This is a genomic window from Paraburkholderia sp. CHISQ3, from assembly GCF_030464945.1.
Lineage (GTDB): Bacteria > Pseudomonadota > Gammaproteobacteria > Burkholderiales > Burkholderiaceae > Paraburkholderia > Paraburkholderia megapolitana.
Genome location: NZ_JALPRG010000016.1, coordinates 1 through 110999 on the forward strand (window position 1 = coordinate 1; position 110999 = coordinate 110999).

Annotated in this window: 122 protein-coding genes, 1 tRNA gene and 1 riboswitch; of the genes, 96 read left to right on the top strand and 27 right to left on the bottom strand. The window is 62.4% G+C overall.

The genetic code is table 11. The features are described 5' to 3' along the window. Positions 1 to 189: 189 nt before the first annotated feature. From rpsJ to dsbD, 30 genes are all read left to right on the top strand, one after another. Entirely contained in the window at positions 190 to 501 is a 312-nt protein-coding gene (rpsJ, locus tag M0D65_RS29860; RefSeq protein WP_091019600.1) for a 30S ribosomal protein S10, read from the top strand. 198 nt (positions 502 to 699) lie between these two features. Next, a complete protein-coding gene (gene rplC / locus M0D65_RS29865; protein WP_091019908.1) occupies positions 700 to 1359 on the top strand; it encodes a 50S ribosomal protein L3 in 660 nt (219 codons plus the stop codon). After that, positions 1359 to 1979: a 50S ribosomal protein L4 gene (gene rplD, locus M0D65_RS29870; RefSeq protein WP_091019602.1), complete on the top strand. Its 621-nt coding sequence runs from the start codon at positions 1359 to 1361 to the stop codon at positions 1977 to 1979. The genes rplC and rplD overlap by 1 nt, the downstream gene beginning before the upstream one ends. Continuing rightward, positions 1976 to 2290 carry a 50S ribosomal protein L23 gene (rplW, locus tag M0D65_RS29875; protein WP_091019604.1) on the top strand — a complete coding sequence of 105 codons (315 nt, stop codon included), beginning with the start codon at positions 1976 to 1978 and terminating at the stop codon, positions 2288 to 2290. The genes rplD and rplW overlap by 4 nt, the downstream gene beginning before the upstream one ends. Before the next feature lie 2 nt (positions 2291 to 2292). Beyond that, complete coding sequence (rplB, locus tag M0D65_RS29880) at positions 2293 to 3120, top strand: 50S ribosomal protein L2 (RefSeq protein WP_091019606.1); 828 nt, start codon at positions 2293 to 2295, stop codon at positions 3118 to 3120. Positions 3121 to 3130: 10 nt separating this feature from the next. Beyond that, the gene (gene rpsS, locus M0D65_RS29885) at positions 3131 to 3406 is read left to right on the top strand and encodes a 30S ribosomal protein S19 (protein WP_091019609.1); all 276 of its coding nucleotides are present in this window, start codon (positions 3131 to 3133) and stop codon (positions 3404 to 3406) included. A 7-nt stretch (positions 3407 to 3413) separates the two neighbouring features. After that, on the top strand, positions 3414 to 3746 hold the full coding sequence (gene rplV / locus M0D65_RS29890) for a 50S ribosomal protein L22 (protein WP_007180133.1): 333 nt from the start codon (positions 3414 to 3416) through the stop codon (positions 3744 to 3746). Between the two features lie 11 nt (positions 3747 to 3757). Then, the gene (rpsC, locus tag M0D65_RS29895; protein ID WP_091019612.1) at positions 3758 to 4573 is read left to right on the top strand and encodes a 30S ribosomal protein S3; all 816 of its coding nucleotides are present in this window, start codon (positions 3758 to 3760) and stop codon (positions 4571 to 4573) included. 2 nt (positions 4574 to 4575) lie between these two features. Continuing rightward, a complete protein-coding gene (rplP, locus tag M0D65_RS29900) occupies positions 4576 to 4992 on the top strand; it encodes a 50S ribosomal protein L16 (protein ID WP_091019613.1) in 417 nt (138 codons plus the stop codon). Between the two features lie 10 nt (positions 4993 to 5002). After that, positions 5003 to 5197 (top strand): 50S ribosomal protein L29, encoded by a 195-nt coding sequence (gene rpmC, locus M0D65_RS29905; protein WP_091019615.1) that lies wholly within the window; start codon positions 5003 to 5005, stop codon positions 5195 to 5197. Beyond that, a complete protein-coding gene (gene rpsQ / locus M0D65_RS29910; RefSeq protein ID WP_091019616.1) occupies positions 5194 to 5466 on the top strand; it encodes a 30S ribosomal protein S17 in 273 nt (90 codons plus the stop codon). The genes rpmC and rpsQ overlap by 4 nt, the downstream gene beginning before the upstream one ends. A gap of 290 nt (positions 5467 to 5756) precedes the next feature. Continuing rightward, complete coding sequence (gene rplN, locus M0D65_RS29915) at positions 5757 to 6125, top strand: 50S ribosomal protein L14 (RefSeq protein ID WP_091019618.1); 369 nt, start codon at positions 5757 to 5759, stop codon at positions 6123 to 6125. A gap of 9 nt (positions 6126 to 6134) precedes the next feature. Beyond that, on the top strand, positions 6135 to 6443 hold the full coding sequence (rplX, locus tag M0D65_RS29920) for a 50S ribosomal protein L24 (RefSeq protein ID WP_091019620.1): 309 nt from the start codon (positions 6135 to 6137) through the stop codon (positions 6441 to 6443). Positions 6444 to 6459: 16 nt separating this feature from the next. Next, complete coding sequence (gene rplE, locus M0D65_RS29925; protein WP_091019622.1) at positions 6460 to 6999, top strand: 50S ribosomal protein L5; 540 nt, start codon at positions 6460 to 6462, stop codon at positions 6997 to 6999. Positions 7000 to 7006: 7 nt separating this feature from the next. After that, positions 7007 to 7312 carry a 30S ribosomal protein S14 gene (gene rpsN / locus M0D65_RS29930; RefSeq protein WP_091019624.1) on the top strand — a complete coding sequence of 102 codons (306 nt, stop codon included), beginning with the start codon at positions 7007 to 7009 and terminating at the stop codon, positions 7310 to 7312. 14 nt (positions 7313 to 7326) lie between these two features. Next, positions 7327 to 7722: a 30S ribosomal protein S8 gene (rpsH, locus tag M0D65_RS29935; protein ID WP_091019626.1), complete on the top strand. Its 396-nt coding sequence runs from the start codon at positions 7327 to 7329 to the stop codon at positions 7720 to 7722. Between the two features lie 19 nt (positions 7723 to 7741). Then, positions 7742 to 8272 carry a 50S ribosomal protein L6 gene (gene rplF / locus M0D65_RS29940; RefSeq protein WP_091019630.1) on the top strand — a complete coding sequence of 177 codons (531 nt, stop codon included), beginning with the start codon at positions 7742 to 7744 and terminating at the stop codon, positions 8270 to 8272. Between the two features lie 12 nt (positions 8273 to 8284). After that, a complete protein-coding gene (rplR, locus tag M0D65_RS29945) occupies positions 8285 to 8650 on the top strand; it encodes a 50S ribosomal protein L18 (RefSeq protein ID WP_091019632.1) in 366 nt (121 codons plus the stop codon). Positions 8651 to 8664: 14 nt separating this feature from the next. Continuing rightward, complete coding sequence (gene rpsE / locus M0D65_RS29950) at positions 8665 to 9183, top strand: 30S ribosomal protein S5 (protein ID WP_091019634.1); 519 nt, start codon at positions 8665 to 8667, stop codon at positions 9181 to 9183. 11 nt (positions 9184 to 9194) lie between these two features. Next, the gene (rpmD, locus tag M0D65_RS29955) at positions 9195 to 9377 is read left to right on the top strand and encodes a 50S ribosomal protein L30 (protein ID WP_091019636.1); all 183 of its coding nucleotides are present in this window, start codon (positions 9195 to 9197) and stop codon (positions 9375 to 9377) included. A 29-nt stretch (positions 9378 to 9406) separates the two neighbouring features. Next, positions 9407 to 9841, top strand: a complete 435-nt coding sequence (gene rplO / locus M0D65_RS29960; RefSeq protein WP_091019638.1) for a 50S ribosomal protein L15 — start codon at positions 9407 to 9409, stop codon at positions 9839 to 9841. A gap of 46 nt (positions 9842 to 9887) precedes the next feature. Further along, positions 9888 to 11234 (top strand): preprotein translocase subunit SecY, encoded by a 1347-nt coding sequence (gene secY, locus M0D65_RS29965; protein WP_091019640.1) that lies wholly within the window; start codon positions 9888 to 9890, stop codon positions 11232 to 11234. Positions 11235 to 11242: 8 nt separating this feature from the next. Further along, on the top strand, positions 11243 to 11461 hold the full coding sequence (gene infA / locus M0D65_RS29970; protein ID WP_004521905.1) for a translation initiation factor IF-1: 219 nt from the start codon (positions 11243 to 11245) through the stop codon (positions 11459 to 11461). 20 nt (positions 11462 to 11481) lie between these two features. After that, complete coding sequence (rpmJ, locus tag M0D65_RS29975; RefSeq protein ID WP_004199844.1) at positions 11482 to 11598, top strand: 50S ribosomal protein L36; 117 nt, start codon at positions 11482 to 11484, stop codon at positions 11596 to 11598. Between the two features lie 41 nt (positions 11599 to 11639). Continuing rightward, entirely contained in the window at positions 11640 to 12005 is a 366-nt protein-coding gene (rpsM, locus tag M0D65_RS29980; RefSeq protein WP_091019643.1) for a 30S ribosomal protein S13, read from the top strand. A gap of 28 nt (positions 12006 to 12033) precedes the next feature. Further along, positions 12034 to 12438, top strand: coding sequence for a 30S ribosomal protein S11 (gene rpsK, locus M0D65_RS29985; RefSeq protein ID WP_091019645.1), 405 nt, complete (start codon positions 12034 to 12036; stop codon positions 12436 to 12438). 146 nt (positions 12439 to 12584) lie between these two features. After that, entirely contained in the window at positions 12585 to 13208 is a 624-nt protein-coding gene (gene rpsD / locus M0D65_RS29990; RefSeq protein WP_091019647.1) for a 30S ribosomal protein S4, read from the top strand. Between the two features lie 124 nt (positions 13209 to 13332). Further along, positions 13333 to 14310, top strand: a complete 978-nt coding sequence (gene rpoA / locus M0D65_RS29995; RefSeq protein ID WP_091019650.1) for a DNA-directed RNA polymerase subunit alpha — start codon at positions 13333 to 13335, stop codon at positions 14308 to 14310. 142 nt (positions 14311 to 14452) lie between these two features. Next, positions 14453 to 14848 (top strand): 50S ribosomal protein L17, encoded by a 396-nt coding sequence (gene rplQ, locus M0D65_RS30000; protein WP_091019652.1) that lies wholly within the window; start codon positions 14453 to 14455, stop codon positions 14846 to 14848. Positions 14849 to 15129: 281 nt separating this feature from the next. Next, the gene (dsbD, locus tag M0D65_RS30005) at positions 15130 to 17010 is read left to right on the top strand and encodes a protein-disulfide reductase DsbD (protein WP_266255746.1); all 1881 of its coding nucleotides are present in this window, start codon (positions 15130 to 15132) and stop codon (positions 17008 to 17010) included. 95 nt (positions 17011 to 17105) lie between these two features. On the opposite strand, the gene hemB is transcribed toward dsbD, so the two are convergent. Next, a complete protein-coding gene (hemB, locus tag M0D65_RS30010) occupies positions 17106 to 18104 on the bottom strand; it encodes a porphobilinogen synthase (RefSeq protein WP_266255748.1) in 999 nt (332 codons plus the stop codon). Between the two features lie 259 nt (positions 18105 to 18363). Then, positions 18364 to 19014 carry a ribosome biogenesis GTP-binding protein YihA/YsxC gene (gene yihA, locus M0D65_RS30015; RefSeq protein WP_091019659.1) on the bottom strand — a complete coding sequence of 217 codons (651 nt, stop codon included), beginning with the start codon at positions 19012 to 19014 and terminating at the stop codon, positions 18364 to 18366. A gap of 206 nt (positions 19015 to 19220) precedes the next feature. Between yihA and M0D65_RS30020 the strand changes: the two genes are divergently transcribed. The 5 genes from M0D65_RS30020 (at position 19221) to msrQ (ending at position 25295) form a co-directional block, all read left to right on the top strand. Continuing rightward, entirely contained in the window at positions 19221 to 19874 is a 654-nt protein-coding gene (locus M0D65_RS30020; RefSeq protein WP_266255749.1) for a cytochrome c, read from the top strand. Between the two features lie 122 nt (positions 19875 to 19996). Next, positions 19997 to 22207, top strand: a complete 2211-nt coding sequence (locus M0D65_RS30025) for a cytochrome c biogenesis protein ResB (protein ID WP_266255750.1) — start codon at positions 19997 to 19999, stop codon at positions 22205 to 22207. Between the two features lie 4 nt (positions 22208 to 22211). Then, positions 22212 to 23429, top strand: coding sequence for a c-type cytochrome biogenesis protein CcsB (ccsB, locus tag M0D65_RS30030; protein ID WP_266255751.1), 1218 nt, complete (start codon positions 22212 to 22214; stop codon positions 23427 to 23429). 171 nt (positions 23430 to 23600) lie between these two features. Continuing rightward, on the top strand, positions 23601 to 24596 hold the full coding sequence (gene msrP / locus M0D65_RS30035) for a protein-methionine-sulfoxide reductase catalytic subunit MsrP (protein WP_266255847.1): 996 nt from the start codon (positions 23601 to 23603) through the stop codon (positions 24594 to 24596). A gap of 12 nt (positions 24597 to 24608) precedes the next feature. Then, on the top strand, positions 24609 to 25295 hold the full coding sequence (msrQ, locus tag M0D65_RS30040) for a protein-methionine-sulfoxide reductase heme-binding subunit MsrQ (protein ID WP_266255752.1): 687 nt from the start codon (positions 24609 to 24611) through the stop codon (positions 25293 to 25295). A 135-nt stretch (positions 25296 to 25430) separates the two neighbouring features. Here the strand turns inward: msrQ and lysA are convergent, their stop codons facing one another. Both lysA and M0D65_RS30050 read right to left on the bottom strand, forming a co-directional pair. Then, positions 25431 to 26693, bottom strand: a complete 1263-nt coding sequence (gene lysA / locus M0D65_RS30045) for a diaminopimelate decarboxylase (RefSeq protein ID WP_266255753.1) — start codon at positions 26691 to 26693, stop codon at positions 25431 to 25433. A 9-nt stretch (positions 26694 to 26702) separates the two neighbouring features. Continuing rightward, positions 26703 to 27041 (bottom strand): lipoprotein, encoded by a 339-nt coding sequence (locus M0D65_RS30050; RefSeq protein ID WP_091019672.1) that lies wholly within the window; start codon positions 27039 to 27041, stop codon positions 26703 to 26705. A gap of 37 nt (positions 27042 to 27078) precedes the next feature. On the opposite strand from M0D65_RS30050, the gene cyaY reads away from it, so the two are divergent. After that, complete coding sequence (gene cyaY, locus M0D65_RS30055) at positions 27079 to 27396, top strand: iron donor protein CyaY (RefSeq protein ID WP_266255756.1); 318 nt, start codon at positions 27079 to 27081, stop codon at positions 27394 to 27396. A 44-nt stretch (positions 27397 to 27440) separates the two neighbouring features. Here cyaY and M0D65_RS30060 read toward each other — a convergent pair whose 3' ends face one another. Then, complete coding sequence (locus M0D65_RS30060) at positions 27441 to 29843, bottom strand: penicillin-binding protein 1A (protein ID WP_091019677.1); 2403 nt, start codon at positions 29841 to 29843, stop codon at positions 27441 to 27443. A 264-nt stretch (positions 29844 to 30107) separates the two neighbouring features. On the opposite strand from M0D65_RS30060, the gene pilM reads away from it, so the two are divergent. From pilM to M0D65_RS30095, 7 genes are all read left to right on the top strand, one after another. Next, positions 30108 to 31085, top strand: coding sequence for a pilus assembly protein PilM (pilM, locus tag M0D65_RS30065; RefSeq protein ID WP_266255757.1), 978 nt, complete (start codon positions 30108 to 30110; stop codon positions 31083 to 31085). 5 nt (positions 31086 to 31090) lie between these two features. Further along, positions 31091 to 31765 (top strand): fimbrial assembly protein, encoded by a 675-nt coding sequence (locus M0D65_RS30070; RefSeq protein WP_266255758.1) that lies wholly within the window; start codon positions 31091 to 31093, stop codon positions 31763 to 31765. Positions 31766 to 31809: 44 nt separating this feature from the next. Then, positions 31810 to 32688, top strand: a complete 879-nt coding sequence (locus M0D65_RS30075; protein WP_266255759.1) for a hypothetical protein — start codon at positions 31810 to 31812, stop codon at positions 32686 to 32688. Positions 32689 to 32744: 56 nt separating this feature from the next. After that, positions 32745 to 34346 (top strand): type IV pilus secretin PilQ, encoded by a 1602-nt coding sequence (locus tag M0D65_RS30080; RefSeq protein ID WP_266255848.1) that lies wholly within the window; start codon positions 32745 to 32747, stop codon positions 34344 to 34346. A 92-nt stretch (positions 34347 to 34438) separates the two neighbouring features. Continuing rightward, positions 34439 to 34990 carry a shikimate kinase gene (locus M0D65_RS30085; protein ID WP_091019686.1) on the top strand — a complete coding sequence of 184 codons (552 nt, stop codon included), beginning with the start codon at positions 34439 to 34441 and terminating at the stop codon, positions 34988 to 34990. Between the two features lie 11 nt (positions 34991 to 35001). Further along, positions 35002 to 36087 (top strand): 3-dehydroquinate synthase, encoded by a 1086-nt coding sequence (gene aroB / locus M0D65_RS30090; RefSeq protein ID WP_177228345.1) that lies wholly within the window; start codon positions 35002 to 35004, stop codon positions 36085 to 36087. A 138-nt stretch (positions 36088 to 36225) separates the two neighbouring features. Next, on the top strand, positions 36226 to 37374 hold the full coding sequence (locus M0D65_RS30095) for a deoxyguanosinetriphosphate triphosphohydrolase (RefSeq protein WP_266255849.1): 1149 nt from the start codon (positions 36226 to 36228) through the stop codon (positions 37372 to 37374). An 80-nt stretch (positions 37375 to 37454) separates the two neighbouring features. Here M0D65_RS30095 and M0D65_RS30100 read toward each other — a convergent pair whose 3' ends face one another. Then, on the bottom strand, positions 37455 to 37832 hold the full coding sequence (locus M0D65_RS30100; protein ID WP_266255760.1) for a YqjD family protein: 378 nt from the start codon (positions 37830 to 37832) through the stop codon (positions 37455 to 37457). A gap of 349 nt (positions 37833 to 38181) precedes the next feature. Continuing rightward, complete coding sequence (locus M0D65_RS30105; RefSeq protein ID WP_091019692.1) at positions 38182 to 38901, bottom strand: OmpW family protein; 720 nt, start codon at positions 38899 to 38901, stop codon at positions 38182 to 38184. 187 nt (positions 38902 to 39088) lie between these two features. Here M0D65_RS30105 and M0D65_RS30110 point away from each other — a divergent pair, with 187 nt between their 5' ends. The 3 genes from M0D65_RS30110 to M0D65_RS30120 all read left to right on the top strand — a co-directional run bounded on the left by M0D65_RS30110 (position 39089) and on the right by M0D65_RS30120 (position 46365). Further along, positions 39089 to 39796, top strand: coding sequence for a transposase (locus tag M0D65_RS30110; RefSeq protein WP_091019694.1), 708 nt, complete (start codon positions 39089 to 39091; stop codon positions 39794 to 39796). 300 nt (positions 39797 to 40096) lie between these two features. Then, positions 40097 to 44800, top strand: coding sequence for a glutamate synthase-related protein (locus M0D65_RS30115; protein WP_266255761.1), 4704 nt, complete (start codon positions 40097 to 40099; stop codon positions 44798 to 44800). 98 nt (positions 44801 to 44898) lie between these two features. Continuing rightward, positions 44899 to 46365, top strand: a complete 1467-nt coding sequence (locus M0D65_RS30120) for a glutamate synthase subunit beta (protein WP_266255762.1) — start codon at positions 44899 to 44901, stop codon at positions 46363 to 46365. A 148-nt stretch (positions 46366 to 46513) separates the two neighbouring features. On the opposite strand, the gene M0D65_RS30125 is transcribed toward M0D65_RS30120, so the two are convergent. Both M0D65_RS30125 and M0D65_RS30130 read right to left on the bottom strand, forming a co-directional pair. Further along, a complete protein-coding gene (locus M0D65_RS30125; protein WP_266255763.1) occupies positions 46514 to 47782 on the bottom strand; it encodes a D-amino acid dehydrogenase in 1269 nt (422 codons plus the stop codon). A 16-nt stretch (positions 47783 to 47798) separates the two neighbouring features. Beyond that, positions 47799 to 49058 (bottom strand): MFS transporter, encoded by a 1260-nt coding sequence (locus M0D65_RS30130; protein ID WP_266255765.1) that lies wholly within the window; start codon positions 49056 to 49058, stop codon positions 47799 to 47801. 303 nt (positions 49059 to 49361) lie between these two features. On the opposite strand from M0D65_RS30130, the gene M0D65_RS30135 reads away from it, so the two are divergent. Beyond that, the gene (locus M0D65_RS30135) at positions 49362 to 50303 is read left to right on the top strand and encodes a tyrosine-protein phosphatase (RefSeq protein WP_266255766.1); all 942 of its coding nucleotides are present in this window, start codon (positions 49362 to 49364) and stop codon (positions 50301 to 50303) included. A gap of 227 nt (positions 50304 to 50530) precedes the next feature. Here M0D65_RS30135 and M0D65_RS30140 read toward each other — a convergent pair whose 3' ends face one another. Together M0D65_RS30140 and M0D65_RS30145 are read right to left on the bottom strand one after the other, a co-directional pair. Then, on the bottom strand, positions 50531 to 51880 hold the full coding sequence (locus M0D65_RS30140; protein WP_266255767.1) for an ATP-binding protein: 1350 nt from the start codon (positions 51878 to 51880) through the stop codon (positions 50531 to 50533). Continuing rightward, positions 51877 to 52662 (bottom strand): response regulator, encoded by a 786-nt coding sequence (locus M0D65_RS30145; protein ID WP_091019711.1) that lies wholly within the window; start codon positions 52660 to 52662, stop codon positions 51877 to 51879. The genes M0D65_RS30140 and M0D65_RS30145 overlap by 4 nt, the downstream gene beginning before the upstream one ends. Positions 52663 to 52975: 313 nt before the next feature. Here M0D65_RS30145 and M0D65_RS30150 point away from each other — a divergent pair, with 313 nt between their 5' ends. From M0D65_RS30150 to M0D65_RS30165, 4 genes are all read left to right on the top strand, one after another. Then, on the top strand, positions 52976 to 53176 hold the full coding sequence (locus tag M0D65_RS30150; RefSeq protein ID WP_266255768.1) for a hypothetical protein: 201 nt from the start codon (positions 52976 to 52978) through the stop codon (positions 53174 to 53176). 76 nt (positions 53177 to 53252) lie between these two features. Continuing rightward, positions 53253 to 53396: a DUF6726 family protein gene (locus tag M0D65_RS30155; protein WP_308076824.1), complete on the top strand. Its 144-nt coding sequence runs from the start codon at positions 53253 to 53255 to the stop codon at positions 53394 to 53396. Positions 53397 to 53401: 5 nt separating this feature from the next. After that, positions 53402 to 54097 (top strand): hypothetical protein, encoded by a 696-nt coding sequence (locus M0D65_RS30160; RefSeq protein WP_266255769.1) that lies wholly within the window; start codon positions 53402 to 53404, stop codon positions 54095 to 54097. Positions 54098 to 54149: 52 nt separating this feature from the next. Further along, complete coding sequence (locus M0D65_RS30165) at positions 54150 to 54818, top strand: flagellar basal body L-ring protein FlgH (RefSeq protein ID WP_266255770.1); 669 nt, start codon at positions 54150 to 54152, stop codon at positions 54816 to 54818. Between the two features lie 113 nt (positions 54819 to 54931). On the opposite strand, the gene M0D65_RS30170 is transcribed toward M0D65_RS30165, so the two are convergent. The 4 genes from M0D65_RS30170 to M0D65_RS30185 all read right to left on the bottom strand — a co-directional run bounded on the left by M0D65_RS30170 (position 54932) and on the right by M0D65_RS30185 (position 59350). Beyond that, positions 54932 to 55702 (bottom strand): response regulator, encoded by a 771-nt coding sequence (locus M0D65_RS30170; RefSeq protein WP_091019717.1) that lies wholly within the window; start codon positions 55700 to 55702, stop codon positions 54932 to 54934. A gap of 151 nt (positions 55703 to 55853) precedes the next feature. After that, positions 55854 to 56492: a hypothetical protein gene (locus M0D65_RS30175; RefSeq protein ID WP_266255771.1), complete on the bottom strand. Its 639-nt coding sequence runs from the start codon at positions 56490 to 56492 to the stop codon at positions 55854 to 55856. A gap of 306 nt (positions 56493 to 56798) precedes the next feature. Further along, positions 56799 to 57602: an SDR family NAD(P)-dependent oxidoreductase gene (locus tag M0D65_RS30180; RefSeq protein ID WP_266255773.1), complete on the bottom strand. Its 804-nt coding sequence runs from the start codon at positions 57600 to 57602 to the stop codon at positions 56799 to 56801. Further along, positions 57599 to 59350 (bottom strand): ABC transporter ATP-binding protein/permease, encoded by a 1752-nt coding sequence (locus tag M0D65_RS30185; protein ID WP_266255774.1) that lies wholly within the window; start codon positions 59348 to 59350, stop codon positions 57599 to 57601. Before M0D65_RS30185 ends, M0D65_RS30180 begins: the two co-directional genes overlap by 4 nt. Positions 59351 to 59683: 333 nt before the next feature. Next, positions 59684 to 59795: riboswitch (TPP riboswitch) on the top strand. Positions 59796 to 59987: 192 nt separating this feature from the next. On the opposite strand from M0D65_RS30185, the gene M0D65_RS30190 reads away from it, so the two are divergent. From M0D65_RS30190 to tatC, 29 genes are all read left to right on the top strand, one after another. After that, complete coding sequence (locus M0D65_RS30190; RefSeq protein WP_266255775.1) at positions 59988 to 61142, top strand: FAD-dependent oxidoreductase; 1155 nt, start codon at positions 59988 to 59990, stop codon at positions 61140 to 61142. Between the two features lie 58 nt (positions 61143 to 61200). Further along, entirely contained in the window at positions 61201 to 61398 is a 198-nt protein-coding gene (gene thiS / locus M0D65_RS30195) for a sulfur carrier protein ThiS (RefSeq protein ID WP_096722996.1), read from the top strand. A gap of 33 nt (positions 61399 to 61431) precedes the next feature. Further along, complete coding sequence (locus M0D65_RS30200) at positions 61432 to 62247, top strand: thiazole synthase (RefSeq protein ID WP_266255776.1); 816 nt, start codon at positions 61432 to 61434, stop codon at positions 62245 to 62247. After that, positions 62244 to 63362, top strand: coding sequence for a thiamine phosphate synthase (thiE, locus tag M0D65_RS30205; protein WP_266255778.1), 1119 nt, complete (start codon positions 62244 to 62246; stop codon positions 63360 to 63362). Before M0D65_RS30200 ends, thiE begins: the two co-directional genes overlap by 4 nt. Positions 63363 to 63457: 95 nt before the next feature. Next, entirely contained in the window at positions 63458 to 64279 is an 822-nt protein-coding gene (locus tag M0D65_RS30210; protein ID WP_091019725.1) for an ABC transporter ATP-binding protein, read from the top strand. Further along, positions 64276 to 65043: a lipid asymmetry maintenance ABC transporter permease subunit MlaE gene (mlaE, locus tag M0D65_RS30215; RefSeq protein ID WP_091019727.1), complete on the top strand. Its 768-nt coding sequence runs from the start codon at positions 64276 to 64278 to the stop codon at positions 65041 to 65043. Before M0D65_RS30210 ends, mlaE begins: the two co-directional genes overlap by 4 nt. Before the next feature lie 84 nt (positions 65044 to 65127). Continuing rightward, the gene (gene mlaD / locus M0D65_RS30220) at positions 65128 to 65670 is read left to right on the top strand and encodes an outer membrane lipid asymmetry maintenance protein MlaD (RefSeq protein WP_177228342.1); all 543 of its coding nucleotides are present in this window, start codon (positions 65128 to 65130) and stop codon (positions 65668 to 65670) included. Positions 65671 to 65681: 11 nt separating this feature from the next. Further along, positions 65682 to 66608 carry a VacJ family lipoprotein gene (locus M0D65_RS30225; RefSeq protein ID WP_266255781.1) on the top strand — a complete coding sequence of 309 codons (927 nt, stop codon included), beginning with the start codon at positions 65682 to 65684 and terminating at the stop codon, positions 66606 to 66608. A gap of 112 nt (positions 66609 to 66720) precedes the next feature. Then, positions 66721 to 67350: a phospholipid-binding protein MlaC gene (locus M0D65_RS30230; protein ID WP_091019732.1), complete on the top strand. Its 630-nt coding sequence runs from the start codon at positions 66721 to 66723 to the stop codon at positions 67348 to 67350. 20 nt (positions 67351 to 67370) lie between these two features. Further along, complete coding sequence (locus M0D65_RS30235; protein ID WP_091019923.1) at positions 67371 to 67616, top strand: lipid asymmetry maintenance protein MlaB; 246 nt, start codon at positions 67371 to 67373, stop codon at positions 67614 to 67616. Positions 67617 to 67803: 187 nt separating this feature from the next. Further along, the gene (locus tag M0D65_RS30240; protein ID WP_266255784.1) at positions 67804 to 68730 is read left to right on the top strand and encodes an ABC transporter ATP-binding protein; all 927 of its coding nucleotides are present in this window, start codon (positions 67804 to 67806) and stop codon (positions 68728 to 68730) included. Continuing rightward, complete coding sequence (locus M0D65_RS30245; protein ID WP_091019736.1) at positions 68727 to 69491, top strand: ABC transporter permease; 765 nt, start codon at positions 68727 to 68729, stop codon at positions 69489 to 69491. Before M0D65_RS30240 ends, M0D65_RS30245 begins: the two co-directional genes overlap by 4 nt. Before the next feature lie 13 nt (positions 69492 to 69504). Next, a complete protein-coding gene (locus M0D65_RS30250) occupies positions 69505 to 69744 on the top strand; it encodes a BolA family protein (RefSeq protein WP_096722849.1) in 240 nt (79 codons plus the stop codon). 139 nt (positions 69745 to 69883) lie between these two features. After that, positions 69884 to 71146: a UDP-N-acetylglucosamine 1-carboxyvinyltransferase gene (murA, locus tag M0D65_RS30255; RefSeq protein WP_266255785.1), complete on the top strand. Its 1263-nt coding sequence runs from the start codon at positions 69884 to 69886 to the stop codon at positions 71144 to 71146. Then, positions 71143 to 71841 (top strand): ATP phosphoribosyltransferase, encoded by a 699-nt coding sequence (hisG, locus tag M0D65_RS30260; RefSeq protein ID WP_266255786.1) that lies wholly within the window; start codon positions 71143 to 71145, stop codon positions 71839 to 71841. The genes murA and hisG overlap by 4 nt, the downstream gene beginning before the upstream one ends. 31 nt (positions 71842 to 71872) lie before the next feature. Further along, a complete protein-coding gene (gene hisD / locus M0D65_RS30265; RefSeq protein WP_266255788.1) occupies positions 71873 to 73195 on the top strand; it encodes a histidinol dehydrogenase in 1323 nt (440 codons plus the stop codon). A 112-nt stretch (positions 73196 to 73307) separates the two neighbouring features. Then, complete coding sequence (gene hisC, locus M0D65_RS30270) at positions 73308 to 74378, top strand: histidinol-phosphate transaminase (RefSeq protein WP_266255790.1); 1071 nt, start codon at positions 73308 to 73310, stop codon at positions 74376 to 74378. Between the two features lie 57 nt (positions 74379 to 74435). Next, a complete protein-coding gene (gene hisB / locus M0D65_RS30275; RefSeq protein ID WP_266255792.1) occupies positions 74436 to 75023 on the top strand; it encodes an imidazoleglycerol-phosphate dehydratase HisB in 588 nt (195 codons plus the stop codon). Between the two features lie 54 nt (positions 75024 to 75077). Beyond that, positions 75078 to 75698, top strand: coding sequence for a YchE family NAAT transporter (locus M0D65_RS30280; RefSeq protein WP_096722855.1), 621 nt, complete (start codon positions 75078 to 75080; stop codon positions 75696 to 75698). After that, entirely contained in the window at positions 75695 to 76336 is a 642-nt protein-coding gene (hisH, locus tag M0D65_RS30285) for an imidazole glycerol phosphate synthase subunit HisH (protein ID WP_091019751.1), read from the top strand. Before M0D65_RS30280 ends, hisH begins: the two co-directional genes overlap by 4 nt. Before the next feature lie 189 nt (positions 76337 to 76525). Then, positions 76526 to 77278: a 1-(5-phosphoribosyl)-5-[(5-phosphoribosylamino)methylideneamino]imidazole-4-carboxamide isomerase gene (gene hisA / locus M0D65_RS30290; RefSeq protein ID WP_096722859.1), complete on the top strand. Its 753-nt coding sequence runs from the start codon at positions 76526 to 76528 to the stop codon at positions 77276 to 77278. Positions 77279 to 77484: 206 nt separating this feature from the next. Next, the gene (hisF, locus tag M0D65_RS30295) at positions 77485 to 78258 is read left to right on the top strand and encodes an imidazole glycerol phosphate synthase subunit HisF (protein ID WP_266255793.1); all 774 of its coding nucleotides are present in this window, start codon (positions 77485 to 77487) and stop codon (positions 78256 to 78258) included. A 1-nt stretch (position 78259) separates the two neighbouring features. Then, the gene (gene hisI, locus M0D65_RS30300; RefSeq protein ID WP_091019757.1) at positions 78260 to 78667 is read left to right on the top strand and encodes a phosphoribosyl-AMP cyclohydrolase; all 408 of its coding nucleotides are present in this window, start codon (positions 78260 to 78262) and stop codon (positions 78665 to 78667) included. Between the two features lie 5 nt (positions 78668 to 78672). Beyond that, positions 78673 to 79038, top strand: coding sequence for a phosphoribosyl-ATP diphosphatase (locus M0D65_RS30305; RefSeq protein WP_091019927.1), 366 nt, complete (start codon positions 78673 to 78675; stop codon positions 79036 to 79038). Positions 79039 to 79095: 57 nt separating this feature from the next. Beyond that, positions 79096 to 79491: a DUF4870 domain-containing protein gene (locus M0D65_RS30310; RefSeq protein ID WP_266255794.1), complete on the top strand. Its 396-nt coding sequence runs from the start codon at positions 79096 to 79098 to the stop codon at positions 79489 to 79491. 42 nt (positions 79492 to 79533) lie between these two features. Then, entirely contained in the window at positions 79534 to 79899 is a 366-nt protein-coding gene (locus M0D65_RS30315; RefSeq protein ID WP_266255795.1) for a histidine triad nucleotide-binding protein, read from the top strand. A 240-nt stretch (positions 79900 to 80139) separates the two neighbouring features. Further along, positions 80140 to 80373 (top strand): Sec-independent protein translocase subunit TatA, encoded by a 234-nt coding sequence (tatA, locus tag M0D65_RS30320; RefSeq protein WP_091019761.1) that lies wholly within the window; start codon positions 80140 to 80142, stop codon positions 80371 to 80373. Between the two features lie 37 nt (positions 80374 to 80410). Then, on the top strand, positions 80411 to 80935 hold the full coding sequence (gene tatB / locus M0D65_RS30325) for a Sec-independent protein translocase protein TatB (RefSeq protein ID WP_266255797.1): 525 nt from the start codon (positions 80411 to 80413) through the stop codon (positions 80933 to 80935). A 37-nt stretch (positions 80936 to 80972) separates the two neighbouring features. Then, a complete protein-coding gene (gene tatC, locus M0D65_RS30330) occupies positions 80973 to 81758 on the top strand; it encodes a twin-arginine translocase subunit TatC (protein ID WP_091019763.1) in 786 nt (261 codons plus the stop codon). 99 nt (positions 81759 to 81857) lie between these two features. Here tatC and M0D65_RS30335 read toward each other — a convergent pair whose 3' ends face one another. Continuing rightward, a complete protein-coding gene (locus tag M0D65_RS30335; protein ID WP_091019764.1) occupies positions 81858 to 83078 on the bottom strand; it encodes a Do family serine endopeptidase in 1221 nt (406 codons plus the stop codon). A gap of 18 nt (positions 83079 to 83096) precedes the next feature. On the opposite strand from M0D65_RS30335, the gene M0D65_RS30340 reads away from it, so the two are divergent. The 11 genes from M0D65_RS30340 (at position 83097) to M0D65_RS30390 (ending at position 93725) form a co-directional block, all read left to right on the top strand. Next, positions 83097 to 83846 carry a Nif3-like dinuclear metal center hexameric protein gene (locus M0D65_RS30340; RefSeq protein WP_091019765.1) on the top strand — a complete coding sequence of 250 codons (750 nt, stop codon included), beginning with the start codon at positions 83097 to 83099 and terminating at the stop codon, positions 83844 to 83846. Positions 83847 to 84052: 206 nt separating this feature from the next. Next, entirely contained in the window at positions 84053 to 84673 is a 621-nt protein-coding gene (gene petA, locus M0D65_RS30345) for a ubiquinol-cytochrome c reductase iron-sulfur subunit (RefSeq protein ID WP_091019770.1), read from the top strand. After that, a complete protein-coding gene (locus M0D65_RS30350; protein ID WP_266255799.1) occupies positions 84673 to 86052 on the top strand; it encodes a cytochrome bc complex cytochrome b subunit in 1380 nt (459 codons plus the stop codon). The genes petA and M0D65_RS30350 overlap by 1 nt, the downstream gene beginning before the upstream one ends. Positions 86053 to 86074: 22 nt before the next feature. Further along, entirely contained in the window at positions 86075 to 86842 is a 768-nt protein-coding gene (locus M0D65_RS30355) for a cytochrome c1 (protein WP_096722881.1), read from the top strand. A gap of 94 nt (positions 86843 to 86936) precedes the next feature. After that, the gene (locus M0D65_RS30360; protein WP_090537322.1) at positions 86937 to 87548 is read left to right on the top strand and encodes a glutathione S-transferase N-terminal domain-containing protein; all 612 of its coding nucleotides are present in this window, start codon (positions 86937 to 86939) and stop codon (positions 87546 to 87548) included. A gap of 85 nt (positions 87549 to 87633) precedes the next feature. Beyond that, positions 87634 to 88149, top strand: a complete 516-nt coding sequence (locus M0D65_RS30365) for a ClpXP protease specificity-enhancing factor (RefSeq protein ID WP_266255801.1) — start codon at positions 87634 to 87636, stop codon at positions 88147 to 88149. Positions 88150 to 88168: 19 nt separating this feature from the next. After that, positions 88169 to 88244, top strand: a tRNA-Thr gene (locus M0D65_RS30370). 160 nt (positions 88245 to 88404) lie between these two features. Next, on the top strand, positions 88405 to 89208 hold the full coding sequence (locus M0D65_RS30375; protein ID WP_266255802.1) for an alpha/beta fold hydrolase: 804 nt from the start codon (positions 88405 to 88407) through the stop codon (positions 89206 to 89208). Between the two features lie 149 nt (positions 89209 to 89357). Beyond that, positions 89358 to 89504, top strand: a complete 147-nt coding sequence (locus M0D65_RS30380; RefSeq protein ID WP_266255803.1) for a hypothetical protein — start codon at positions 89358 to 89360, stop codon at positions 89502 to 89504. Positions 89505 to 90168: 664 nt separating this feature from the next. Next, a complete protein-coding gene (locus tag M0D65_RS30385; RefSeq protein WP_266255804.1) occupies positions 90169 to 92145 on the top strand; it encodes a protease pro-enzyme activation domain-containing protein in 1977 nt (658 codons plus the stop codon). 452 nt (positions 92146 to 92597) lie between these two features. Next, complete coding sequence (locus M0D65_RS30390) at positions 92598 to 93725, top strand: class I SAM-dependent methyltransferase (protein ID WP_266255805.1); 1128 nt, start codon at positions 92598 to 92600, stop codon at positions 93723 to 93725. Here the strand turns inward: M0D65_RS30390 and M0D65_RS30395 are convergent. The 4 genes from M0D65_RS30395 to M0D65_RS30410 form a co-directional block, all read right to left on the bottom strand. Beyond that, on the bottom strand, positions 93722 to 94993 hold the full coding sequence (locus M0D65_RS30395) for a TIGR03862 family flavoprotein (RefSeq protein ID WP_266255806.1): 1272 nt from the start codon (positions 94991 to 94993) through the stop codon (positions 93722 to 93724). The genes M0D65_RS30390 and M0D65_RS30395 overlap by 4 nt on opposite strands. Positions 94994 to 95149: 156 nt before the next feature. Continuing rightward, complete coding sequence (locus M0D65_RS30400) at positions 95150 to 96709, bottom strand: UxaA family hydrolase (protein WP_266255807.1); 1560 nt, start codon at positions 96707 to 96709, stop codon at positions 95150 to 95152. Between the two features lie 41 nt (positions 96710 to 96750). After that, positions 96751 to 98034, bottom strand: a complete 1284-nt coding sequence (locus M0D65_RS30405; protein WP_266255808.1) for an MFS transporter — start codon at positions 98032 to 98034, stop codon at positions 96751 to 96753. A gap of 577 nt (positions 98035 to 98611) precedes the next feature. Beyond that, complete coding sequence (locus tag M0D65_RS30410) at positions 98612 to 98932, bottom strand: DNA-binding protein (RefSeq protein ID WP_091019804.1); 321 nt, start codon at positions 98930 to 98932, stop codon at positions 98612 to 98614. 392 nt (positions 98933 to 99324) lie between these two features. Between M0D65_RS30410 and M0D65_RS30415 the strand changes: the two genes are divergently transcribed. After that, complete coding sequence (locus tag M0D65_RS30415) at positions 99325 to 100155, top strand: SAM-dependent methyltransferase (protein ID WP_266255809.1); 831 nt, start codon at positions 99325 to 99327, stop codon at positions 100153 to 100155. A 26-nt stretch (positions 100156 to 100181) separates the two neighbouring features. Here the strand turns inward: M0D65_RS30415 and M0D65_RS30420 are convergent, their stop codons facing one another. Both M0D65_RS30420 and M0D65_RS30425 read right to left on the bottom strand, forming a co-directional pair. After that, a complete protein-coding gene (locus M0D65_RS30420; RefSeq protein ID WP_266255810.1) occupies positions 100182 to 100745 on the bottom strand; it encodes a DUF1415 domain-containing protein in 564 nt (187 codons plus the stop codon). A 2-nt stretch (positions 100746 to 100747) separates the two neighbouring features. Then, on the bottom strand, positions 100748 to 101422 hold the full coding sequence (locus M0D65_RS30425; protein WP_266255811.1) for a TetR/AcrR family transcriptional regulator: 675 nt from the start codon (positions 101420 to 101422) through the stop codon (positions 100748 to 100750). A 170-nt stretch (positions 101423 to 101592) separates the two neighbouring features. Here M0D65_RS30425 and M0D65_RS30430 point away from each other — a divergent pair, with 170 nt between their 5' ends. Together M0D65_RS30430 and M0D65_RS30435 are read left to right on the top strand one after the other, a co-directional pair. Further along, positions 101593 to 102876: an MFS transporter gene (locus tag M0D65_RS30430; protein WP_266255812.1), complete on the top strand. Its 1284-nt coding sequence runs from the start codon at positions 101593 to 101595 to the stop codon at positions 102874 to 102876. Positions 102877 to 103042: 166 nt separating this feature from the next. Further along, positions 103043 to 103645, top strand: a complete 603-nt coding sequence (locus M0D65_RS30435; protein ID WP_266255813.1) for a nitroreductase family protein — start codon at positions 103043 to 103045, stop codon at positions 103643 to 103645. A 75-nt stretch (positions 103646 to 103720) separates the two neighbouring features. On the opposite strand, the gene M0D65_RS30440 is transcribed toward M0D65_RS30435, so the two are convergent. Further along, positions 103721 to 105199: an MFS transporter gene (locus M0D65_RS30440; RefSeq protein WP_266255814.1), complete on the bottom strand. Its 1479-nt coding sequence runs from the start codon at positions 105197 to 105199 to the stop codon at positions 103721 to 103723. 155 nt (positions 105200 to 105354) lie between these two features. On the opposite strand from M0D65_RS30440, the gene M0D65_RS30445 reads away from it, so the two are divergent. Next, positions 105355 to 106608 carry an Hsp70 family protein gene (locus tag M0D65_RS30445; protein WP_266255815.1) on the top strand — a complete coding sequence of 418 codons (1254 nt, stop codon included), beginning with the start codon at positions 105355 to 105357 and terminating at the stop codon, positions 106606 to 106608. A gap of 75 nt (positions 106609 to 106683) precedes the next feature. Here M0D65_RS30445 and M0D65_RS30450 read toward each other — a convergent pair whose 3' ends face one another. After that, positions 106684 to 106887: a cold-shock protein gene (locus tag M0D65_RS30450; RefSeq protein WP_091019821.1), complete on the bottom strand. Its 204-nt coding sequence runs from the start codon at positions 106885 to 106887 to the stop codon at positions 106684 to 106686. Between the two features lie 461 nt (positions 106888 to 107348). Between M0D65_RS30450 and M0D65_RS30455 the strand changes: the two genes are divergently transcribed. Further along, entirely contained in the window at positions 107349 to 108941 is a 1593-nt protein-coding gene (locus tag M0D65_RS30455; protein WP_091019823.1) for an APC family permease, read from the top strand. Positions 108942 to 109074: 133 nt separating this feature from the next. Here the strand turns inward: M0D65_RS30455 and M0D65_RS30460 are convergent, their stop codons facing one another. The 3 genes from M0D65_RS30460 to grxD form a co-directional block, all read right to left on the bottom strand. Then, a complete protein-coding gene (locus M0D65_RS30460; RefSeq protein ID WP_266255816.1) occupies positions 109075 to 109860 on the bottom strand; it encodes a class III extradiol ring-cleavage dioxygenase in 786 nt (261 codons plus the stop codon). A gap of 178 nt (positions 109861 to 110038) precedes the next feature. Further along, complete coding sequence (locus tag M0D65_RS30465) at positions 110039 to 110653, bottom strand: UbiX family flavin prenyltransferase (protein ID WP_266255817.1); 615 nt, start codon at positions 110651 to 110653, stop codon at positions 110039 to 110041. A gap of 34 nt (positions 110654 to 110687) precedes the next feature. Continuing rightward, on the bottom strand, positions 110688 to 110999 hold the full coding sequence (grxD, locus tag M0D65_RS30470; protein WP_091019829.1) for a Grx4 family monothiol glutaredoxin: 312 nt from the start codon (positions 110997 to 110999) through the stop codon (positions 110688 to 110690).

The following is a 110999-nucleotide window of genomic DNA, read 5'->3' on the forward strand; positions in this document are numbered from 1 at the left end:
CCGCGAAGGTGGCCGTACCGTCGGCGCTGGTGTCGTTGCCAAGATCCTCGAGTAAAATCGCGGGCTTGCTGTTGTAGTTGCAGTAAAGGTGCCCGGGACCGGGTGCCCGCCTCCGCGGAGGGTGCCCGGTCCTACGTTCTTTTTTAATCCGGCGGTGCAAGACCGCCTCGCTCTTTTCAAGGAATTGTCATGCCGAACCAGAAAATCCGTATTCGCCTGAAGGCTTTCGACTATCGCCTGATCGATCAATCGGCTGCTGAAATCGTCGATACGGCCAAGCGCACTGGCGCGATCGTCCGTGGTCCGGTGCCGCTGCCGACGCGTATTCAACGCTTCGACATTCTGCGCTCGCCGCACGTCAACAAGACGTCGCGTGACCAGCTCGAAATTCGTACCCACCAGCGCCTGATGGACATCGTCGATCCGACGGACAAGACCGTCGACGCATTGATGAAGCTCGATCTGCCGGCTGGCGTGGACGTCGAAATCAAGCTGCAATAAGGGTTGTACAGACTGTCCGGGGTATCGGGCAGTGCTAAGTCATTGATTGCTTGCGGAAAACGAAAAGCCTGCTATAATGCAAGGCTTTTCGCGCATTTGCGCAAAAAAGTCGGTGTGATTTCCCGGTTAAACACGGGTCCGAGCACCGGCATTTTGTAAATTAGCCCCGACCAATCGCAGTCGGGAATGGAGAAAACGATGAGCCTTGGACTCGTAGGTCGCAAGGTTGGCATGACCCGTATCTTCACGGCTGAAGGGGATTCGATTCCCGTTACCGTGCTGGACGTGTCCGACAACCGCGTGACGCAGATCAAGACTGTTGAAACCGACGGCTACACAGCTGTTCAGGTTGCGTTCGGTACGCGCCGTGCTTCACGCGTGACGAAGCCGCTCGCAGGTCATCTCGCCAAAGCCGGTGTTCAGGCAGGCGAAATCCTCAAGGAATTCCAGATCGATGCCGCTAAGGCAGCCGAGTTGTCGGCTGGCACAGTGGTGGACGTCGATGTCTTCGAAGTGGGCCAGAAAGTCGACGTGCAAGGCGTGTCGATCGGTAAGGGCTACGCCGGTACCATCAAGCGTCACAACTTCGCATCTGGCCGTGCCTCGCACGGTAACTCGCGCTCGCACAACGTGCCGGGTTCGATCGGTATGGCGCAGGATCCGGGCCGTGTGTTCCCGGGTAAGCGCATGACCGGTCACATGGGTGACGACACCGTTACGGTACAAAACCTCGAAATCGCTCGTATCGACACCGACCGCAAGCTGTTGCTGGTCCGCGGTGCCGTTCCGGGTGCGAAGGGCGGCAAGGTCTTCGTGACGCCGGCCGTGAAGACGCGTGCCGTGAAAGGAGCGAAATAATGGAACTTAAGCTCCTGAACGCCAATGGTCAGGAAGGCGCAGCAGTCAGCGCGTCGGACGTCGTGTTCGGCCGTGACTACAACGAAGCCCTGATTCACCAGGTCGTGGTGGCCTACCAGGCCAATGCCCGTAGCGGCAACCGCGCGCAGAAGGATCGTGAGCAGGTCAAGCACACGACCAAGAAGCCGTGGCGCCAGAAGGGTACGGGCCGCGCCCGTGCCGGTATGTCGTCGAGCCCGTTGTGGCGCGGCGGTGGCCGTATCTTCCCGAATTCGCCGGAAGAAAACTTCTCGCACAAGGTCAACAAGAAGATGCATCGCGCAGGTCTCTGCTCGATCTTCTCGCAGCTGGCCCGTGAAGGCCGTATCTCGGTGGTTGACGAGCTGACGCTCGAAGCGCCGAAGACCAAGCTGCTGGCCGAAAAATTCAAGGCAATGGGTCTCGATTCCGTGCTGGTCATTACCGACACGGTTGACGAAAACCTGTACCTCGCGTCGCGCAACCTCGCCCACGTGGCGGTTGTCGAGCCGCGTTATGCCGACCCGCTGTCGCTGATCTACTTCAAGAAAGTACTGATCACGAAAGCCGCGGTCGCCCAGATCGAGGAGTTGCTGTCATGAGCGAGATTCGCAAAAACGATCATCGTTTGATGCAGGTTCTGCTCGCGCCGGTGATCTCCGAAAAAGCGACGCTGGTGGCCGACAAGCACGAGCAAGTCGTGTTCGAAGTCGCGCCGGATGCGACGAAGCAGGAAGTGAAGGCTGCTGTCGAGCTGCTGTTCAAGGTGGAAGTCAATTCCGTCAACGTTCTGGTCCAGAAGGGTAAAGCCAAGCGCTTTGGCCGCTTCATGGGCAAGCGCAAGGACGTGAAGAAGGCGTATGTCTGCCTGAAGCCCGGCCAGGAAATCAACTTTGAAGCGGAGGCCAAGTAATCATGGCAATCGTTAAAGTTAAGCCGACTTCGCCGGGCCGCCGTGCGATGGTCAAGGTGGTCAACAAGGATCTGCATAAGGGCAAGCCGTTCGCACCGCTGCTCGATTCGCAGAGCGTGACCGCCGGCCGTAACAACAACGGCCACATCACCACACGCCATAAGGGCGGTGGTCATAAGCAACAGTACCGTATCGTCGACTTCAAGCGTTCGAAGGACGGCATTCCGGCAAAGGTCGAGCGTCTCGAATACGACCCGAACCGCAGCGCGAACATCGCACTGGTTCTGTACGCAGACGGCGAACGTCGCTACATCATCGCATCGAAGGGTATGACGGTCGGCCAGCAACTGCTGTCCGGCTCGGAAGCGCCGATCAAGGCTGGCAACACGCTGCCGATCCGCAACATCCCCGTCGGTACGACGATTCACTGCATCGAAATGCTGCCGGGCAAGGGCGCGCAAATCGCACGTTCGGCTGGCACGTCGGCCATGCTGCTGGCTCGCGAAGGCACGTACGCGCAGGTTCGCCTGCGCTCCGGCGAAATCCGCCGCGTGCACGTCGAGTGCCGCGCAACGATCGGTGAAGTGGGCAACGAAGAACACAGCCTCCGTCAAATCGGTAAGGCCGGCGCAAATCGCTGGCGCGGTATCCGTCCGACGGTGCGTGGCGTTGTCATGAACCCGGTCGACCACCCGCACGGTGGCGGTGAAGGCAAGACGGCAGCAGGTCGCCATCCGGTGAGCCCGTGGGGCACGCCGACGAAGGGCTACCGTACCCGCAGCAACAAGCGCACGACGAGCATGATCGTCCAGCGCCGTCACAAGCGTTAAGGAGCAGACAATGGCACGTTCTGTAAAAAAAGGTCCGTTCTGCGACGCCCATTTGCTGAAGAAGGTAGAGGCGGCTGCAGCTACGCGCGACAAGAAACCGATCAAGACCTGGTCACGTCGTTCGACGATCCTCCCGGACTTCATCGGTCTGACGATCGCCGTCCATAACGGCCGTCAACACGTTCCGGTGTACGTCTCGGAAAACATGGTCGGCCACAAGCTTGGCGAGTTTGCATTGACCCGTACGTTCAAGGGTCATGCAGCCGACAAGAAGGCCAAGAAATAAGGGGCTCATGATGGAAGTGAAAGCAATTCATCGCGGTGCCCGCATCTCGGCGCAGAAAACGCGCCTTGTGGCTGACCAGATCCGCGGTTTGCCGGTCGACAAGGCGCTGAACGTTCTGACGTTCTCGCCGAAGAAAGCGGCTGGCATCGTGAAAAAGGTCGTGCTGTCGGCGATCGCGAATGCGGAGCACAACGAAGGCGCTGATATCGACGAGCTCAAGATCACGAGCATCTATATCGATAAGGCGGCCTCTCTCAAGCGGTTCACCGCGCGCGCTAAAGGCCGCGGCAATCGCATCGAGAAGCAATCCTGTCACATCACTGTGACGGTCGGGAATTAAGGGGTCATACGATGGGACAGAAAATTCATCCGACTGGCTTCCGTTTGGCCGTCAGCCGCAATTGGGCGTCGCGTTGGTACGCGAACAACAACAATTTCGCGGCGATGTTGCAGGAAGACATCGGTGTTCGTGAATACCTGAAGAAGAAGCTGAAGAACGCTTCGGTGGGCCGTGTTGTGATCGAGCGTCCGGCAAAGAACGCTCGCATCACGATTTACAGCTCGCGTCCGGGTGTCGTGATCGGCAAGAAGGGCGAGGACATCGAACTGCTGAAGTCCGAGCTGCAGAAGCGCATGGGTGTTCCGGTTCACGTGAACATCGAAGAAATCCGCAAGCCGGAAACTGATGCGCAACTGATCGCCGATTCGATTACGCAACAGCTCGAGCGCCGGATCATGTTCCGTCGCGCGATGAAGCGTGCCATGCAAAACGCGATGCGTCTCGGTGCCCAGGGCATCAAGATCATGAGCGCGGGCCGTCTGAACGGGATCGAAATCGCCCGTACGGAATGGTATCGCGAAGGTCGCGTACCGCTTCATACGCTGCGTGCGGACATCGACTACGCCACTTCGGAAGCGAAGACGACGTACGGCATCATCGGCGTCAAGGTGTGGGTCTACAAGGGCGACACGCTCGGCCGCAACGACGCACCGGTGGTGGAAGAAGTCGCTGAAGAAAAGCGTCCGCGCCGCAATGCGCGCCCGGGTGGCGATCGTCGTCCGCGCCGTGATGGCGAAGGCGGAGCCCCGGCAGGTGCGCGCCGTGGTGCGCCGCGTCGTGCGACGCCGGGTGGCAAACCCGACGGCGACGGCAAGACTGGAGAATAACGATGCTGCAACCGAAACGCAGGAAGTATCGCAAAGAGCAGAAAGGTCGTAACACCGGCGTGGCTACTCGCGGCAACGCGGTGTCGTTCGGTGAGTACGGTCTGAAGTCGATCGGTCGTGGCCGCCTGACGGCGCGTCAGATTGAGGCTGCTCGTCGTGCCATGACGCGTCACATCAAGCGCGGTGGCCGGATCTGGATCCGTATTTTCCCGGACAAGCCGATCTCGCAAAAGCCGGCTGAAGTACGGATGGGTAACGGTAAAGGTAACCCTGAGTACTACGTCGCAGAGATTCAACCGGGCAAGATGCTGTACGAAATGGACGGCGTAACCGAAGAACTGGCACGCGAAGCGTTCCGTCTGGCTGCAGCGAAGCTGCCGCTGAAGACGGCGTTTATCGTGCGCCAGCTCGGCGCCTAAGGAGTAAACGATGAAGGCTTCCGAACTTCACCCGAAAGATCAGGCCGCGCTCAACAAGGAGCTGTCGGACCTGTTGAAGGCGCAATTCGGCCTGCGCATGCAACTCGCGACCCAGCAGCTCACTAACACGAGCCAGCTGAAGAAGGTTCGTCGCGACATCGCACGTGTGCGGACCGTCCTGACTGAGAAGGCGAACCAGAAATGAACGATAGCGTAAAAACCTCGCTTAAGCGGACGCTGGTCGGCAAGGTCGTCAGCAACAAGATGGACAAGACGGTTACCGTGCTGGTCGAGCACCGCGTGAAGCACCCGATGTACGGCAAGTACGTTGTGCGCTCGAAGAAGTATCACGCGCACGACGAGACGAACACGTACAACGAGGGTGACCTCGTTGAAATCCAGGAAACCCGTCCGATCGCAAAGACGAAGGCCTGGACCGTGTCGCGCCTCGTTGAAGCAGCTCGCGTGATCTAAAGATTGCACAGTTGTAGCAGTAGCTGAAATCGCAGTAAGTTTCGCTTGCAAGACCGAGATTATTTGTTATAATCTCGGTCTTCCCTCTTTGTGGGAGCCCCGTCGCGGGCGAAGTTGGTGGGGGAAGCAGTTCGGGCGCCAGTCCGGGCTGAAAGATTCACCGGATTGCGATGGCGGGTTTCGTTTGCTGTCGCTGCTGTTCTTACCCAAGCAGCCAGTCGGCTGACGGGACCAAGACTGACCGGGTGTGCCATGGTGGCGCGTCCGGATTAAGTTGGGAATGATAAACCATGATCCAGACCGAAACTCGGCTTGAAGTGGCCGACAACACGGGTGCACGTGAAGTCCTGTGCATCAAGGTGCTCGGCGGCTCGAAGCGTCGTTATGCCAGCATCGGCGACATCATCAAGGTGAGCGTCAAAGAGGCAACGCCGCGCGGGCGCGTCAAGAAAGGCGAAATTTATAACGCCGTGGTGGTTCGCACCGCCAAGGGCGTGCGTCGTCCGGACGGCTCGCTGATCAAGTTCGACGGCAATGCCGCCGTGCTTTTGAATGCCAAGCTTGAGCCGATCGGCACCCGCATTTTCGGGCCGGTTACACGTGAGTTGCGCACCGAACGGTTTATGAAGATCGTTTCGTTGGCACCGGAAGTGCTGTAAGGAGTCGCGATGAACAAGATTCGCAAGGGTGACGAGGTCATCATCATCACCGGCAAAGACAAAGGCAAGCGCGGAGTCGTGCTCGCCCTTGATGAAGATCGCCTGACTGTCGAAGGCATCAACATCGTCAAGAAGCATGTCAAGCCGAATCCGATGAAGGGTACGACGGGCGGCGTGGAAGCAAAGACAATGCCGTTGCACATTTCGAACGTCGCGCTGGTCGACGGAAATGGCAAGCCGTCGCGTGTCGGCATCAAGGTCGAGGGAGACAAGAAGGTTCGTTTCCTCAAATCGACCGGTGCAGTGCTGAGCGCCTGACGCTGCGGAGTGAAAAATGGCACGTTTGCAAGAGTTCTATAAAGAGAAGGTTGTTCCCGGCCTGACCGAGAAGTTCGGTTACAAGTCCGTGATGGAAGTGCCGCGCATCACCAAGATCACCCTGAATATGGGTCTTGGCGAAGCCGTCGCTGACAAGAAGATCATCGAAAACGCTGTGGGCGATCTGACGAAGATCGCTGGTCAGAAGCCGGTGATCACGAAGGCGCGCAAGGCAATTGCCGGCTTCAAGATCCGTCAGGGCTATCCGATCGGTGCGATGGTCACGTTGCGTGGCCAGGCAATGTACGAATTTCTGGACCGTTTCGTGACGGTTGCGCTCCCCCGGGTGCGTGACTTCCGTGGCGTGTCGGGTCGTGCGTTCGACGGTCGCGGCAACTACAACATCGGTGTGAAAGAGCAGATCATTTTCCCCGAAATTGACTACGACAAGATCGACGCACTGCGTGGGCTGAATATCAGCATCACGACGACTGCGAAGACTGACGACGAAGCAAAGGCACTGCTCGCCAGCTTCAAGTTCCCGTTCAGAAACTGAGGTTACCGTGGCTAAACTGGCACTGATCGAACGTGAAAAGAAGCGCGCCCGCCTTGCAGCGAAGTTCGCACCGAAGCGCCTCGCGCTGAAGGCGATCATCGACGACCAAAGCAAGACGGACGAAGAGCGTTATGCGGCCCGTCTGGAACTGCAACAACTGCCGCGTAATTCGAACCCGACCCGTAAGCGCAATCGTTGCGCCATTACCGGTCGTCCGCGTGGCACGTTCCGTAAATTCGGCCTTGCTCGTAACAAGATTCGTGAAATCGCGTTCCGTGGCGAGATCCCTGGCCTGACCAAGGCGAGCTGGTAATAGGAGATACGTAAATGAGCATGAGTGATCCTATCGCCGATATGCTGACTCGCATCCGCAATGCGCAGATGGTTGAGAAGGTTTCGGTGACAATGCCCTCGTCGAAAGTCAAGATTGCGATCGCGCAGGTCCTGAAGGACGAAGGCTATATCGATGATTTCGCAGTGAAGTCCGAAGGTGCGAAGTCTGAATTGAATATCGCGTTGAAGTACTACGCTGGCCGCCCGGTTATCGAACGCCTTGAACGCGTTTCGAAGCCTGGTCTGCGTGTGTACCGTGGCCGTAACGACATCCCTCAGGTCATGAATGGCCTGGGTGTGGCGATCGTTTCGACGCCCAAGGGTGTGATGACTGACCGCAAGGCTCGCGCTACTGGCGTGGGCGGCGAAGTCATCTGCTACGTCGCTTAAGCCGAAAGGAGAGAGAAACATGTCTCGAGTAGGTAAAAGCCCGATCGTGCTGCAAGGCGCAGAAGTTGCCTTGAGCGGCGACGACATCATCGTCAAGGGCCCACTGGGTACGATTTCGCGAGCTGGCAACAGCCTCGTGAAGGTGGCGATCGACAGCGGCGTCGTGAAGTTCGAGCCGGTTGACGAAAGCCGCGAAGCGAATGCGATGTCGGGCACGATGCGCGCACTGGTTGCGAACATGGTGCACGGCGTTACGAAGGGTTTCGAGCGCAAGCTGACGCTGGTTGGCGTCGGTTACCGCGCACAGGCGCAAGGCGACAAGCTGAATCTGTCGCTGGGTTTCTCGCACCCGGTGGTGCACCAGATGCCGGAAGGCATCAAGGCTGAAACCCCGACGCAAACCGAAATCGTGATCAAGGGAATCGACAAGCAGAAGGTCGGCCAGGTAGCTGCGGAAGTTCGCGGTTATCGTCCGCCCGAGCCCTATAAGGGCAAGGGTGTGCGCTACGCCGACGAAGTCGTGATCCTTAAAGAAACGAAGAAGAAGTAAGGGTGCGCAATCATGGATAAGACTCAATCTCGCCTGCGCCGCGCTCGTCAGACGCGTATCAAGATCGCTGAGCTGCAGGTCGCGCGTCTCGCCGTGCATCGCACGAACACGCACATCTATGCACAGGTGTTCTCGCCGTGCGGCACCAAGGTGCTCGCCAGCGCGTCGACGCTCGAAGCCGAAGTGCGTGCGGAACTGGCTGAAAAGACCGGCAAGGGCGGCAACGTCGCCGCTGCCACGTTGATCGGCAAGCGCATTGCAGAAAAGGCTAAGGCTGCCGGCATCGAATCCGTCGCCTTCGACCGCTCGGGTTTCCGCTATCACGGCCGCGTTAAGGCGCTGGCTGATGCTGCGCGCGAAGCCGGGCTCAAGTTCTAAGGGAAGAATTCGTCATGGCAAAGATGCAAGCGAAAGTTCAGGCTGACGAACGCGACGACGGCCTTCGTGAAAAGATGATCTCGGTCAATCGCGTGACCAAGGTGGTGAAGGGCGGCCGGATTCTCGGTTTCGCCGCACTGACCGTGGTTGGCGATGGCGATGGTCGCGTCGGTATGGGCAAGGGCAAGGCGAAGGAAGTGCCGGTTGCCGTCCAGAAGGCAATGGAACAGGCTCGTCGCAACATGTTCAAGGTACCGCTCAAGAACGGTACGTTGCAGCACGAAGTGCACGGCAAGCACGGCGCATCGATGGTCCTCCTCGCTCCGGCGAAGGACGGTACCGGTGTGATCGCCGGCGGCCCGATGCGCGCAGTGTTCGACGTGATGGGCGTGCAGAATGTTGTGGCCAAGAGCCATGGTTCGACGAACCCGTACAACCTCGTTCGTGCAACGCTCGACGGCCTGCGCAAGCAGTCGACGCCGGGTGATATCGCGGCGAAGCGTGGCAAGTCCGTCGAAGAAATTCTCGGCTAAAGGTGGACACCATGTCTGAAAAAACTGTCAAGGTTCAGCTCGTCAAGAGCGTGATTGGGACCCGCGAAACACACCGTGCAACGGTCCGTGGTCTCGGCCTGCGCCGACTCAACTCGGTTAGCGAGTTGCAAGACACGCCTGCTGTGCGCGGCATGATCAACAAGGTTTCGTACCTCGTTAAGGTCATCGGCTAAGCAGCTGACCGGGACTCAAGGAGTTGATAATGGAATTGAATACCCTGAAGCCGGCAGAAGGCTCGAAGCACGCTAAGCGTCGCGTCGGCCGCGGCATCGGCTCCGGCCTCGGTAAGACCGCAGGTCGTGGCCATAAAGGTCAGAAATCGCGTTCGGGCGGCTTCCACAAGGTGGGTTTCGAAGGCGGTCAGATGCCTTTGCAACGTCGTCTGCCGAAGCGCGGCTTCACCTCGCTGACGAAGGAATTCGTCGGTGAAGTGCGTCTCTCGGATCTGGAAAAGCTGCCGGTCGACGAAATCGATCTGCTCGCACTGAAGCAAGCCGGCCTGGTCGGCGAACTGACGCGCAGCGCCAAGATCATCGCTACGGGCGAACTGAAGCGCAAGATCGTGGTGAAGGGTTTGGGTGCGACGAAGGGCGCGCGTGCTGCGATTGAAGCAGCAGGCGGTTCTTTTGCCGAGTAACGAGCAAGTCGGTTGCCGTCACTAGCATTTGCATCGGAGAAGCTACTTGGCTAACAGCCCGAGTCTCGCAAAACCCGGTCGAAGCGCGGCGAAGTATGGCGATCTGCGTCGGCGGGCAGTGTTTCTGCTGCTGGCACTGATCGTCTATCGTATCGGCGCGCATATTCCGGTGCCGGGTATTGACCCGGACCAACTGGCAAAGCTGTTTCAAAGCCAGTCGGGTGGCATCCTTGGCATGTTCAACATGTTCTCGGGTGGCGCACTTTCGAGGTTTACGATTTTTGCGCTGGGGATCATGCCGTATATCTCGGCGTCGATCATCATGCAGTTGCTGGCGATCGTTTCGCCGCAGCTCGAGGCGCTGAAGAAGGAAGGGCAGTCGGGACAGCGGAAGATCACGCAGTACACGCGGGTCTTTACGGTTGTGCTGGCGACGTTCCAGGCTTTTGGTATTGCGGTGGCGCTGGAGAATCAACCGGCGTTGGTAATCGATCCGGGGATGGTATTCCGGTTGACGACGGTCGTGACGCTCGTGACGGGCACGATGTTCCTGATGTGGCTCGGCGAGCAGATCACGGAACGCGGTCTTGGTAACGGTATTTCGATCATCATCTTCGGCGGGATTGCGGCGGGTTTCCCGAACGCGATCGGTGGGCTGGTCTCGCTGGTGCAAACCGGCTCGATGGGTCCCGTGTCGGCGATTATCGTGGTCGCGCTGATTGCTGCTGTGACGTATCTGGTGGTGTTTATCGAACGCGGCCAGCGCAAGATTCTTGTGAATTACGCGAAGCGGCAGGTCGGCAACAAGATTTACGGCGGTCAGTCTTCGCATTTGCCGCTGAAGCTGAACATGTCGGGTGTGATTCCGCCGATCTTCGCATCGTCGATCATCCTGTTCCCGGCAACTATCCTGAACTGGTTTAGTTCGGGGTCGCGCACAGGCTGGTTCTCGGACACGCTGCATAACGTGGCCGAAGCGCTGAAGCCTGGGCAACCGGTGTATGTATTGCTGTATGCGTTGGCAATCGTGTTTTTCTGCTTTTTCTACACCGCACTGGTGTTCAACAGCAGGGAAACAGCTGACAACCTGAAGAAGAGCGGCGCTTTCGTCCCAGGCATTCGCCCGGGCGATCAGACGGCGCGATATATCGACCGCATTCTCACGCGTTTGACGCTGGCGGGTGCGATCTACATCGTGTTTGTTTGCCTGCTGCCCGAGTTTCTGGTGCTGCGCTGGAACGTGCCGTTTTATTTTGGTGGAACGTCGCTGCTGATCATTGTCGTCGTCACAATGGATTTCATGGCGCAGGTGCAGTCGTACGTTATGTCGCAACAGTATGAATCGCTGCTGAAGAAAGCAAACTTCAAAGGCGGCGGCGTCCCGATGCGTTGAAAGGACACATGGCCAAAGACGATGTAATCCAGATGCAGGGTGAGGTCATCGAAAACCTCCCCAACGCTACCTTTCGGGTGAAGCTGGAAAACGGCCATGTCGTATTGGGACACATATCCGGGAAGATGCGGATGCACTACATCCGCATCCTGCCCGGCGACAAGGTGACGGTTGAGTTGACGCCTTACGATCTGTCGCGTGCGCGGATCGTGTTCCGGGCGAAGTGATTTGAAAAAAGGGTAATATCATGAAAGTGATGGCATCGGTTAAGCGCATTTGCCGCAATTGCAAGATCATCAAGCGCAAGGGCGTTGTGCGGGTGATTTGCAGTTCTGATCCGCGCCACAAACAGCGTCAAGGCTGAACGCCGCGCTTTTGCTTGCGCTTTTTGTTTGAGGAAAAACAATGGCTCGTATCGCAGGGGTTAACATCCCGAACCACCAGCATACCGAAATCGGCCTGACGGCGATCTACGGTATTGGCCGCACGCGTTCACGCGACATTTGCGTCGCGTCTGGTGTGGCATTTTCGAAGAAGGTCAAGGACCTGAGCGACGCAGACCTCGAAAAGCTGCGTGAAGAAATTGGCAAGTTCATCGTCGAAGGCGATCTGCGCCGTGAAACGACGATGAACATCAAGCGCCTGATGGATCTGGGCTGCTACCGTGGCGTGCGCCATCGCAAGGGCCTGCCCCTGCGTGGTCAGCGTACGCGTACGAACGCCCGTACACGCAAGGGTCCGCGTCGTGCAGCGCAGTCGCTGAAGAAGTAAGCGGAATTGACAGTTACAGGAAAACGTAATGGCTAAGGCTTCGAACAACTCGGCGGCGCAACGCGTTCGCAAGAAGGTCAAGAAGAACGTCGCCGAGGGCGTGGTTCACGTTCACGCGTCGTTCAACAACACCATCATCACGATCACCGATCGTCAAGGCAACGCGCTTGCCTGGGCAACGTCGGGTGGTCAGGGCTTCAAGGGCTCGCGTAAGTCGACGCCGTTTGCAGCTCAGGTGGCAGCCGAATCGGCTGGCCGCGTGGCGATGGAATACGGCGTGAAGAACCTCGAAGTGCGGATCAAGGGCCCTGGCCCTGGCCGTGAGTCCGCGGTGCGCGCGCTGCATGGTCTTGGTATCAAGATCACCACGATCTCCGACGTGACGCCGGTTCCGCATAACGGCTGCCGTCCGCCGAAGCGTCGCCGTATCTAAGGCGCCGCGTTTGCTTGTGCCTGTTGCCGCCTTGGGCGTCGACAGGCTACTTGCGTTATTGAATTAACTAAGCCCACCGTTCGACCCAAAGGGTTCGGACTAGCGTGAATGCAAGTTCACGTGATCAATCATAGAAGGAATGCAAAGTGGCACGCTATATCGGCCCTAAAGCCAAGTTGTCCCGCCGTGAAGGCACTGACCTCTTCCTGAAGAGCGCCCGTCGTTCGCTCGCTGACAAGTGCAAGCTTGACAGCAAGCCTGGCCAGCATGGCCGCACCTCGGGTGCGCGTACGTCCGACTACGGCACGCAGCTGCGCGAAAAGCAAAAAGTGAAGCGCATCTACGGTGTGCTCGAACGCCAGTTCCGCCGTTACTTCGCTGACGCTGACCGTATCAAGGGCAACACCGGTGAAAACCTGTTGCAACTGCTCGAATCGCGTCTCGACAACGTCGTGTATCGCATGGGCTTCGGCTCGACGCGCGCTGAAGCGCGTCAGCTCGTGGGCCACAAGGCGATCACGGTGAATGGCGTCGTCTCCAACATTCCGTCGATGCAGATCAAGGCTGGCGACGTCGTGTCGGTGCGCGAACAGGCGAAGAAGCAAGCGCGGATTCTCGAAGCGCTGTCGCTGGCCGAGCAAGGCGGTCTGCCGAGCTGGGTCTCCGTCGATTCGAAGAAATTCGAAGGCACGTTCAAGCAAAAGCCGGAACGCAGCGACATCGCTGGCGATATCAACGAAAGCCTGATCGTCGAATTGTATTCGCGGTAATCGGATTGACGGCCGGGGCGCCCTGATTGCGCTGAGCAAGGGGGCGGCTCGGCTGTTTATTTTCAGGTTGTTACCGGTCAGCCTTATCGGTGTAACGAGCCGAGGGTATTGAAAAGGAAAACCTATGCAAACCAGTTTGTTGAAGCCCAAGATCATCGCTGTCGAATCGCTCGGCGAGAGCCACGCGAAAGTGGTCATGGAGCCGTTTGAACGCGGCTATGGCCATACCTTGGGTAACGCGCTTCGGCGCGTGCTGCTGTCGTCGATGATCGGCTACGCGCCGACCGAAGTGACGATCGCAGGCGTCGTGCATGAATACTCGACGCTCGACGGTGTGCAAGAGGATGTCGTCAACCTGTTGTTGAACCTCAAGGGTGTCGTATTCAAGTTGCACAACCGTGACGAAGTAACGGTCACGCTGCGCAAGGAAGGCGAAGGCCTCGTTACCGCTGGCGATATCGAACTCGCCCACGATTGCGAAGTCATCAACCCTGACCACGTCATCGCGCATCTGTCGAAGGGTGGCAAGCTCGACGTGCAGATCAAGGTCGAAAAGGGCCGTGGTTATGTGCCGGGCAACGTGCGTCGCTATGGCGAAGAATCGGCCAAGATCATCGGTCGTATCGTGCTGGATGCATCGTTCTCGCCGGTTCGCCGCGTGAGCTACGCCGTGGAAAGCGCGCGTGTCGAACAGCGTACCGACCTCGACAAGCTCGTGATGAACATCGAAACCAACGGTGTGATTTCGCCGGAAGAAGCGATCCGTCAATCGGCGCGCATCCTCGTCGATCAGCTGTCGGTGTTCGCTGCGCTGGAAGGCACGGAAGCCGCTGCTGAAGCACCGTCGCGTGCACCGCAGATCGATCCGATCCTGCTGCGTCCGGTGGACGATCTCGAGTTGACGGTTCGTTCCGCGAACTGCCTGAAGGCCGAGAACATCTACTACATCGGCGATCTGATCCAGCGCACGGAAAACGAGTTGCTGAAGACGCCGAACCTGGGTCGCAAGTCGCTGAACGAGATCAAGGAAGTGCTCGCTTCGCGCGGCCTGACGCTCGGTATGAAGCTGGAAAACTGGCCGCCGGCTGGTTTGGACAAGTAAATCGTACGCTGTACCGCGACTGGTAAAGACGCGGATTTTCCTTTAAAATCCGCGTCTTGCCTTTTTCACTACCGGCCCGTGCTTCCGCAACATAGGAAGCGATAGAAGAGCTGGACCAAAACTTTGAATCGAAGGAATTGAAATGCGTCACCGTCATGGTTTGCGGAAACTGAACCGCACGAGCAGCCACCGTCTGGCAATGCTCCGTAACATGTCCAACTCGCTGATCGAGCACGAAGTCATCAAGACGACGCTGCCGAAGGCGAAGGAACTCCGTAAAGTCGTCGAGCCGCTGATCACGCTCGGCAAGAAGCCGTCGTTGGCCAATCGTCGTCTGGCGTTCAACCGCCTGCGCGACCGTGACTCGGTGGGCAAGCTGTTCGACGTGCTCGGTCCGCGTTTCGCGAACCGTCCCGGCGGCTACCTGCGTATCCTGAAGTTCGGTTTCCGCGTCGGCGACAATGCACCGATGGCGCTGGTCGAACTGCTTGATCGTCCGGAAACCCCGGAAGGCGACAACGTTACTGAAGCAGAATAAATTCTGCGGCCGCAGTCGCTCAGTCGAGTCGAATCTGCGGCAACGAATTGCACTGAAAAGCCAGGCTCACAATGCCTGGCTTTTTTGTTGATGCGGATCGGTTACATGCCTGTTTTAGCCCTATACGGCGCGACCGATAGCCGCACTGGCCGCGAGCGGGCGCACAGCATCAGGTGTTACGATTACCGCACCCGATTTCAGCTGCTCTTCAAGACCAGTGCGGTTCGCGCGCCGGAGCTGGAGCACTTCATTCAGACGCGTCATCCCACCACGCCCCCTTCATGTTCAAGCGTATTGACCGCCGATCGAGCCTCGCAACATCCTTCGTCGCACTGCTGCTTTCCTGTGTTGCGTTGATCCTGTTGTCGACGGGTGCCGCGCGCGCCGCCGACGATTTCCTCGATCCCGCCGTTGCATTCAGCTTCAGTGCAAGCGAACAACCCGGTGTGGTCGACGTGCACTACAAGATCGCCGACGGTTACTACATGTACCGCGAGCGTTTTGCCTTCGCGGTGAAAAGCGGTACCGCCACGCTCGGCGATCCGCAGTTGCCGGCCGGTCACGTGAAGTTCGATCAGACGTTCGCGAAAAACGTCGAGACCTATCGCGGCGATCTGACGATCCATATTCCCGTCAAACAGGCATCCGGCGGTTTCGATCTCGCGGTGACCTCGCAGGGCTGTGCCGATGCGGGCATCTGCTATCCGCCGATGGAGCGTGTCTATCACGTGAGCGGCGCTGCGCTCCACGCTGCGGCGGCCACCACCGCTACGACGCCTGCGTCGCCATCGGCAGGGCCGCAGGGCTCGTGGTACGAACGCGCAACAAGCGCCGACTATGCGCAATCGCTGCTCGAAGGCGGCGGTTTCTTCACGATCGTCGGCTTGTACTTCATCGCGGGTGTCATATTGAGCCTGCTGCCGTGTTCGTATCCGATGATCCCGATTCTGTCCGCGATCATCATCGGTGAAGGTGCGCGGGTTACGCGCTCACGCGGCTTCTCGTTGTCACTCGCCTACGTGATCGGGATGGCGCTCGTCTATACGGCGCTCGGCATTGCCGCTGCGCTGATCGGCCAGAGCCTCGGTGCGTGGCTGCAGAACCCCTGGGTGCTCGGCGTCTTCGCGGTGCTGCTCACGGCGTTTGCACTGACGTTGATCGCCGGTTTCGATATCGCCTTGCCGCAGCGCTGGCAGGACGGTGTATCGAAGGCATCGCAGGGGCGCTCGGGCGGCAAGTTCGCGGCCGTCGCAGTGATGGGCGCGCTTTCGGCACTCGTCGTCGGCGCATGCATGACCGCGCCGTTGTTCGCCGTGCTTGCGTTCATTGCGCATACAGGAAACGCATGGCTCGGCGGGGCCGCACTGTTCTCGATGGGCATCGGACTTGGCGTTCCGCTGCTGATCATCGGTCTCGGTGCGGGGACGCTGTTGCCGCGTGCCGGTGCCTGGATGGATGGCGTGAAGGTGTTCTTCGGCGTCGTCTTGCTTGCGGCTGCGCTGTGGATCGTCTGGCCGGTGCTCGGTGCGACTGCACAGATGCTGCTGAGCGTGTTGTGGCTACTCGTCGCCGCAGCCGGGCTCGGTTTGTTTTCGGCGCAGACGGCTGGCGGTTCGATCTGGCGTGGCCTCGGGCGCGGGCTCGGTGCGGCGCTGGCGATCTGGGCCGCAGTGCTGCTCGTCGGCCTGGCAGCGGGATCCACCGATCCGCTGCGGCCGCTCGCCGTTCTCGCGGCTCGTAGCGCTGCGGTAGGGGGAGCGGCAGGCGGCGCGCAAGGCGCACAGGCAGCGCAGAGCGATCTGATCTTCGCGCCGGTCCGATCGTCGCAGCAACTCGATCAGGCGGTCGCCGCAAGCAACCAGCCGACGATGCTCGATTTCTACGCTGACTGGTGCGTGAGCTGCAAGGAAATGGAGAAATTCACGTTCAGCGATCCGCGCGTGCAGGCGCGACTCAAGCAGATGGATCTGCTGCGGGCCGACGTGACCGCGAACAATCCCGACGACCAGGCGCTGCTCAAGCGCTTCAAGCTGTTCGGGCCGCCGGGCATTATTTTCTTCGACCGTAGCGGGAAGGAAGTGCTGCGCGTCGTGGGTTATGAATCGGCGGATGTGTTTCTGCGCAGCCTCGATCGTGCTGCGACTCTGCAGCCGCAATCGTGAGTGGTACTGCGCAAGCAGTAGATAAAAAACAAAGGCGCTGATCAGCGCCTTTGTTTTTCCACATCCGCACGACCGCGTCGTGCGACCTGCGCTAACTAGCCCTGAGCCCGCAACAGCCGCGCCGCATCAAGCGCAAAGTACGTCAGCACACCATCAGCGCCAGCCCGCTTGAACGCAAGCAGCGCTTCCATCATCGCCTTGTCGTGATCGAGCCAGCCGTTCTGCGCGGCGGCCTTGAGCATCGCGTACTCGCCGCTCACCTGGTACACATAGGTCGGAAAGCGGAACTCGTCCTTCACGCGCCGCACGATGTCCAGATACGGCATGCCCGGCTTCACCATCACCATGTCCGCGCCCTCGTCGATGTCTGCCTGCACTTCGCGCAGCGCTTCATCGGTGTTGGCCGGGTCCATCTGATAGGTCATCTTGTTGCTCTTGCCCAGATTCGTCGCTGAGCCTACCGCGTCGCGGAACGGACCGTAGAAGGCCGACGCGTACTTCGCCGAATAGGCCATGATCCGCGTATGGATGTGCCCGTCGCTTTCGAGCATCTCGCGGATCGCGCCGATGCGCCCGTCCATCATGTCCGACGGCGCAACGATATCGACGCCGGCTTCCGCTTGTGCACGCGCCTGGTCGACGAGGATGTCGACGGTTTCGTCGTTGATCACATAGCCGTTTTCGTCGAGCACGCCGTCCTGGCCATGGCTCGTGTACGGGTCGAGGGCGACGTCCGTCAGGATGCCCAGTTCGGGGAAGCGTTTCTTCAGCTCGCGGACCGCCCGGGGGATCAGGCCGGCTTCGTTGGTCGCCTCGCGACCGTCGGGGGTCTTCAGCGACGGTTCGATGGCCGGAAACAGCGACAGCACCGGGATGCCCAGCGCAACGCATTGCTCGGCGACACCCATCAACAGATCGACCGAGACGCGTTCGACGCCCGGCATCGATGGTACGGCCTGTTTCTGGTTGCTACCCTCGACGACGAATACCGGGTAGATCAGGTCGTTGGTGGTGAGGATGTTCTCGCGCATCATGCGGCGCGAGAAGTCGTCGCGGCGCATGCGGCGCGGACGGTGATGCGGGAAGAAACTCATGGCGAATATCGTAGAGGTGACAAAAAGGATCTACTGCTGGATCGGCTGCGAGGCCTGCGGCGGGCCCTGAAAACGCTTTTTGAGACAATGGTATATCATACCGATCGAGCAAGGCGCCATGCGCTGACCTCCCCGCTTCTCCTCCCTGAGCGGGTGCCTGTCGTTTTTCGATTAGGCTGTTTCGCCCGCCGTCACATAGCGGCGGGTTTTTTTATGGGCGATCGAAAAACGCTGCGGCGAGGCGGAGGTCGGTCCGACGTCAGGCATCGACACCCACGGAAGACTCGCCCGGTATGAGCCAGCTCTCGATCAGCACATGCGCCTCGTCCAACCCGATCCGCTTCAGCGACGAAAAGAGCTGGGCGCTCAGTTCGCCTCGATAGCCGGCCGCCTTGTACTCCGCGAAACCCTTCTGCGCAGCCCGCAGCGTGTTGACGCATTCCTGACGCGTCAATTTGTCGCACTTCGTCAGCAGGGCGTGGATCGGTTTGCCGGTCGGCGCAAACCACTCGATCATGCGGCGGTCCAGCTCGGTCAGCGGGCGCCGTGCGTCCATCATCAGGATCATGCCGCGCAGCTGTGCGCGCGACTGCAGGTAGGTCGAGAGCAGGGCTTCCCAGTGGGCCTTGGCAGCACCCGGCACCTCGGCATAACCGTAGCCAGGCAGGTCGACCACATGGGCGACCGGCTCGTCCGCAGGCCCGACGGAGAAGTAATTGATATGCTGCGTGCGTCCCGGCGTCTTGCTGGCGAACGCCAGTTGCTTTTGATTGCACAGCACATTGATGGCCGTCGATTTACCCGCGTTCGACCGTCCGGCGAAGGCAATCTCAGGCTGAGGCGTTGCCGGCAGATCGCGTAAATGATTGACGGTAGTGAAGAAACGGGCTTGGTGGAGCAGAAAGGCCATGGAGGAACCAGGAGATGAGACGCGACGGAACCCGGATTGGGGCCGGGACATGCCCGACTGGCGTCTTAGCGATTAGCGAGTTATTGTACAATACGACGGTTTACTGAATACCAGCGAGGCCAGTGCGCGCGTCTTTGCAAGGTTGTTCGGTCACCGTCGTGTTTTGCAAAACATCTAATTCCCACAAGACGAGACAGGGTGTGCGAATGAATCGACTGGGCAAGTTTCTGGTGGTACTTCACACAGCAGCAGGTCTTTCAGTTTTCGCGGCACAGGCAAGAGCAGCAGATCCGGCAAAGCCGGACGCCAACAAAGGGCAGGTCATCGCGACGCAGGTTTGCGCGGCATGCCATGCAGCAGATGGAAATAGCGCCGGCGGTGCATATCCAAAGCTGGCGGGCCAGCATCCCGAGTATCTCGTCAAGCAGCTCAAGGATTTCAAGACGCAGCCCGGTGCGACGAAGCCCGCGCGTAACAACGCGATCATGGTCGGCATCGTGGCTGGGCTGTCCGACCAGGACATGGTCAACGTAGCAACGTATTTCTCCGAGCAGACACCCAAGCCGGGTTTCGCGCACAACAAGGACACGGTTGCGCTCGGTCTGAAGATTTATCGCGGTGGTATCGCCGAGAAGGGCGTACCGGCATGCGCAAGCTGTCACGGTCCGACCGGTCAGGGCATTCCGTCGCAGTATCCGCGGTTGTCGGGGCAATGGGCCGACTACACCGTGGCGCAGTTGACCGCGTTCCAGCAGGGTCCGGGTGCGCGGAACAACAACGAGGCGATGCATACGATCGCATCGCGTCTGTCGGATGGCGAGATCAAGGCAGTAGCCGATTACATCGCGGGCTTGCACTAAACAGCGGTCCGCACGCAAGTGCAGCCGGCCCGACGAGGCCGGCGAAAAACAAGAAAAGGGTGGGGGCGTCGCGCCCATAGCGACAGCCCTCCACCCTTTTTTGCTGTTCAGTCGGAGTTTGAATGAGCGTCACCACGTCGGGTTTGCAGTTGAAGTCGGGTCAGCGGGTCGTCCGTCGCACAGTCGAACTGCTGAGTTCGATGCGCTTTGCGATCGCCTTGCTCGTGATCCTCGCGATTGCCAGCATCATCGGTACCGTGCTCACCCAGGACGACCCGTACCCCAACTACGTCAACCAGTTCGGCCCGTTCTGGGCGGACATTTTCCGCTCGCTGTCGCTGTACAACGTGTACAGCGCGTGGTGGTTCATGCTGATTCTCAGCTTCCTCGTCGTATCGGTGTCGCTATGCGTAATCCGCAATGCGCCGAAGATGCTGGCCGACATGAAGAGCTGGAAAGACAAGGTGCGCGAAGGCAGCCTGCGCGCGTTTCATCACAAGGGTGAATTCGCCGTGAGCGGTACGCGTGCGGACGCGACCGCGCTGCTCGCGCGTCTGTCAGGCAAGCTCGGCTATCGGTTCGTTATGCGCGAGAGCGAAGGCGCAACGCTGATTGCCGCAAAACGCGGTGCGCTGACCAAGATAGGCTACATCTTCGCGCACGTCGCGTTCGTGGTGATCTGTATCGGCGGGCTGCTCGACAGCAATCTGCCGATCAAGCTGCAGATGCTGCTATTCGACAAGACGCCGGTTCGCGGCAACACCGTTATCAATGACATTGCCGCCGAACATCGTCTCTCGCAGACCAACCCGACGTTCCGCGGCTACGCGTGGGTGCCCGAAGGACAGTATGTGTCGACGGCGATCCTGAACCAGCAGGACGGCTCGCTGATCCAGGATCTGCCGTTTTCGATCGAGCTGAAGAAGTTCATCGTCGACTATTACTCGACCGGTATGCCGAAGCTGTTCGCGAGCGATATCGTCGTGATCGATCACAAGACTGGCGAGCGGATTCCGGCGCGCGTCGAGGTGAACAAGCCATTCACCTACGACGGCGTGTCGATCTACCAGTCGAGTTTCCAGGACGGCGGCTCGCAGATGCAGATGACCGCGTATCCGATGGTGGGCGGCACCACGAAGACGATGCCGTTCAGCGGCACGATCGGCAATTCCGCGCCGCTTTCCCCCACGATGCCGGGCGTGAACGGCCAGACCGTCGAGTTCTCCGATTTCCGCGCGATCAACGTCGAGAACATCTCGGACGGCAGCGGGATGAACGACGCGCGCGGCGTGGCTGCTCACCGCACGCTGAAGGAAGCGTTCGACGAACGGCTCGGCTCCGGTGCGAAGACATCGAAGCCACTCGATCTGCATAACGTCGGCCCATCGGTGCAGTACAAGGTTCGCGGCAAGGACGGCCAGGCGCGCGAGTACAACAACTACATGCTGCCCGTCGATGTCGCCGGAGAGCGAATGTTCCTCGCCGGCATGCGCGTCAATCCCGACGATCCATTCCGCTATCTGCGAATTCCCGCTGACAGCGGCGGTACCGTCAACGAATGGATGAATCTGCGCGCGGCCTTCGAAGACCCGGCGCTGCGTGCCGAAGCCGCGCGCCGTTTCGCGGCGCGCTCCGTGCCCGAGGCGAACCGCGATCTGCAGGAGCATTTGCAGGAAAGCGCCGTGCGCGTGCTGACCTTGTTTGCCGGCGCCGATAGCAGCATGGGCCAGACGTCGACCGGGCAGGACATGGGCGGGTTCCAGGCGGTGGCGGGCTTCATCGACCGTTCGGTGCCGAAGCCCGAGCAGGAAAAGGCCGCCGGACTGCTGCTGCGCATGCTGGAAGGCGCGACGTGGGACCTGTGGCAACTGTCCCGGGCCCAGGCCGGCGAAGCACCGGAAACACCCACAGCGGACAACAGCCGCTTCCTGCAAAGCGCGATCAACGCGATATCCGACAGCTTTTTGTATGGTTCGCCGGTCTATTTGCAGCTGGATTCATTCAAGCAGGTGCAAGCTTCGGTATTTCAGCTGACGCGCGCACCTGGCAAAAAAGTCGTGTATCTTGGCAGCCTGCTCCTCGTGCTAGGCATCTTCTCGATGTTCTACGTCCGCGAACGAAGGCTGTGGTTCTGGCTCAGAGATACCGATCGCGGCGTCAACATCGTCATGGCAATGTCCAGCGCCCGCAAGACACTCGATTTCGAAAAAGAGTTTGTCCAGACGCGCGACGCGGTCGGTGCGGCGCTGGGCGCCAAACCGACCGACGCATCCGGCCCAGCCGGCGCCTCCGCGGCGCCGCAGCCCTCAGGCTCACCCGATTCGACCCGGTAAGAACATGGATTTAACTCAATCTCCCACGTCCCCATCGCGCCCCGCGGCAACGCCGCGGGCGAGCACGCCCGCCACTCCGGCAACCGATCCGGCGCTGTTCGACGAGCGCCCGTTCCTGAAACGCCTTGGTGCCACCGACTGGCTGTTCGCTCTCGCGCTGGTCGCGGGTGCGGGCTTCGCGCTGTGGCGGTACCACCCGTTCATGAACTACTACGACAAGCTGATACTGGTCTGCGCAGTACCGGCGATGATCGTACTCGGCTGGCGCTGGAAGCCGGCGCGGCTGCTGATGGCCGGCATCGCCGTGCTGTCGCTGTTTGCGATCCAGACCTATCACGGCGATCTGGCGCGAGCCGACACCGCATTCTTCCTCAAATACTTCCTGTCGAGCCAGTCCGCGATCCTGTGGATGAGCGCGCTGTTCGTGCTCGCCACGCTGTTCTACTGGATCGGTTTGCTGTCACGCTCGCCGACGGGCGGCTCGATTGGCTCGCGGATGACGTGGGCCGCGGTGCTGATGGGTTTCGTCGGCCTGATGGTGCGCTGGTACGAGTCGTACCTGATCGGTGCTGACGTCGGTCATATCCCAATCTCGAACCTGTACGAAGTGTTCGTGCTGTTCAGCCTGATCACGGCGTTGTTCTATCTGTACTACGAGCGCCACTACAACACGCGGGCGCTCGGCGCGTTCGTGCTGCTGGTGATCAGCGCGGCCGTCGGTTTCCTGATGTGGTATTCGATCGCCCGCGACGCGCAGCAGATCCAGCCGCTCGTTCCCGCGCTGCAAAGCTGGTGGATGAAGATCCACGTGCCGGCCAACTTCATCGGCTACGGCAGCTTTGCGCTGTCGGCGATGGTCGGTGTCGCGTACCTCGTGAAGGAGCGTGGCGTGCTGGCGGACCGGCTGCCGCCGCTCGATGTGCTCGACGACCTGATGTACAAGTCGATCGCAGTCGGTTTTGCGTTCTTCACGATCGCGACCATTCTCGGCGCGCTGTGGGCCGCCGAAGCTTGGGGCGGTTACTGGAGCTGGGACCCGAAGGAAACGTGGGCGCTGATCGTCTGGCTGAATTACGCGGCCTGGCTGCACATGCGGCTGATGAAGGGCCTGCGCGGCGCCGTGGCGGCCTGGTGGGCGCTGACCGGCCTGCTGGTCACGACCTTTGCGTTCCTGGGCGTGAATATGTTCCTGTCGGGCCTGCATAGCTACGGCAAGCTGTAAGATCCGCCGCGCTGCAACGACTATCAAACCGCCGGGTGCGTTGCACCGGCGGTTTTTTTATTCAGGCGGTGGATGATTCGGGACCTTCCCGGCGTTCACTACAGCATGACCCCTGTATTGGCGGGTCGAACGGACATCGATGTGGCGCGCGGCGCCACTGGGAGCGGCAACATGTGGATCAGGCGAACCGGCAGCATGGCCCTGCGTGGCGACGACATCGCGCGCGGCGACATTACGCCGCAGCAGTTCTTCGAGAACCGGCGGCGCGTGCTGCAGGCGGCGGGAGCGGCCGCGCTCGGCGGGTTGATCGGGGTAAATGGCGAAGCGCTCGCGGCATATACGTCGCCGGATAGCCGTGCGCAGAAACTGGCCGCGAAGACGAATCCGAAGTTCGTCGTGACGGACAAGGTGACGCCGTATAAGGACATCACCACCTACAACAACTTCTACGAATTCGGCACCGACAAGGGCGACCCCGCCGAAAATGCGGGCACGCTGCGCCCGCGGCCGTGGCGCGTGAGCGTCGAAGGCGAGGTGAAGAACGCGAAAGTCTATGACATCGATGAGTTGCTGAAACTCGCGCCGCTCGAAGAGCGGGTTTACCGGCATCGATGTGTCGAAGGTTGGTCGATGGTGATTCCGTGGATCGGCTTCTCGCTGTCCGAGCTGGTCAAGCGCGCGCAACCCACCGGTAACGCGAAATACGTGCAGTTCATCACGCTGGCAGACCCGTCACAGATGCCCGGCTTGTCGCAGCCGATTCTCGCGTGGCCGTATTCGGAAGGGTTGCGGATGGACGAGGCGATGAATCCGCTCACGCTGCTTGCAGTGGGCGTCTACGGCCAGGTGCTGCCGAACCAGAACGGTGCGCCGATCCGCATCGTCTTGCCGTGGAAGTACGGGTTCAAAAGCGCGAAGTCGCTGGTGAAAATCCGCTTCGTCGAAAAGCAGCCGTCGACGAGCTGGAACACCTACGCGCCGCAGGAGTACGGCTTCTATTCGAACGTGAATCCGAACGTCGATCATCCGCGCTGGAGCCAGGCGACCGAGCGGCGCATCGGTGAGGACGGGTTCTTCACGCCGAAGCGCAAGACGTTGATGTTCAACGGCTACGGCGACCAGGTCGCGTCGCTGTATCAGGGGCTCGACCTGAAGAAGAATTTTTGAGCGGGGCGGGCCATGCAATCCGATACACCAACCGCGTCGCCGCCCATCCGTGCTGCTGCGACGCGTGCCGCAGCTAACGGTAATCGCTGGATCGTGCCGGCAAAGGTCGCGGTGTTTATCGCCGCGTGGTATCCGCTCGCGCGCATCGTGTTTTTCGGCGTGACGGATCGGCTCGGCGCGAATCCGATCGAGTTCATCACGCGTTCGACGGGACTGTGGACGCTCGTCTTCCTGTGCATCACGCTTGCGATCACACCGTTGCGCAGGCTTACCGGCGTGACTGCGCTGGTGAGATTCCGCCGCATGCTGGGCCTGTACGCGTTCTTCTACGCGACGCTGCACTTCACGACGTACTTCTGGTTCGACAAATGGTTCGACGTTGCGGCGATTCTGAAGGACATCGTCAAGCGTCCTTTCATCACGGTTGGGTTTGCCGCGTTCGTGCTGCTCATTCCGCTCGCTGTTACGTCGCCGCGCGCGATGGTGCGCAGGCTGGGACGTCGGTGGCAGAGCTTGCATCGCACGATCTACCTGATCGGCGCGCTCGCGATCCTGCATTTCTGGTGGATGAAGGCCGGCAAGCACGACCTGCTGCTGCCGAAGATCTACGGCGCGATTGTGGTGGCGTTGCTCGGCTGGCGGCTGCTCGTGTGGCTCAGGGAGCGCACGGCCCGGCGGCGCGCGCAGCGCGTGCGGTGATCGTCGAGCAGGCCTGATCCGCTGCGTAATTGAAGAGTGCATGCGGCAACGATGCAACCAATAAAAAAGGCGATGCCGTTACAGGCATCGCCTTTTTTATGCGGCCGGCCCGGATGGACCGACTCCGCATCACACTCACTCCGGCAGGATCGCTTCGCCGGCAAACAGTTGCGCAATCTGTTCCCGCTCGCGCACCAGATGCACCGCGTCACCATCGACCATCACTTCGGCCGCACGCGGACGCGTGTTGTAATTCGAGCTCATCACGAAGCTGTACGCTCCCGCGGAGCGGATCGCGAGCAGATCGTCGGGGAGCAACGCCAGTTGCCGCTCGCGGCCCAGCCAGTCGCCGCTTTCGCAAACCGGACCGACCACATCGTAGAGTTGCGCAGCCGTCGCGCGTTGCACGACCGGCTCGATCAGGTGATACGCACCGTACATCGCGGGACGAGCCAGATCGTTCATCGCTGCGTCGACGATAGCGAAGTTCTTTTCCTCGCCCGGCTTCAGATACTCGACGCGCGTCAGCAGGATGCCCGCGTTGCCGACGAGCGAGCGGCCCGGCTCGAAATACACTTCGCGCTGACCGTGGCCACGCGCATCGATGCGATCGAGCACCGTACGCACGAACTCGCCGATATCCGGCGGCGTTTCATCGGCGTAGGTGATACCGAGTCCACCACCGACATCGATGTGCCGGATCTTCACGCCGTCCGCTTCGATCTGCCCGATCAGCTCGAGCAGCTTGTCGACCGCATCGAGATACGGCGCGATCTCGGTGATCTGCGAGCCGATATGACAGTCGATCCCAACCACGTCGAGATGCGTCATCGCTGCGGCCGCGCGATACGTGGCGCGCGCTTCGTCGAACGCAACGCCGAACTTGTTCGACTTCAGGCCGGTGGAAATATACGGATGCGTCTTCGCGTCCACATCGGGATTCACGCGCAGCGACACAGGCGCAATCTTGCCCAACGCACCGGCAACCGCATTGAGCCGGTCGAGTTCGGGAATCGATTCGACGTTGAAGCATTTCACGCCGGCCGCAAGGGCCTCGCGCATTTCGCTTTCGCTCTTGCCGACACCTGAGAATACGGTGTGTTCTGCCTTGCCGCCGGCGGCCAGCACGCGCGCGAGTTCACCGATCGACACGATATCGAAGCCTGCGCCGAGACGCGCAAACACGTTGAGTACCGCGAGGTTGCTGTTGGCTTTGACGGCTACGTGAACGGTTGCGCGGCGGCCCACGCAGGCGCCTGCATACGCTTGCCAGGCTGCGGTCAGTGCAGCACGCGAATAGACGTACAGCGGCGTGCCAAACTGCTCGGCGAGCGAAATGGCGGACACGCCTTCGACGTGCAACACGCCGTCGACATACGCGAATGCGGAACGAGTCATGCGAAAGTCTTACTCTGTGGTTTGCGTGCCGGAGGATGCCGGCAAGGCTGTAGACGGTGTGACCGCGGACGCTGCCGAGGCCGGCACGGCATCCGACGCGGGCGGGTTGCTCAGCTCGGTATCGGGCGACAGCGACAGTGGCGTACCCGACGTGTCGGGCACGCTACCCGTTTGCGCGGCAGATGCAGCATCCGCGTTGGGCTGCTGGGTCTGCTCGACGGGTTTGGGCGGCAGAGGCGGCACGGTAGGCAAATAGAGCGCGCCGCGTTGCCCGCAGCCGCTCAGCGCGCCACCTGCGAGAATGGCCAAAGCCGCTACAATCGCGCTCATCCGAAAGACGACTCGCATGAGACTGTCCCTGAATAATCAATCGCTGGAGTTTAGCATGTCCGACAACGAATACCTGACCCGCGCAGAGGCCGCACTGGCCGCTGTGGAGCGCACGCTCGACGACTCGAATGCCGATATCGAGTTCGAGCGCAGCGGTAATGTCCTGACGCTCGAATTCGAGAACGGCACGAAGATTATCGTGAATCTTCAGCCGCCGATGCGCGAGATCTGGATCGCCGCGAAAGCCGGCGGTTTTCACTTCCGCTTTACCGATGGCGCGTGGCGCGATACGCGCAGCGGCAGCGAGTTTTTCGCCGCGCTGTCGGATTACGCGACGCAGCAGTCCGGCGAAGCGGTTCATTTCGAACCGTAACGCCGGCTGCACGCCGCGCAGCGCAGCGGCTGCACGGCAGCAGCCTAGTGCCCGCGGAACAGATTCATGATGTCCTGCTTTTCCTGCTCGCCGACCTGTTCCGGCGCAGCGCCGGGCATTGCGCCGCTCGCTCCGGCATCCAGCGACGCCTGGCTCACGCCGACCGTTGCGACAAAACCGTGGCCCGGCGTGAAGTCCTCGAAATACAGTTCGTCGCCGAGCGTGACGACGCCGTCGGGCACCGGCATCCGGTATTCCGGTACGCCTTTCAACGCATTCGCCATGTACTCGATCCACACCGGCAGTGCGAGCCCGCCGCCGGTTTCGCGATCGCCGAGGCTGCGCGGATTGTCATAGCCGATCCACGCGATTGCGGTCAGCGTGTGCTGATAGCCGGCGAACCACGCGTCGCGCGAATCGTTGGTCGTGCCTGTCTTGCCGCCGAGATCCGTACGCTTCAACACGTTCGACTTCGCGCCGGTGCCGCGTTGCGCGACGCTTTGCAAGAGGCTGTTCATCACATACGCGTTGCGCGGTTCGATTGCGTGCGGCGCGCTTTCTCCCGCGATGAGCGGTTGCGCATGGGCGACCACGATGCCGTGCAAATCGGTGACTTCGGCGATCAGATACGGGTTCACTCGATAGCCGCCGTTCGCGAACACCGAGAATGCACCGGCCATCTGCAGAGGCGTGACCTGGCCTGCACCGAGCGCCATCGGTAGATAGGCTGGATGGCGATCGGCGTCGAAGCCGAAACGCGTGATGTATTGCTGCGCGTATTTCGTGCCGATCTGGTTGAGAATCCGGATCGATACGAGGTTCTTCGATTTCTGCAGCGCGGTGCGCATCGTCATCGGGCCGTCGAACCCACCGCCGTAATTCTTCGGCTCCCACGCCTGGCCGCCGGTTTCCGCCGCGCTGAAAAAGAGCGGCGCGTCGTTGATGATGGTGGCGGGCGCGAGACCCTTCTCAAGCGAAGCCGAATAGATGAACGGCTTGAAGCTCGAACCGGGCTGACGCCACGCCTGTGTCACGTGGTTGAACTTGTTCTTGTTGAAGTCGAATCCGCCGACCAGTGCGCGAATCGCGCCGTCCTGCGGCACGACCGACACAAAGGCGCCTTCCACCTGCGGCAACTGCGTGATGGTCCAGTTGCCGTCATCGCCCTTGACGACGCGAACGATCGCGCCCGGCCGCACGCGCTGGTTCGGCTGCGCGCGCGGACCGAGTGCAAACGACGCGAAGCGCAGACCGTCGCCTTGCAGCGTCGCGACGTTGCCGTCGATAAAAGTGACCTGCACCGCTTTCGGGTTTGCCGCCGTTACTACCGCCGCAATGATCTCTCCGTTGTCCGGATGTTCGAGCAGCGCGTCGTCGATGGCCTGTTCGCGGTCATTGGCGTCGTCGGGCAGATCGATGAACGCTTCGGGGCCGCGGTAGCCGTGGCGCCGCTCGTAGTCCATCAAGCCCTTGCGCAGCGCGCGGTACGCGACGTCCTGATCGGCGGAATCGATCGTCGTCACGACGCTCAGGCCGAGCGTGTAGGCGTCCTCGCGATATTGCGCGTACATCATCTGGCGCACCATTTCCGCGACGTATTCCGCGTGCACGCTGAACTCCTTGCCCGCGCCCTTCACGATGAGCGGCTGGTGGCTCGCAGCGTCGTACTGCTCCTGCGTGATGTAGCGCAGCTCGAGCATGCGCTGCAGGATGTACTCCTGACGCACCTTCGCGCGCTTCGGATTCACCACCGGGTTATACGCCGACGGCGCTTTCGGCAGACCCGCGAGCATCGCGCATTCAGCCAACGTCAGGTCCTTCAGATCCTTGCCGAAGTAGACCCGCGCCGCACTCGCAAAGCCGTAGGCACGCTGGCCGAGATAGATCTGATTCATGTACACCTCGAGAATCTGATCCTTCGACAGCTTCGACTCGATCTTGTACGCGAGCAGCATCTCGTAGATCTTGCGCGTATAGGTCTTCTCGCTCGACAGGAAGAAGTTGCGCGCCACCTGCATCGTGATCGTGCTTGCGCCCTGGGTGGCGTGACCGTTGGTCAGCGCGACAAAACCCGCGCGCGCGATACCGGTCAGATCGACGCCGCCGTGATCGTAGAAGCGCGCATCCTCGATGGCGAGCACGGCTTTCTTCAGATTGTCCGGCACGTCCTGGATACGCACGATGTCACGGCGCTCTTCTCCGAATTCGCCGATCAGCACGTGGTCGGCGGTGTAGATGCGCAGTGGTACCTTGGGCCGGTAATCGGTGAGCGCATCGAGCGACGGCAGATTGGGCGTCGCGACGACCAGTGCGTAGCCGAGCACGAGCGCAACGCACATGATGCACGCCACGATAAGGCCCACCAACCCGAGGACGAGTTTGAGCCACAGCGGACGCTTGCGCTTTTGCGGCGCGGGCGGCGGAGAGGTGGGAGACGAGGATTGCATATGAACACCAAAAAACAGTCCCGCGATTATAGCCGCCCGATTCGTTTGCTTTCGACATGCTTACTTTGCGGGCTGCTTCGTCCATTCTTTCGCGTCGGGATAGCTCAACTGTAGTCGCTTTGCGGTCCGCTGCGGCGTGCCGTGTGAGTTGTCCCCGTACGCATTGGCCATCCGGCCGAATGTCGCATGCAGCGTTCGCTTTGCAGAATGTCTTCCGTGATCCGCGCACGAATGGTTCGTCGCGGCAGCCAGGACGGAGGCGCGATGGCATTCAGAAATTCGTTGTTGTTACCGGCGCGGCGCTTTGCGGCCGGCATCGATGTGGGCTCGCTGTCGCTGCGCCTCGTCGTATTGAGTTCGCGTTCGCGCCGCGACGGTGTTGTACGGCTTGAACATGTCGCGATTGCGCCGCTCACGGCCGGTGCGATGGCGGGCGCGGAGATCGTCGATCGCGCCGCGGTGGCGCGTGCGCTGCGCGATCTGTTCTCCGGATTGCCGTCCGTCTGTACTGCAGCGACGTTGCGTTGCGCGATGGGGTTGCCGGCGTCGGCGACCCTGATGGCGACGATGCCGCTCGCGCAACTGGGGGCTGGCGCCGTGCGCTCGGTGCGGCGGCATGCGTTGGGCGAACTGGAGCCCGCGGTGCTCGTCGAGGCAGAGCGGATCGCGGGCATCGAGCGACATGCGCTCGCGGTCGACTGGTTTATCGACGACGCGTCGCCCGAGCCGGATCGCGTGACGATCGCGGCGGCCGGACGAATGCATCTCGAAGCACGGGTCGAATGTGCGGCGTCGGCGGGTATCACGTTGACGGCGCTCGATAGCGAGCCGTTTGCCGCGTTGCGCGCATTGCGTTATGCGGCAGGGCGCGAACTCGGTGCGAACGAGCCTTACCTCGCGATCTGGATCGGCGCGGAGGGCGTTCACGGGTGGCGCATCGCAGGCGACGCGATCGACGGTGAAATCCGTTACCCCGCACCTGAATATGACGACTTCGCCGACGCATTGCGCGATCTCGCCGCGGACCATGCGTCGGGTTCCGTGTTGATCGGCGGCGAGGTCGATCTGCTCGATGGGATCGGCTTTTCTACCGCCGATGTCGGCGACGTGCTCGGTTGCACGACACTGCCGTTCGAATGCGCGACGTTCGGCGAGGGCGCGCATCCGTTTGCGCCTGAATTCCTGCATGAGCCGGCATGTACCGTCGCATTCGGTCTCGCGTTGCGCGGCGTGTTCGAATGAAGTTCATGCACGCTCTGTTTGACCGACCGGGCCATACGACGCCAGGCCACCCGTGGATCGGCGGATTCAATCTTGTGCCGTACCGTCGGCGCAACGCCACATTGGCGCGGCGTCGCTGTCTCTCCGAATGCGGTTGCGCGGTGCTGGCTGGCGGCGCATGCGTGTTGTTGCTGACCATGTACCAGAGCTGGCAGCGCACCGGTATCGAGGCGAACCGTGCATCGGTCGAGCGAACGCTTGTGCAACTGTCCGCGCCGCTCGCGGAACAGAATCGGCTGGCTCGCAGCGAAGCCGATGCGCGCTCGGGTGTCGTACACACACGAACGCGGGTTGTGCCGCTCGAGCGTCTGCTCGACATGCTCGATACCTTGAGCAATGAACCGGTAGGCGGTGTCGTGTTGCAACAGCTGCGGCATCGCGGAGAAGAAACGGAACTGCTTGCGAGATCGAGTGACCATGCAGCGGCGGCGGCGTGGATCGAGCGGCTCGACAGCGTGCGGGGTGCTGCGAGTGCGGAGGCGAGTGAGTTACGCCGACCGGCGAGTGCCGGGCGCGGAGCGAGCGCTATCGGCGACGGTAGCTTCGAATTCGGAGCGAACGTGCGGTGGATGAAACCGCTCGCTCCATCGGGCGGTGTTACGCATCGGCAGGTTGCGTCGCGCGCGGGAGGGACGCGATGAATCCGTCGATTACAGCGGGCATTGCCCCGCGGCGAAGCGCTGCAATGTCTCTCGACCACTGGCTGGACCGGTTGCGTGTGCCGCTCGAAGCGTGGAGCGGCGCGCGCCGGCTCGCTGTCGCACTGCTGGTTGCCGTGGGCGTGTTCGTACTGGGTGCACGTAGCTGGAGTGCCGTGGATCTGGGCGGCATCGCGGCCAGCCGCGTCGCACTCGATGACGCGCAGCGCCGCCTCGTATCGGCACGGCATGCACTTGCACAACTGCCTGCGTTACGCGCGCGTGTCGCGGCGAAAGCGCTGCACGGACAACCCGTGGTCTGGACATCCGCGGACGACGTGCGCGCATTTTCGCAACTCGCCGCGCGCAGCGAGCTCGTTCTCGTCTCGCTCGAACCGGGTGCTGCGAGTGGCGAAGGAATCGACGCGATGCGGTCCGTAAAGCTCGCTGCACGCGGCAATTTCGCTCAGATCATGAGGTTCGTGCATGGGTTGACGGGTTTGCCGGTGCTGGTTGTCCCCGCCGATCTGACGGTGAAGCGTCATGACGACGCGCTTGAAATCGCCGCGACGTTGCAGGTGTTCAGCAAGCTCATCCCCGTCGGCGCAGGGCGGGTGACGCCACAGGACGAGATGCTCGACGCGAGCGATGCGCCAATCGACCAGGATGTCGCGCTCCACGATCCTTTTTCGCCGCAGCGGATTGGCGGCGTCGACCTGCCGGATGCGATGCGGTTGCGGCTCGTCGGTCTGCTGCGCGACCGCACGCATGGACTTGCACTGGTGGAAACAGCGCAAGGCACGCAGACCGTCGAACCGGGGCAATCGTTCGGCGAGCAACGCGTGACGAAGATCGACGCGCTCGGACTCGCGCTTGCGGCACGCGGTGAGGCTCATCTGCTGACACTTGCCGGGGAACCAGAATGAGCGTGATCTGCAAAACGACGTATGTCGCGCTGTACGTCCTGATCATCACGAGCGTTATGGTCCCTGCAGCGCGCGCATCGTTGCCGCCGCTGCCGGAGCACATGCCGCTCGACGATACGATCGTGCCGTTCGGCGTACCGCCATTGCCGCGCGATGCGACCGTGGAGGGGGCGAATCCGTCCCAGCTAGACGGCGTGGAGCGTGCTGCCGGGTCCGGCGGGGATAGCGGGGATAGCGGGGATAGCGGGGATAGCGGGGATAGCGGGGATAGCGGAAGCAGGGAGGCGCGTAGCGGTGAGATCGACAGCCCCTCGACGCCTCGTAGCGAAGCGGTACATTCGGGCGCCGCTCGCGATGTACTCGAGGGCCCACCGGTACCGTTGCCGCGCGCGCAACGGATCGCTACCGATGCCGCTACCGATACCGATGAGCCCGGGAGCGGCGTCCCTCCCGATCGCCCGATCACGATGCATTTCCAGAAGGCCGAACTGGGCGCGGTACTAGATGCATTCGCACGCTTTACCGGGCTCAATATCGTCTCGAGCGACCAGGTGCGCGGCACGGTATCGCTGCGGCTCGACAAGGTGCGATGGCGAGATGCGTTCGATACGTTGCTCGATGTAAACGGTCTCGCGATGGAGCGTCGCGGCAACGTGATCTGGGTTGCGCCGCTCGCGCAACTGGCGACGCGCGAGCGTCAGCGGTTCGAAACCCATGCGCGCACAGCCGACCTTGAACCGCTCGCGAGCCGTGTGTTCGAGTTGCGCTATGCGCGCGCGGACGAAGTGCGTCGTCTATTGAGTGCGTCCGGCAACCAGCGTGTGTTGTCGAAACGCGGCGCGGTCATGGCCGACGCACGGACCAACCTGCTGTTCGTCACCGATCTCGAAGCGCGGCTTGCGCAGATCGCCGATGTGATTGCAATGATCGACCGGCCGACGCGGCAGGTGTTGATCGAAGCGCGCATCGTCGAAGGCGAGCGAGGTTTTTCGCGCAACCTGGGCGCACGCATGTTGCTGGCGAATACGCACGAGAGCGGTTCAGGAATGGGAGTGGTCGGCGGCAGCGAAGGCAAGGTCGTCGATCTGTCGGCGCGCCCCCTTTCCGGGTTCGATGCCGCGACCGCGGGCCTGACGCTGTTCGCGGCGCAAGCCACCCGTCTGTTGAATATCGAGCTGAGCGCGCTTGAGGCGGAGGGGCACGGCGAAACCGTATCGAGCCCGCGCGTCGTCACCGCGGACCGCACGAAGGCCATCGTCGAGCAGGGCACCGAGCTGCCGTATCAGGCGAAAGTGGGGCAGGGTGTGTCCGGCGTACAGTTCCGCCGGGCGGGCCTCAAACTCGAGGTCGAGCCGCAAATCACACCCGACGGCCGCGTCGTGCTGGACCTCGATGTGGCGAAAGACAGTGTCGGCGAACAGACTGCGGCGGGGCCCGCAATCAACACGAAACACGTGCAGACGCGTGTCGAAGTGGAGGACGGCGGGACGGTATCGATTGGCGGGATTTACGAGCAGGACGAGCGCGACGATGTGACGCGGGTGCCGCTCCTGGGCAAAATACCGGTTTTAGGTGCACTTTTCAGGCATCGGGCCCATCGCCAGCGTAACGGCGAACTGGTCGTTTTCATCACGCCACGCGTCGTGCATGCACCATGAGTGCTCCTGCCCGCCGCGGCCGCAGGCTCGACAAGGCAGTCGCTTTGCCAGTAAGCTGCGGCACGAACTACCGGATTAACCAGAGGATACCGTTGCAAGCGCGGGACGCAGACGCCAATGTCTTTTTTGTAGGGCTCATGGGGGCGGGCAAGACCACGGTGGGCCGGGCGGTGGCACGCCGGCTCGATCGCCCGTTCTTCGATTCGGACCATGAGATCGAGGCGCGCACCGGCGCACGCGTCGCACTGATTTTCGAACACGAAGGCGAGGCCGGTTTTCGCGACCGCGAGGCCCAGGTGATCGGCGATCTGACCGCACGCGAGAACATCGTGCTCGCCACCGGCGGCGGCGCGATTCTACGCCCCGAAAATCGCGAGGCGCTGCGCAATCGCGGTCTCGTGGTTTATCTGCGCGCCAATCCGCACGACCTGTGGATGCGCACGCGGCGCGACAAAAATCGTCCGCTGTTGCAGACCGACGACCCGAAAGCGCGTCTCGAAGCACTCTATGAAGTGCGCGATCCGCTGTACCGCGAATGCGCGCATTTCGTCATCGAAACCGGGCGGCCGTCGGTCAACGGGCTCGTCAACATGGTCCTGATGCAACTCGAGCTAGCCGGCGTCACCCGGCATCCTGCGCCATAATCGCAAGCATGATTACCCCCATGATTACTGTCAACGTCGAACTGGGCGAGCGCGCCTATCCCATCCACATCGGTGCCGGTCTGATTGACCAGACGGCGCTGTTTGCGCCGCATATCGCCGGTGCGTCGGTGACGATCGTCACCAACACGACAGTCGAACCACTCTACGGCGATGCGCTGCGGCGTGCGCTGGCACCGCTCGGCAAGCAGGTATCGACGGTCGTGCTGCCCGACGGCGAGGTGTACAAGAACTGGGAAACGCTCAATCTGATCTTCGACGCGCTGCTCGGCGCCCGCGCCGACCGCAAGACCACGCTGATCGCGCTGGGCGGCGGTGTGATCGGTGACATGACCGGCTTTGCGGCTGCCAGCTATATGCGCGGCGTGCCGTTTATCCAGGTGCCGACCACGCTGCTGTCGCAGGTCGATTCGTCGGTGGGCGGCAAGACCGGCATTAACCATCCGCTCGGCAAGAACATGATCGGTGCGTTCTATCAGCCGCAGGCAGTCATCGCGGATATCGGCGCGCTGAAGACGCTGCCCGCGCGCGAGCTCGCGGCCGGCGTGGCCGAAGTCATCAAGACCGGCGCGATTGCCGACGCGGCGTTCTTCGACTGGATCGAAGCGAACGTCGGCGCGTTGAACAACTGCGAACCCGAGGCGCTCGCGCAGGCGGTCAAGCGGTCGTGCGAGATCAAGGCATCGGTCGTCGCTGCGGACGAGCGCGAAGGCGGCCTGCGAGCGATCCTGAACTTCGGCCACACGTTCGGCCACGCGATCGAAGCCGGGCTCGGCTACGGCGAATGGCTGCACGGCGAGGCGGTGGGCTGCGGCATGGTGATGGCGGCTGACCTGTCGGTGCGGCTCGGCCACCTGGACGAAGCCGCGCGACGGCGTCTCGTCGACGTGATCGCGGCCGCGCATCTTCCCACTCGCGCACCGGCGCTCGGCGCCGACCGCTATGTCGAACTGATGCGCGTCGACAAGAAGGCCGAAGCGGGCGAGATCAAGTTCATCCTGCTGAAGCGTTTTGGTGAGACGCTGATCGCCCGGGCCCCTGACGACACCGTGAACGCGACGCTCGCGGCCGCCATCTAGCCGACGCAGCAGCGGCAGCAAGCACGCTTCACACGGTGCCCACCTCTTGATGCGGAGAAACCGGTGAGCGACACCCGCAGCAACCTGCCGACCGACTCGCGCGCACCCGATACCGATCGGCCGCGCGTAGCACCCGCAATCATCACGCCGAGCGTCGACGCACTCGAGGCGCATCTCGCGCCCTATGCGGCGCATTCATCGCAATCGCGTGGACGCCGTTACCCGGAGGCTGCGCCCGCTGCCCGCACCGAGTTTCAGCGCGACCGCGACCGCATTGTGCATTCGACGGCATTCCGCCGGCTCGAGTACAAGACCCAGGTGTTCGTCAATCACGAAGGCGACCTGTTCCGCACGCGTCTTACACATAGCCTCGAGGTGGCGCAGATCGCGCGATCGGTAGCCCGCAACCTGCGCGTCAACGAAGATCTCGTCGAAGCCATTTCGCTGGCTCACGATCTCGGTCATACGCCGTTCGGCCATGCCGGCCAGGACACGCTGAACGAATGCATGCGCGAGCACGGCGGCTTCGAGCACAACCTGCAGAGCCTCGCGGTGGTCGACGATCTGGAGGAGCACTACGGCGCGTTCGACGGGCTGAATCTATGTTTCGAAACGCGTGAGGGCATCCTGAAGCATTGCTCGCGCGAGAACGCACGCCGTCTGGGCGAGCTTGGCGAGCGCTTCCTGAACGGACATCAACCGTCTGTCGAAGCGCAGATTGCCAATCTCGCCGACGAGATCGCCTACAACAATCACGACGTCGACGACGGCTTGCGCTCGGGGCTTCTCACCATCGAGCAGCTGTCCGAGGTCGCGTTATGGCAGGTGCATTACGAGGCCGCGCGCGGCGACTATCCGCAGATCGAAGGACGGCGGCTCGTGCACGAAACGGTGCGCAGAATCATCAATACGCTGATCGTCGATCTGATCGATACCACCGCGCGCCAGCTCGAACGCCATGCGCCGACATCGCTGGACGACGTGCGGGCAGCACCGCCGCTGGTCGCACACAGCGAGGTCGTGGCGGCGCAGGCCGGCGAGCTGAAGCGCTTCCTGTTCAAGAACCTGTACCGGCACTACCGCGTGATGCGTATGGCGAACAAGGCGAGGCGGGTGATCGCCGGGTTGTTCGACGCATTCACGGATGATTCGCGGTTATTGCCGCCGGCCTATCAGGCGAAGGATGCCGCCGCGCAGCCGCGGCTGATTGCTCATTACATCGCCGGTATGACGGATCGGTATGCGTTGAAGGAGTACCGGCGGTTGTTCGTCGTGGACGACAACTAGGCGCACGGAAACGCGCCCGGGGACGCGCCCCACGCGTCTGGTCCCACCCGTGATTCAGCTCAGCCGGTATATAGCGCGCCCTAGCGCGATCGCGCGAGCAGCGCACCGGTCAGCAACGCCAGTCCACCCACCACAGCGATCGTGCGCCACGGATTCTCATGCACGTAATCGTCGGCATCCGCGAGCACGTTTTCGGCGTGTTCGCGCACAGCCTCGCGGGTTTCCTGCAGACGTACGCGGGCCGCTTCGAGCCGCTTGCGCAATTGCTCGCGCAATACCTTCGCGTCGGCCTGGGTGCCGTCCGCCAGCGTTTCTTCTAGTTCCGCCATCAGCGAACGCAGTTCGCCGGCGACATCTTCGGCGGCATCGCGGCTGTGGCGTGCGATGCGGCGGGCGCGCCGGCTCGTGGTGGTCCAGGATTCGCCGATGGCATCTCGCGTGTTCGGTAGTGCAGTCATGGTTGCTCCGTCGATGGAAGATGGATGTGCATGGGAACGCCCGGATTTGCAGCAGGGTTCCTTGCGAGCAACCTCAGACGTTGCAACTTCGGTGCCTGACCCGCGCAGAAAGGCGTACGGCCTGCCCACCGGACATCGGGCAGACAAGCCGGCGGAGCGACGACAACCCCAGCCCGGCAGAATTTTCATCCCTGGCGCCGACGATGGTCAAAATTACAATGGATTTCATATGCATGCGGCACGTGCGCCATAGGCATAGAATCCAGAAAACAAAACGCCGCCACGAAGTGACGGCGTTTGAATGTGCCGGGGCGGTTCAGCAAACCCGGCAGCAGGAAAGCGGGTCGCGCTAGAACACGTAGCCGATCTTGGCGTAGGTCACGATCGGGTTCAGCTTGATCTTTGCCTGCGACTCCACGCTGCCGCCAACCGGCGTTGCATTCGGCGTATGCAGCGTGGCCGTCACGCTGAGCGGAATGTACGACACCGAGATGCCCGCGAACCAGTGCTTGGTGATCGCGTAATTGAAGCCGAGGTTAAACACCGGCGCCCAGGAACGATCTGTCGACACGGAGGTCGGACCATGCAGCACGCCTTGCTCGAACGCGGTATTAGTGATCTTCGCGTCGGTGAACCAGACGTACGTCGCACCGATACCCACATACGGACGGAATTTCGCCTGAGCATCGAAGAAGTGATACTTGAACAGCACCGCCGGGCTCCATTGCTTCGCCGAGCCGAGCTGGCCGAACTGCGAAAAGCTGCCTTCGCCGAGCAGGTTGAACTTGGGCGGAATGCCGAGTTCCGCTTCGGCAGCGATATGGTCGGTGATGAAGTAACCGATACTCCCGCCCAGCGTGTCGGACGAATCGATGCCGGCGCCAGTGCCTGGCTGGCTTTGATTGATGGGCGTGCCGCCAATCGAGAGTACCTTCAACGGATCACTGCTGTCCTGCGGCGCCAGATGGAACCAACCCGTGGTGAGGTAGATGCTTCCAGCCGATTGCGCATGAGCGCCCGTGATGCAGGCAAGCGCTGCAATCCCCGTTATGGCCTGTTTTAATTTCATGTGTGCTCCTCCTGAAAAAGCCCGCTCATTATGACCACAACGTTTCAAACAAACCATACGCTGCAGTTAGAGCATTTTCCCTAAGCGCCAGGCGGTTTCCGGCTCAGCCGCATTGCGCCGAATCTAGCGCTCAGGCGGTTCTTCGGACCCTCGGGTATATACCAACGCGACTATTGGATAATCCAGCATGGCACGGCTTGCACGTCTTTATGTTCCTGACCAGCCGCAGCACGTGATTCTGCGCGGACTCGACCAGCAGCCCGCATTTGTCGACGACCAGGATTACGAGCTCTTCATCGATTGCCTGAAGGCGGCTTCGCGCGATCACCGGCTGGCGATTCACGCGTATGCGCTGATGCCCGGCGCGGTACAGCTGCTCGTCACCCCCGCCGACGAAGCGAGCCTGCCGAAGGCGATGCAGGCTGTCGGCCGCCGCTATGTGGCGCACTTCAACCGCCGTTATGCACGCCGCGGCACCTTGTGGGAAGGACGCTATCGCGCGACTGTGATCGAGGGCGAGCGCTACTTCCTGCTGGCGAGCCGCGTAGTCGAGCTGTGCCCGGTGCGTACCCAGCTTGTGAGCGCGGCGGAAGACTACCGCTGGTCGAGCTACCGGCATCACATCGGGCTGACGCTCGACAGCCTCATCACCGATCACCCGCTGTACTGGTCGCTCGGCAACACGCCGTTTGAACGGCAGCGCGCGTATCGCGACCTGTGCGAACAACCGCTCGACGAACGCGAAGCCAGCCAGCTCCAGCAAGCCACGCTCAAGGGTTGGGTGCTGGGCGGCGAATCTTATCGCGAGTGGGCGGCGCGGGCGGCCAACCGGCGCGTGTCGCCGCTGCCCCGCGGACGGCCGCGCAAGGTGCGCGAAACGCCGCAAACCCAGTAAGCCGCGCCGGACCGGCGGCGCAAACGAAAGACGGCATCTCCGCATGCCGTTTTCTTTTGCACCGTTTCGATATGGCACCGATTAAAAATCAAAATCATGCACCATCACGATAATAGGTGTCTGATCATCACGTTTTATTTGCTATTCCCTTGATTCGTCGCGTATATTCCGAATTCCGGCGGTTCCCCGGCACACAAAGCTGGAAGCCCGATCGCCCGCGTAGCTGCACACCGGCACAGCGGAAGGCGAAAACAACAAATGGTTAAACGGCCGCCCCGGCCCCTTTCAGACGGTGTCCCCATGAACGACCCCCTGCAACCGACTTCGTCGGTGCCCGCTGCGCAAGGTCTGTACGACCCGCAAAACGAACACGACGCCTGTGGCGTCGGCTTCGTCGCTCATATCAAGGGCAAGAAAAGCCACGAGATCATTCAGCAAGGCCTGAAGATCCTGGAAAACCTCGATCACCGCGGCGCAGTCGGCGCCGATCCGCTAATGGGCGACGGCGCGGGCATCCTGATCCAGATTCCCGATGGCTTCTATCGCGAGGAAATGGCGAAGCAGGGCGTGACGCTGCCGCCGTCCGGCGAATACGGCGTCGGCATGATCTTCCTGCCGAAGGAACACGCATCGCGCCTCGCGTGCGAGCAAGAACTCGAGCGCACCGTGAAGGCGGAAGGCCAGGTCGTGCTGGGCTGGCGCGATGTGCCGGTCGACCACGCCATGCCGATCTCGCCGACGGTGAAGGCGAGCGAGCCGCTGATCCGCCAGATCTTCATCGGTCGCGGCAAGGACATCATGGTGACCGACGCGCTCGAGCGGAAGCTGTACGTGATCCGCAAGACCGCGAGCCACCGTATCCAGGCGCTCAAGCTCAAGCACGGCAAGGAATACTTCGTGCCGTCGTGCTCGGCGCGCACGGTCGTCTACAAGGGGCTGCTGCTGGCCGGCCAGGTTGGCGTGTACTACCGCGACCTGCAGGACGAGCGCGTCGTGTCGGCGCTCGCGCTCGTGCACCAGCGCTTCTCGACCAACACATTCCCGGCCTGGGAACTCGCTCACCCGTACCGGATGATTGCTCACAACGGCGAAATCAACACCGTGAAGGGCAACGTCAACTGGCTGAACGCACGGACCGGCGCGATCGCAAGCCATGTGCTCGGCGACGATCTGCCGAAGCTGTGGCCGCTCATCTATCCGGGCCAGTCGGACACGGCATCGTTTGACAACTGTCTCGAACTGCTCGTGATGGCCGGCTACCCGCTCGTGCACGCGGTGATGATGATGATCCCCGAAGCGTGGGAACAGCACACGCTGATGGACGACAACCGCCGCGCGTTCTACGAATATCACGCCGCGATGATGGAGCCGTGGGACGGCCCCGCCGCGATCGCGTTCACCGACGGTCGTCAGATCGGCGCGACGCTCGACCGTAACGGCCTGCGTCCGGCGCGCTACATCATCACCGACGACGACCTCGTCATCATGGCGTCCGAATCGGGCGTGCTGCCCATCCCCGAGTCGAAGATCGTCAAGAAGTGGCGTCTGCAGCCGGGCAAGATGTTCCTGATCGACATGGAGCACGGCCGCATCATCGACGACAAGGAACTGAAGGACAACCTCGCGAACGCGAAGCCCTACAAGAGCTGGATCGACGCCGTGCGGATCAAGCTCGACGAGATCGAGCCGAAGGCCGAAGACATCGTCACGGAACGCCGCGAAGCCGCTGCGCTGCTCGATCGTCAGCAGGCGTTCGGCTATACGCAGGAAGACCTCAAGTTCCTGATGGCGCCGATGGCGCAGGCGGGCGAGGAAGCGGTCGGCTCGATGGGCAACGACTCGCCGCTCGCGGTGATGTCGAACAAGAACAAGACGCTGTATCACTACTTCAAGCAGCTGTTCGCCCAGGTGACAAACCCGCCGATCGATCCGATCCGCGAGAACATGGTGATGTCACTGGTGTCGTTCGTCGGTCCGAAGCCGAACCTGCTCGACACGAACAACATCAACCCGCCGATGCGGCTCGAAGTGTCGCAGCCGGTGCTCGACTTCAAGGACATCGCGAAGATCCGCGCGATCGATCAATACACAGGCGGAAAATTCAGTTCGTACGAGCTGAACATCTGCTACCCGGTGGCCTGGGGCAAGGAAGGCATCGAGGCGCGTCTCGCGTCCCTGTGCGCCGAAGCCGTCGATGCCGTGAAGTCCGGCTACAACATGCTGATCGTGTCGGACCGCAAGACCGATCGCGACAACGTCGCGATTCCGGCGCTGCTCGCCACGGCCGCGATCCACACGCACCTCGTGCAGCATGGTCTGCGCACGAGCGCGGGCCTCGTTGTCGAAACCGGCTCCGCGCGTGAAACCCATCACTTCGCGCTGCTCGCGGGCTACGGCGCGGAAGCCGTGCACCCGTACCTCGCGCTCGAAACGCTCGCGCAGTTCGCAGCGGGTCTGAAGGGCGACCTGTCGGCGGACAAGGCGATCTACAACTTCACGAAAGCCGTCGGCAAGGGCTTGCAAAAGGTCATGTCGAAGATGGGCATTTCGACCTACATGTCGTACACCGGTGCGCAGATTTTCGAAGCAGTCGGTCTTGCCGAAGAACTGGTCGCGAAGTACTTCAAGGGGACGGCGTCGAAGGTCGGCGGCATTGGTCTGTTCGACGTCGCGGAAGAAGCGATCCGTCTGCATCGCGATGCATTCGGCGACAACCCGGTCCTCGCGACCATGCTCGATGCGGGCGGCGAATACGCGTATCGCGTGCGCGGCGAAGACCATATGTGGACGCCCGATGCGATCGCCAAGCTGCAGCATTCGGCACGCAGCAACTCGTATCAGACGTACAAGGAATACGCGCATCTGATCAACGATCAGACGAAGCGTCACATGACCTTCCGCGGTCTGTTCGAGTTCAAGGTCGATCCGATGAAGGCGATCGCCCTTGACGACGTCGAGTCGGCGAAGGACATCGTCAAGCGCTTCGCAACGGGCGCGATGTCGCTCGGTTCGATCAGCACAGAAGCGCATACGACGCTCGCGATCGCCATGAACCGGATCGGCGGCAAGTCGAACACCGGCGAAGGCGGCGAGGACGAAAACCGCTATCGCAACGAACTGCGCGGTATTCCGATCAAGAACGGCGACACGCTGAAGTCGATCATCGGCGACGAGATCGTGCGCGACATTCCGCTGAAGGACGGTGATTCGCTGCGCTCGAAGATCAAGCAGGTCGCATCGGGCCGTTTCGGTGTGACGGCGCAGTATCTTGCTTCAGCGGACCAGATCCAGATCAAGATGGCGCAGGGCGCGAAGCCCGGCGAAGGCGGTCAGTTGCCGGGCCACAAGGTGTCCGAATACATCGGCAAGCTGCGCTACTCGGTGCCGGGCGTCGGCCTGATTTCGCCGCCGCCGCACCACGACATCTATTCGATCGAAGACCTTGCACAGCTGATTCACGATCTGAAGAACGTGAACCCTGCCGCAAGCATTTCCGTGAAGCTGGTGTCGGAAGTGGGTGTCGGCACGGTCGCTGCCGGTGTCGCGAAGGCGAAGGCCGATCACGTCGTGATCGCCGGTCATGATGGCGGCACCGGCGCGTCGCCGCTATCGTCGCTCAAGCACGCCGGCACGCCGTGGGAACTCGGTCTCGCCGAAACGCAGCAGACGCTGGTGCTGAACCAGTTGCGCGGCCGCATCCGCGTGCAGGCCGACGGTCAGATGAAGACCGGTCGCGACGTCGTGATCGGTGCGCTGCTCGGCGCCGACGAATTCGGCTTTGCGACTGCGCCGCTCGTCGTCGAAGGTTGCATCATGATGCGCAAGTGCCATCTGAACACCTGCCCGGTCGGCGTTGCGACGCAAGACCCGGTGCTGCGCGCGAAATTCCAGGGTCAGCCGGAACACGTCGTCAACTTCTTCTTCTTCATCGCTGAAGAAGTGCGCGAGATCATGGCGCAGCTCGGTATCCGCAAGTTCGACGATCTGATCGGCCGCGCGGACCTGCTCGACATGAAGAAGGGCATCGAGCACTGGAAGGCGAAGGGTCTCGATTTCTCGAAGGTGTTCTATCTGCCGCAGGTTCCGGCCGAGGTTGCGCGTCTGCACGTCGACACGCAGGATCACGGTCTCGAGCGCGCACTCGACCACACGCTGGTCGAGAAGGCGAAAGCCGCACTCGAGAAGGGCGAGCACGTTTCGTTCATCCAGCCGGTGCGCAACGTGAACCGCACGGTCGGCGCGATGTTGTCGGGTCTCGTCGCGAAGAAGTACGGCCACGAAGGTTTGTCCGACGACACGATCCACATCCAGTTGAAGGGCACGGCCGGTCAGAGCTTTGGTGCGTTCCTCGCGAAGGGCATCACGCTCGATCTCGTCGGCGACGGTAACGACTATGTCGGCAAGGGGCTGTCGGGCGGGCGCATCATCATTCGCCCGACCAACGACTTCCGCGGCAAGTCCGAAGAAAACATCATCTGCGGCAACACGGTGATGTACGGCGCGATCGAAGGCGAAGCGTTCTTGCGCGGCGTCGCTGGCGAGCGTTTCTGCGTGCGTAACTCGGGAGCGACGGCGGTAGTCGAAGGCACCGGCGATCACGGTTGCGAATACATGACGGGCGGCACGGTGGTCGTGCTCGGCGAAACCGGGCGCAACTTTGCGGCCGGTATGTCGGGTGGCGTCGCGTATGTGTACGACCCGGACAACACGTTCGCGGGCAAATGCAACAAGGCGATGGTCGCGCTCGATCCGGTGCTGCAGCAAGCCGAACAGGAACGCACCGTCGACCGCGCGTTGTGGCATACCGGCCAGACCGACGAAGCGTTGCTGAAGGGGTTGATCGAGCGTCACTTCCAGTTCACGGGCTCGACGCGCGCGAAGGCGCTGCTCGAAAACTGGGACTCGGCGCGCCGCCAGTTCGTGAAGGTGTTCCCGACGGAATATAAGCGTGCGCTCGGTGAAATGGGCGCGAAGAAGGCCAGCAAGGAAGTACTCGCGGCCTGATCGATTCCACACCGACTATATACATCGCTGATGTGCCGCCGCATTCAATGCGGCGGACACCGCTCCCCTCACTCGATACAGATAGACACGAGAACCACATGGGCAAGGCAACCGGCTTTCTCGAGTTCGAACGCCGCCACGAGGCGTACGAAGCTCCGCTCACACGTGTGAAGCACTACAAGGAATTCGTCGCCGCATTGAGCGACGACGAAGCGAAGATTCAGGGCGCACGTTGCATGGACTGCGGCATTCCGTTTTGCAACAACGGCTGCCCGGTCAACAACATCATCCCGGACTTCAACGACCTGGTGTTCCATCAGGACTGGAAGACGGCGATCGACGTGCTGCATTCCACCAACAATTTCCCCGAGTTCACGGGCCGCATCTGCCCGGCGCCGTGCGAATCGGCGTGCACGCTCGGCATCAACGACGACCCCGTCGGCATCAAGTCGATCGAACACGCGATCATCGACAAGGCGTGGTCCGAAGGCTGGGTAGCGCCGCAGCCGCCGAAGCACAAGACCGGCAAGAAGGTTGCTGTGGTCGGCTCGGGTCCTGCCGGCCTCGCCGCCGCGCAACAACTCGCCCGTGCTGGCCACGACGTGACGGTGTTCGAGAAGAACGACCGGATCGGCGGATTGCTGCGTTATGGCATCCCCGACTTCAAGCTCGAGAAGTGGCTGATCGATCGGCGCATGCGTCAGATGGAAGCGGAAGGCGTGACGTTCCGCCCGAACGTGTTCGTCGGCAAGGATGCACTGCCATCGCACATCGGCAACACCGCGAAGGAAACCGTCACTCCTGAAGAACTGAAAGAGCAGTTCGATGCGATCGTGATTTCCGGCGGTTCGGAAACGCCGCGCGATCTGCCGGTGCCGGGTCGCGAACTCGCCGGCATTCACTACGCGATGGAGTTTCTGCCGCAGCAGAACAAGATCAATGCCGGCGACAAGGTCATTGATCAACTGGTCGCGAAGGGGAAACATGTCGTCGTGATCGGCGGTGGCGATACGGGCTCCGATTGCGTCGGTACGTCGAACCGGCACGGCGCGAAGGGCGTCACGCAGTTCGAACTGCTGCCGCAGCCGCCGGAAGAAGAGCACAAGCCGCTCGTCTGGCCGTACTGGCCGATCAAGCTGCGCACGTCGTCCTCGCACGAGGAAGGCTGCGAGCGTGACTGGGCCGTCGCGACCAAGCGTTTCGAAGGCAAGAACGGCAAGGTCGAAAAGCTGGTGGCGGTGCGTGTCGAATGGAAGGACGGCAAGATGCAGGAAGTGCCGGGTTCCGAGTTCGATATGAAGGCCGATCTGGTGTTGCTCGCGATGGGTTTCACGCAGCCGGTGTCGCCGGTGCTCGAAGCGTTCGGCGTCGACAAGGACGTGCGCGGTAACGTGCGTGCGGCTACCGAAGGCGACAAGGCGTACTACACGTCGGTCGACAAGGTTTTCGCGGCGGGCGATATGCGCCGCGGTCAGTCGCTCGTCGTGTGGGCGATTCGCGAAGGCCGGCAATGTGCGCGTTCGGTCGATGCGTACCTGATGGGACATTCGGACCTGCCGCGCTGAAGCCGAAGCTGAATCTGGCAGCAGCCGTTGCCGCGTTCACGAGTTGCAGGAACAGGTGGAGACGACAGCGTAGTACGAGACAAAACCGGGCGCCCGTGAGGGCGACCCGGTTTTTTTCATGACGCACCCATAAAATAACGACCGAGAATTACGCGCGCCGATAGCGCGCAAGCGTAAGCCCATCGAGATCGATCTCCGGTGTGCGCTGCGTGATCAGATCGGCGACGACGCGCGCGGAGCCGAGCGACATCGCCCAGCCCGTTGAACCGTGTCCGAGATTGATCCACAGGTTGTCGACACCCGATGGCCCGAGCAGTGGTGCGCCATCCGGTGTCATTGGCCGGCGTCCTACCCAGAAGTGCGCGGACGATGGTTTTGCCGCATGCGGAAACCAGTCGTCGAGGACTTTCATCAGCGTATGCAGCGCCTGTTCGCGCAGCGTCGCGCGTGCATTGCCGAGTTCGGCGGTGCCGGCTACGCGCAGGTTGGTACCGAAGCGCGTGATCGCCGTCTTCAGCGATTCGTCCATCAGCGCGGCGCGCGGGGCTTTCTCGTCATCGATAACCGGCAGCGTCGCCGAGTAGCCCTTCACCGGATAGAGCGGCACCTTCACGCCGAGCGGCGCGAGCAGTGCCGCACTGTCGACACCGAGCGCAACCACCACCGCATCCGCCGCCAGCGTCTCGCTGCCGCACGCACTGCCGATGCGCACGCCTCGCACCGCACCACCTTGCACGTCGAGCGCGTTGACGCTGGTCTCGAAGCGAAACCGCACGCCGGCTCTTTCGCACAGCATGCGCAGCTCGCGTGTGAAACGCGCGCAGTCGCCGGCCTCATCGTCCGGCAGATACAGACCGGAAACCGGCGTTTCGCGCGCCCAGCGCAAGCCCGGTTCGATCTGCACGCATTCGGCGGCGCTTACCTCGCGATGCGCGATACCGGCATCGCGCAGCACCGCAAGCGAAGGCTGCGCAAGTTCGACGTCGTAGTCGCTGCGAAAGAGCTGCAGATAACCTTTGCTGCGCCCGTACTCGAACGGATAGCGCGTGCGGAATTCCTGCAGGCACGCGCGGCTGTAGTACGCGACACGCTGCATCCGCTGTTTGTTCACGCGAAACCGCGCGAGATCGCATTCGCGCAGCCAGCGCGCGATCCAGCGCCATTGCGCCGGGTCGAGCGTGAGCCGGAAGATCAGCGGTGAAGCTGGCTTGAACAGATACTTGGCGATCTTCGCGGGCATACCGGGCGCGGCCCACGGCGTGACGTAGCCGGGTGCGATTACTCCCGCGTTGCCGAAGCTCGTCGACAACGCGACATCGACTTCGCGTTCGATGACCGTGACTTCGCAACCCTGTTCGCGCAGGAAGAAGGCTGTCGAGACGCCGATCACGCCACCACCCAGTACGATCGTATGCATAGCGTTGGCGCGTGAATCAGGCGATGGTAGGAGCTTCGGTGAGCGACTTGCCTTTGGTTTCCGGCAGGCACAGTGCCGACACGATGACGAGCAGATAACCGGAACCGGCGACGACCCCCATCGCTTTCACGAGCGTCGTTGTCTGCGACAGCGTACCGACGAGTATCGGGAAGAGCGAGCCGATACCGCGCCCGAGGTTGTAGCAGAAGCCCTGACCCGAGCCGCGGATCGCACTCGGATACAACTCCGACAAATACGCGCCAACGCCGGCGAAGATCCCCTGCACGACGATGCCGAGCGGAAAGCCGAGCAGCAGCATCATGCTGTCGGTGACTGGAAGCATCGTGTAGACCATGCCGAGCACGAACGAACCGATCGCGAACAGCACGAACGACGCGCGCCGGCCGATCCGGTCGCACAGGATCGAGCCGACGATATAGCCGCAGAACGAACCGGTGATCAGCACGACGAGATAACCGCTCGTATTGAACACCGACAGATGCCGTACGGTTTTTAGATAGGTCGGCAGCCATGTCGTGATTGCGTAGTATCCGCCGAGCATACCGGTGCACAACGCGCTGCCGAGCAGCGTGGTTTTCAGATGCGGCAACGAAAAAATCTGCAGGAAATGCGAGGTGTCGAAACCGCTTTCGCGCGCACGTCGGGCGGCTACATAGATATCCGGGTCGCTGACGTTGCGGCGGATGTAGATGATCCACAGTGCGGGCGCGAGACCGATCCAGAAGCATGCGCGCCACGCGAGTTGCTCGGGCAGCAGCGCGAAGAATGCCCAGTACAGGATCGCAGCCGCGCCCCAACCGAACGACCAACTGCTCTGCACGGTACCGACTGCTTTCGCGCGATGCTGCGGCGAGCGGATCGTCTCGGCCATCATGATCGTCACCACCGACCACTCCCCGCCAAAACCGATGCCCTGCAGCGTGCGGGTGGTGAGCAGTTGCCAGAACGAATGCGTGAAGCCGGATAGACACGTGAAGACCGCGAACGTCGCGATAGTCCACTGCAGCACGCGCACACGCCCGTAACGGTCAGCGAGAATGCCGGCGATCCAGCCGCCCAGTGCCGACGAGATCAGCGAACTGGTCGCGATCATGCCCGCTTCGCTTTTCGACATGCCCCATGCGGCGATCAGGGTTGGGATCAGGAACGAGTAGATCATGAAGTCGAACGCATCGACTGCATAACCGCCGAAACCCGCATACAGCGTGCGTCGCTCGCGCGGCGTCAACTCGGTGAACCACTGGAATGATCCCATTCTGTCTCTTCTCCTCCTGTCCCGCGCGGGGGGGCGGCCTGCGCCGGGGTGGTCGGTATTTTACGGCGCGTTATTGTGTGTAAGCCATCTGGAACAAAAAAGAACCGTGCTGTGGCAAGGTTTTGCGGGCAACGAGCGACCGACCCGGCGCACACGGGCGATCCGGCGCAGGAACTTTCCTTACCGTTTGTTGCTCTGTAATCTCGATTTTCACGATTGCCGGTAAACTGCCTGTCGACGTGTGCGCTGCACGCGGCCTTCGACTTCCCTTGCGCACCCGCGCTTACCCCGGACGGCTCGAACATGAATCCCACTGCGACAGCGCGCGCTTTACCCTCCGGCGACCGGCCACAGCCCGGCGCGGCGCGGCGTTCCGCGCAGGTCGACAACGGCCGGCGCACGCTGCTGAAGGGCGCCGCCGGCCTGTTTGCGCTGTCGGGCTTCACGGGCACGCTGCTGGCAGGCTGCGGCGGCGCGGTCGACGCCGACACGTCCACCACGCCGCGCATCGCTTCGGTGGAGAATTTTCGCGATGTGAGCGGCCCGGCCGACGGTTACTCGACCGTCGACGGCGCCCGCGTGCAGCGCGGCCGCTTCTACCGCTCCGGCGCGCTGACGCTCACCGCTTCCGACAAGGCCACGCTCGACACGCTCGGCATCACCGTCGATTACGACCTGCGCACGCCCGCCGAAATCGCCGCCGCCCGCGACGTCGTACCGGTAGGCGCTGCCTATGTGAACTTCAATATCGACGGCACGTCCGAGCCGCCCGCGCTGCTACCCGCCACGTCTACCGATGCCGTCGCGATGATGGAGGCGCAGTGGCGCAGCTTCGTGAGCGGCGAGGCGCAGCGCGCGGGTTTTGGCGCGCTGCTGACGCGGCTCGCCAGCACGACCGGCGCGCAGCTCTTTCACTGCGACGACGGCAAGGACATCACCGGCTGGGTGGCCGCCGTGCTGCTCAGCGTGGCGAACGTGCCGTTCGATGTCGTGATGCAGGACTATCTCCTGACGAATACCTATAACGCGGCATCGACCCAGACGAGCCTCGCAGTGATGCGCATGCAGCGCGGCGAGGCCGCTGCTGCGGCCGCCGCGCCGCTGTATGCCGCGCAGGCGAGCTTCCTGCAGGCTGCCGTCGATCAGGTGCAAGCGAGCTACAGCACGATGAACGGCTATCTGACTGCGGGCCTCGGGCTGTCGCAGGCGACGGTGGCGCGCTTGCGCGCGCGGCTCGTTAGCTGACCTGATCTGACCGGATAGGCGCAGCAAGGCCACGTCCGCAGTCCACCTTTGCCGTCGCGTAAAGCGTCGTAAAGCGTAAAAAAAGGCCCGATTGCCGTGCCGGGCGAATCGGACCGAGGGGAATAGCTCAACGAGCCAGCACCGACTATACGCGCGGCTCCCAGCCTGAATGACCATCGGTAAACCCACGTAAGCAACGCGCGCGGCGACGTAAGAGTCCGCAATTCTCAGGGATAGGCGAGCGCCTTCGTGCGCTCCGGGCGTTCGGGTCGTTCCGCTCGCTCGATCCGGTCCGGCCGCTCAGGTCGAACGTCCTGCGCGACCGGCAACACGATCCTCACCCACAGCCCGCCTTCGGGATGGTTGCCCACATCGCAGCGACCACCGCGATCGTGCGCAAGCCGCGCGACGATCGCCAGACCCAGCCCGCAATGCCCCTCTCCGCCACGCGCTGCATCGAGCCGCACGAACGGTTTCATCGCCGCTGCGATCCGGTCTTCGGCAATGCCCGAGCCGTGATCGTGCACGCTGACAATCCAGTGGCGTCCATCGCGCGAGGTGGCGATGTCGACGGGCGGCGCGCCGTGTTCGAGCGCGTTATCGACGAGATTCGTGATCAGGCGGTCGAGTGTCGTGCGCGGCAGCGTGAAGGCCGGGCCGGCCTGCAGGTCGAGCGAAAAGAGCGGTTCGTCGTCAAGCGATTCACCGGAGGAAAACTGCTCGCGCAGGAACGTATCGACTTCGACTGGCGGCCCGGCATCGGCGGCCTGGCCTGCGAACTCCAGAAACTGCTGCACGATGTTGGTCAGCGAATCGATGTCGCGGATGAAGTCGGCGCGATCGCGCTCCGACGTGAGCACGCTCGCGCGCAGCTTCAGGCGCGTGAGCGGCGCTTTCAGATCGTGGGCGACGCCGGCGAGCATGACCGCCTGATCGTCGTCGGCTTCGTTCAGACGCCGCATCATGCCGTTGAACGAACCGATCAGATCGACGAGTTCGCGCGGTCCCTGTTCGCCGATCGGCTCCGGCCGCGCACCATCGCCGAACGCTCGGGCCGCACCAGCGACGCGCGACAGCGGCCGCTGGATCTGCCAGGCGGCCACCAGCGACAGGATCAGTGCGGCGATCAGCATCGTGCCTGCCGCGAGCAGAAAGCGCGGCGGCGGTGGAATGTCGACCGGCGCGACGATCCACATCGGCTTGTCGGGAAAGCGCACCCAGATGCGCGGCGGGTGCGCATCGTCGGCGACGATCTGGGTGCCGGCCGGCAGGTTGTCGAGCAGATGCTGGCGCAACTCGACGAGCGGCGGCTGGATCGGTGTGCGCAGATGCACGGCGCCCGGCATGTTCCAGGTCGGCACGAGATGCACGCGCAACGCGGGCGCGAGCTCCGCGCCGCTCGACGATTCGCCGTTTGCGGCATGCAGCACGAGCAGCATGCCGCGCGCAAATCCGTCGATCTCATGTCGCGGCGGCTGCCGCACGACCAGCACGAACCAGCCGGCCTGAATCGCGAACAGCACGACCGTCGACATCAACGCCATGCGGCCAAACAGCGTATTCAACGGATTTCTCATGAGCCTGCCGCTGCTTCGTTCGCGTTACGGTCGGGGACGGCGGCACTCGAATCGTTTTCTGCGCCGTCGAGATCCGGGTCCGATGCATCCGGTACAAACACATAGCCGCGGCTGCGCACGGTCTGCACGTAGCGCGGATTCGAAGGATCGTCCTCGATCACGCGACGCAGCCGCCAGATCGGCACATCGAGGCTGCGATCGCGAAACGCGAGGTCGTCGCGGTGGACGAGATCGTGGATCAGTGCGCGCGACAGCACCTTGTACGGATTCGTGCTGAAGATCTTCAGGAGCGCGAACTCGCTGTCGCGCAGCGCGACGCGGGTGCCGTCGTGCAGCAGTGTGCGGGTCGCGTAGTCGAGTTCGAACGGACCGAAGCGATAGCGTTCGCGTACTTCTGGCGCGCTCGAAGTGACCGGGCCGCGTCGACGCAGCACCGCGTGAATGCGCACGAGCAGCTCGCGCGGATCGTAGGGTTTCGTGATGTAGTCGTCGGCGCCGAGCGACAGACCTGCGATGCGGTCGGCCACCGTGCCGCGCGCGGACGCGAAGATCACAGGGATGTCGTCGCCGGCCTCGCGCAACGCGGTGAGCGCGCGCAGCCCGTCGGTCTTCGGCATCATGATGTCGAGCACCACCACCGACGGCCGCTCGCGTTCGAGCCGCCGTTTCAGATGGGTGCCATCGTGCAGCACGGAGACGTCGAGCCCGTTCGCCTGCAGGAACCGGCACAACAGATCGCGCACCACGGAATCGTCGTCGACGATAAGGACCTGTGGATTCATCGTGAAATTTTAGACCGGTCAGCGCCCCGTGCGCGTGACAGCTTTCTTACGGTTACTTACATATCTATGTAAGCGCCGTCCTGCGGGCGTTGCAGCGCGATGGTGTGGGATCGCGCGGTATCGAAACACGACTCGCGAAAGTTTTGGAGCGGCTTCGCAACGCGCAGTAAGCGCCGTGGAAAAGCGCGCGCTGCTTCGCCCATTGCGCAGGTGCTTGCAGCGCGAAGATGCATCTCGCACCACCGTTGATTGCATTCATTCGCGATCGACGGTGCGTTGATCTGTAGATCCCCTTCATTTCGCGAGGTTCATCATGACCAGCCCCGTTAGCACGCATCGTCCAACTTTCCCGCCGCCGACTCGCCCGGCCGCAACGGGCAAAGCCGCCAGCGCCGCTCCGGCACCCGCCGCCAGCAGCGCGCAAGCCTCGACCGAAGCCGCTGGTTCGGCTGCGGCTGCGCAGCCGTCGCTGCCGACCGGTCTGGTCGGTCGTCACGTCGACACCACTGCGTGATGCGGAGCACTGCGTGACGAAAGTGACAAAGTCGACAACCCTCCGATGCGTTGCCCGCGCGACCGCATGGTCGGCAGTGTGCGCGGCGTTGCTGCCGCTCAGCGGCTGCGGCCTCGCGGCGTTGCCGTGTCGCGCGGCGTCGGCGACGCTGAAGATCATTCCTGTAGTCGGGCACGCGGCTGCTACGCCGTTCGACGCGTGCTCATCCGCCATCGACTGAACGAGATGAAACGAGCCTTGCTTGCGAGTGTCGCTGCGCTGGCTGTGTCGACGCTATCGATTGCTGTCAATGCGCAGGGGCCGGCGTTGCCGCCAGGTCGCACGGCAGGCGATGCACGCCTGCGTACCGCCGCGTTGCCGTTCGCTTTTCGCGGCATTCCGCTCGGCGTCTCGCTCGACGTGCTGCGTGCGAACCGCACCGTACGCGCAACGCCGCCCGATAGCGAACTGGTCTGCGAGACCGACGTCAGTGCGGGCGCACTCGGCATGCGTCTGAAGAGCGACGACAGCCTGGTGGTGGCGTGTCGCTGGGCGCATCGCGCGGGCAACGGCTGGCAGATGTCGCGGGCGGTGGTCGACGGTGCGCCCGCGGACGAGCACGTACTGCGTTTTGCGCGTGCCTCCTACGATGCGCCGCTGCGGCTCTTCGAAATTTCGTTTGTGGTCGACGGTGTGACTGCGGAGGATCTGCGCAGTGCGCTCGCGGTGCGTTATGGCGCACCGCGCATGCAGACCGGTAGCACGTCGTCCGGATTGCCGGGGTTGCCGGTCTATGTCTGGGAGAACGCGGTGAGTTCGATCACGCTGTGTCTGTTGCCCGCGACCGGCAACGGTACGTTGACCTATCTGCTGAAAGATCCCGATGCACGGGTGAAGTCAGTCGAGCGGTTGTGGCAGGCCGGCTTGCCCGAAACGGGATGACGGCGAGTTTCATGCACCCGATTCTTTTCGTCACGTCTGCCCCGGAGCAACCATGATTTCCCACCGTATTCTCGTCGCGGCAACAACCGTGGTCTGTGTGGCCGCGTGTTCGAGCGGACCGCACTCGATCGTCGACACACCGATGTATGCGCCGCTTGCTGCCACACCGCTCAACGTCAATACGCAGGGCGCAATCTATCAGGCAGGCAACGCGCTGTCGCTGTACGAGACACCGCGCGCGCAACACATCGGCGATGTGCTGACGATCCGTCTCGCCGAATCGTATAGCGACAACAGCAGCGCAAACGCCTCGGCGAGCCGCGCGAGCAATATCAGCGCACAAGCCGCCGATCAATCGACGAATGCCGCAGCGAAACTCGCAAAGCTGTTCAACGTCGGCTCGGCGAGCACGACGTTCAACGGGCAGGGCAGTGTATCGGATACGTCGGGTATGTCGGGCACGCTGGCGGTGACGGTGATCGGTACGCTGCCGACCGGCAACCTGGTGGTCTCAGGTGAAAAGATCATCGCGATGAACGGCAATCGCGACACGCTGCGGTTGTCGGGTGTGGTCAATCCGAAGGACATCGACATGGGTAACTACGTCGCGTCGAGCAAGGTCGCGAATGCGCGGATCGAGCAGGCGGGAGTGGGGATGCTTGCGGATTCGACGACGATGGGCTGGTTGCAGCGGCTCTTTATGAGCGTGCTGACATTCTGAGTGATAGCGCGGCTTGTAGTTGATCGCTCGACTCGCCGCGCAATTCGGATCGGCTTATAGCAACGCAACCGCGCGCATTCGATTCACGCCCGGTTGCGTTTTGCTACGACACGCTAAGGCCGCGCAGCCTGCGCCGTTTCCGCAACTTCAGGTGTATCCGTATAGCGTTCCGCGAATCCCACTTCACCTTGCGGCACGAACACATAGCCGTGTCCCCACACCGTCTGCACATAACGCGGCTCGGACGGATCGGTTTCGATCAGCCGGCGCAGACGCCAGATCGACACATCGAGACTGCGGTTGCGATACGCGCCGCCGTGACCATAAAGCTTCTCGATGATCTGTGCGCGCGTGAGAATCGTCATCGCGTGATTGACGAACAGCTTGAGGATTGCGAATTCGCTCGAACGCAGTGCAATGCGCTCGTCGTCGCGACGCAGTTCGCGTGCTGGGAAGTTCACTTCGAACGGACCGAAGCGGTACGGCGCACGACTTTCCGGCGCACTCGACACCGGATTGCCGCGGCGCCTGAGCACGGTGCGGATGCGCGCGACCAGTTCGCTCGGATCGAAAGGCTTGCCGAGGTAGTCGTCGGCGCCGAGTTCGAGGCCGATTACGCGATCGATCACGTCGTTGCGCGCGGTCAGCAGGATGACAGGAATGTCGTCTCCGCTTGCGCGCAACGCGCGCAGTGCGCTGATGCCATCCAGCTCCGGCATCATGATGTCGAGTACGACGAGGGCAGGACGTTCGATCTGTAACCGGCGCTGCAGCGCAAGACCATCGTGCAGGACCGATACCGCATAACCTCGCGCCTGCAGATACTCGCGCGTGAGATCGCGGACTACGGAATCGTCGTCGACAAGCAGGATATGTTGGCTCATGGAAGAAATCCTAAGTGATGAAAGGACATGTCGGAAGCACGCAAATCTTTCGCTTTCTTTCTTCGCGGTGTGTGGGCGCATGGGAAGTGCGGCAAAGAGCGCGTATGAAGTGCGGCGCGAACAGACAGAACGCACGCGATAGACGGATGTTTCAATCGATGCGGGCGGCCTGTAACGCAGGCGCGTTCTGGGCGCGCCGGTCGACGACCATGCGCTCGACCAGCCCCGAAAGCTTCGTCGATGCGCTCGAAAAGCGGTCGGTGGCGAGGCCGCGGGTTTCGTAACGCGCGGTCACAACAACGCGGCCGCGCTGCAAAAGTGTCAGATCGATGGTCGACAGATACGGTGTCGATTCGTCGCTGAACGCGCGGCGGCCGTAGTCGATGGCTGCGCTATAGACGAGGCGCGCTTCACAACTGGGCGGCGATGTGCCGGGGCCGTAGAGATCCGATTGCACGCCGCGCTGGGTCAATACCGTTTGCAGTGCGGGGACGAAATCGCCGGTTGTGACGTTCTGGTTCAGCTCGATGCAGATGTGGCTGACTGCGATCGGTGCGCCGTTGACGAAGCTCGGCGACGAGTAGTGCGTCGCGACGGCGAAGCCCGCCTGGATCACGGAGCCGGTGGCGTCGACCGCTGAGATCAAGGTCCATGCGCAGCCGTGCAAGGCGAGCGTTGCGGTGGCGAGTGCAGCGGCCGTTGTGAGGCGCGCTGTGTTTCGGCGGTGGCGCGTGTTCGGTAGAGCGTGTCCGGTTGCGCGATGGCGCAGCGTGATCGAGGCGGTGCGCATGGATCAGCCGTTCAAGTGAAGATGCGCGCTGTCACTGCCGCTGCATGCCGTCGCTTCGGTGCAGCGGCGGCATGTCGATACGCGTTCCGCGGAATAGACGATTGCGGCCGCGAAGGGTCGATGCGTAAAACGATCGTGGGGCATGAGCGACATCCGGTAACGGTGAAGATCGTCGCGGACCGCTATCTACTGCACGGCTCGCACCGCTATCGTCGCTGCTCGATGGAAATTCAAAACGGGGAACACGCTGCGCGCCGGCAAAGTGCTTTCTAGTTATTGCCGCAGGTTTCTGTCTGTTTCAGTTGATCAACCGAGGGTAAGCCCGCCGTCGATATGAATCACTTGCCCCGTGATATGGCGTGCTTCGTCGGACAGCAGGAAGGCGATCAACGCGGCGACATCGTCCGGATCGGCAATGTGACCGAGCGGGGTTGCTTGCGCGGCATGAGCCCATGCGGGCGCATTGTCAGCGCTCGGGCCGCGATCTTTGCGCGTGTAGCCGGGTGCCACGCAATTGACCGTGACGCCATGCGGCGCGAGTTCGGCCGCAGCGGTTTTCGCCAGCGATTCGATTGCGGCTTTCGCCGCCGCAGTCGCTGCGAACGGCGCGTCCTGCCGATAGCGATGCGCGACAAACGAACTGAGCGCGATCACGCGGCCGTGCTCCGATGTTTTCAACGCGGGCGTTGCGCGTCTGACGAGCGCGGCGAATGCCGAGGGCATGGCCGCGAACGATTCGACAAGCGTGTGCGCATCGAGTGCAGCGAGTGTCTGACGCTGTGCATGACCGGCGTTCGCGACCAGATGATCGAGTGCACCGAACGCAGCGAGCGTCTGATGCACGATGTGGTCGGCGGCACCAGGTTCGGCAAGATCGCCGAACACTGTTGCGCAGGTCGCACCGTGCGCGGTGCAACTGGCGGCGACGGCTTCGAGCCGGTCGCGCGCCTCGGAATCCGCGCCGCGTGCGTGCAGCATCAAGGCGAGCTGTGTAGCCGTACCAGGTGTTGCATCGAGCGCTGAGTGACGTGTGGCAAGCCGACGCGCAAGTGCGGCGCCGATGCCGGAGCCGGCACCGGTGATCAACACGACGCGGCGTGTCGCGCTCATGCGGCGGCGGGCTCCGCGCTGCGTTCGACGTTGAGCGTTTCCTCATGGAACGCAGCCAGCGACTCACGATGCGCGACGCTGATGATGGCCGCCTTCGGCAGCCGCTCGATGAACAGGTGATAGAGGCGTGCCTCGTTGTCGGTATCGAGTGCGCTGGTCGCTTCGTCGAGGAACAGATAGTCGGGTTTGTGCAGCAGGACACGCGCTGCCGCAAGCCGTTGCTGCTCGCCGGGCGAGAGCACGCGAGCCCAGTGCGCGGATTCCTCGAGACGGCCTGTGTAGTCCGCGAGATGGCAAGCCTGCAGCGCTTCGATGTATTCGTTGTTGGTGTACGTCTCCGCCGACGACGGATAGGCGAGCGCGGCCTTTAGCGTGCCGATCGGCATATAGCTTTGTTGCGGAATGAACATCATGCGCGCACTGACCGGCGCATCGATCGAGCCGTTACCGAATGGCCACAGTCCGGCGAGTGCACGCATCAAGGTGCTCTTGCCGGCCCCGGACGCGCCGCGTACCAACCAGCGCGAACCGGGCTGGATCGAGATGTCGCGTATCTGCGAGAGCGGGGCGCCACTCGGCAGGGAGAGCGAGAGACCGTCCGTGGTGAGCCTGTCCTCGTCCACGTAGTGCAGGTTGATGCCGCCATGAGCGGTGGCCGGCGACGTTGCTTCTTTCAGATGCGACGCGTGGACGACACGTTTGAATTCGCGCAGACGGTTCACCGTAGCGCGCCAGTCGACGAGGCTGCCGTAACTGTTGATAAACCACGAGAACGAATCGCTGACCGTGCCGAACGAGTTCTGAATCTGCATCAGCACGCCGAACGTAAATGCACCCGCGAAGTAGCGCGGCGATGCCACGACGATCGGAAAGATAATCGCGATCTGGCCGTAGAAGCTAAGCACGAAGCTCAGGCGCTTCGTGTACTTCATCACACGCCACCAGTTATCGCGAATGCGCTGGAAGACACTTCCCGCTGTGGCCCGTTCAGTTGCTTCACCATCGTAAAACGCGATTTGCTCGGCGTTTTCGCGCACGCGGATCAGGCCGAAGCGGAAGTCCGCCTCAACCTTCTGCTGCTGGTAGGTGATCGAAACCAGTGGGTGCCCGAGCTTGTGTATCAGGTACGAGCCACCTAGCGCGTAGAGTGCTGCGACCCACACCATATAGCCGGGAATGACGATGGGCATGCCGCCTAGCGTGATGCTCAGCGCGCCGGCCAATCCCCAAAGGATGGTGACGAACGAAATGAGCGTGACGACTGTTGAGAGCAGGTCAAGCGATAGGGTAAGCGTGCTGGTTGCAAATGACTGCAGGTCGTCGCTAATACGCTGGTCGGGGTTGTCGGCGAGCCGGTCGCGCTCGATCCGGTAGAAGGCGCTGTTACCGAGCCACTCTTCGAGGTACCGTTGCGTCAGCCATTGGCGCCAGCGGAAGCCGAGCATCTGGCGCAGGTATCGACCGTACACGAACAGGATGATCATCGCGAACACGATGAGCGTGAAGACGACTACGAGGTGCGGGAAGTTGTGAACATCCTTGGCCTGCAAGGCGTTATAGAACTCGCCGTTCCAGGTGTTGAACTTCACGTTCAACCAGACGTTGGCGAGGTTGATCGCAACGATCGTAACCAGCAGCCCCCAGGCGATCTTCCATTCTTCAGAGACCCAGTACGGCTTGATCAGACTCCACGCGGAGACTTTATCGTCGGGCTCTAGCGTGGGTGTAGGGGAAGTGTTGGGCGTCATGACCATCCTGGGAGAAATGCTGGCTCGTCTGGGACCGGCGCACGATGGCTGGACCCTGATGGCTCAGTCCGTAGCGAGTTGGCGCCACGGCGAAATTGTGATTGCGACCCGGGTACCGACCCCGTGCCGCGACCGCCCGATTCTGGCCCGACCCACTTAAACGAGTCTTAACGGATCCTGGCGGCCCGGGGCCGGCCCGCGCTGCGTTGACGGCATTGTGCCAGAGCACCCCAGCTCGCCGTATTTCCCTGCGCAAGCCACCACAGGCAGGCTGGACAGCCGGCCGCAGCCCCCCGGTTTGCGGGCCTCCGGCCTTTTATGGTCTAATGGCCGCTGACGAAACAGGGGTGCTTTGCGCGCGGGCGACACGCTGCGGCCAGGCTGAGAGAGACCCTTCGCACCCGATCCGGGTAATACCGGCGCGGGAAGTTTCCGGAAGTTCTGATGTCTTCCATTTCTCCGCCGGACGGCACCGTCATGGGTGCGTGGTCCGGCCGGCTTCGCCCGCCGGTTTCGTCCTTGGGTACGTGCGCTTCCTGCCGTACGGAAAGGATTCGATGACCGCTTATTCTTCAGTTTTTTGCGTTGTCTGTCCGCACGTCTGCGGATGGGCGCCGTCGCGTCCGGCTCGCGCGCGATGAATACCGCTACCCAACCTAAACCGGATTTCGCCGTGATCGGCGGTGGGCTGTGCGGGCGGCTCGTCGCGTGGCGTCTGGCCGGCGCCGGGCATCGCGTGGCGTTGTACGAACGCGGCGATGCAGCGGGCACGCAGGCGGCTGCCTGGGTCGCCGCCGCGATGCTCGCGCCGCTCGCCGAAGCCGCCAGCGCGGAACTGCTGATTACGCAACTGGGCGCCGCATCGCTCGATGCATGGCCGCGGTTGCTCGCCGAATTGCCGGAGCCGGTGTTCTTTCAGCGCAATGGCTCGCTCATCGTGTGGCATCACGCGGATCGCACGGAAGCTTCACTGTTCGAACGCCGAGTGCGTGCGAACGCGCCGGCCGAGTGGCTCGACAGCGGCTTCGTCGCGCTGTCCGGCGCGCAGATCGACGCCGCCGAGCCCGCGTTGACCGGCCGCTTCACGAAAGGCTGGCTGTTGCCGCGCGAAGGGCAGCTCGACAATCGCCAGGTGCTCGCCGCACTTGCGGCGGGGCTCGCGGCTCGCGGCGTCGAGCTGCACTGGAACACCCACATCGACGATCGCGCGATGCCCGCTGCACACGTCACGATCGATTGTCGCGGCCTTGGCGCAAAACCGGTTCTGCCGACGCTGCGCGGTATCCGCGGTGAAGTTGCGCGAGTACACGCGCCTGGCATCGATCTCACGCGCCCGGTGCGCCTGCTGCATCCTCGCTACCCGCTCTATATCGCGCCGAAGCAGGACGACTGCTATGTGATCGGTGCAACCGAAGTGGAAGGCGAAGACATGTCGCCGGTCAGTGTGCGCTCGGCGCTCGAATTGCTGAGTGCGGCGTTTTCGGTGCATCCGGGTTTCGGCGAAGCGCGCATTCTCGAACTCAACGCACATTGCCGCCCGACCATGCCAGACCATCGTCCGGCGCTGGTCTGGAACGGCGCACAGACGTTGCGTGTGAACGGCCTGTACCGGCACGGTTACATGATCGCGCCGGAAGTCGCGGACGAAGCGGTGCGCTTTGCCGCCGCACTGCTCGAGCGCCGCGTCGCCGATGTCGACGCGTTTGCGACCTGGCGGCGCGACGCGCGCTGGAGCGAGCTGTTCCACCTCGACTCGCTGAACCAGCCGGACCCGGCGCGCGAGCCGGCGTGACCGAAGCCGCCTCACGCGAACCACGAAAGAAACGGAAGAAACGCTTTTGACGAACCCCATGAACATCCATATCAACCAGAAACCGCTGACGCTGCCCGACGGCGCCACCGTCGCCGATGCGCTTGCCGCATGGGGCGCGCGGCCGCCGTTCGCGGTTGCGCTGAACGGCGATTTCGTCGCGCGTACGCAGCATGCGGCGCGCGCGCTGCAACCGGGCGACCGGCTCGACGTCGTGCAACCGGTCGCCGGCGGCTGAGCCGCGGCACACCGTCAGACGCAAGGATTCCCCATGACTTCTCCCGCTCCTGCCGATCCCCTGCGCCTCTACGGCGAAACGTTCGCGAGCCGCGTGCTGCTCGGCACGTCGCGCTATCCGTCGCTGCAGTCGCTGTCCGACTCGATCGCCGCGGCGCAGCCAGGCATGGTCACCGTCGCGCTACGTCGTCAGATGAACGAAGGCGGCGCCGAGGCGGGCTTCTTCGACCTGCTCAAGCGCCACAGCGTGCCGCTGCTGCCGAACACGGCCGGCTGCCAGAGCGTCGCCGAAGCGGTGACGACCGCGCACATGGCGCGCGAAATCTTCGCCACCGACTGGATCAAGCTCGAACTGATCGGCGACGACTACACGCTGCAACCCGATCCGATCGGGCTGATCGAGGCGGCCGCCCAACTGGTGAAGGAAGGCTTCAAGGTGCTGCCGTACTGCACTGAAGATCTCGTGATCGGCAGACGCTTGCTCGATGTGGGCTGCGAGGCGCTGATGCCGTGGGGCGCGCCGATCGGCACCGGCAAGGGCGTCATCAATCCGTACGGGTTGCGCGTGCTGCGTGAGCGGCTGCCCGACGTACCGCTGATCGTCGACGCCGGGCTCGGTGTGCCCTCGCACGCGTGCCAGGTGATGGAGTGGGGCTTCGACGGCGTGCTGCTGAACACGGCGGTATCGCAGGCCACCCATCCGCCGGCGATGGCGCGAGCTTTCGCGCTGGCCGCCGAGGCGGGCCGCGCCGCTTACGTTGCCGGGCCGATGGCCGAGCGCGAGGCGGCCGAGGCGAGCACGCCGGTGGTCGGTATGCCGTTCTGGCATCACGACGGGAGCGCCGCGTGACGCAGACTTTGCCGCTGCCCGGCGACCGTTTCTGGCCGCCCGCCGACGAACTCACCGAAGCCGCCGAGCGCATCCGCGCGCGGCTCGGCGACTGGCCGCCGACCCACGCGCCATGGCGCATCTGCCTGACTCCACCCGACGATGCGAACGGCGGCGATCTGATCGTTGCTGCCGGCGCGCGCCCAGACGGCGCGCAACTCGCGCGCTGGCTCGTGCAGGGCGCGGGCGTCATCGAGGCTGCGCCGGGCCGCGCAACGCTCCATCTGGGCGGCGAGCGCTATCCGCTGGAATCGCTCGAAGGCGCGTTGCCCGAAGACTGGATCCCCGCGCTGGCCGCGTTCCTCGATTGCGGGTTTGCGCCGCATGACGCACTGGTGCTGGCACTGGCCTGGCGCGACGGCGACGAAAAGCGCGCCGCGGATGCCTGGCCGACCGATCTCGCGCGCTTTCCGCGTGTCGTCGGGTTGCCGCCTGCGCCGGCGCAGCCGTTTCCGCGTTGCCCCGAGCGGCTGGGCCTCTACCCGGTGTTGCCGGACGCCAACTGGGTCGAGCGGGTGCTGGGGTTCGGCGTGAAGACCATCCAGTTGCGCCACAAGTCCGCCACGGCCGGACAGTTGAGCGCCGAACTGGCACAGGACATCGCGCGCTGTGTCGCCGCCGGGCGGCGGCACGATGCGCAGGTGTTCATCAACGATCACTGGCAGGCCGCCATCGACGCGGGCGCCTACGGCGTCCACCTGGGCCAGGAAGATCTCCATACCGCCGACCTGCAAGCGCTGAGCGCCGCCGGCGTGCGCCTCGGCCTGTCGAGCCACGGCTACTACGAAGTCCTCGTCGCACTGCATTTCCGGCCCAGCTACGTCGCCTGCGGCGCCATCTTCGCGACCGCGACCAAGGCGCTGCCCACCGAACCGCAGGGCCTCGCGCGCCTCGCGCGCTACGTCCAGCTGCTGGACGGCGTGGTGCCGCTGGTGGCGATTGGCGGGATCGACGGCGATGTGTTGCCCGACGTACTGGCGACAGGCGTCGGCTGCGCGGCCGTGGTCCGCGCTGTCACCGAAGCACCCGACGTCGCCGCCGCGGTTTCTGCACTGCAACAGGTGTTTACGCAATAATCGTCGGACTTCTGCGGCACCTAGCCGGGGCGTCACGACAGTTTTTTCATGATGGCCCTATAATTCGGCCTTCGTGTAAATGGACTGTCAGCTACGTGCCTTCCACCTCTGAGCCCCTTCTCGAACTGCGCGACGTCGATTTCGGCTATGGCGACCGCCTTGTCCTGTCGAACCTGAACCTGCGTTTCCCGCGCGGTCAGGTGGTGGCGGTCATGGGCGGCTCCGGTTGCGGGAAGACGACCGTGCTGCGGTTGATCGGCGGTCTCGTGAAGGCGAAGCGCGGCCAGGTGCTGTTCCAGGGGCAGGACATCGGCACGCAGTCGCGCGACGCGCTGTACACGTTACGCCGCAAGATGGGCATGCTGTTCCAGTTCGGCGCGCTCTTCACCGACATGTCGGTGTTCGAAAACGTCGCGTTCGCGTTGCGCGAACACACAGATCTCCCCGAAGAACTGCTGCGCGACCTCGTGCTGATGAAACTCAATGCGGTCGGCCTGCGCGGCGCACGCGATCTCGCACCGTCGGAGATTTCCGGCGGCATGGCGCGGCGTGTGGCGCTGGCCCGCGCCATCGCACTCGACCCGGAGCTGATGATGTACGACGAGCCGTTCGCCGGGCTCGACCCGATCTCGCTCGGCATCACAGCGAACCTGATCCGCACGCTGAACCAGGCGCTCGGCGCGACCTCGATCCTGGTCACGCACGACGTGCCCGAATCGTTCGCGATTGCCGACTACGTCTATTTCCTCGCGAACGGCGGCGTGCACGCGGAAGGCACGCCGGAGCAGCTGCGCGCATCGACGGATGCGACGGTGCGCCAGTTTATCGACGGTGCGCCCGACGGTCCGTTCAAGTTCCACTACCCGGGCAGCGCGTCGCTGGCCGCAGACTTTGGTATCGACGGGGGGCGGGCATGATCAGCACCATTGGACGTTCGGTGCTCGACGGGCTGGCCGGCGCGGGTTACGCCGCGCGGATGTTCGTTCGTCTTGTATTCGAATTCTTTGCGCTGCTGCGGCGCCCGCGGCTTGTCACGAAGCAGATCCATTTCGTCGGCAACTATTCGCTGGTGATCATTGCCGTGTCGGGGCTGTTCGTCGGCTTCGTGCTCGGCTTGCAAGGCTATTACACGCTGAACCGTTACGGCTCCGAGCAGGCGCTCGGGCTGCTGGTTGCGCTGTCGCTGGTGCGCGAACTCGGGCCGGTGGTGACCGCGCTGCTGTTCGCGGGCCGCGCGGGCACGTCGCTCACCGCCGAGATCGGTCTGATGAAGGCCGGCGAGCAACTCACGGCGATGGAAATGATGGCCGTCGATCCTTTGAAGGTCGTCATCGCGCCGCGCCTGTGGGCCGGCATCATTGCGATGCCGATTCTCGCGGCGATTTTCAGCGCGGTCGGGATCATCGGCGGCTATGTGGTCGGCGTGCTGATGATCGGCGTCGACTCAGGCGCGTTCTGGTCGCAGATGCAAGGCGGCGTCGACGTCTGGAGCGACGTCGGCAATGGCGTGTTCAAGAGTATTGTGTTCGGCTTTGCCGTGACCTTCATTGCGCTGTACCAGGGTTACGAGGCGAAGCCGACCCCGGAAGGCGTATCGCGTGCGACGACGAAGACGGTGGTGTATGCATCGCTTGCAGTGCTCGGTCTCGACTTCCTCCTGACCGCGCTGATGTTCAGCTAAGACCCGCGCGTCGCGCACCCGACGTACGGCGCCGACTCTTGGCGCCACGCGGGTAGCCGGGCGCCGCGGTGGTTTCTCTTTGGGATGACGATGAAAAAGACTGCTCTCGACTTCTGGGTCGGCCTGTTCGTAGTGTTGGGCTTCATAGCGCTGCTGTTCCTCGCGCTGAAGGCCGGCAACATGAGTTCGCTATCGTTTCAGGCCACGTACCCGGTGAAGCTCAAGTTCGACAATATCGGCGGGCTGAAGCCGCGTGCGCCGGTGAAGAGCGCGGGCGTGACGGTCGGCCGGGTCGATTCGATCGGCTTCGACAGCAATACGTATCAGGCGCTCGTCACGATCGATCTCGACAAGCAGTACCAGTTTCCGAAGGATTCGTCCGCGAAGATCCTGACCTCGGGTCTGCTCGGCGAGCAGTACATCGGACTCGAGGCCGGTGGCGACACCGAGATGCTGAAAGCCGGCGATACCATCGCGATGACGCAGTCGGCGATCGTCCTCGAAAATCTGATTGGACAGTTTCTGTACAGCAAGGCCGCCGACTCTGGCGCCGCCAAAACTCCCGCGCCCGCACCGGGCGCTGCTGCACCGACGCTTCCCGCCTCTGGCGGTGCCGCCGGCCAATAAGGAGAACAAGAATGAAGACCCTGCGCGTCCGCAATGCGGCCCTCGTGCTGGCGGTGGCAATGCTCGCCGGCTGCTCGACCGTTCAGACGCCGATCAAGGAAGATCCGATTGAAGGCTTCAACCGCACGATCTTCAAGTTCAACGATACCGTCGACCAGTACGCGCTGAAGCCGGTGGCGAAGGGCTACGTGTTCATCACGCCGCAGCCGGTGCGCGACGGCGTCACCAACTTCTTCTCGAACATCGGCGACGTGTACACGGCGGCGAACAACCTGCTGCAGTTGAAGATTACCGACGGTGTCGAAGACATCATGCGGATCGTGATCAACACGGTGTTCGGTGTGGGCGGTCTGTTCGACGTCGCGACGCTCGCGAGGCTGCCGAAGCACAACAACGATCTCGGTCTGACGCTCGGCCACTACGGTGTGCCGGCGGGTCCCTACCTCGTGCTGCCGCTGTTCGGCCCGAGCACGGTGCGCGATGCGGTGGGCACGTTGGGCAACTACTACGTCAATCCGCTTTCGTATGTCGATCCGGAAGGTTTCCGCTGGGCGCTGTATGGCCTGAATATCATCAGCACGCGGGCTAACCTGCTCGGCGCTGGCGATGTGCTGGCAGGCGCCGCGCTCGACAAGTACTCGTTCGTGCGTAATGCGTATCTGCAGCGCCGCCAGTATCAGTTGTCAGACGGCAACTCGGCTGCGTTGCCCGACTACGGCGACGGTGCGCCGCCGCCGAAGTACGACGACAGCGCGGTAGACGGCGCTGCTGCGCCGGCCGCGGCTTCTGGCGCAGCGGCGGCAGTTGCGCCGGCGTCAGGCGCGGGAGTTGCTCCGCAGACCAACCAGAAGGGCAGTCAGGACAGCACGGTGCCGGCTGGCCAGATCGTTCCGCCGTCGCGTACCGGGTTCGGCTTCCCGTCGCTCAAGCTGCATTGACGGCACCGCGGTAACAGATGGATACGACTGTCGCAGATTCCGGGCGCAAGTCGATGAACTCGGGCAACATAGCCCGTTCAAAGATAGGCGCTCATTCTCTTGCAGGCTTTATATGAAAAAACTATTCCTCATTCCGTTGTTTGCTGCGTTTTTTTCGTTCACCAGTGCTGCGTTCGCGCAAGGCGTCGATACCAGTGCGCCTGACACGCTCGTCAAGACCGCCACGCAACAGGTCATCGACGCCGTGCGGGCCGACAAGTCGATCCAGCAGGGCGACATCAGTGCAGTGACGAAGCTCGTCAACGAAAAGATCCTTCCGTACACCGACTTCCATCGCACGACGCAACTGGCCATGGGCCGCAACTGGCGCACCGCGACGCCGGAGCAGCAGGCGCAGATCGTCGAGCAGTTCAAGATGCTGCTGATCCGTACGTACTCGGGCGCGTTGGCCCAGGTGCGCAACCAGGAAATCCAGTACCGTCCGTTCCGCTCCAGCCCGGACGACACCGACGTCGTCGTGCGCTCGGTGGTGATGAACAACGGCTCGCCGGTCGAGCTCGACTACCGTCTGTACAAGACGCCGCAAGGCTGGCGCGTGTATGACATCAACGTGCTCGGCGCGTGGCTGATCCAGGCGTATCAGCAGCAGTTCAACGAGCAGATCCAGCAGCACGGTGTCGACGGCCTGATCCAGTTCCTGACCCAGCGTAACCAGCAACTGGCTGCGGGCAAGCAGTCGTGAGCCGCTTCGAAACCGGCGCCATGCTGACCCACGCGAGCGCGAAAGCCGCGCTCGCGGCGGGGCTCGAGCGGATTGCCGGCGGCGCGACCGGCGTCGATTGCGCGCCGCTCACGCAGTTCGATTCGTCCGCGCTGGCTGTGCTGCTCGCGTGGCAGCGTGCCGCGCAGGCACGCGGTGCCGCACTCGATATCGTCAATCTTCCAGCGGGGCTCGCCAGTCTCGCTCAGGCCTACGGCGTCGACACGCTGCTGTCGTCGCGACATTGACGCTCTGCGCGTCACCTCCAGCCTTCAATAGCCCAGGGCAGAGTCGGGTAAGCGACTTTGCCCTATAATCAGGGGCTTTTTTGGGGCTTGCCACGCGGATTATCGCGATGCAGAGCCGGCCCCAATTTCCGTTTTTCCCCGCATATTGCGCACCTAAAGGCGCCGCCGCCGAAAGCGGCGCACAGTCATGCCAGCGATAGACATTCGTAACGTCAAGAAGCGCTACAAGGATCTGCAGGCGCTCAAGGGCGTCAGCCTCGCCATCGAAGAAGGCGAGTTCTTCGGGCTGCTCGGCCCGAACGGCGCGGGCAAGACGACGCTCATCAGCATACTTGCCGGTCTCGCGCGGGCCGATGAAGGCTCGATCGCGGTGCGCGGCCACGACGTGGTCGGCGATTTCCGCGAAGCGCGTCGCGCGCTCGGCGTCGTGCCCCAGGAACTCGTGTTCGATCCGTTCTTCACCGTGCGCGAGACGCTGCGCATCCAGTCCGGCTACTTCGGCCTGCGCAACAACGATGCGTGGATCGACGAAGTGATGGCGAATCTCGATCTCACCGACAAGGCCGACGCCAACATGCGTGCGCTGTCCGGCGGGATGAAGCGCCGCGTGCTGGTCGCTCAGGCGCTGGTGCACAGGCCGCCCGTGATCGTGCTCGACGAGCCGACCGCCGGCGTCGACGTCGAATTGCGCCAGACCTTGTGGAAGTTCATCGCGCGCCTGAATCGCGAAGGTCACACGATCGTGTTGACTACCCACTACCTCGAAGAAGCGGAATCGTTGTGCGACCGCATCGCGATGCTCCGGCGCGGCGAAGTGGTGGCGCTCGATCGTACGGCAGCGCTGCTGCAGCGCTTCGCGGGCATCCAGTTGTTCGTACGTTTCGCGCAGGGCGCGCTGCCGGCCGAACTGCGGCCGCTCGAAGTCGATCCGACGCAGATGCAGCCGCACCAGCATCTGCTGCGTCTGACCAGCTACAACGACGTCGAGCGGATTCTTTCGCAATGTCGCGCGGCCGGTTGTACATTCGAAGAAATCGAGGTCCGCAAAGCCGATCTCGAAGACGTATTCGTTCAGGTGATGAACGGTCCGGAAGTGATCGAGGGGCTTGCATGAGCGGCTATAGCGGATTCCACACGCTGTTCTACAAGGAAGTCCTGCGCTTCTGGAAGGTGTCGTTCCAGACGGTGCTCGCGCCGGTCATCACCGCGCTGCTGTATCTGACGATCTTCGGTCACGCGCTGCGCGATCACGTGCAGGTCTACCCCGGCGTGCAATACACGAGCTTTCTGGTGCCGGGCCTCGTGATGATGAGCGTGCTGCAGAACGCGTTCGCGAACAGCTCGTCGTCGCTGATCCAGTCGAAGATCACCGGCAACCTCGTGTTCGTGCTGTTGCCACCGCTCGCGGCGTGGGAAATGTATGGCGCCTACGTGCTTGCTTCGGTGGTGCGCGGTCTCGCGGTCGGCTGCGGTGTGTTCATCGTGACGATCTGGTTCATTCCGCTCAACTTCGCTGCGCCGCTCTATATCGTCGGATTCGCCGTGCTCGGTTCGGCGATTCTCGGCACGCTCGGGCTGATCGCCGGGATATGGGCGGAGAAATTCGATCAGCTCGCCGCGTTCCAGAATTTCCTGATCATGCCGCTCACGTTCCTGTCGGGCGTGTTCTACTCGACGCATACGTTGCCGCCGGTCTGGCGCGAAGTGTCGCGGCTGAATCCCTTTTTCTACATGATCGACGGCTTTCGCTTTGGCTTCTTCGGGATCGCGGATATCGATCCGCTCGCGAGCCTCGCGATTGTCGGCGGTTTCTTCGTGGTGCTGGCCGTGATCGCGATGCGCATGCTCGCATCCGGCTACAAGCTGCGCCACTGACGAGGAGCTTTCCATGTTGCCGACTCCCGAACAGGTCAAGAATTACATCGCGGCCGGGTTGCCCTGCCAGCATCTCGAAGTCGAAGGCGACGGTCAGCATTTCTTTGCGACCATCGTTTCGCTGGACTTCGAAGGCAAGCGGCTGATCCAGCGCCATCAACTCGTGTACGCGGCGCTCGGCGACCGCATGCGCGAAGAAATACACGCGCTCAGCATGAAAACGCTGACGCCCGCCGAATGGCAAAACGGATAATCTGGACACTTCAGTGCGAATGACACAGGACACCGGCGACGCAGCGAGCGGCGCCGTAGCAGAGCTTCAACAGGCCGCGTCGAACGGCTCGCGGACGGAACCGGCAACGGCTCAGGAAACGCATCAGGAAACGACTGGTATGGACAAACTCGTTATCGTTGGGGGACAGCGGCTTGCGGGTGAGATCACGGTGTCGGGCGCGAAGAACGCCGCGCTGCCCATTCTGTGCGCGGGTCTGCTGAGCGCGGAGCCCGTACACCTCACCAATGTGCCCGATCTGCAGGACGTGCGCACGATCCTGAAGCTGCTCGACCAGATGGGCGTGCGTACCGAAAGCAGCGCGGGGCGTGTGTCACTCGATGCCTCGAAGGTGACCAACCCGGTCGCGCCTTACGAGCTCGTGAAGACGATGCGCGCATCGATCCTCGTGCTCGGCCCGCTCGTGGCCCGTTTCGGCGAGGCGAAGGTGTCGCTGCCCGGCGGCTGCGCGATCGGCGCGCGACCGGTCGACCAGCACATCAAGGGGCTGCAGGCGATGGGCGCCGAGATCACCATCGAGCACGGCTTCATCGAAGCACGCGCGAAGCGTCTGAAGGGCGCGCGCATCGTCACCGACATGATCACCGTGACCGGCACGGAAAACCTGCTGATGGCAGCGGTGCTCGCCGACGGCGAAACGGTGATCGAGAACGCCGCGCGCGAGCCGGAAGTCGGTGACCTCGCCAACCTGCTGGTCGCGATGGGTGCGAAGATCGACGGCATCGGTACCGACCGGCTGGTGATCCAGGGCGTCGACAGCCTGCATGGCGCGCAACACACGGTGATCCCCGACCGTATCGAAGCTGGCACCTTCCTGTGCGCCGTGGCGGCGGCGGGCGGCGACGTTACGTTGCGCAAGGTTCGTCCGCAGATACTCGAAGCCGTTACCGACAAGCTGCGTGAAGCCGGTGTGACGATCGAAGAAGGCGACGACTGGATGCGCGTGCGGATGAACCAGCGTGCCCAGGCCGTGAACATCCGTACGTCCGAATACCCGGCGTTCCCGACCGACATGCAGGCGCAGTTCATGGCGCTCAACACGGTCGCGAACGGCACCGCGCAGGTTGTCGAAACGATCTTCGAAAACCGCTTCATGCACGTGCAGGAACTCAATCGCCTCGGCGCGAACATTACGACCGACGGCAAGACCGCGCTCGTTACCGGTGTCGAGCGGCTGTCGGGCGCGAAGGTGATGGCAACCGATCTGCGCGCCTCCGCGAGTCTCGTGATCGCCGGGTTGTGCGCGAGCGGCGAAACGCTGATCGACCGTATCTATCACCTCGACCGCGGCTACGACCGGATGGAGTCGAAGCTCACGGCGGTCGGCGCGCAGGTGCGCCGCATTCAGGGGAAGGCAGCATGAGCACGCTGCCGCAAACGTCGTCGTCGCCGGCTGCGAGCGCGCCGCTGACGCTCGCGTTGTCGAAGGGCCGCATCTTCGAGGAAACGCTACCGCTGCTGGCCGCGGCCGGCGTCGAAGTCGCCGAAGATCCGGAGACCTCGCGCAAGCTGATCCTGCCCACCACCGATCCAAACCTGCGCGTGATCATCGTGCGTGCCACCGATGTGCCGACCTACGTCGAATACGGTGCCGCCGATTTCGGCGTGGCCGGCAAGGATGTGCTGCTCGAACACGGCGGCAGCGGCCTGTACCAGCCGGTCGATCTCGACATCGCGCGTTGCCGCATGTCGGTCGCGGTCAAGGCGGGCTTCGATTACGCGAGCGCGGTGCGCCAGGGTGCGCGTCTGCGCGTTGCCACCAAATACGTCGAAACCGCCCGCGAACATTTCGCGGCCAAAGGCGTGCACGTCGATCTGATCAAGCTGTATGGATCGATGGAACTCGCGCCGCTCGTCGGCCTGGCCGACGCAATTGTCGACCTGGTCAGCTCGGGTGGTACGCTGCGAGCGAACGATCTCGTCGAAGTCGAAGAGATCATGCAGATCTCGTCGCGCCTCGTGGTGAACCAGGCGGCGCTGAAGTTGAAGCGCGCTGCGCTGCGGCCGTTCCTCGATGCGTTCGAACGCGCGTCGCGGCTCGACGGCGCGAAGGCCTGACGGCGCGCGCCTTACCGAAACGGATACTCGTATGTCTATCAAGATTCGCAAACTCGATTCCAGCGCTGTCGGTTTTCAGAAAGCGCTGCACGCGGTGCTCGCGTTCGAGGCGAGCGAGGACGAAGCGATCGAGCGCTCGGTCGCGGAGATACTCGCCGACGTGAAGACGCGCGGCGACGCAGCCGTGCTCGACTACACGAATCGCTTCGATCGTCTGAACGCGGCTAGCGTTTCGGCACTCGAGTTGCCGATGGCTGAGCTGGAAGCGGCGCTCGAAGGGCTGGAGCCGAAGCGTCGTGCGGCGCTCGAAGCCGCGGCGGCGCGCGTACGCGGGTTTCACGAGAAGCAGAAGATCGAGTGCGGCAGCCATAGCTGGCATTACACCGAGGCTGACGGCACGGTGCTCGGCCAGAAGGTGACGCCGCTCGACCGCGCGGGCATCTACGTGCCGGGTGGTAAAGCTGCATATCCGTCGTCGGTGCTGATGAACGCGATTCCGGCGCGTGTGGCCGGTGTGCGCGAAATCGTGATGGTCGTGCCGACGCCCGATGGCGTGAAGAATCCGCTCGTGCTTGCCGCGGCGCTGCTGGGCGGCGTCGACCGCGTGTTTACGATTGGCGGCGCGCAGGCCGTGGCGGCGCTCGCGTACGGCACGAAAACCGTGCCGGCAGTCGACAAGATCTGCGGTCCGGGTAATGCCTATGTCGCGTCGGCGAAGCGTCGCGTGTTCGGCACGGTCGGCATCGACATGATTGCCGGTCCGTCGGAAATTCTCGTGCTGTGCGACGGCACGACCGATCCGCGCTGGGTCGCGATGGACCTGTTTTCGCAGGCCGAGCACGACGAACTCGCACAGTCGATCCTGCTGTGTCCGGACGCCGCGTTTATCGCGCGCGTCGAGGATGCGATCACCGAGTTGCTGCCCACGCTGCCGCGTCGCGATGTGATTCAGGCGTCGCTCGAAGGGCGTGGCGCGCTGATCAAGGTGCGCGACATGGCGGAAGCCTGTGCGATCGCCAACGACATCGCCCCGGAGCATCTCGAGATTTCCGCGCTGGAGCCGCAGCAGTGGGGCCAGTTGATCCGCCACGCGGGTGCGATTTTCCTCGGTCGTTACACGAGCGAAAGCCTTGGCGACTACTGTGCGGGACCGAACCACGTGCTGCCTACGTCTCGCACCGCACGGTTCTCGTCGCCGCTCGGTGTCTATGATTTCTTCAAGCGCTCGAGCGTGATCGAAGTCAGCGCCGAGGGTGCGCAGACGCTCGGCGAAATTGCCGCCGAGCTGGCATATGGAGAAGGGTTGCAGGCGCATGCACGCAGCGCCGAGTACCGGATGAAGCAGACCGGTTGAAAGAGCAGGGCCAGCAGTAAGACCGTACTAAAACGAGAATATCGACCAACCACAGGGCGACCGCGAGTCGCTCTTGTTGTGCCGGCGCGTGATGCGACCGGTTTACCCCGTTATGACGACACCACAAGACATCATCCGCCGCGATGTACTCGCGATGACGAGCTACCCGGTTCCGGACGCGACCGGCTTCGTAAAGCTGGACGCGATGGAGAACCCGTTCTCGCTGCCTCCCGTGCTGGCCGCGCATCTTGGCGAGCATCTGGCCGGTGTCGCGCTGAACCGCTACCCGGCGCCGCGGCCGGAAGCGCTGATCGAGAAGATCAAACGGGTGATGCAGGTGCCGGCCGCCTGTGACGTGCTGCTCGGCAACGGCTCCGACGAGATCATCAGCATCATTTCGCTGGCTTGCGCGAACCCGGGCGCGAAGGTGCTCGCGCCGGTGCCGGGATTCGTCATGTATCAGATGTCGGCGAAGTTCGCGCATCTGGAATTTATCGGCGTGCCGCTGAAGGCCGATTTCACGCTCGATGCCGACGCGATGCTCGCCGCGATCGCCGAGCACGCGCCGGCCGTGATCTACCTCGCGTATCCGAACAATCCGACCGGCACGCTGTACGACGAAGCCGACATGGAACGCATCATCGCCGCGGCCGATCGCAGTCTCGTCGTGATCGACGAGGCATATCAGCCGTTCGCGCAGCAAAGCTGGCTGCCGCGCGCCGACCAGTTCGACAACGTCGTCGTGATGCGCACGGTGTCGAAACTCGGGCTTGCCGGCATCCGTCTCGGCTATCTGGCCGGCCGGACGGCATGGCTCACCGAGTTCGACAAGGTACGGCCGCCGTACAACGTGAACGTCCTGACCCAGGCCGCCGCCGATTTCCTGCTCGACCACGTCGACGTGCTCGACGCGCAGGCGGCGCAGCTTCGCGAGGAGCGCACGCGACTGGCCGCAGCGGTGGCGCAGCTGCCGGGTGCCGAAGTCTTCCCGAGCGCGGGCAATTTCCTGCTGGTACGTGTGCCGGATGCATCAATGGCGTTCGAAACGCTGCTTACTGCGCGGATTCTTGTCAAAAACGTGAGTAAAATGCATCCATTGCTCGCAAATTGCGTGCGTCTGACGGTCGGCTCGCCGGAACAGAACGATCAGATGCTCGCCGCGCTGAAACTCGTGCTGCATTGATGCCGGGTTACGTTGTTTCGTTTCACCTTACTTTTTAGTTCGATTCGAGGATTCACCATGCGCCTTGCGGAAGTCGTTCGCAACACCAGCGAAACGCAGATCCGTGTAAAGATCGACCTGGACGGCACCGGCCAGCAGAAGCTGGCGACCGGCGTGGCGTTCCTCGACCACATGCTCGACCAGATTGCACGGCATGGGCTGATCGATCTCGAAGTCGAGGCGCATGGCGACCTGCATATCGACGACCATCACACGGTCGAAGACGTCGGCATCACGCTGGGGCAGGCCGTCGCGAAGGCGATCGGCGATCGCAAGGGGATTCGCCGCTACGGTCACGCATACGTGCCGCTCGACGAAGCGCTGTCGCGCGTCGTGATCGATTTCTCGGGCCGCCCGGGCCTCGAATTCCATGTGCCGTTCACGCGCGCGCGCATCGGTACGTTCGACGTCGATCTCTCCATCGAATTTTTCCGCGGCTTCGTCAATCATGCGGGCGTGACGCTCCATATCGACAACCTGCGCGGTCTGAACGCCCATCACCAGATGGAAACGGTGTTCAAGGCGTTCGGCCGGGCCCTCCGGATGGCAGCCGAACTGGACGAGCGCGCGGCGGGGCAGATTCCGTCGACCAAGGGCAGCCTCTAGGCCCCCGAACCCTGACGAAGCGGACCGGCGGCGCAGCAGCGCGGCCGGCGTGCGATGGATACCCTCAAGTCGTTTATTTCGCTGCTCGCGCTGATCAATCCGGTCGGCGCGATACCGTTCTTTCTGAGCCTTACGTCGCAGCAGTCGGAGGGCGAGCGCAAGCACACCATTCGCATCGCGGCGATCTCGGTGTTCTGCGTGATCGCCGTGACGACGCTGCTCGGCCAGCAGATCATCAGCTTCTTCGGTATTTCGGTCGGCTCGCTCGAAGTGGGCGGCGGCATCATCATGCTGCTGATGGCGATCAACATGCTGAATGCGCAGATCGGCAATTCGCGCTCCACACCGGAAGAGCGCGACGAGGCCGAGCAGAAGAACAGCGTTGCGGTCGTGCCGCTCGCGATTCCGCTGCTTACAGGTCCCGGTGCGATCAGCACGGTCATCGTGTATGCGGCCGGCTCGGCGCACTGGTACGACCGGATCAGTCTGATCGCGATCGGCGCGGTGCTCGCGGCGATCTGCTTTCTGTCGCTGCGGCTCGCCGAACCGATCGCCCGCTGGGTGGGCCAGACCGGGATCAATATCGGCACGCGGCTCATGGGTTTGATGTTGTCGGCGCTGGCGGTGGAGTTCATCGTCGACGGATTGAAGGCGTTGCTGCCTAACTTGAGATGAAAACTTCGATTGCGATTGTGGATTACGGCATGGGCAACCTGCGCTCGGTCGCGCAGGCGCTGAGGAAAGCCGCCCCCGAGGCCGACGTGGCGATCGTCGACCGGCCCGAAGCGATTCGCGCCGCCGACCGGGTCGTGCTGCCGGGACAGGGCGCGATGCCCGACTGCATGCGGTGTCTGGGCGAGTCCGGGCTGCAGGAAGCAGTGCTCGAAGCCGCGCGCAGCAAGCCGCTGCTCGGTGTGTGCGTCGGCGAGCAGATGCTGTTCGACTGGAGCGCCGAGGGCGACACGCGCGGGCTTGGTCTCTTGCCCGGCAAGGTGGTGCGCTTCGATCTGGCGAACCAGGTGCAGGACGACGGCTCCCGCTTCAAAGTGCCGCAGATGGGCTGGAACCGCGTCCGCCAGGCGCAGCCGCATGCGTTGTGGGACGGCGTCGCGGACGGCAGCTTTTTTTATTTCGTGCACAGCTACTACGTCGTGCCCGACAATGCCGCGCATACGTCGGGCGAAACCGTGTACGGCGCGCCCTTTACCTCGGCGGTCGCGCGGGATAACATTTTTGCCACCCAGTTTCACCCGGAAAAGAGCGCCGACGCGGGGTTGCGCGTGTACCGCAACTTCGTGCACTGGAACCCATGAGCGCCTTTCGTCCGCTGCGCCGCGGCCTGTCCGGCACCGATCGTGCCGCTCCGGTGCCGGTGCGTTCAAGCCGCCCCAGCAAGGGCGCCGAAAGAGTTGTACTAAACTAGCGGAACGGCGCGCCTGCAGGTTTTGCGTTCATCGCGCCGGCCAACATCCAACCCTCTTCCCAGACACCACCCGATTGCTATGCTGCTGATCCCCGCCATCGACCTCAAAGACGGTCAGTGTGTACGCCTTAAACAGGGCGATATGGACCAGGCGACGATTTTCTCCGAGGAACCGGCGGCGATGGCCCGACACTGGGTCGAGCGCGGCGCACGGCGCCTGCATCTCGTCGACCTCAACGGCGCGTTCGCCGGCAAGCCTAAGAACGAGGACGCGATTCGCGCGATCATTCAGGAAGTCGGCAACGAGATTCCGGTGCAGCTGGGCGGCGGCATCCGCGACCTCGATACGATCGAGCGTTATCTGGACGACGGCCTGTCGTACATCATCATCGGCACGGCGGCGGTGAAGAACCCGGGCTTCCTGCAGGAAGCCTGCACGGCGTTCGGCGGCCATATCATCGTCGGTCTCGATGCGAAGGACGGCAAGGTCGCCACCGACGGCTGGAGCAAGCTCACCGGCCACGAAGTCGCCGATCTCGCGCGCAAGTTCGAGGACTACGGCTGCGAGTCGATCATTTACACGGACATCGGCCGCGACGGCATGCTTCAGGGCATCAACATCGACGCGACGGTGCGCCTTGCGCGTGCGGTAAAAATTCCGGTCATTGCGAGCGGCGGCCTGTCGAATCTGACCGATATCGAATCGCTCTGCGAAGTCGAGGACGAAGGGATCGAAGGCGTGATCTGCGGCCGAGCGATCTATTCGGGCGATCTTGACTTCGCTGCCGCACAGACGCTCGCCGACCGCCTGCGCGAGTCCGACGACGCGTAAGGACGACACTGAGGAATGACGCCTGGGCGTTAACCGCGCGAGTCCGCTGCTGCACACGGCATCGGCCGTCGCGCACGCAGCCTGCGGTGGCGCGTCGGCTTTTCGACCTATCGACGCAGTAGCGCCACACGGGTTCGCCCGCACCGCCCGAAGCAGGCGGCCTTACCTGCGATTTACCTGCGAAATACGCAAGCATTGGCAAGATCATGGCTCTAGCTAAACGCATCATCCCCTGTCTCGACGTCACGGCCGGCCGCGTGGTGAAGGGCGTCAACTTCGTCGAACTGCGCGATGCGGGCGACCCGGTCGAAATCGCGCGGCGCTACGACGAACAGGGCGCCGACGAACTCACCTTCCTCGACATCACCGCCACCTCCGACCATCGCGACCTGATCCTGCCGATCATCGAAGCGGTCGCATCGCAGGTGTTCATCCCGCTGACGGTTGGCGGCGGCGTGCGCGCGGTCGAAGACGTGCGACGCCTGCTGAACGCTGGCGCGGACAAGATCAGCATGAACTCGTCGGCGGTGGCGAATCCGCAGCTCGTGCGCGATGCCACCGACAAATACGGCTCGCAGTGCATCGTCGTGGCGATCGACGCAAAGCGCGTATCCGCCGACAACGAAGCCCCGCGCTGGGAAGTGTTTACGCACGGCGGCCGCAAGGCGACTGGCCTCGAAGTCGTCGAGTGGGCGCGCAAGATGGCCGAACTCGGCGCAGGCGAAATCCTGCTCACCAGCATGGATCGCGACGGCACCAAAAGCGGCTTCGATCTGGCGCTCACGCGTGCTGTGTCGGACGCGGTGCCGGTATCGGTGATCGCGTCGGGCGGCGTCGGCTCGCTGCAGCATCTCGCCGACGGCATCAAGGATGGACATGCCGATGCGGTGCTGGCCGCGAGCATCTTCCACTATGGCGAACACACGGTCGGTGAAGCAAAGCGCTTCATGGCCGGGCAGGGCATTTCCGTGAGGCTGTAACGTGACGAACTCTTCAGGCAACTGGCTCGACAAGGTGAAGTGGGACGCGAACGGCCTCGTGCCGGTGATCGCGCAGGAAGCCTCGAGCAACGACGTGCTGATGTTCGCGTGGATGAACCGCGAAGCGCTCGCCAAGACCATCGAAACCGGCCGCGCGGTGTACTTTTCGCGCTCGCGTCAGCGGTTGTGGTTCAAGGGCGAAGAGTCGGGCCACGTGCAGCACGTGCATGAAGTGCGGCTCGATTGCGACGAAGACGTGGTGCTGCTGAAGGTCGAACAGGTGTCGGGCATCGCCTGCCACACCGGCCGTCACTCCTGCTTCTTCCAGAAATTCGAAGGCACCGTCGACGACGGCGACTGGGCAACCGTCGAGCCCGTATTGAAAGACCCCGAGCACATCTACAAATGACGCAAATCTCCCAATCGACAAACGACACGCTGCTGCGCCTCGCGGCGGTGATCGATGGCCGCAAGGGCGGCGACCCGGATGCTTCGTATGTGGCGCGCCTGTTTCACAAGGGCGACGATGCGGTGCTGAAGAAGATCGGCGAAGAGGCGACCGAAGTCGTGCTCGCCGCGAAGGACGTGCGCCAGGGCGGCGCGCCGACTGCGCTGGTCGGTGAGGTGGCCGACCTGTGGTTTCATTGTCTCGTGATGCTGTCGCACTTCGATCTGAGCCCCGCGGACGTCCTCGCGGAACTCGAACGGCGCGAGGGTACGTCGGGCATCGAGGAAAAAGCGCTGCGCAAGAGTCGTGAGCGCGAAGAGAGCGGTGACTGAGCGCATCGTGCAGCTAGCTTGCTTTGCCGATGGATATACCTGAAGGAGGACGCAAGCATGGAACAGTCGCAGGGCGGTTATCCGCCGCCGTCTTACCCCGCTGAACTCGATGCCGAGCAGGAGCGCAGGCTGCGTACGCTGACGCACGTCCTGTACGGGCTGTACGCGGTGCACTTCCTGACTGGCGGCGTGTCGGTGCTCATTGCGATCATCATCAACTACCTGAAGCGGCAGGATGCGGATGGCACACCGTACGAAGCGCATTTCACGTGGCAGATCCGCACGTTCTGGTTCTGCCTGCTTGGCTATGTGATCGGCGGGGTGCTGCTTTTCGTGGTGATCGGCATTCCAGTGCTCTGGGCTGTCGGAATCTGGACGTTGTACCGTATCATCAAAGGCTGGCTGTATCTGTACGACAACAAGCCGCTGCAGAATCCGCGTAGCTTCTTCTAACGTTGCGTTAGAAGTCGCACGCGCCCGCGTACCAGGAAAACCATGAGCCACGATCCGAACTGCCTTTTCTGCAAGATCGCCGCCGGCGAGATTCCGTCGACCCGCGTGCACGAAGACGACGAGTTCGTCGCGTTCAAAGACATCCATCCTGCCGCCGAAACGCATGTGCTGGTGATCCCGCGCAAGCACATCGCAACGCTGTCGGACTGCACCGAAAGCGATGCACCGCTGCTTGGTAAAATGATGATTCTGGTCGCGCGGCTCGCGAAGCAGCTCGGCGTAGCCTATACGGGCGGAGAAACCGGTTTTCGTACGGTGATTAATACGGGTCCCGGCGGCGGGCAGGAGGTGTATCACCTGCATGCGCATCTGATCGCGGGGCCGCGTCCGTGGCAGCGGATGGGGTAAAAGCGCGCTAGATCGGCATAAATCGCCGGTTTTTCGCATCCAGTACGGTTTTCGGGCTGCGCAGGTACGACCGGAGATTTTTGTATCTCTGTAACGCCGCCGACGCGATCGCACGCGATAATGGCGCGCCGCCCGGGTCGGGCAGTAACAGAAGGACGAAGCCTCGGCTTCGCAACAGGCCGCAAGGCACACCGTGTTCCGTTGCGTCGATACGCAACAGCGGGGTTAAGGAGAGTTTTCATGGGTTCGTTGAGTATTTGGCACTGGTTGATCGTTCTGCTGATCGTCGCGCTCGTATTCGGCACGAAGAAGCTGCGTAACATCGGCACCGATCTGGGTGGAGCGGTGAAGGGCTTCAAGGAAGGTATGAAGGAAAGCGAAACGGCCGACGCAACGCAGCGCGAACTGCCGCGTAGCGGCACCGTCGATGTCGATGCAAAAGAAAAAGCGCCGAATGCCGGCGACTCCCGCTAAGCCGCGGCCACTCGCGCACTGACGGATATCACGCTTCATGCTCGATCTCGGTCTTACCAAGATGGCGCTGATCGGCGTCGTCGCACTGGTCGTGCTCGGGCCGGAGCGCCTGCCGCGCGTCGCACGCACCGCGGGCGCGCTGTTCGGGCGCGCGCAACGCTATATCAACGACGTCAAGGCGGAAGTCACGCGCGAGATTGAACTCGACGAACTGCGCCGCATGAAGACCGAGTTCGAATCGGCAGCGCAGAACGTCAGCAACACCGTGCACGACAACCTGCGCAAGACCGAAACCGAACTCAACGATGCATGGAGCGCGGGCACCTCGGTATCGTCCGACATGGCGAGCGCTTCGAGCGATTCCGGTTTCTCGGACGGTGGCGTGTCGTGGCGCAGCAGCTTTGCAGCGCCGCCAAAACGCAAGAACTGGCGCGTCAAGCAGACCGCGGCACCGACCTGGTACAAGCGTGCGACGTTACGCCGCACCCGCGTGCAATCAGGGGCGGCACGGGTGGCGCGCCACACGCCGGTGAGCCTGCGTCGTCCGACCCGCTTCTTCTGATGTCCCGCGCCTCCCCCATCTCCTACCGAGGGCCGTTGTGAGCGACCCGCAACAAACCCAGACTGAAGGCAACGAAGAGACCTTCATCTCGCATCTCGTCGAACTGCGCGACCGTATCATCCGCGCCGGCATTTCGGTCATCGTCGTATTCCTCGGGCTGGTTTACTGGGCGCCGGACATCTTCAGGCTGCTCGCGCGGCCGCTGATGATGAACCTGCCGGCCAACGGCAAGATGATCGTCACCGACGTCACCGGCTCGTTCTTCGTGCCGATGAAGGTGACCATGCTGGTGGCCCTGGTGATTGCGCTGCCGGTCGTGCTGTACCAGATCTGGGCGTTCGTCGCGCCGGGGCTGTACCAGCACGAAAAGAAGCTGGTCATGCCGCTCGTCGCCAGCAGCTATACGCTGTTTCTGTGCGGCATGGCGTTCGCGTATTTCGTGGTGTTCCCGACCATCTTCCACGTGATGGCGCACTACAACGCGCCGCTCGGCGCGGAAATGAACACCGACATCGACAATTACCTGAGCTTCGTCCTGACGATGTTCGTCGCGTTCGGGGTGACGTTCGAGGTGCCGATCGTCGTCGTGCTGCTCGTGCGCATGGGCATTCTGACGGTGAAGAAGCTCAAGGAGATCCGGCCGTATGTGATCGTCGGGGCGTTCGTCGTATCGGCTGTGGTTACGCCGCCTGACGTGTTCTCGCAGCTGATTCTCGCGGTGCCGCTGATCGTGCTCTACGAGGCGGGGATCATCGCGGCGCGGCTCTTCGTCAAGAGGCCGGAGCCGGTATCGCCGGACGAGGAACCGAAGAGCGAGAGCTGAACGGTATCCACTGAACGAGAAAGGGCAGCTACGCGAGCTGCCCTTTTTGTTTGGTGCGCGGATCATACGCACCGCGTGCATCGCGCACGGCGCTGCCGCTTAGCCGCCGTCGTCGTCGTTATCGTTGCTGTTGTCGTCGGTTGCCTGCTTCGGCGGCGGTGGCCGCTTGCCGATCGTCACGTTCAGGTCCTGCTCACGATTCTTGCGCACCACATGGACCTTCGCGTCGGCGCCCGGCTTGATCTGCGCGATCACGTTCAGCAGACTCGTCGTGTCGGTGATGTCCTGCCCGTTCACGCTCATCAGGATGTCGCCGGGCTTGATGCCCGCCTTGTCGGCCGGTCCGCCCTTCAGCACACCCGCGACGATCGCCCCCGACTTCTGCTCGAGCCCGAACGACTCGGCGATTTCCGGCGTCACGTCCTGCGGCTCGACGCCGATCCAGCCACGCGTGACCGAGCCCGTCGTGATGATGCTTTCCAGCACGGTGCGCGCCGTCGACACCGGAATCGCGAAGCCGATCCCGAGCGAGCCGCCCGAGCGCGAATAGATGGCGGTATTGATGCCGAGCAGATTGCCGTTCACGTCGACCAGCGCGCCGCCCGAGTTGCCCGGGTTGATCGCCGCATCGGTCTGGATGAAGTTTTCGAACGTATTGATGCCGAGGTGGTTGCGGCCGAGCGCGCTGACGATACCCATCGTCACGGTCTGCCCGACGCCGAACGGATTGCCGATCGCGAGCACGACGTCGCCCACGCGGGTCTGATCCATCCGGCCGAGCGTGATGGCGGGCAGATTCGTCATGTTGATCTTCAGCACGGCCAGATCGGTTTCGGGATCGACGCCGATCACTTTCGCGTTGGTCGTGCGGCCGTCCGACAGCGCGATTTCGATCTGGTCCGCGCCGTCGACGACGTGCTGGTTCGTTAGAATGTAACCTTCCGAACTCACGATGACACCCGAGCCAAGATTCGCCGCGGGCTGATCCTGTTGCTTGCGGTTGTTGTTCTTGTCGCCGAAGAAGTAGCGAAACAGCGGATCTTTCGCCCGCGGGTCGGGCGGCAGCGATCCGTCCTTGCTGGAAAACACGTTGACGACCGCGGGCATGGCCTTATGCGCCGCGTCTGCATACGACGCCTGCGCAGGACCGCCGCCGATGCCTGGCGCCACTTCCCGCAGCGCGACGATCGGTTCGGCGAGCTGCTTGCCGAACTGACCTTGCCGCTGCAGCCATTGCGGCTTGAGGGTCGCAACGATGAACATCAGCGCCAGAAGCACGGTCACCGCTTGGGCGAAGAACAGCCAGAAGCGTCTAAGCATCTGAAATTAGAGGTTTATATGGATCGGATCGAACTCGAATTGTACTTGAACAACGTTCTGGAAACGGCGCGGTTCAAGGACTATTGCCCCAATGGGCTACAGGTGGAAGGGCGCCGGCGGGTCAAGAAGCTCGCAACGGGCGTCACGGCTTCGCTGGCGTTTCTCGAAGCGGCGCTCGAATGGGGCGCGGACGCCGTGCTGGTCCACCACGGCTATTTCTGGCGCAACGAGGCGGCGCCGATCACCGGACGCAAATACCGGCGGCTCAAGCTGCTGCTCGCCAACGACCTCAATCTGTTCGCATACCACCTGCCGCTCGACGACCATCGCGAGTACGGCAACAACGCGCAGCTGGGCGCCCGGCTCGGCCTGATCGCCGACGACATCCGCTTCGGCGACAACCAGCTCGGCTGGCTGAGCACGCTGCCGATGCCGCTCTCGCTTGCCCACTTCACCGCGGAGGTCGAGCAGACGCTCGGCCGCACACCGCTCGTATTCGGCGACCCCGACCGCGAACTACGGCGCATCGGTTGGTGCACCGGGGCGGCACAGGGTTACTTCGACGCGGCGATCGACGCCGGCGCCGACGTCTACCTGACCGGCGAAGTATCTGAACCGGTCGCGCACACGGCGGCGGAAAGTGGCGTCGCGTTTATCGCGGCCGGCCATCACGCCACCGAGCGTTACGGTGTTCAATCACTCGGTACGCATATTTCCGAGACGTTCGACGTCGAGCATCTATTTATCGATATCGATAATCCGGTTTGATTACCGACCGAAAAGGTTCGAAAACGGAGGGAACGCTTAAAAGGAGCCGACAAAAAGTTTGTTATGTGTCGGTGGAAACCCTGGCGCATCAACGACTTCGCACGGTTTTTGGCAATCGGCCCTTGTAAATGCTGACTCCATTCGAGCAAACTAGCGGCGGTAGAAGAGACGTGAAGGAAAAATCCAACTCAGAAGTGGGGCTTGTGATGCGAGACAAGGAAGATGAGCGCGTCGACAACAGCCGTCGTACCTGGCTGATTGCGACGACCGTAGCAGGTGGTATTGGAGGCGTTGCCACTGTCGTACCCTTTGTTAGTTCGTTTGCACCATCTGAAAAAGCAAAAGCAGCCGGAGCACCGGTCGAAGTCGATATCAGCAACCTGAAGCCTGGCGACATGCTCACCGTCGCGTGGCGCGGCAAGCCCGTCTGGATCCTGAACCGCACCGACGAAATGCTCGCCGACGTCCAGAAAGCCGATAAAGAACTAGCCGATCCCCATACAGATCATCCGTTTTCGATGCCCCTGCCGGAGTACTGCAATAACGAATTCCGCTCACGGGCCGAACACAAGAACATTCTTGTCGTCGTCGCGGTGTGCACGCATCTGGGCTGCACGCCGACGCAGCGCTTCCAGGAGGGCCCGCAGGCCAATCTTCCCGACGACTGGCCAGGCGGCTTCCTGTGCCCGTGTCACGGCTCGACCTATGATCTCGACGGTCGCGTCTTCAAGAACAAACCTGCGCCGCAGAACCTCGATATCCCGCCCTATATGTTCACGTCCGAGCATTCGGTTGTGATCGGCAGGGACGAGAAAGGAGAAGCGTAATGGCGACCGAACACGAGGTAGAGACGACCGGGCTGCTTGGATGGATCGATCGGCGGTTTCCGCTGACGTCGACCTGGAAGAAGCACGTTTCCGAGTACTACGCGCCGAAGAACTTCAATTTCTGGTACTTCTTCGGCTCGCTGGCGCTGCTGGTGCTGGTCAACCAGATCGTCACCGGCATCTTTCTCACGATGAACTACAAGCCCGATGCGACGCTCGCGTTCGCTTCGGTCGAGTACATCATGCGGGACGTGCCGTGGGGCTGGCTGATCCGCTACATGCACTCCACCGGCGCATCGATGTTCTTCGTCGTCGTGTATCTGCATATGTTCCGCGGCCTGCTGTACGGCTCGTACCGCAAACCGCGCGAACTGGTGTGGGTCTTCGGCTGCGCGATCTTCCTGTGCCTGATGGCCGAGGCGTTCTTCGGCTACCTGCTGCCCTGGGGACAGATGTCGTTCTGGGGCGCGCAGGTGATCGTGAACCTGTTCTCGGCGATTCCGTTCATCGGTCCGGATCTGTCGCTGTGGATCCGCGGCGACTACGTCGTGTCCGACGTCACGCTGAACCGCTTTTTCGCGTTCCACGTGATCGCGATCCCGCTGGTGCTGATCGGGCTGGTGGTGGCGCACCTGGTGGCGTTGCACGAAGTCGGCTCGAACAACCCGGACGGCATCGAGATCAAGGCGAAGAAAGATGCGAAGGGTATTCCGCTCGACGGCATCCCGTTCCACCCGTACTACTCGGTGCACGATTTCCTCGGGGTCTGCGTATTCCTGATGATCTTCGCGGCGATCATTTTCCTTGCACCGGAAATGGGCGGGTACTTCCTCGAAGCCAACAACTTCATCCCGGCCAACCCGCTGCAGACGCCGCCGGAAATCGCCCCGGTCTGGTACTTCACGGCGTTCTACGCGATGCTGCGCGCCACCACCGATCCATTCAAGATCGTGCTGATGATCGTGATCGCGCTGCTCGGCGTGCTCGCGCTGATGCGGGCGCGCGGCAAGTGGCGCCTGGGTCTGCCGGTGCTGGCCGTGCTGGTCATTCTGGCCATGTACTTCACGCAGTCGAAGTTCTGGGGCGTGGTGGTGATGGGCGGCGCGGTGGTATCGCTGTTCTTCCTGCCGTGGCTGGACCGCTCGCCGGTGAAGTCGATCCGTTACCGGCCGCTGTTCCACAAGGTGTTCTACGGCATCTTCGTGCTGATTTTCCTGACGCTGGGATTCCTCGGAACGCGCCCTGTATCGCCCGCCGCGACGTTGATTGCGCAGATCTGCGCCATCATCTACTTCGCGTTTTTCCTCGGCATGCCTTTCTGGACGCGGCTTGGCAAGTTCAAGCAGCCACCTGAGCGCGTGCAGTTCAAGCCCCATTAATGCGAGCGAGGAGAACACGAAGATGAAAAAAGTACTTTCGACGCTCGCGCGCACCGGCGTGGCAACGCTGACCGTCGCGCTGGCGATGCTGGGCGCGCCGGCCCACGCGGACGAAAATTTTCCGCTCGACCGCGCGCCCGATAACACCGAAAATCTCGTCTCTTTGCAGCATGGCTCGCAAATATTTGTAAATTACTGCCTGAGTTGTCATAGTGCGAGCCTGATGCGCTACAGCCGGTTGACGGATCTCGGCATTTCGCAGAAGGAAATCGAGGCCAACCTGTTGTTCACGACCGATAAGGTCGGCAACACGATGACCGTGGCCATGCGGCCCGACGACGCGAAGGAGTGGTTCGGTACCGCGCCGCCTGATTTATCGGTGGAAGCGCGGGCCCGCAATCGCGACTGGCTGTACACGTATCTGCGCAGTTTCTATCGCGACGACACGCGGCCGACCGGCTGGAACAACATGGTGTACGCCAACGTGAGCATGCCTCACGTGTTGTGGCAGCTGCAGGGGCAGCGCACCGCGACGTTCGAAGATGTGGTCGACTCGGAGAATGGCGAGAAGATCCACAAGTTCACCGGCTTCAAACAGGTCACGCCGGGGACGTTATCGGCGGTAGATTATGATGCGTCTGTGGCCGACCTCGTGGCTTATATGTCGTGGATGTCCGAACCCACGCAGAAAACCCGCAAGCAGCTTGGCGTCTGGGTGCTCCTGTTCCTCGGCGTCCTGAGCTTTTTGGCGTGGCGATTGAACGCCGCGTACTGGAAAGATATCAAATAGTCACGCCCTGACAGGCGTGGGGCCGGCGCCAGGAAAAACCTGCAGGACGGTTTTTCCGCGCGCTGGCCCTTCAGTTTTTTGAGGAAATGTAAATATGATGGTTCTGTATTCCGGCACAACTTGCCCGTTCTCCCAGCGTTGCCGGCTGGTGTTGTTCGAAAAGGGCATGGACTTCGAGATTCGCGACGTCGACCTGTTCAATAAACCGGAAGACATCGCGGTGATGAATCCGTATGGTCAGGTGCCGATTCTCGTTGAACGGGATCTGATTCTGTACGAATCGAACATCATCAACGAGTACATCGACGAACGCTTCCCGCATCCGCAGCTGATGCCCGCCGACCCGGTGCAGCGCGCCCGCGCCCGCCTGTTCCTGCTGAACTTCGAAAAGGAACTGTTCGTGCACGTCGGCACGCTCGAAAACGAAAAGGGCAAGGCGGCCGAGAAGAATCACGAGAAGGCACGCATTGCCATTCGCGATCGTCTGACACAGCTCGCACCGATCTTCCTGAAGAACAAGTACATGCTCGGCGAAGAGTTCTCGATGCTCGACGTTGCGATCGCACCGCTGCTGTGGCGTCTCGATCACTACGGCATCGAACTGTCGAAGAACGCAGCGCCGCTGATGAAATACGCCGAGCGTATTTTCAGCCGTCCGGCGTATATCGAAGCGCTGACGCCTTCGGAAAAGGTGATGCGCCGCTGAGAGCCGGCCTGACGGACCGCCGGTATGGCGCGAATGAGCGTCATGCCGCGGGCCGGCAAGCCTGGGGCAAGGAAGAGGACCGTTGATGCAAGAGATTTCCACCAAGCCTTATCTGCTTCGCGCGCTGTACGAGTGGTGCACGGATAACGGCTACACACCGCACATCGCGGTGCGCGTCGATAACCAGACGCGCGTGCCGCGGCAATTCGTGCGCGACAACGAGATCGTACTGAACATCAGCTTCGAGGCGACGAGCCAGCTGCAGATGGGCAACGAATGGATCGAGTTCAGCGCACGCTTTTCCGGCAAGTCGCACAAGATCGAAGTACCGGTCGCTAACGTGCTGGCTATTTACGCGCGGGAAAATGGGCAAGGCATGGCGTTTCCCGTCGATTCGGCGGGTGGCGAGGCGACGGATTCGGGTGCTGACGAAGCGTTGCCCGCGGACGATGCCGCAACGACCGGTGAAGGTGGTGGGCTGAAGGTGGCGGATGCGCCGTCGCCAGCACCTGCCGCTGCCGACGGTGAGGACGATACACATCGTCCCGACGACGATGGATCGAAGGGCGGTGGAAGAGGTCACCTCAAGGTCGTGAAATGAAGTAAAATCACGGCCTCATGCCGGCTTAGCTCATCAGGTAGAGCGCTTGACTTGTAATCATGAGGTGGCGGGTTCGAGTCCTGCAGCCGGCACCAAATTCAACGTCATCGAAGTTCGATGACGTCAAAAAACCCCGAAAATTCAGCGAATTTCCGGGGTTTTTTGCATCTGCGAGCGGGAAATTGTCCGGAAGTCGCTGCAAAAATTGCGGGTATATTCGCTGATACCGAAACTCCCGATGTCGGTACCCACGCCGTGTCTCGCACCACCCCTATTCCCGATGATCCACGACAACCGCAATTCGCCGCGCTGGCGTCCGGCCGCGTCGCCTATGCCGTATCGGGGCACGGCGGCGCTCCGACCGTCGTGCTCGAAACCGGCCTGGGCGCGGAGAGCGCCGAATGGCAACCCATCCAGTCCGCGCTTGCGGCGCACTGCACGGTGTTCCGTTACGACCGGCTGGGACGCGGAGCAAGCGATCTCCCGCTGACCATACGTCACGCCGGTCATCTGATCGACGAACTGCACGCTCTGCTACAGGCGACCGCAATGCCGCCGCCTTACCTCATCGTGGGTCATTCGTTCGGCGGACTGCTGGCACGTGGGTTCGCCCAGCGCTATCGCGACGAAATGCACGGGCTCGTGCTGGTCGAATCCATGCATACGCGTCAGTTCGCTGTATTCGGCAATGCGTTCCCTGCGCCGAGCGAATCGGACACACCCGAACAGACACGCATGCGGACATTCTGGGCAGGCGAGTGGCGCGTACCCGACGCGACGCCGGAGCGCATCGATCTGCCCACCAGTCTCGACATGTATCGCGAGATCGCGCCGCTCGGCGATCTGCCGGTGACGGTGATCACCGCCGGCTCTTTCGCGAATTCACAATTCTTTCCCACCGCGACACGAGATGTGCTGCAAGCACACTGGGAAGACCTGCAGCGCGAACTGCTACAGCTATCGAAGCAGGCACACCAGATCATAACGCCGGCAAGCCAGCACTTCGTCCAGCGCGACGATCCGGATGTCGTGATCAAAGCGGTGCTGGCCATGCTGTGAAATCGTAGCGACGCGAGTTTGACAATAGTTGTCAGTTGCATCTCCGACGACCTGATATCTTTGCATCCCCTGAAAATTCACACGAACAGGCGATGCGAACGTGCGCCAGCAGGACTCGCACGCGCGGAAATGATCGAAGGAGTTTGCTCATGTGTCGTACCACGATCGTGATTCGCACGTTGTGCGTGATTGCCTTTGCCCTCGTCGGGCTGCTCACGGTCCTGGCGGTGGTGACCGATACATCGAGCGCGTGCGATGGCACGACGCGTACCGCTGACGCTACAGCACGGCAATAGCGCGCAGTCAGAATTGCATGCGGAAGCGATCGGCACAGGTGTCTGTCGCCTGGGAAACTCGCACAACCCATTCGCCCGGATTGCTCTTTAGCACATCGTATTCAATACAATTATTCTTTGTCACATTGAATCAAGAATAGCCATTTTTGGCACAGCGATTTCAATAGATAAATTGCCTGTTGCAATGAATTTGGCACAATGATTTTTTAGCACATCGAATTCGACACGGCCTTGTTTTTGGCACATTTAAGCGGCCTTTTGGCACATATTTTCGCCGCTATCTTTCCTCTCGTCTCTATCTCTCCCGCATACGCGCGAGCAGTGAAATGACCATTGCATGCAACGCCTTTCTGCGCGGCCATCCAGTGAGCATCGATCGTCCCTTGTATCTTCGTCGGCGTGACGATTTAATTCATAAATATTATCGAATTCTTATAAAAAGATATGTCGTAATTCGATAAGAAAAGATTGAGGCTTCTGAGAAAAATTAAGAATTACTACCTTGCAAATGAAAACGGCTAGCCTACTATTCGGTCACGAAAAAATTACGAATTGCCGAATGAACATCGATGAGCAATGCATCTCCTGCGCTGCTCATTGTGTTTTGTTATCCCAGCACCACCCGTGCTGGCCTACAGGTGGCCGTTTGATCTCACGAGGAAGCATGATGCCCAAACAAGCACCGTCTTTCGTCGCACCGATTCTTTCCGCGACGTGTCGTCTCTCAGTTCTGTCGTTGATCGGTTTGTCTGCAACCGGTTTGATGGTGTTGCCCGCGCAAGCGCAAAGCAATTCCACCGACTGGGTGTCGACCAACACCCACGCGTTTGCCGCACCGTCCGCAGCTTCAGGCGCGCAAGCGTCGACTAACTTCGCCGGCGGCTCTGCTAACGAACTCGCTGCGAACACGCCGATTCACGTCGTGGTGTCGCTGAAGATGCGCGACCAGAAGGGTCTCGACGCCTTCATCAACCAGGTCAATCAGCCGGGCAGCCCGAACTATCGTCAGTACCTGACGCCGGATCAGATACTCGCGACGTACGCGCCGACCGAAGCCCAGGTGCAGACGGTGGTGGAGTATCTGACGCGTGCTGGCTTCAAGAATGTCCGCGCCGCGAAGAACCGGTTGCTGGTCACCGCGGACGGCAACGCTGCGCTTGTGAAGTCGGCGTTCAACACGAGCCTCAAGCGTTTCACGCAAGACGGCCACCAGGTCTACGCGAACACGAGCGACGCGCAGGTTCCGGCAGCGCTCGGCGACATCGTCGATTCAGTGCTGGGACTGCAGAACGCAGCGACGGCGCATACCAACTACCGTATCTATCGCCCTGAGCCGAGCGCGAGTACCCAGCTCAAGCGCAGCCTTGCCGCCGCACCTGTGCTGACGGGCCACAATCCGGTCGAGTTCTCGAATATCTACGCCGCCGGTTCGACACCGACCGCGTCGGCCACGACGGTCGGGATCATTTCGGAAGGCGATCTGACGCAGACGCTGTCCGATCTCCAGACGTTCACGACGAACAACGGGCTCGGCAACGTCGCGACCCAGGTTGTGCAAACCGGACCGGACGGCAGCGACTACAGCGATACGGATGGCACGGTCGAGTGGAACCTCGACAGCCAGTCGATCGTCGGTGCTGCGGGCGGTGCCGTGAACAAGCTGGTGTTCTACGCCGCGCCGTCGATGTCGCTCGGCGACATCACGGCCGCCTACAACCAGGCGGTCTCCGACAACGTCGCGAAGGTGATCAACGTATCGCTCGGCGTGTGCGAAGCGAGTGCGAAGTCAGAAGGTTCGCAGGCCGCCGACGACGCCATCTTCAAGGTCGCGATGGCACAAGGGCAGGTCTTCTCGGTGTCGGCCGGCGATCATGGTGTGTATGAATGCCAGAACGGTAAGCCGCCCTCGAATCTGCGCACCTACACCGTCAGCGAACCGGCAACTTCGCCGTACGTGATTTCGGTTGGCGGCACGGGTCTCTACACCGTGGGCGGCAAGTACGATCACGAAAACGTGTGGAACGAAGGCGTCAATTCGCGTGGCGTGCTGTGGGCGACTGGCGGCGGCATCAGCAAGTACGAAGCCGCACCGACGTGGCAATCGTCGGTCACGGGCAGCAAGTTGCGCACGGTGCCGGATATCGGCTTCGATGCGGATGGCCGCAGCGGCGCGATCCTCGTCTATCAAGGGCAGACGAGCGGTACGTTGCCGGGCGCAGGTCCTGACGATCCGAACCAGGTCGGTGGGACGAGTCTGGCGGCACCGATCTTCTCGGGCATCTGGGCGCGTGTGCAATCGGCGAACAACAACACGCTGGCGTTTCCCGCTGCGAGCATCTACAGCAATGCGACCACGAAGCCCGGTCTTTTTCACCCGGTCACGTCGGGTAATAACGGCATCACGAAGAGCGGTGTGACCTACGGCTACAGCGCGACGCAGGGCTTCGACTACGTCACGGGCTGGGGCAGCTTCGACATCTCGCAACTGAATGCAGCTTATGGTTCGACACCGGTGGCTGCCGGCGGTGGCAAGAGCGGGAACACCGGCAATAGCGGCAACGGCGGCAGCAGCAACGCGCAGGGCGGTTCGCCGGATCTGTTCGGTCTGCTGGGTGGCCTGTTCGGAAGCTGGTGGTGGTAAGTCGTAGCCCGGCGGCGCGCAACCTGTGCAGATGCATCGTTTTCTGGTTGCGACGGCCGGGCGTTTCAGGACGAACGTCGACGGGATCCGTCTGGTGTTCGGGCCAGCAGTAAGGACATAACCGAGCAGGTGTCCGTCGGACCACGACGGACACCGCTTAAACGCCGGCGCGAGCCGGCGTTGCTCGTTTACCGTGACGCTTGCGCCTGCGCATACAACGCAGAGAACGGGTGGAAAGCATCGGCTGGCCCGCGCCGTACTACAATTCGAACCTGACGCCTGCTAACGGCGCGCAAGGCTCTGCCCAGCAACACGAACGATCTTGCTTGCCGCTTCGGGCTCGACATCGCGCCACGGCATGCCCGCGAGTTCATCGGTGACCAGAACGGAAGGCACGGCAAACCGACCTGCCACATCCAGTCATCGCTTGCCCCATTCATCACTCATCACCGATGACCACCCCTTACCCGACTCTCACCTGGCCTGCCGCAGACGGCCCCGAAACCGCTCGCTGGCGTTCGGAAGCCGCGGTCCCGCCGCCTAAGCGCGTCGTGCTCGCCGACGACCGCACGACCGCCGACACCGCATTTCGCCTCGCGAGCGAAGGCACCGCGTTGCTATGGAACGGCGATTACCAGAACGCACGACAGCTGTTGCAGGCCATTACACGCCGCATCGAACGCAAGCCGCCCAAGCAGGCGGTCACTGCAAAGGATGCGTTCAACCTGCATCGCCAGGCGCAGGCACAGCGCGCCCGCACGCTCGGCATGGTGTTGATTCCACTAACCGGCGACTATACGATCCCGCTGCGCCGCGCACCGGAAGTTACGCAGGCTTGCATCGAAGCGTGGGGCGCGGCGGACGGCGAGGCCTCGGTTGTTTCGCTGCGCGAACTGCTCGGCCTGATCGGCGCGCATGAGTGGCGCAAGAAGGGCGTCGAGATTCCGGCGCTCGGCGAGCGGATTCATCCGTACTACGGCGTGTTTTCGCCGGTGCGTGGCGAGTATGTCGATCTGGTTGCTCGGATGGTGTTGCCGTCACTGGAAAAGGCTTTCGATATCGGCACCGGCACCGGCGTGCTCGCCGCGTTGCTTGCGAAGCGCGGTGTGAAGAAAATCGTCGCCACCGATCAGGACCCGCGTGCGCTAGCGTGCGCACAGGAGAACATGACGCGGCTCGGCTATGACCGGCAGGTGCGCGTCGTGCAAGCCGATCTGTTTCCCGAAGGACTCGCGCCGCTGATCATCTGCAATCCGCCGTGGGTGCCGGCGCGGCCGTCGTCGCCGATCGAGCACGCGGTCTTCGATCCCGATAGCCGCATGCTGCTCGGCTTTCTCGGCGGACTTACCGCGCATCTCCAGCCAGGCGGCGAGGGCTGGTTGATCCTGTCGGATTTCGCCGAGCACCTCGGGTTGCGCACGCGCGCGATGTTGCTCGACGCGATCAAGGCGGCCGGTCTTGAAGTGGCTGGTCGCGAAGACATCCGGCCGCGGCATCCGAAGTCATCCGATCCCTTGGACCCGCTGCATGTCGCGCGTCTCGCGGAAGTGACGTCGCTGTGGCGTCTGAAGGCGCGCTAGCGTCGCGCCAGGCGGTCCAGATACGCGTGCACGCCCTCACCCGCGACGAGGCCGCTCGCGAAGCAAGCGGTCAGCAGATAACCGCCCGTTGGTGCTTCCCAGTCGAGCATTTCGCCCGCGCAGAATACGCCGGGTAACTGCTCGATCATCAGGTTCGCATCGAGTGCTTCGAACGGAATGCCGCCGGCGCTGCTGATCGCTTCTTCGATCGGACGTGGACGTAGCAAGCGCAACGGCAGTGCCTTCAATGTGCGAGCCACCAGCGCCGCATCGCCAAGCGCTTCTTTCGGCAGGCATTCGTGCAGGAGCGCAAACTTCACGCCCGCGACGCCGATGCGGCTATGCAGATGGCTCGATAGCGAGCGCGAACCGCGCGGCCGCATGACTTCTTCGGTGACGCGTTCAACGGACAGGTCCGGCACGAGATCGAGATGCAGCGTTACTTCGCCATCGGCCTCTATCCGTTCGCGGATCACCGACGACAGCGCATACACGAGGCTCCCCTCAATTCCCGTCGCGGTAATAACTATCTCACCTTTTCGATTCTGGACTTTTTTGTCTACATCGACGACGGTGATTGCAACGGGCTTCAGTGGCTGTCCGGCGAAGCGCTCGCGAAAATAATCGCTCCATACGGTGTCGAAACCGCTGTTCGCCGAACGCAGTGGCACGGCCTGCACGCCGCGAGCGCCGAGCAGCGGCACCCATGCGGCATCTGAGCCGAGACGCGGCCAGCTCGCACCGCCTGTCGCGAGGACGAGCGCATCGGTGGTGATGTTTTGCTCGCCATCGGGTGTGGCGAAGCGCAGCGCGTGACGTGCTCCGTTCGTCGCACCGTCCTCGTTCCAGCCGATCCATTTGTGCCGCATATGAAAACGCACGCCGCGTTCCTTCAACCTATGCAGCCAGGCACGCAGCATCGGCGCGGCTTTCATATCGGTGGGGAATACGCGGCCCGAACTTCCGACGAAGGTCCCCACGCCGAGATCGTAGAGCCACGCACGCAGCGCATCGGGACCGAAGCGGTCGAGCAGCGGCGCGATCTGTGCGCGTCGTGCACCGTAACGCTCGACGAAGCGTTCCAACGGCTCCGAGTGCGTGATGTTCATGCCGCCCTTGCCGGCCATCAGGAATTTGCGTCCCGCCGATGGCATCGCGTCATACACGTCGACCTGCACGTGCTCGCGGCTCAGCGCTTCGGCGGCCATGAGACCGGCCGGGCCAGCGCCGATGATGGCAACAGAAGTGGAATCGTGGGGAGCGGGCATGGGCGGTATCGAGGGGAGGGAAGGAAAGCGGCGGCGGGCAGCGTGCGCGGTGGGCGCCAAGGCTCGCCGCGGTTCGCCATTGTCACACCCATACCGGTGCACCGCAAACCTTGCGATACAGCGCTTCGTCAACGAACCGTTGTATGTGCTACCGCGTCAGGTAATCACACCCACCTGCCACGGCACGAATTCGCTTTGCCCATAGCCATGCAGCTCGCTCTTCGAGCGCGTACCCGATGCGCAATCGAGCATCATCCGGAAGATCGCCTCGCCGAGTTCATCGATGTTCGCCGTGCCGTCGATCACCCCACCGCAATTGATGTCGATATCGTCCTGCTGCCGCTCCCACAACGCCGTATTGGTTGCGAGTTTCAGCGAAGGCGATGGCGCACAGCCGTAAGCCGAGCCGCGACCGGTCGTGAAGCAGATCAGGTTCGCACCCGAAGCCACCTGGCCGGTCGCCGACATCGGATCGTAGCCGGGCGAATCCATGAAAACGAAGCCTTTCGCGTCGATCGGCTGTGCGTATTCGTAGACGTCGACGAGATTCGTCGTACCGCCTTTCGCGACCGCGCCGAGCGATTTCTCGAGGATCGTCGTCAGACCGCCCGCTTTATTGCCGGCCGACGGATTGTTATCGAGCGCCGCGCCGTTGCGTGCGCAGTAGTCCTGCCACCACGCAATGCGCGCAAGCAGCTTCTCGCCGACCTCGCGATTTACTGCACGGCGCGTCAGCAGATGTTCCGCGCCGTAGATTTCCGGTGTTTCCGACAGGATCGCCGTACCGCCGTGTCGCACGAGCCTATCGACTGCCGCGCCGAGCGCCGGATTGGCCGAAATACCCGAGTAACCGTCGGAGCCGCCGCATTGCAAACCGACCATCAGATGCGACGCAGGCACTGGCTCACGGCGCACGCGGTTTGCATCGGCGAGCATTTCTCGGACCGTCGCGATGCCGTGCTCGATCGTTTTGCGCGTACCGCCGCTGTCCTGAATCGTGAAGCTGCGCAGTCGCTTTGGATCGTCGCCGAATCCACCCGCTTCGAGTACACCGCCGATCTGATTGGTTTCGCAACCGAGACCGACGAACAGCACCGACGCGAAATTCGGATGGGCGGCGTAACCGGCCAGCGTGCGGCGCAGGATCGCGAGGCCTTCGCCGTGCAGATCGATTCCGCAACCGAGGCCGTGCGTGAGCGCGATCACGCCATCGACGTTCGGGTAGTCGGCCAGCGCCTCGGGGTGCACATCGCGGCGGAAGTGATCGGCGATCGCGCGCGCAACCGTGGCCGAGCAGTTCACGCTCGTCAACACGCCGATGTAGTTGCGCGTGGCGATGCGCTCACCGTTCTTCGCGGCAGCCGGTCGGCGGATGCCCATGAAATGCGCGGGCTGCGCGACGTATGCCGTCGGATGCAAGTCGATACCGAACGCATGCTCGCGTGCGAACTCGGCCATGCTCAGGTTATGGACGTGCACATGCTGGCCCGGCGCGATGGCATCGCGTGCCACACCGATGATCTGGTTGTAGCGCTTGACCGGCTCGCCTTTTGCGATCGCGCGCGTTGCGAGCTTGTGCCCTGGCGGGATCAATCCCGCGACGACAACGCGTTCGGACTCGATCGCCGTACCGGAGACGAGCTGACGCGTGGCGATCACGACGTCGTCGTTGGGATGCAGCCGGATCACGGCGTGAGCGGCGGTGAGAGTCGACATGGGTTCCTCGAATGCAAAAATGAGCGCGTCCGTTAGAGCGGTCAGACCGGCGAGCGCACCGGCTCCGGATCATCGCGATGCGCGGAGTCGCCAGACAACGGCTCGATCCGTCCGACGATCACCAGATAGCTGAACGCGCCGAGAAAGCAGAAGCCGCCCGCGACGATCAGTGGAATCGTGAACGAGCCTTTCGTCATCGCGACCATCACGCCAGTGAACGTCGTGATGACGATGCCCGCCAGGTTGGACGCGAAGTTCTGGATACCGCTGATCGAAGCGACGTGGCGCGGCGAAGGCGCGACATCGGCGGGCAGCGACCAGATGCTGGCGGCGGCAAACGCGAGGCTGCCGTACGCGATGCCGAAGAACCCGAGCATCAGGTAGATGTTCGACGTGAACGCGGACAGCGTGATCACCGACGACATCAGCATGCCGCCCACCATGCACGTCTTGCGCGAGGCGGTGAGACTCCAGCCGCGTCGATAGAGCGCATCGGAGATGTAGCCACCGAGCCAGCCGCCCGGGATCGAGATCAGCGCCGGGACCATGCCGAGCGTGCCGAGCGATTTCAGCGAGAAGCCACGCGTCTGCACGAGATAGCTCGGAAACCACGTGATGAAGAAGTAGATGACGAAGTTCAGGCAGAAGAAGCCGATCATCATTCCCCACATCGTGCGATGGCGGAACAGCGAGGCCCACGTCGCATCGCCGGCGCTGCGTACGTGCGGCTGCGGCACGATGTCTTTCTCGCCGGTCATGTCGCCGTGCGCTGGGCTGCGATAGATCGCAAACCAGCCGAGCATCCACACCGCGCCGATCAACCCGGTGATCACAAACGAAGCCTTCCATCCAAGCGTACCGATGATCAGCGCGACGACGGGAATCGACAGCGCGGAGCCGACTCGCGAACCGCTATCGAAGATGCTGGTCGCGAGCGCGCGCTGCGCCGGCTTGAACCACTGGCTGACGAGCTTCGCACACGATGGATAGGCGCCCGCTTCGCCGATGCCGAGCATCAGCCGGCAGCCGAACATCCCCGCCACGCTCGAGGTCGCCGCGGTTGCGGCGGTGAAGAGCGACCACCAGCCCACCGCGAGCGGCAACGCGATGCGTGCGCCGACCCGGTCGATGAACCAGCCGAACGGCATCTGCATCAGTGCGTAGGTCCAGAAGAAGCCGCTCAGGATCAGGCCCATCTCGGCGGGGCCAATGCCGAGTGCTTTTTCGATCTGCGGTGCCGCGACAGCGAGATTCGCGCGATCGATGTAGTTCACCGCGATCGCGAGGAAGCAGAACAGGATCACCACCCAGCGCATTTTCCTCATGCTACGTCTCCTCCAGTGGCGGCATCGATTGTATGGATCGTGCCGTCCGCTGCGATGCCAGGCAGGCGGGCGGTCTGTCCTGTGCGTTCCGCTCTGGTGGCGGAACTGCTTTGGGGCTAGTGCGCTGCGTTCAGGCGACAGTGGTCTCAGGCCGCGCGCGACACGGTGGTGTGCCTAATCGGACCTCGATGCGGTGAAGAAGACGTTGACGTCAGGAGTCATGGTCCGCCACCTTGAGCATGTTTCTGTTGCTGGAGCCATCGACGTTGGCAAGGAGGCCGCCCTTGCACGTCGTTTTCATGTCGAGCGGCTCTCCTTGATGTCGATACGGATTCACGCATCATAGCGGATGCCGACTTCGGAGTTTCCCGCAATCATGGGGGCTGTGAACAGGCAATTGGGAGGGGGCTACAGCGCGCCGCGTTGGCGACGAGAGGATGTGGAGCGGCGTGCGGGCGCAAGCCGCCGTGCAGCGTCACCTAAAGGTGTCACACGCGCAGTACATGAGACAACTGCGTCACTGGGCACAACCACGCGCCCATCCGCGCACCTGGCGCGCAGTCAGCCCGCGAACCAGCTACCCCGGATAAGCCTCATCAACCTTCAACCCCGCCAGCTTGAAAATCACCCGCAAGGTCTGCGGCTTGATATCACGCCGCGAGGCGAGCGTCGTCATCACGAAGTCGAGCACCTTCGCGTACTTGAGCAGCGTCAACGAGCTTTCGAGGTCGACGCTTCCATCGCGCATCGCCTCGGCGAGCCGCAACATCTCGGTGGAAATGTCGCGTGCCATTTCCAGTTCGAGTTGCTGCTTCTCCGTCCATGCTGGCGTCGCCGTCAGCTTCGCAAGCAGTTCCTGAAACTTCTGCTCTGCGCTTCCGTTGGGTATCGCGTCCATTGCCGCCTCTTCATCGTCTGAGCGCGCTTCCGGTTGAGATCGCGGCGCACTGCAGGTTACGTAACGTTCGAGCCCGTGTTCCGGGTCCGACCTCCCACACGCTTGACGGTCCGCACGATCGAAAGCGGTGTCCGGCAGCCTGTCCTTGTTGTTCTGCCGGGCTCGACAGGCAGCCCGGCATTCGGCATGACAGCGCGGCGATTGCCCCGCGCCGCGCCTGGCGTAATCAAGAGCAGGAAGTATTCCAGGTTGCTGCGTCTGCGGCCGGTTGTGCCGGTAAAAGTGCCGGTAAAAAACTCGCTCGCTCGCGCTTTCGGTAAACTGGCAGCAACTTTTCTCTTTTTCCGTCGCCTGTCGCACGTTCGCGATGCAATCGGCGGCGGTTTCAATCGATGTCCGGCAAAACTCACGAAATCCGTCCCAACCAGTCCGTCGAACTGCTGAAGGAGCTGCATATCCTGACGCGCGACGGCAAGATGAATCAGGACAGCCGTCGCAAGCTGAAGCAGGTCTATCACCTGTTCCAGTTCATCGAGCCGTTGCTGAAAGAATTGAAAGCAGCGCAGGGCGACATGACGCTCGTCGACCACGGCGCGGGCAAGTCGTATCTCGGCTTTATCCTCTACGACCTGTTCTTCAAGGAACAGCACGACGGGTCGCACATCTACGGCATCGAGACGCGCGAAGAACTGGTGGTGAAATCGCAGGAGCTGGCGACGCGGCTGGGCTTCGGCGGGATGTCGTTCCTGAATCTGTCGGTGGCGGACTCGATCGTGTCGGACCGCCTGCCGCCTTCGATCGACATCGTCACCGCGCTGCACGCCTGCGACACCGCCACCGACGACGCCATCCGCTTCGCGCTGCGGAAGCAGGCGAAGTACATCGTCGTGGTGCCGTGCTGTCAGGCCGAAGTGGCCGGCGTTCTACGGCGCAACAAGGGGAAGTCGCTTGGGCAGGCGCTCGCGGAGATGTGGCGCCATCCGCTGCACACGCGCGAATTCGGCAGTCAGATCACCAACGTGCTGCGCTGTCTGCAGCTGGAGGCGCACGGGTACCAGGTGAGCGTGACCGAACTGGTCGGCTGGGAACACTCGATGAAAAACGAGCTGATCATCGCCCAGTACAAGGACTTGCCGCGGCGCCGTCCGGCGGAGCGGCTCAATGAAGTGATGGATACGCTGGGTATCGCCGAGATGCGCGAGCGGTTTTTCGCGCCGGCCTGAGCTTCGTTGTGCGGGCTGGCGCAGCCTTAGTCCTGCGCGGGTTCATTCATCCAGTCGAGCCAGCCCGCGTGACCCAGGCGCCGGAGCGTTTCCTGATTGCGTTCGTAGATATCGGCGGCGTCGGGAAACGCATCGACTGCACGCTCGATGCTCGCCTCGCGCAGCAGATGCAGGATCGGATACGGCGCGCGGTTCGTGTAGTTCTCGATATCGTCCGCTTCGCTACCTTCGAACTGATACCGCGGATGAAAGCTCGCAATCTGCAGTTCGCCTTCGAGGCGCAACTGCCGCAACAGCCGGTCCGCGAAGAACAGGCAGTCGTTGTAGTCGGTGAAATCGGCGAGCGCGTGCGGGAGGATCAGCAGCGTTGTGTCGATTGTGGCGGGATCGGCGGCGGTGAGGATTTGCAACTCCGCTTCGAGATCGCTCAGCACGCCTTCAAGGTTCGTGGCTTCGCTGATCGCGTAGCGGATCTGCTGCTTCACATGCACGGCCTTGGCGAACGGACACAGGTTCAGGCCGATCACCGCACGCGTGAGCCAGTGGCGGGTAGCGGCCAGCACGTCGTCGTGCGAGAGAGACGACGCCATCGTCACGGCCGCGGTTTCGATTGCGACGGCGACGAGAACGATGCGGCTGGTGTCCCCGCGCAAGCCGCGGCGATCAACAGTGCCGCCACGCGCGGCGCCGTGCGTATCGGTCCACAACCCGGACCGTAGGTCTGGCTCGCCGCATAGATTCCCTCGATCAACAACCCAAGCGCATCGGCGAGCGCCGCGGGATCGTCCGCGCCGGCTTCGCTCGCGAGTTCATTCAGCCGCGCCATCAGCTTCGTTTTGTTACGCAGGACGCAGAGTCGCGCCGGGTGCGATGCATCCGGGAATTCCGTCGATACGTTGACGAACGGGCAGCCGCGATAGTCATCCACGGATGCACGTCCCGAAAGATCCTCGAAGTACTGCACGAGTTGCTTTGCGGGCTCGCCAGGATGGCGGGCGACACTCTGTTCGAAGCGCCGGAAGAACCCTTCATCCGACCGCTCGAGGTAAGCGACGACCAGATCGTCCTTCGACGAAAACTGCCGGTACAGGCTCATCTTGTTGACGCCCGCCAGTTCGACCACCGCGTCGACGCCGACGGCCCGCACGCCTTCCCGATAAAAAAGCTCCTCGGCCGCATTTAACAGATGTTCCTGCGCCTCGGCGCCGGCCATCTGCGTACGGCTGCGGCGAACCGCTTCGGGCTTGACGGTCGTGCTATCGGTCATGGCATTCCACCTTCGGTTCATCAATGGCTTGACATGTTACCGACCAGTCACTAAGATCGCAACTCCATTGTGACAGATCGGTCACAAGTCCTTTACCGGATCGGTAACAATCCGGCACTCATTGAAAGCGGCGTCCCGCCTATAGCGGAAGCAGGCCGACTGGAGAACCGATGAACTGGGCAGCAAGAAGAATCGGCGGGCGTTTCCATTACGGGTGGCTCACGGTTGCCGTCGTGTTTCTGGTGTTGCTGGCCGCCGCCGGCACGCGCGCCACGCCGAGCGTGATGATGGTGCCGCTCGAACATCAGTTCGGCTGGAGCCGTGCGACGATCTCGCTGGCGATCTCGGTCAACATCGCGCTCTATGGCTTGATGGGGCCGTTCGCAGCCGCGGCGATGCAGCGCTTCGGCATACGACCCACCGTGCTGGTGGCGCTTTCGACGATGGCCGCCGGCGTGGCACTGTCGTCGCTGATGACGGCACCCTGGCAGATGATCCTGATCTGGGGCGTGATGGTGGGCGGCGCAACGGGTGTCGCGGCGCTGTCGTTGTCGGCAACCGTGGTGAACCGCTGGTTCACGACCCATCGCGGTCTCGTGATGGGCATCCTGACCGCCAGTTCGGCAACCGGCCAGCTCGTGTTCCTGCCGCTGCTCGCATCGATCGCGGAGCATCACGGCTGGCGTCAGGTCGTGTGGGTCGTCGCGGGGGCCGCCGCGGTTGTCCTGCCGCTCGTCGCGTTCCTGCTGCCTGAGCGGCCCGACAGCGTCTCACAGCGCCCGTACGGCGAAGCGCCTGGCGCGGTGGTGGCCACCCGCATCGAGACGAAGAATCCGTTGCAGATTGCATTCGGTACGCTTGCGTCGGCAAGCAAGACACGCGATTTCTGGTTGCTCTTCTTTAGCTTCTTTATCTGCGGCGCGAGCACCAACGGCTATATCGGCACCCACCTGATCGCGATGTGCGGCGACTACGGCATGACCGAAGTGCAGGGCGCATCGCTGCTCGCCGCGATGGGTATCTTCGATCTGTTCGGCACGACGCTGTCGGGCTGGCTGTCGGACCGCTTCAACAGTCGCGTGTTGCTGTTCTGGTACTACGGGTTGCGCGGCCTGTCGCTGATGTACTTGCCGCACGCATTCGGCATCGACTTCTACGGCCTGCCGATCTTCGCGCTGTTCTACGGGCTCGACTGGATCGCCACCGTACCGCCGACCGTGCGCCTTGCCACCGACGTCTACGGCAAGGAAGCCGCGCCGGTCGTGTTCGGCTGGATCGTCGCGGGCCATCAACTCGGCGCGGCATTTGCGGCACTGGGCGCGGGCATGCTGCGCTCGAGCCTCGGCACCTACACTGTTGCATCGATGATTTCGGGCGGCTTGTGTCTCGTCGCATCGGTGCTGGTGTTGCGCATCAACCGGCGCGACCGGCCGGTCGCGGCACAGGCAGCCTGAGTGCGTTCGTATCGAGTGCATTCACACCGAGTGCATTCGCATCGTCATCGACGATGTCCGTCCCATTGGACGCGCGAGCGCTCAAGCGCGTTTTGCGATGCCCGGGTTATGCTATGTGCCCCCGGGCGTTCGCCCGTCGACATATAACCTCGACTGAGAGAAGCGCATGACCACCAAACACGCACCGACCGACGTTTCCATTCACGAGTTGCTCGCCGGGCGCTGGAGCCCGCGGGCCTTTTCGAATGAGCCGGTGAGCCGCGAGCACTTGCATTCGGTTCTCGAGGCCGCGCGCTGGGCGCCGTCGTCCTTCAACGCACAGCCGTGGCGTTTCCTTGTATTCGATCGCAGCACAGACGAAGCATCATTCAAGCGCGCCTTCGCAACGCTCGTGCCGTTCAATCAAGGCTGGAATGGATCGGTGCCGGTGTTGATCGCCGTGACCACGCAAACACTGACGAGCAAGGGTGAAGTCAATCGTTGCGCACCCTACGATGCGGGTGCAGCCGCGATGGCGCTGGTGCTGCAGGCTCATGCGCTCGGCCTCGCTGCACATCAGATGGCTGGCGTCGATATCAATGCATTCCGCAGCGCGTTTGCGATTCCGGACGATGTCGAAGTGATCGCGATGATCTCGCTCGGACACTATGGCGATGCGGCGAAACTCGACCCGGCGTTGCGTGACCGCGAGAAGGCCGGGCGTACGCGTTCGCCGCTCGGCGAAATTGCCTTTGCCGGTGCGTGGAAGAAGCCTTTCGTGGCAGCTTGAGTACGCGGTAGGGCAACATGTGGCGCGCGGCTTTTGCCGCGCGTTTTTGTTTATGGCGTCGATTGCACAACAGCCTCAATCGTCATTGGCAACCGCCGACAGCGGTGTCGCCACACTCTCCAGCGATTTCCTTTCCGCATCGACACCCCAGATCCCCGCGATTACCGCCGCAACGAGCATGAGCGCCGAGCCGAGCAGATAACCCGCGAAGACTTCACTGCGCTGCTGCGTGTCGATCAACCGGCCGAACAGCGCCGGTCCTGCAATGCCTCCGAGCGCGGTGCCAAATGCATAGAACACCGCGATCGCAAGCGCGCGGATTTCGAGCGGAAACGATTCGCTCACCGTCAGATATGCAGAACTCGCCGCCGCCGAGGCAAAGAAGAAGATCGTCATCCACGCCAGCGTCTGTGTCGTCACGGTAAGCCACTGCTGTTCGAACAGATAGCCGCTCAGTGCCAGCAGGATGCCGGATAGCGCATAGGTCGTCGCGATCATCACGCGGCGGCCGATCACATCGAACAGCCGGCCAAGCACGAGCGGTCCGAGAAAGTTGCCGAGCGCGAACGGCAGCAGGTACCAGCCGATGTGGTCGCCTGGCACGTGATAGAAATCGCTGAGCACCAGTGCGTAGGTGAAGAAGATCGCGTTGTAGAAGAACGCCTGCGCTGTCATTAGCGAGAGGCCCACTAGCGAGCGCCGTCGATGCAGCCTGAACAGCGTATCGAATACTTCGCTGAGCGCCGTGTGTTTGCGCACGCGCAACCGCAGCGGGCTCGCGGTTGTATCGACGGGTGGCAGCGTGGCGCCGTTGTGGTGAAAACGCGCTTCGATACCCTCGACGATCGTGCGTGCCTCGTCGGCTTCGCCGTGTGTCAGCAGCCAGCGCGGACTTTCCGGTACCCATGCGCGCATCGGCAGGATGGCGAGGGCGAGCACCGCGCCGATCAGGAAGCACGCGCGCCAGCCCCAGTCCGCCGGCAGCAGGCCCGGATCGAGCAGCACCAGCGAGCCCGTCGCGCCGAGCCCCGCGCCGACCCAGAACGTCCCGTTGATCGCGAGATCGGTCCAGCCGCGCACGCGCGCCGGCATGAACTCCTGGATCGTCGAGTTGATCGCCGTATATTCACCGCCGATACCGGCACCGGTCAGGAAGCGGAACACGATGAAACTCGCGAGATTCCACGACAGCGCGGTGGCCGCGGTCGCGGCGAGGTAGAGCGTGAGCGTAATGAAGAACAGCTTGCGCCGACCGAGCCGGTCGGTGAGCCAGCCGAAACCGAGCGCCCCAAGCACCGCGCCCGCAATGTAGGCACTGCCTGTCAGCCCGACGTCCGCGTTGGAAAAATGCAGCGCCGGACTCGTCTTGAGCGCGCTCGCGACGGCGCCCGCCAGCGTCACTTCGAGCCCGTCCAGCAGCCAGGTGATCCCGAGCGCCGCGACGATCAGCGAGTGGAAACGACCCCACGGCAGGCGGTCGAGCCGCGCAGGCAGGTCGGTGACGACGATCGCGGGCGATGTATCGCGCGGTACGGCGGTGGACGGCCCGGTCATTTCGGCTTGTCTCCTGGCGTGGCGTGATTGGATGGTATAACCGCCTATCGCGAGCAATTTCCGTTCCGCGCACCGGTTGCCGTGCGCGGCGCTTCGTGATAAAAAGCCCGTCCTCTCTTTCTGTCAGCGCCCGCCGCGAGCGGCGACTCCCTGCGATGACTTATTGTGCGATTGACTTCGGCACGTCGAATTCGGCGGTCGCGTTGCCTGACGCCGCTGGGGCGATGCGCCTCGCGCCCGTCGAGCGTGACCACACGACGCTGCCCACCGCCGTGTTCTTCAATGTCGACGAGAATACCCGCGAGTTCGGCCGCGCGGCGCTGGAGGCGTATATCGACGGCTTCGACGGGCGTTTGATGCGCTCGATGAAGAGCATCCTTGGGTCATCGCTGGCAGAAACCACCACCGATCTCGGCGACGGGTCCGCGATCCGCTATACCGATGTGATCGCGCTGTTCGTCGAGCATCTGAAGCGCTCTGCGGAAGCGGCCGCTGGCGCGCCGATTCATCGTGCGGTGCTCGGCCGGCCGGTGTTTTTCGTCGACGACGATCCCCGCGCCGACCAGCTTGCGCAGCAGCAGCTCGAGGCGGCGGCGCGCTCGGTCGGCTTGCGCGAGATCCACTTCCAGTACGAACCGATCGCCGCCGCATTCGACTACGAGTCGCATCTCGAGGCGGAAGGGCTCGTGCTCGTGGCCGATATCGGCGGCGGTACGTCGGACTTCTCACTGGTGCGCGTCGGGCCGCAGCGCATGCATCGGCTCGAACGGAAAGACGACGTGCTCGCGCATCACGGCGTGCACGTGGCCGGGACCGATTTCGACCGCCGCGTCGAACTCGCGACGATCCTGCGCGAACTCGGCTATCAGACGTTCGACCCCGAAGGTCGCGAGATCCCGAACCGCGTGTATTTCGATCTGGCTACGTGGCATCTGATCAACACCGTCTATTCGCCCAAGCGAGTGAGCGAACTGTCGCTGATGCGGCACCTGTATCCGGATCTGCGGCATCACGACCGGCTGATGCGGGTCGTCGAGCGGCACCTTGGACACGCGCTGGCGGCCCATGCGGAAGAAGCGAAGATCGGCGTGGCGGCGGGCGGCGAGACGGTGATCGACCTCGATGAAGTGGAGGACGATCTGCGGCTTGCATTCGACGAAGCCCAACTCGTCGAGGCGGGACTGGAAGAGACGCGGCGCATCGTCCTCGCCGCACGCGATACCGTGCAGGCCGCAGGCATCGCCCCACGCGATGTGACGGCGGTCTACTTCACCGGTGGATCGACGGGACTGCGGTTCTTGTCGGGCGCGCTGGCAGCCGCATTTCCGGATGCACAGCCGGTGTTCGGCGATCGCCTCGCGAGCGTCGCGACCGGGCTCGGCATTCACGCGCAACGTCTATTCGTTTGAAATAAAACCCCGCGCTAAAAACAAAAAACCCCGCCAAGGCGGGGTTTTGTGCGTCCAGAAAAGGAAGCGTGCAGCTTACACCGGCTTGATGTTCGCAGCTTGCTTGCCCTTCGGGCCGGTCTTCACTTCGAAAGACACTTTTTGGTTTTCTTGCAGCGTCTTGAAGCCTTCCGTGCGGATTTCCGAGAAATGCGCGAACAGATCTTCGCCGCCGCCGTCGGGAGTGATGAAGCCAAAGCCCTTTGCGTCATTGAACCACTTGACGGTACCGGTTTCCATATTACTTGTTCCTAAAGATGATGAATAAGGCCGAAGCCCGTGGGGTGCATGAAAATCAAGGAAGGGGGTAATGGGACCAACCGGAGTACCGTTGATGGGCGAACTACGAAAGACCAATTCACTCGCCGCTTGAAATCCTGCCCGTCCGTTATACGGACATTTCGAGAGAAGGTCAATCGAAACCCACGGCGGCGCAAGGTTTTTGGCACCTGGCCCAAGTATTGCTTACAAAGCTTTCTATTCTTCGGGATTTTTTCCAGGGACAACCCGCATTTTCACTGCAATGATCCAGGGCAACCGTTAAACTACGCGCCGCGTGATGGTTGCGCCCGGCCCCGGGTTCGCACACCACGCACGGCGGTCGGTCGCCGTTAAGAACAAATCCCGCTTCAACAGCTCTTTTTGCAGGGCGCCGCGGCGATACGATAGAGACCGGCAGGCTCTCGAACACAGGAGAAGACGTGAAAAGTTCTATTCAACGGAACATCGGGCCGGTGGCGCTGATGCTGACCGGCCTCGGTTCGATCATCGGTTCGGGCTGGCTCTTCGGCGCGTGGAAGGCGGCAAAAATTGCCGGGCCGGCGTCGATTTGTGCATGGATCATCGGTGCGGTCGTGATTCTCGCTATTGCGCTCACCTATGCCGAACTGGGTGCGATGTTTCCTGAGTCGGGCGGCATGGTGCGCTACGCGCGCTACTCGCACGGCGCGCTGGTCGGTTTTATCAGCGCATGGGCCAACTGGATCGCCATCGTCTCGGTGATTCCGATCGAAGCCGAAGCATCGATCCAGTACATGAGTACCTGGCCATACCAGTGGGCGCATGATCTATTCGTCAACGGGTCGCTAACCACGTTAGGGTTACTGCTTTCCGCAGTGCTCGTGATCATCTACTTCCTGCTGAATTACTGGGGCGTCAAGCTGTTCGCCCGGGCTAATTCGGCGATCACGGTCTTCAAGTTCCTGATTCCCGGCGCCACGATCCTGGGCCTGATGCTGACGGGCTTTCACCACGAGAACTTCGGTGAAGCCAGCACGTTTGCTCCGTACGGCTGGTCGGCGGTGTTTACCGCGGTCGCGACGAGCGGCATCGTATTCGCGTTCAACGGTTTCCAGAGCCCGATCAACCTGGCGGGCGAAGCGCGCAATCCGGCGAAGAGCGTGCCGTTCGCGGTGATCGGTTCGATCCTGCTGGCGCTCGTGATCTATGTGCTGCTGCAGATCGCCTACATCGGCGCGGTGAATCCGACCGATGTGCTGAAGGGCTGGAGCCATTTCAACTTCGCCTCGCCGTTCGCCGAACTCGCGCTCGCGCTGAACCTGAACTGGCTCGCCATCCTGCTGTACGTCGATGCATTCGTTAGCCCGAGCGGCACCGGCACGACGTACATGGCGACGACGACCCGAATGATCTACGCGATGGAGCGCAACAACACGATGCCCAAGATGTTCGGCAACGTGCATCCGCTCTATGGCGTGCCGCGTCAGGCGATGTGGTTCAACCTGCTCGTGTCGTTCATCTTCCTGTTCTTCTTCCGCGGCTGGAGTTCGCTGGCGGCGGTGATTTCGGTGGCGACGGTGATCTCGTACCTGACGGGCCCGATCAGCCTGATGTCGCTGCGCCGTGCGGCAACCGATCTCGACCGGCCGCTGCACATTCCGGGCATGAAGGTGATCGCGCCGTTCGCATTCGTTTGCGCATCGCTGATCCTGTTCTGGGCGAAATGGCCGCTGACCGGCGAGATCATCCTGCTGATGATCGTCGCGCTGCCGGTGTACTTCTACTACCAGACGAAGGCGGGCTTCGCCGGCTGGGGCCGCGATCTGAAGGCGGCGTGGTGGCTCGTCGCGTATCTGCCGGTGATGGCGATCCTGTCGCTGATCGGCAGCAAGCAGTTTGGCGGTCACAACATCCTGCCGTACGGCTGGGACATGCTCGTCGTGATCATCTGCTCGCTGATCTTCTATTACTGGGGTGTGCATACCGGCTATCGCACCGACTACCTCAACGAGCGTGAGAACCCGGACGAGATTCTCGAAGGGATCGGCGCTTGAGGTATCGCATGCACGGTCTGCGCGCCTGAATGGTGGCAGACCGCGTAGTACAACAGACGCGGTAAACGACAAGGCCCGCCTTGACTGATTCAGGTCAAGGCGGGCCTTGTCGTTTGTGGTTACGGCGCTGCTGTTATGCGTTGCCGAATACGTAGTTCGTCATCGCCAGGGTGCGCTGGTACGTGCCCAGCGACTGGACCGATAGCGTGTAATCGTCGTCCGCGGCGCCCAGGGCGGCGAATACCGGCAGCAGGTGCTCGTCGGTGGGATGCATCAATACCGCGTGCGGCGCGCGGCTGCGATAGTCGAGCAACGCATCGATATCGCGCGCGGCCAGCCGCTCTTCGAACCAGTCGGTGAATTCGGCGACACGTGGATCGGCGTCGTCCGGGCCCGCCGAGAAATCCGCGCTGCGCAGGTTGTGCGTGATCTGGCCGGAGCCGATCACCATCACGCCGTCATCCTTCAGCGCGCGCAATGCCCGGCCTACACGGAAGTGATGCGCGGCGTCCATGTGAGGCTGGATCGACAGCTGGGCGACGGGGATGTCGGCGGCGGGGAACATCAGCAGCATCGGCACCCACGCGCCGTGATCGAGCCCGTGCGACTGCGTCGTCGCGAGCAGGCCCTGCTCGCTCAACTGAGCGGCGGCGCGGCGTGCCACGTCGGGTGCACCGGGTGCCGGATAACGGATCTCGTAGAGCGCGCGCGGAAAGCCGTAGAAGTCGTGGATCGTCTCGGGTTGTTGCGCCGTGCTGGCCACCGGCGCCGCCGTGCCCCAGTGGGCGGAGAGCATCAGGATCGCGTCGGGACGCGGCAACTGGGTCGACAACGCCGCGAATTCGCCAGACGGCATGGACGGATCGATCGGCAGGGTTGGCGCACCGTGCGAGAGGAAAAGAGCAGGTAGACGGGTCATCGCAGCGAGGCCGCGGCAAAAGCGGCTGGAAGGTTTCGTTGCGTTGAATATAGAGGCGAACCAGCCGTGGATAAACACGCGGGCGCGGATTTAACTGCGTCGCGGTTGTTGCTAATCGACCTGGCGCGGAGTGGCCTGCGCGACCCCACTGAACCCAGGCCGGTGCAAACGCCGCAGATCACTCTTCGGTACTACGCAGCCCGCCCCAGACCGGAGCGAGACCCGGCCCACCGAGTGCGAACAGATCGAGCACGCGCGCCACCGTGTGATCGACCATTTCATCGATCGATGCCGGTGCGTTGTAGAACGCCGGCAACGGCGGAAAAATCACGCCGCCCATTTCGGTCACGGCCGTCATGTTGCGCAAATGCGCAAGATTGAGCGGCGTCTCGCGCACCATCAGCACCAGCCGGCGCCGCTCCTTCAGCGTGACGTCGGCTGCGCGCGTGATCAGGTTGTCGGAGAGCCCATGCGCGATACTCGCGAGGGTTTTCATCGAACACGGCGCGACGATCATGCCGTCGGTTCGGAAGGACCCTGATGCAATGGTTGCGCCGACATCGCGCACCGAATGGACCACATCGGCGAGCGGATGAATGTCTTCTTTCGACAGCTGGAGTTCGTGCCGGATGTTGAGCCAGCCGGCGCTGGAGATCAGCAGATGGGATTCGACGCCGCCCAGCCGCCGCAGCGTTTCAAGCAGCCGGATGCCGTACACAGCACCGGTCGCGCCGGTGATCGCGACGATCAGCCGGTGCGGTGCCGCCGCGCGTGGGTCGAGGGAGGGCGGCACTATCGTACGGACGAGCAGTTGACGGGGATGCCGCTCAGGCGGCAGCGAAGAGCTGCTGCAGCTCGCCCGACTGATACATCTCCATCATGATGTCCGAGCCGCCGACGAACTCACCCTTCACGTACAGCTGCGGGATGGTCGGCCAGTTCGAGAATTCCTTGATGCCCTGACGGATGCCGTCGTCCTCGAGGACGTTGACGGTCTTCAGTTCGTCGACGCCGCACGCCTTCAGGATCTGGATGGCGCGGCCCGAAAAACCGCACATCGGGAATTGCGAGGTGCCCTTCATGAAGAGCACGACGGTGTTTTCGTCGACGATTTGCTTGATGCGTTGTTGCGTGTCCAT

Excerpts from the sequence above, each read along its gene's own strand:
- rpsJ (WP_091019600.1), top strand. The coding sequence starts at position 190 with ATGCCGAACCAGAAAATCCGTATTCGCCTGAAGGCTTTCGACTATCGC.
- rplC (WP_091019908.1), top strand. The coding sequence starts at position 700 with ATGAGCCTTGGACTCGTAGGTCGCAAGGTTGGCATGACCCGTATCTTC.
- rplD (WP_091019602.1), top strand. The coding sequence starts at position 1,359 with ATGGAACTTAAGCTCCTGAACGCCAATGGTCAGGAAGGCGCAGCAGTC.
- rplW (WP_091019604.1), top strand. The coding sequence starts at position 1,976 with ATGAGCGAGATTCGCAAAAACGATCATCGTTTGATGCAGGTTCTGCTC.
- rplB (WP_091019606.1), top strand. The coding sequence starts at position 2,293 with ATGGCAATCGTTAAAGTTAAGCCGACTTCGCCGGGCCGCCGTGCGATG.
- rpsS (WP_091019609.1), top strand. The coding sequence starts at position 3,131 with ATGGCACGTTCTGTAAAAAAAGGTCCGTTCTGCGACGCCCATTTGCTG.
- rplV (WP_007180133.1), top strand. The coding sequence starts at position 3,414 with ATGATGGAAGTGAAAGCAATTCATCGCGGTGCCCGCATCTCGGCGCAG.
- rpsC (WP_091019612.1), top strand. The coding sequence starts at position 3,758 with ATGGGACAGAAAATTCATCCGACTGGCTTCCGTTTGGCCGTCAGCCGC.
- rplP (WP_091019613.1), top strand. The coding sequence starts at position 4,576 with ATGCTGCAACCGAAACGCAGGAAGTATCGCAAAGAGCAGAAAGGTCGT.
- rpmC (WP_091019615.1), top strand. The coding sequence starts at position 5,003 with ATGAAGGCTTCCGAACTTCACCCGAAAGATCAGGCCGCGCTCAACAAG.
- rpsQ (WP_091019616.1), top strand. The coding sequence starts at position 5,194 with ATGAACGATAGCGTAAAAACCTCGCTTAAGCGGACGCTGGTCGGCAAG.
- rplN (WP_091019618.1), top strand. The coding sequence starts at position 5,757 with ATGATCCAGACCGAAACTCGGCTTGAAGTGGCCGACAACACGGGTGCA.
- rplX (WP_091019620.1), top strand. The coding sequence starts at position 6,135 with ATGAACAAGATTCGCAAGGGTGACGAGGTCATCATCATCACCGGCAAA.
- rplE (WP_091019622.1), top strand. The coding sequence starts at position 6,460 with ATGGCACGTTTGCAAGAGTTCTATAAAGAGAAGGTTGTTCCCGGCCTG.
- rpsH (WP_091019626.1), top strand. The coding sequence starts at position 7,327 with ATGAGCATGAGTGATCCTATCGCCGATATGCTGACTCGCATCCGCAAT.
- rplF (WP_091019630.1), top strand. The coding sequence starts at position 7,742 with ATGTCTCGAGTAGGTAAAAGCCCGATCGTGCTGCAAGGCGCAGAAGTT.
- rplR (WP_091019632.1), top strand. The coding sequence starts at position 8,285 with ATGGATAAGACTCAATCTCGCCTGCGCCGCGCTCGTCAGACGCGTATC.
- rpsE (WP_091019634.1), top strand. The coding sequence starts at position 8,665 with ATGGCAAAGATGCAAGCGAAAGTTCAGGCTGACGAACGCGACGACGGC.
- rpmD (WP_091019636.1), top strand. The coding sequence starts at position 9,195 with ATGTCTGAAAAAACTGTCAAGGTTCAGCTCGTCAAGAGCGTGATTGGG.
- rplO (WP_091019638.1), top strand. The coding sequence starts at position 9,407 with ATGGAATTGAATACCCTGAAGCCGGCAGAAGGCTCGAAGCACGCTAAG.
- infA (WP_004521905.1), top strand. The coding sequence starts at position 11,243 with ATGGCCAAAGACGATGTAATCCAGATGCAGGGTGAGGTCATCGAAAAC.
- rpmJ (WP_004199844.1), top strand. The coding sequence starts at position 11,482 with ATGAAAGTGATGGCATCGGTTAAGCGCATTTGCCGCAATTGCAAGATC.
- rpsM (WP_091019643.1), top strand. The coding sequence starts at position 11,640 with ATGGCTCGTATCGCAGGGGTTAACATCCCGAACCACCAGCATACCGAA.
- rpsK (WP_091019645.1), top strand. The coding sequence starts at position 12,034 with ATGGCTAAGGCTTCGAACAACTCGGCGGCGCAACGCGTTCGCAAGAAG.
- rpoA (WP_091019650.1), top strand. The coding sequence starts at position 13,333 with ATGCAAACCAGTTTGTTGAAGCCCAAGATCATCGCTGTCGAATCGCTC.
- rplQ (WP_091019652.1), top strand. The coding sequence starts at position 14,453 with ATGCGTCACCGTCATGGTTTGCGGAAACTGAACCGCACGAGCAGCCAC.
- dsbD (WP_266255746.1), top strand. The coding sequence starts at position 15,130 with ATGTTCAAGCGTATTGACCGCCGATCGAGCCTCGCAACATCCTTCGTC.
- hemB (WP_266255748.1), bottom strand. The coding sequence starts at position 18,104 with ATGAGTTTCTTCCCGCATCACCGTCCGCGCCGCATGCGCCGCGACGAC.
- yihA (WP_091019659.1), bottom strand. The coding sequence starts at position 19,014 with ATGGCCTTTCTGCTCCACCAAGCCCGTTTCTTCACTACCGTCAATCAT.
- M0D65_RS30020 (WP_266255749.1), top strand. The coding sequence starts at position 19,221 with ATGAATCGACTGGGCAAGTTTCTGGTGGTACTTCACACAGCAGCAGGT.
- M0D65_RS30025 (WP_266255750.1), top strand. The coding sequence starts at position 19,997 with ATGAGCGTCACCACGTCGGGTTTGCAGTTGAAGTCGGGTCAGCGGGTC.
- ccsB (WP_266255751.1), top strand. The coding sequence starts at position 22,212 with ATGGATTTAACTCAATCTCCCACGTCCCCATCGCGCCCCGCGGCAACG.
- msrP (WP_266255847.1), top strand. The coding sequence starts at position 23,601 with ATGTGGATCAGGCGAACCGGCAGCATGGCCCTGCGTGGCGACGACATC.
- msrQ (WP_266255752.1), top strand. The coding sequence starts at position 24,609 with ATGCAATCCGATACACCAACCGCGTCGCCGCCCATCCGTGCTGCTGCG.
- lysA (WP_266255753.1), bottom strand. The coding sequence starts at position 26,693 with ATGACTCGTTCCGCATTCGCGTATGTCGACGGCGTGTTGCACGTCGAA.
- M0D65_RS30050 (WP_091019672.1), bottom strand. The coding sequence starts at position 27,041 with ATGCGAGTCGTCTTTCGGATGAGCGCGATTGTAGCGGCTTTGGCCATT.
- cyaY (WP_266255756.1), top strand. The coding sequence starts at position 27,079 with ATGTCCGACAACGAATACCTGACCCGCGCAGAGGCCGCACTGGCCGCT.
- M0D65_RS30060 (WP_091019677.1), bottom strand. The coding sequence starts at position 29,843 with ATGCAATCCTCGTCTCCCACCTCTCCGCCGCCCGCGCCGCAAAAGCGC.
- pilM (WP_266255757.1), top strand. The coding sequence starts at position 30,108 with ATGGCATTCAGAAATTCGTTGTTGTTACCGGCGCGGCGCTTTGCGGCC.
- M0D65_RS30070 (WP_266255758.1), top strand. The coding sequence starts at position 31,091 with ATGCACGCTCTGTTTGACCGACCGGGCCATACGACGCCAGGCCACCCG.
- M0D65_RS30075 (WP_266255759.1), top strand. The coding sequence starts at position 31,810 with ATGTCTCTCGACCACTGGCTGGACCGGTTGCGTGTGCCGCTCGAAGCG.
- M0D65_RS30080 (WP_266255848.1), top strand. The coding sequence starts at position 32,745 with ATGGTCCCTGCAGCGCGCGCATCGTTGCCGCCGCTGCCGGAGCACATG.
- M0D65_RS30100 (WP_266255760.1), bottom strand. The coding sequence starts at position 37,832 with ATGACTGCACTACCGAACACGCGAGATGCCATCGGCGAATCCTGGACC.
- M0D65_RS30105 (WP_091019692.1), bottom strand. The coding sequence starts at position 38,901 with ATGAAATTAAAACAGGCCATAACGGGGATTGCAGCGCTTGCCTGCATC.
- M0D65_RS30110 (WP_091019694.1), top strand. The coding sequence starts at position 39,089 with ATGGCACGGCTTGCACGTCTTTATGTTCCTGACCAGCCGCAGCACGTG.
- M0D65_RS30115 (WP_266255761.1), top strand. The coding sequence starts at position 40,097 with ATGAACGACCCCCTGCAACCGACTTCGTCGGTGCCCGCTGCGCAAGGT.
- M0D65_RS30120 (WP_266255762.1), top strand. The coding sequence starts at position 44,899 with ATGGGCAAGGCAACCGGCTTTCTCGAGTTCGAACGCCGCCACGAGGCG.
- M0D65_RS30125 (WP_266255763.1), bottom strand. The coding sequence starts at position 47,782 with ATGCATACGATCGTACTGGGTGGTGGCGTGATCGGCGTCTCGACAGCC.
- M0D65_RS30130 (WP_266255765.1), bottom strand. The coding sequence starts at position 49,058 with ATGGGATCATTCCAGTGGTTCACCGAGTTGACGCCGCGCGAGCGACGC.
- M0D65_RS30135 (WP_266255766.1), top strand. The coding sequence starts at position 49,362 with ATGAATCCCACTGCGACAGCGCGCGCTTTACCCTCCGGCGACCGGCCA.
- M0D65_RS30140 (WP_266255767.1), bottom strand. The coding sequence starts at position 51,880 with ATGAGAAATCCGTTGAATACGCTGTTTGGCCGCATGGCGTTGATGTCG.
- M0D65_RS30145 (WP_091019711.1), bottom strand. The coding sequence starts at position 52,662 with ATGAATCCACAGGTCCTTATCGTCGACGACGATTCCGTGGTGCGCGAT.
- M0D65_RS30150 (WP_266255768.1), top strand. The coding sequence starts at position 52,976 with ATGACCAGCCCCGTTAGCACGCATCGTCCAACTTTCCCGCCGCCGACT.
- M0D65_RS30160 (WP_266255769.1), top strand. The coding sequence starts at position 53,402 with ATGAAACGAGCCTTGCTTGCGAGTGTCGCTGCGCTGGCTGTGTCGACG.
- M0D65_RS30165 (WP_266255770.1), top strand. The coding sequence starts at position 54,150 with ATGATTTCCCACCGTATTCTCGTCGCGGCAACAACCGTGGTCTGTGTG.
- M0D65_RS30170 (WP_091019717.1), bottom strand. The coding sequence starts at position 55,702 with ATGAGCCAACATATCCTGCTTGTCGACGACGATTCCGTAGTCCGCGAT.
- M0D65_RS30175 (WP_266255771.1), bottom strand. The coding sequence starts at position 56,492 with ATGCGCACCGCCTCGATCACGCTGCGCCATCGCGCAACCGGACACGCT.
- M0D65_RS30180 (WP_266255773.1), bottom strand. The coding sequence starts at position 57,602 with ATGAGCGCGACACGCCGCGTCGTGTTGATCACCGGTGCCGGCTCCGGC.
- M0D65_RS30185 (WP_266255774.1), bottom strand. The coding sequence starts at position 59,350 with ATGACGCCCAACACTTCCCCTACACCCACGCTAGAGCCCGACGATAAA.
- M0D65_RS30190 (WP_266255775.1), top strand. The coding sequence starts at position 59,988 with ATGAATACCGCTACCCAACCTAAACCGGATTTCGCCGTGATCGGCGGT.
- thiS (WP_096722996.1), top strand. The coding sequence starts at position 61,201 with ATGAACATCCATATCAACCAGAAACCGCTGACGCTGCCCGACGGCGCC.
- M0D65_RS30200 (WP_266255776.1), top strand. The coding sequence starts at position 61,432 with ATGACTTCTCCCGCTCCTGCCGATCCCCTGCGCCTCTACGGCGAAACG.
- mlaE (WP_091019727.1), top strand. The coding sequence starts at position 64,276 with ATGATCAGCACCATTGGACGTTCGGTGCTCGACGGGCTGGCCGGCGCG.
- mlaD (WP_177228342.1), top strand. The coding sequence starts at position 65,128 with ATGACGATGAAAAAGACTGCTCTCGACTTCTGGGTCGGCCTGTTCGTA.
- M0D65_RS30225 (WP_266255781.1), top strand. The coding sequence starts at position 65,682 with ATGAAGACCCTGCGCGTCCGCAATGCGGCCCTCGTGCTGGCGGTGGCA.
- M0D65_RS30230 (WP_091019732.1), top strand. The coding sequence starts at position 66,721 with ATGAAAAAACTATTCCTCATTCCGTTGTTTGCTGCGTTTTTTTCGTTC.
- M0D65_RS30235 (WP_091019923.1), top strand. The coding sequence starts at position 67,371 with ATGCTGACCCACGCGAGCGCGAAAGCCGCGCTCGCGGCGGGGCTCGAG.
- M0D65_RS30240 (WP_266255784.1), top strand. The coding sequence starts at position 67,804 with ATGCCAGCGATAGACATTCGTAACGTCAAGAAGCGCTACAAGGATCTG.
- M0D65_RS30245 (WP_091019736.1), top strand. The coding sequence starts at position 68,727 with ATGAGCGGCTATAGCGGATTCCACACGCTGTTCTACAAGGAAGTCCTG.
- M0D65_RS30250 (WP_096722849.1), top strand. The coding sequence starts at position 69,505 with ATGTTGCCGACTCCCGAACAGGTCAAGAATTACATCGCGGCCGGGTTG.
- murA (WP_266255785.1), top strand. The coding sequence starts at position 69,884 with ATGGACAAACTCGTTATCGTTGGGGGACAGCGGCTTGCGGGTGAGATC.
- hisG (WP_266255786.1), top strand. The coding sequence starts at position 71,143 with ATGAGCACGCTGCCGCAAACGTCGTCGTCGCCGGCTGCGAGCGCGCCG.
- hisD (WP_266255788.1), top strand. The coding sequence starts at position 71,873 with ATGTCTATCAAGATTCGCAAACTCGATTCCAGCGCTGTCGGTTTTCAG.
- hisC (WP_266255790.1), top strand. The coding sequence starts at position 73,308 with ATGACGACACCACAAGACATCATCCGCCGCGATGTACTCGCGATGACG.
- hisB (WP_266255792.1), top strand. The coding sequence starts at position 74,436 with ATGCGCCTTGCGGAAGTCGTTCGCAACACCAGCGAAACGCAGATCCGT.
- M0D65_RS30280 (WP_096722855.1), top strand. The coding sequence starts at position 75,078 with ATGGATACCCTCAAGTCGTTTATTTCGCTGCTCGCGCTGATCAATCCG.
- hisH (WP_091019751.1), top strand. The coding sequence starts at position 75,695 with ATGAAAACTTCGATTGCGATTGTGGATTACGGCATGGGCAACCTGCGC.
- hisA (WP_096722859.1), top strand. The coding sequence starts at position 76,526 with ATGCTGCTGATCCCCGCCATCGACCTCAAAGACGGTCAGTGTGTACGC.
- hisF (WP_266255793.1), top strand. The coding sequence starts at position 77,485 with ATGGCTCTAGCTAAACGCATCATCCCCTGTCTCGACGTCACGGCCGGC.
- M0D65_RS30310 (WP_266255794.1), top strand. The coding sequence starts at position 79,096 with ATGGAACAGTCGCAGGGCGGTTATCCGCCGCCGTCTTACCCCGCTGAA.
- M0D65_RS30315 (WP_266255795.1), top strand. The coding sequence starts at position 79,534 with ATGAGCCACGATCCGAACTGCCTTTTCTGCAAGATCGCCGCCGGCGAG.
- tatA (WP_091019761.1), top strand. The coding sequence starts at position 80,140 with ATGGGTTCGTTGAGTATTTGGCACTGGTTGATCGTTCTGCTGATCGTC.
- tatB (WP_266255797.1), top strand. The coding sequence starts at position 80,411 with ATGCTCGATCTCGGTCTTACCAAGATGGCGCTGATCGGCGTCGTCGCA.
- M0D65_RS30335 (WP_091019764.1), bottom strand. The coding sequence starts at position 83,078 with ATGCTTAGACGCTTCTGGCTGTTCTTCGCCCAAGCGGTGACCGTGCTT.
- M0D65_RS30340 (WP_091019765.1), top strand. The coding sequence starts at position 83,097 with ATGGATCGGATCGAACTCGAATTGTACTTGAACAACGTTCTGGAAACG.
- petA (WP_091019770.1), top strand. The coding sequence starts at position 84,053 with ATGCGAGACAAGGAAGATGAGCGCGTCGACAACAGCCGTCGTACCTGG.
- M0D65_RS30350 (WP_266255799.1), top strand. The coding sequence starts at position 84,673 with ATGGCGACCGAACACGAGGTAGAGACGACCGGGCTGCTTGGATGGATC.
- M0D65_RS30355 (WP_096722881.1), top strand. The coding sequence starts at position 86,075 with ATGAAAAAAGTACTTTCGACGCTCGCGCGCACCGGCGTGGCAACGCTG.
- M0D65_RS30360 (WP_090537322.1), top strand. The coding sequence starts at position 86,937 with ATGATGGTTCTGTATTCCGGCACAACTTGCCCGTTCTCCCAGCGTTGC.
- M0D65_RS30365 (WP_266255801.1), top strand. The coding sequence starts at position 87,634 with ATGCAAGAGATTTCCACCAAGCCTTATCTGCTTCGCGCGCTGTACGAG.
- M0D65_RS30380 (WP_266255803.1), top strand. The coding sequence starts at position 89,358 with ATGTGTCGTACCACGATCGTGATTCGCACGTTGTGCGTGATTGCCTTT.
- M0D65_RS30385 (WP_266255804.1), top strand. The coding sequence starts at position 90,169 with ATGATGCCCAAACAAGCACCGTCTTTCGTCGCACCGATTCTTTCCGCG.
- M0D65_RS30390 (WP_266255805.1), top strand. The coding sequence starts at position 92,598 with ATGACCACCCCTTACCCGACTCTCACCTGGCCTGCCGCAGACGGCCCC.
- M0D65_RS30395 (WP_266255806.1), bottom strand. The coding sequence starts at position 94,993 with ATGCCCGCTCCCCACGATTCCACTTCTGTTGCCATCATCGGCGCTGGC.
- M0D65_RS30400 (WP_266255807.1), bottom strand. The coding sequence starts at position 96,709 with ATGTCGACTCTCACCGCCGCTCACGCCGTGATCCGGCTGCATCCCAAC.
- M0D65_RS30405 (WP_266255808.1), bottom strand. The coding sequence starts at position 98,034 with ATGAGGAAAATGCGCTGGGTGGTGATCCTGTTCTGCTTCCTCGCGATC.
- M0D65_RS30410 (WP_091019804.1), bottom strand. The coding sequence starts at position 98,932 with ATGGACGCGATACCCAACGGAAGCGCAGAGCAGAAGTTTCAGGAACTG.
- M0D65_RS30415 (WP_266255809.1), top strand. The coding sequence starts at position 99,325 with ATGTCCGGCAAAACTCACGAAATCCGTCCCAACCAGTCCGTCGAACTG.
- M0D65_RS30420 (WP_266255810.1), bottom strand. The coding sequence starts at position 100,745 with ATGGCGTCGTCTCTCTCGCACGACGACGTGCTGGCCGCTACCCGCCAC.
- M0D65_RS30425 (WP_266255811.1), bottom strand. The coding sequence starts at position 101,422 with ATGACCGATAGCACGACCGTCAAGCCCGAAGCGGTTCGCCGCAGCCGT.
- M0D65_RS30430 (WP_266255812.1), top strand. The coding sequence starts at position 101,593 with ATGAACTGGGCAGCAAGAAGAATCGGCGGGCGTTTCCATTACGGGTGG.
- M0D65_RS30435 (WP_266255813.1), top strand. The coding sequence starts at position 103,043 with ATGACCACCAAACACGCACCGACCGACGTTTCCATTCACGAGTTGCTC.
- M0D65_RS30440 (WP_266255814.1), bottom strand. The coding sequence starts at position 105,199 with ATGACCGGGCCGTCCACCGCCGTACCGCGCGATACATCGCCCGCGATC.
- M0D65_RS30445 (WP_266255815.1), top strand. The coding sequence starts at position 105,355 with ATGACTTATTGTGCGATTGACTTCGGCACGTCGAATTCGGCGGTCGCG.
- M0D65_RS30450 (WP_091019821.1), bottom strand. The coding sequence starts at position 106,887 with ATGGAAACCGGTACCGTCAAGTGGTTCAATGACGCAAAGGGCTTTGGC.
- M0D65_RS30460 (WP_266255816.1), bottom strand. The coding sequence starts at position 109,860 with ATGACCCGTCTACCTGCTCTTTTCCTCTCGCACGGTGCGCCAACCCTG.
- grxD (WP_091019829.1), bottom strand. The coding sequence starts at position 110,999 with ATGGACACGCAACAACGCATCAAGCAAATCGTCGACGAAAACACCGTC.